General features: G+C 68.4%; 107 protein-coding genes and 1 pseudogene (2 of these 108 cut by a window edge). 59 read left to right on the top strand and 49 right to left on the bottom strand.

The features are described from left to right. The 3 genes in view from AC3A6G_RS05315 to cheZ are tightly spaced (at most 52 nt apart) and all read left to right on the top strand, a layout consistent with a single transcriptional unit that may run on beyond the window. On the top strand, window positions 1-336 hold the end of the coding sequence (locus tag AC3A6G_RS05315) for a protein-glutamate methylesterase/protein-glutamine glutaminase (protein ID WP_487858581.1). Its footprint begins 744 nt before the window's first position; only the last 336 of its 1,080 coding nucleotides appear in the window; the start codon falls outside the window, past its left edge; the stop codon is at window positions 334-336. 52 nt (window positions 337-388) lie between these two features. Then, window positions 389-784 (top strand): chemotaxis response regulator CheY, encoded by a 396-nt coding sequence (gene cheY, locus AC3A6G_RS05310; RefSeq protein ID WP_487858635.1) that lies wholly within the window; start codon window positions 389-391, stop codon window positions 782-784. A gap of 1 nt (window position 785) precedes the next feature. After that, complete coding sequence (gene cheZ, locus AC3A6G_RS05305; protein ID WP_487873229.1) at window positions 786-1,430, top strand: protein phosphatase CheZ; 645 nt, start codon at window positions 786-788, stop codon at window positions 1,428-1,430. A gap of 12 nt (window positions 1,431-1,442) precedes the next feature. Here the strand turns inward: cheZ and AC3A6G_RS05300 are convergent, their stop codons facing one another. Beyond that, window positions 1,443-2,456: a zinc-dependent alcohol dehydrogenase family protein gene (locus AC3A6G_RS05300; protein WP_487873228.1), complete on the bottom strand. Its 1,014-nt coding sequence runs from the start codon at window positions 2,454-2,456 to the stop codon at window positions 1,443-1,445. Between the two features lie 101 nt (window positions 2,457-2,557). On the opposite strand from AC3A6G_RS05300, the gene AC3A6G_RS05295 reads away from it, so the two are divergent. Then, window positions 2,558-3,460, top strand: coding sequence for a LysR family transcriptional regulator (locus AC3A6G_RS05295; protein WP_487873227.1), 903 nt, complete (start codon window positions 2,558-2,560; stop codon window positions 3,458-3,460). 82 nt (window positions 3,461-3,542) lie between these two features. Beyond that, window positions 3,543-5,339 carry a monovalent cation:proton antiporter-2 (CPA2) family protein gene (locus AC3A6G_RS05290; RefSeq protein ID WP_487873226.1) on the top strand — a complete coding sequence of 599 codons (1,797 nt, stop codon included), beginning with the start codon at window positions 3,543-3,545 and terminating at the stop codon, window positions 5,337-5,339. A 19-nt stretch (window positions 5,340-5,358) separates the two neighbouring features. On the opposite strand, the gene AC3A6G_RS05285 is transcribed toward AC3A6G_RS05290, so the two are convergent. The 11 genes from AC3A6G_RS05285 to ugpB form a co-directional block, all read right to left on the bottom strand. Continuing rightward, window positions 5,359-6,087, bottom strand: a complete 729-nt coding sequence (locus AC3A6G_RS05285) for an RNA polymerase sigma factor FliA (RefSeq protein ID WP_487858576.1) — start codon at window positions 6,085-6,087, stop codon at window positions 5,359-5,361. Further along, complete coding sequence (locus tag AC3A6G_RS05280) at window positions 6,062-6,943, bottom strand: MinD/ParA family ATP-binding protein (protein WP_487873225.1); 882 nt, start codon at window positions 6,941-6,943, stop codon at window positions 6,062-6,064. Before AC3A6G_RS05280 ends, AC3A6G_RS05285 begins: the two co-directional genes overlap by 26 nt. Continuing rightward, entirely contained in the window at window positions 6,940-9,342 is a 2,403-nt protein-coding gene (flhF, locus tag AC3A6G_RS05275; RefSeq protein ID WP_487873224.1) for a flagellar biosynthesis GTPase FlhF, read from the bottom strand. The genes AC3A6G_RS05280 and flhF overlap by 4 nt, the downstream gene beginning before the upstream one ends. Beyond that, window positions 9,339-11,441 carry a flagellar biosynthesis protein FlhA gene (gene flhA, locus AC3A6G_RS05270; RefSeq protein WP_487873223.1) on the bottom strand — a complete coding sequence of 701 codons (2,103 nt, stop codon included), beginning with the start codon at window positions 11,439-11,441 and terminating at the stop codon, window positions 9,339-9,341. The genes flhF and flhA overlap by 4 nt, the downstream gene beginning before the upstream one ends. Then, window positions 11,438-12,580, bottom strand: coding sequence for a flagellar biosynthesis protein FlhB (gene flhB, locus AC3A6G_RS05265; protein ID WP_487858572.1), 1,143 nt, complete (start codon window positions 12,578-12,580; stop codon window positions 11,438-11,440). Before flhB ends, flhA begins: the two co-directional genes overlap by 4 nt. 129 nt (window positions 12,581-12,709) lie before the next feature. Next, entirely contained in the window at window positions 12,710-15,106 is a 2,397-nt protein-coding gene (locus tag AC3A6G_RS05260) for a DUF3772 domain-containing protein (RefSeq protein WP_487858571.1), read from the bottom strand. A gap of 43 nt (window positions 15,107-15,149) precedes the next feature. After that, window positions 15,150-15,893 (bottom strand): glycerophosphodiester phosphodiesterase, encoded by a 744-nt coding sequence (ugpQ, locus tag AC3A6G_RS05255; protein ID WP_487858570.1) that lies wholly within the window; start codon window positions 15,891-15,893, stop codon window positions 15,150-15,152. A gap of 110 nt (window positions 15,894-16,003) precedes the next feature. After that, the gene (gene ugpC, locus AC3A6G_RS05250) at window positions 16,004-17,011 is read right to left on the bottom strand and encodes a sn-glycerol-3-phosphate ABC transporter ATP-binding protein UgpC (protein ID WP_487858569.1); all 1,008 of its coding nucleotides are present in this window, start codon (window positions 17,009-17,011) and stop codon (window positions 16,004-16,006) included. Between the two features lie 62 nt (window positions 17,012-17,073). Then, complete coding sequence (gene ugpE / locus AC3A6G_RS05245) at window positions 17,074-17,922, bottom strand: sn-glycerol-3-phosphate ABC transporter permease UgpE (protein WP_487858568.1); 849 nt, start codon at window positions 17,920-17,922, stop codon at window positions 17,074-17,076. 54 nt (window positions 17,923-17,976) lie between these two features. After that, window positions 17,977-18,858 carry a sn-glycerol-3-phosphate ABC transporter permease UgpA gene (ugpA, locus tag AC3A6G_RS05240; protein ID WP_487858567.1) on the bottom strand — a complete coding sequence of 294 codons (882 nt, stop codon included), beginning with the start codon at window positions 18,856-18,858 and terminating at the stop codon, window positions 17,977-17,979. Window positions 18,859-18,953: 95 nt separating this feature from the next. Beyond that, complete coding sequence (gene ugpB / locus AC3A6G_RS05235) at window positions 18,954-20,264, bottom strand: sn-glycerol-3-phosphate ABC transporter substrate-binding protein UgpB (RefSeq protein WP_487873222.1); 1,311 nt, start codon at window positions 20,262-20,264, stop codon at window positions 18,954-18,956. Window positions 20,265-20,492: 228 nt separating this feature from the next. Between ugpB and serA the strand changes: the two genes are divergently transcribed. The 18 genes from serA to AC3A6G_RS05145 all read left to right on the top strand — a co-directional run bounded on the left by serA (window position 20,493) and on the right by AC3A6G_RS05145 (window position 38,912). Next, on the top strand, window positions 20,493-21,725 hold the full coding sequence (serA, locus tag AC3A6G_RS05230; protein ID WP_487865442.1) for a phosphoglycerate dehydrogenase: 1,233 nt from the start codon (window positions 20,493-20,495) through the stop codon (window positions 21,723-21,725). Window positions 21,726-21,827: 102 nt separating this feature from the next. Next, window positions 21,828-25,709, top strand: coding sequence for a DUF3683 domain-containing protein (locus AC3A6G_RS05225; protein ID WP_487873221.1), 3,882 nt, complete (start codon window positions 21,828-21,830; stop codon window positions 25,707-25,709). Continuing rightward, complete coding sequence (locus tag AC3A6G_RS05220) at window positions 25,706-26,146, top strand: HIT family protein (RefSeq protein WP_487873220.1); 441 nt, start codon at window positions 25,706-25,708, stop codon at window positions 26,144-26,146. Before AC3A6G_RS05225 ends, AC3A6G_RS05220 begins: the two co-directional genes overlap by 4 nt. Continuing rightward, window positions 26,146-26,562 (top strand): gamma-butyrobetaine hydroxylase family protein, encoded by a 417-nt coding sequence (locus AC3A6G_RS05215; RefSeq protein WP_487858562.1) that lies wholly within the window; start codon window positions 26,146-26,148, stop codon window positions 26,560-26,562. The genes AC3A6G_RS05220 and AC3A6G_RS05215 overlap by 1 nt, the downstream gene beginning before the upstream one ends. A gap of 106 nt (window positions 26,563-26,668) precedes the next feature. Then, window positions 26,669-27,400: a bifunctional demethylmenaquinone methyltransferase/2-methoxy-6-polyprenyl-1,4-benzoquinol methylase UbiE gene (ubiE, locus tag AC3A6G_RS05210; RefSeq protein ID WP_487858561.1), complete on the top strand. Its 732-nt coding sequence runs from the start codon at window positions 26,669-26,671 to the stop codon at window positions 27,398-27,400. Window positions 27,401-27,434: 34 nt separating this feature from the next. After that, window positions 27,435-28,439: a Tim44 domain-containing protein gene (locus AC3A6G_RS05205; RefSeq protein ID WP_487858560.1), complete on the top strand. Its 1,005-nt coding sequence runs from the start codon at window positions 27,435-27,437 to the stop codon at window positions 28,437-28,439. A gap of 48 nt (window positions 28,440-28,487) precedes the next feature. Beyond that, on the top strand, window positions 28,488-29,039 hold the full coding sequence (locus AC3A6G_RS05200) for a ubiquinone biosynthesis accessory factor UbiJ (RefSeq protein ID WP_487858559.1): 552 nt from the start codon (window positions 28,488-28,490) through the stop codon (window positions 29,037-29,039). Beyond that, a complete protein-coding gene (gene ubiB, locus AC3A6G_RS05195) occupies window positions 29,036-30,601 on the top strand; it encodes a ubiquinone biosynthesis regulatory protein kinase UbiB (RefSeq protein ID WP_487858558.1) in 1,566 nt (521 codons plus the stop codon). The genes AC3A6G_RS05200 and ubiB overlap by 4 nt, the downstream gene beginning before the upstream one ends. Before the next feature lie 13 nt (window positions 30,602-30,614). After that, window positions 30,615-32,063 carry a high affinity choline transporter 1 gene (locus tag AC3A6G_RS05190; protein WP_487858557.1) on the top strand — a complete coding sequence of 483 codons (1,449 nt, stop codon included), beginning with the start codon at window positions 30,615-30,617 and terminating at the stop codon, window positions 32,061-32,063. A 91-nt stretch (window positions 32,064-32,154) separates the two neighbouring features. Continuing rightward, window positions 32,155-32,505: an FmdB family zinc ribbon protein gene (locus tag AC3A6G_RS05185; protein ID WP_487873219.1), complete on the top strand. Its 351-nt coding sequence runs from the start codon at window positions 32,155-32,157 to the stop codon at window positions 32,503-32,505. 13 nt (window positions 32,506-32,518) lie between these two features. Further along, window positions 32,519-33,139: a DUF502 domain-containing protein gene (locus tag AC3A6G_RS05180; protein ID WP_487873218.1), complete on the top strand. Its 621-nt coding sequence runs from the start codon at window positions 32,519-32,521 to the stop codon at window positions 33,137-33,139. A 34-nt stretch (window positions 33,140-33,173) separates the two neighbouring features. After that, on the top strand, window positions 33,174-34,982 hold the full coding sequence (gene aspS / locus AC3A6G_RS05175; protein WP_487873217.1) for an aspartate--tRNA ligase: 1,809 nt from the start codon (window positions 33,174-33,176) through the stop codon (window positions 34,980-34,982). A gap of 7 nt (window positions 34,983-34,989) precedes the next feature. Continuing rightward, window positions 34,990-35,463: a dihydroneopterin triphosphate diphosphatase gene (nudB, locus tag AC3A6G_RS05170; RefSeq protein WP_487873216.1), complete on the top strand. Its 474-nt coding sequence runs from the start codon at window positions 34,990-34,992 to the stop codon at window positions 35,461-35,463. Continuing rightward, entirely contained in the window at window positions 35,460-36,215 is a 756-nt protein-coding gene (locus tag AC3A6G_RS05165) for an endonuclease/exonuclease/phosphatase family protein (RefSeq protein ID WP_487873215.1), read from the top strand. Before nudB ends, AC3A6G_RS05165 begins: the two co-directional genes overlap by 4 nt. A gap of 73 nt (window positions 36,216-36,288) precedes the next feature. Next, window positions 36,289-37,020 (top strand): GTP cyclohydrolase I, encoded by a 732-nt coding sequence (gene folE, locus AC3A6G_RS05160; RefSeq protein WP_487858551.1) that lies wholly within the window; start codon window positions 36,289-36,291, stop codon window positions 37,018-37,020. 2 nt (window positions 37,021-37,022) lie between these two features. Then, window positions 37,023-37,445, top strand: coding sequence for a BLUF domain-containing protein (locus AC3A6G_RS05155; protein WP_487858550.1), 423 nt, complete (start codon window positions 37,023-37,025; stop codon window positions 37,443-37,445). 31 nt (window positions 37,446-37,476) lie between these two features. After that, entirely contained in the window at window positions 37,477-38,301 is an 825-nt protein-coding gene (locus AC3A6G_RS05150; protein ID WP_487858549.1) for a DUF429 domain-containing protein, read from the top strand. A 137-nt stretch (window positions 38,302-38,438) separates the two neighbouring features. Continuing rightward, complete coding sequence (locus AC3A6G_RS05145) at window positions 38,439-38,912, top strand: BON domain-containing protein (protein WP_487858548.1); 474 nt, start codon at window positions 38,439-38,441, stop codon at window positions 38,910-38,912. Window positions 38,913-38,978: 66 nt separating this feature from the next. Here the strand turns inward: AC3A6G_RS05145 and AC3A6G_RS05140 are convergent, their stop codons facing one another. The 6 genes from AC3A6G_RS05140 to AC3A6G_RS05115 form a co-directional block, all read right to left on the bottom strand. Beyond that, window positions 38,979-39,542 (bottom strand): ferritin-like domain-containing protein, encoded by a 564-nt coding sequence (locus tag AC3A6G_RS05140; protein ID WP_487865433.1) that lies wholly within the window; start codon window positions 39,540-39,542, stop codon window positions 38,979-38,981. Beyond that, window positions 39,539-40,054: a hypothetical protein gene (locus AC3A6G_RS05135; RefSeq protein WP_487873214.1), complete on the bottom strand. Its 516-nt coding sequence runs from the start codon at window positions 40,052-40,054 to the stop codon at window positions 39,539-39,541. Before AC3A6G_RS05135 ends, AC3A6G_RS05140 begins: the two co-directional genes overlap by 4 nt. After that, complete coding sequence (locus AC3A6G_RS05130; RefSeq protein ID WP_487858545.1) at window positions 40,041-40,424, bottom strand: hypothetical protein; 384 nt, start codon at window positions 40,422-40,424, stop codon at window positions 40,041-40,043. The genes AC3A6G_RS05135 and AC3A6G_RS05130 overlap by 14 nt, the downstream gene beginning before the upstream one ends. A 39-nt stretch (window positions 40,425-40,463) precedes the next feature. Then, window positions 40,464-40,838, bottom strand: a complete 375-nt coding sequence (locus tag AC3A6G_RS05125) for a hypothetical protein (RefSeq protein ID WP_487858544.1) — start codon at window positions 40,836-40,838, stop codon at window positions 40,464-40,466. A 56-nt stretch (window positions 40,839-40,894) separates the two neighbouring features. Continuing rightward, window positions 40,895-41,059 carry a DUF1328 domain-containing protein gene (locus AC3A6G_RS05120; RefSeq protein ID WP_487858543.1) on the bottom strand — a complete coding sequence of 55 codons (165 nt, stop codon included), beginning with the start codon at window positions 41,057-41,059 and terminating at the stop codon, window positions 40,895-40,897. 338 nt (window positions 41,060-41,397) lie between these two features. Then, window positions 41,398-42,717 (bottom strand): CHASE3 domain-containing protein, encoded by a 1,320-nt coding sequence (locus AC3A6G_RS05115; RefSeq protein ID WP_487858542.1) that lies wholly within the window; start codon window positions 42,715-42,717, stop codon window positions 41,398-41,400. Between the two features lie 130 nt (window positions 42,718-42,847). Between AC3A6G_RS05115 and AC3A6G_RS05110 the strand changes: the two genes are divergently transcribed. Further along, window positions 42,848-43,480, top strand: a complete 633-nt coding sequence (locus AC3A6G_RS05110) for a response regulator (RefSeq protein ID WP_015866882.1) — start codon at window positions 42,848-42,850, stop codon at window positions 43,478-43,480. Window positions 43,481-43,541: 61 nt separating this feature from the next. On the opposite strand, the gene AC3A6G_RS05105 is transcribed toward AC3A6G_RS05110, so the two are convergent. Further along, the gene (locus tag AC3A6G_RS05105; RefSeq protein ID WP_487858541.1) at window positions 43,542-43,949 is read right to left on the bottom strand and encodes a response regulator; all 408 of its coding nucleotides are present in this window, start codon (window positions 43,947-43,949) and stop codon (window positions 43,542-43,544) included. A 238-nt stretch (window positions 43,950-44,187) separates the two neighbouring features. Here AC3A6G_RS05105 and AC3A6G_RS05100 point away from each other — a divergent pair, with 238 nt between their 5' ends. After that, the gene (locus tag AC3A6G_RS05100) at window positions 44,188-46,221 is read left to right on the top strand and encodes an AsmA family protein (RefSeq protein WP_487873213.1); all 2,034 of its coding nucleotides are present in this window, start codon (window positions 44,188-44,190) and stop codon (window positions 46,219-46,221) included. A gap of 3 nt (window positions 46,222-46,224) precedes the next feature. On the opposite strand, the gene AC3A6G_RS05095 is transcribed toward AC3A6G_RS05100, so the two are convergent. From AC3A6G_RS05095 to gpmA, 3 genes are all read right to left on the bottom strand, one after another. Beyond that, on the bottom strand, window positions 46,225-46,983 hold the full coding sequence (locus tag AC3A6G_RS05095; RefSeq protein WP_487873212.1) for a HesA/MoeB/ThiF family protein: 759 nt from the start codon (window positions 46,981-46,983) through the stop codon (window positions 46,225-46,227). Between the two features lie 35 nt (window positions 46,984-47,018). Continuing rightward, entirely contained in the window at window positions 47,019-48,461 is a 1,443-nt protein-coding gene (locus AC3A6G_RS05090; RefSeq protein WP_487858634.1) for a S41 family peptidase, read from the bottom strand. Window positions 48,462-48,564: 103 nt separating this feature from the next. After that, complete coding sequence (gene gpmA, locus AC3A6G_RS05085; protein ID WP_487858538.1) at window positions 48,565-49,308, bottom strand: 2,3-diphosphoglycerate-dependent phosphoglycerate mutase; 744 nt, start codon at window positions 49,306-49,308, stop codon at window positions 48,565-48,567. A gap of 105 nt (window positions 49,309-49,413) precedes the next feature. Between gpmA and AC3A6G_RS05080 the strand changes: the two genes are divergently transcribed. The 6 genes from AC3A6G_RS05080 to nadA all read left to right on the top strand — a co-directional run bounded on the left by AC3A6G_RS05080 (window position 49,414) and on the right by nadA (window position 53,883). Then, window positions 49,414-49,797, top strand: a complete 384-nt coding sequence (locus AC3A6G_RS05080; RefSeq protein WP_487858633.1) for a rhodanese-like domain-containing protein — start codon at window positions 49,414-49,416, stop codon at window positions 49,795-49,797. Window positions 49,798-49,867: 70 nt separating this feature from the next. Next, a complete protein-coding gene (grxC, locus tag AC3A6G_RS05075; RefSeq protein ID WP_487858537.1) occupies window positions 49,868-50,128 on the top strand; it encodes a glutaredoxin 3 in 261 nt (86 codons plus the stop codon). A 170-nt stretch (window positions 50,129-50,298) separates the two neighbouring features. Beyond that, a complete protein-coding gene (gene secB / locus AC3A6G_RS05070) occupies window positions 50,299-50,763 on the top strand; it encodes a protein-export chaperone SecB (RefSeq protein WP_487858536.1) in 465 nt (154 codons plus the stop codon). Window positions 50,764-50,787: 24 nt separating this feature from the next. After that, entirely contained in the window at window positions 50,788-51,804 is a 1,017-nt protein-coding gene (locus tag AC3A6G_RS05065) for an NAD(P)H-dependent glycerol-3-phosphate dehydrogenase (RefSeq protein ID WP_487865429.1), read from the top strand. A gap of 65 nt (window positions 51,805-51,869) precedes the next feature. After that, a complete protein-coding gene (nadC, locus tag AC3A6G_RS05060; RefSeq protein WP_487873211.1) occupies window positions 51,870-52,757 on the top strand; it encodes a carboxylating nicotinate-nucleotide diphosphorylase in 888 nt (295 codons plus the stop codon). 7 nt (window positions 52,758-52,764) lie between these two features. Next, the gene (gene nadA, locus AC3A6G_RS05055) at window positions 52,765-53,883 is read left to right on the top strand and encodes a quinolinate synthase NadA (protein WP_487873210.1); all 1,119 of its coding nucleotides are present in this window, start codon (window positions 52,765-52,767) and stop codon (window positions 53,881-53,883) included. A 197-nt stretch (window positions 53,884-54,080) separates the two neighbouring features. Here nadA and panC read toward each other — a convergent pair whose 3' ends face one another. The 5 genes from panC to AC3A6G_RS05030 all read right to left on the bottom strand — a co-directional run bounded on the left by panC (window position 54,081) and on the right by AC3A6G_RS05030 (window position 58,642). After that, on the bottom strand, window positions 54,081-54,926 hold the full coding sequence (gene panC / locus AC3A6G_RS05050) for a pantoate--beta-alanine ligase (protein ID WP_487858532.1): 846 nt from the start codon (window positions 54,924-54,926) through the stop codon (window positions 54,081-54,083). Between the two features lie 19 nt (window positions 54,927-54,945). Then, entirely contained in the window at window positions 54,946-55,839 is an 894-nt protein-coding gene (gene panB, locus AC3A6G_RS05045; RefSeq protein WP_487858531.1) for a 3-methyl-2-oxobutanoate hydroxymethyltransferase, read from the bottom strand. 73 nt (window positions 55,840-55,912) lie between these two features. Continuing rightward, window positions 55,913-57,496 (bottom strand): L-aspartate oxidase, encoded by a 1,584-nt coding sequence (gene nadB / locus AC3A6G_RS05040; protein WP_487873209.1) that lies wholly within the window; start codon window positions 57,494-57,496, stop codon window positions 55,913-55,915. 33 nt (window positions 57,497-57,529) lie between these two features. After that, window positions 57,530-58,366, bottom strand: coding sequence for a segregation and condensation protein A (locus AC3A6G_RS05035; RefSeq protein WP_487858529.1), 837 nt, complete (start codon window positions 58,364-58,366; stop codon window positions 57,530-57,532). Window positions 58,367-58,435: 69 nt separating this feature from the next. After that, on the bottom strand, window positions 58,436-58,642 hold the full coding sequence (locus tag AC3A6G_RS05030) for a DUF3460 family protein (RefSeq protein ID WP_487858528.1): 207 nt from the start codon (window positions 58,640-58,642) through the stop codon (window positions 58,436-58,438). A gap of 40 nt (window positions 58,643-58,682) precedes the next feature. Here AC3A6G_RS05030 and AC3A6G_RS05025 point away from each other — a divergent pair, with 40 nt between their 5' ends. Further along, entirely contained in the window at window positions 58,683-59,189 is a 507-nt protein-coding gene (locus tag AC3A6G_RS05025) for an outer membrane protein assembly factor BamE (protein ID WP_487873208.1), read from the top strand. A gap of 11 nt (window positions 59,190-59,200) precedes the next feature. Here the strand turns inward: AC3A6G_RS05025 and AC3A6G_RS05020 are convergent, their stop codons facing one another. From AC3A6G_RS05020 to metG, 4 genes are all read right to left on the bottom strand, one after another. After that, window positions 59,201-60,904 (bottom strand): SulP family inorganic anion transporter, encoded by a 1,704-nt coding sequence (locus AC3A6G_RS05020; protein ID WP_487873207.1) that lies wholly within the window; start codon window positions 60,902-60,904, stop codon window positions 59,201-59,203. A 65-nt stretch (window positions 60,905-60,969) separates the two neighbouring features. After that, a complete protein-coding gene (locus AC3A6G_RS05015) occupies window positions 60,970-61,194 on the bottom strand; it encodes a hypothetical protein (protein WP_487858525.1) in 225 nt (74 codons plus the stop codon). Window positions 61,195-61,250: 56 nt separating this feature from the next. Further along, window positions 61,251-62,006, bottom strand: a complete 756-nt coding sequence (locus tag AC3A6G_RS05010; protein ID WP_487865419.1) for an enoyl-CoA hydratase/isomerase family protein — start codon at window positions 62,004-62,006, stop codon at window positions 61,251-61,253. A gap of 14 nt (window positions 62,007-62,020) precedes the next feature. Then, window positions 62,021-64,141, bottom strand: coding sequence for a methionine--tRNA ligase (gene metG, locus AC3A6G_RS05005; RefSeq protein ID WP_487873206.1), 2,121 nt, complete (start codon window positions 64,139-64,141; stop codon window positions 62,021-62,023). 170 nt (window positions 64,142-64,311) lie between these two features. Between metG and AC3A6G_RS05000 the strand changes: the two genes are divergently transcribed. The 21 genes from AC3A6G_RS05000 (at window position 64,312) to AC3A6G_RS04900 (ending at window position 86,565) form a co-directional block, all read left to right on the top strand. Further along, entirely contained in the window at window positions 64,312-65,346 is a 1,035-nt protein-coding gene (locus tag AC3A6G_RS05000) for an isocitrate/isopropylmalate dehydrogenase family protein (protein WP_487873205.1), read from the top strand. A gap of 24 nt (window positions 65,347-65,370) precedes the next feature. Beyond that, window positions 65,371-66,051, top strand: a complete 681-nt coding sequence (locus AC3A6G_RS04995; RefSeq protein WP_487865416.1) for a YceH family protein — start codon at window positions 65,371-65,373, stop codon at window positions 66,049-66,051. 114 nt (window positions 66,052-66,165) lie between these two features. After that, entirely contained in the window at window positions 66,166-67,257 is a 1,092-nt protein-coding gene (apbC, locus tag AC3A6G_RS04990) for an iron-sulfur cluster carrier protein ApbC (RefSeq protein WP_487858520.1), read from the top strand. 13 nt (window positions 67,258-67,270) lie between these two features. After that, window positions 67,271-68,215 carry a LysR substrate-binding domain-containing protein gene (locus tag AC3A6G_RS04985; protein WP_487858519.1) on the top strand — a complete coding sequence of 315 codons (945 nt, stop codon included), beginning with the start codon at window positions 67,271-67,273 and terminating at the stop codon, window positions 68,213-68,215. 276 nt (window positions 68,216-68,491) lie between these two features. Then, on the top strand, window positions 68,492-70,243 hold the full coding sequence (locus tag AC3A6G_RS04980; protein ID WP_487873261.1) for an NAD(P)H-dependent oxidoreductase subunit E: 1,752 nt from the start codon (window positions 68,492-68,494) through the stop codon (window positions 70,241-70,243). Next, window positions 70,240-73,110 carry a formate dehydrogenase subunit alpha gene (gene fdhF, locus AC3A6G_RS04975; protein WP_487873204.1) on the top strand — a complete coding sequence of 957 codons (2,871 nt, stop codon included), beginning with the start codon at window positions 70,240-70,242 and terminating at the stop codon, window positions 73,108-73,110. The genes AC3A6G_RS04980 and fdhF overlap by 4 nt, the downstream gene beginning before the upstream one ends. 88 nt (window positions 73,111-73,198) lie before the next feature. After that, complete coding sequence (locus AC3A6G_RS04970; protein WP_487858516.1) at window positions 73,199-73,549, top strand: winged helix-turn-helix domain-containing protein; 351 nt, start codon at window positions 73,199-73,201, stop codon at window positions 73,547-73,549. Window positions 73,550-73,673: 124 nt separating this feature from the next. Beyond that, the gene (modB, locus tag AC3A6G_RS04965; protein WP_487858515.1) at window positions 73,674-74,357 is read left to right on the top strand and encodes a molybdate ABC transporter permease subunit; all 684 of its coding nucleotides are present in this window, start codon (window positions 73,674-73,676) and stop codon (window positions 74,355-74,357) included. A 20-nt stretch (window positions 74,358-74,377) separates the two neighbouring features. Further along, entirely contained in the window at window positions 74,378-75,130 is a 753-nt protein-coding gene (modA, locus tag AC3A6G_RS04960; RefSeq protein WP_487873203.1) for a molybdate ABC transporter substrate-binding protein, read from the top strand. Beyond that, on the top strand, window positions 75,127-75,930 hold the full coding sequence (locus tag AC3A6G_RS04955) for an ABC transporter ATP-binding protein (protein WP_487873202.1): 804 nt from the start codon (window positions 75,127-75,129) through the stop codon (window positions 75,928-75,930). The genes modA and AC3A6G_RS04955 overlap by 4 nt, the downstream gene beginning before the upstream one ends. Window positions 75,931-75,976: 46 nt before the next feature. Beyond that, window positions 75,977-76,522, top strand: coding sequence for a DUF3305 domain-containing protein (locus AC3A6G_RS04950; RefSeq protein ID WP_487858512.1), 546 nt, complete (start codon window positions 75,977-75,979; stop codon window positions 76,520-76,522). Beyond that, the gene (locus AC3A6G_RS04945) at window positions 76,515-77,150 is read left to right on the top strand and encodes a DUF3306 domain-containing protein (RefSeq protein ID WP_487873201.1); all 636 of its coding nucleotides are present in this window, start codon (window positions 76,515-76,517) and stop codon (window positions 77,148-77,150) included. Before AC3A6G_RS04950 ends, AC3A6G_RS04945 begins: the two co-directional genes overlap by 8 nt. After that, complete coding sequence (locus tag AC3A6G_RS04940; RefSeq protein WP_487873200.1) at window positions 77,074-79,206, top strand: 4Fe-4S binding protein; 2,133 nt, start codon at window positions 77,074-77,076, stop codon at window positions 79,204-79,206. The genes AC3A6G_RS04945 and AC3A6G_RS04940 overlap by 77 nt, the downstream gene beginning before the upstream one ends. Beyond that, window positions 79,203-79,820, top strand: a complete 618-nt coding sequence (locus tag AC3A6G_RS04935; protein ID WP_487858509.1) for a TorD/DmsD family molecular chaperone — start codon at window positions 79,203-79,205, stop codon at window positions 79,818-79,820. The genes AC3A6G_RS04940 and AC3A6G_RS04935 overlap by 4 nt, the downstream gene beginning before the upstream one ends. Window positions 79,821-79,919: 99 nt before the next feature. Continuing rightward, window positions 79,920-80,150: a formate dehydrogenase gene (locus AC3A6G_RS04930; RefSeq protein WP_487873199.1), complete on the top strand. Its 231-nt coding sequence runs from the start codon at window positions 79,920-79,922 to the stop codon at window positions 80,148-80,150. Window positions 80,151-80,164: 14 nt separating this feature from the next. Next, window positions 80,165-83,149, top strand: coding sequence for a formate dehydrogenase subunit alpha (locus AC3A6G_RS04925; protein ID WP_487858507.1), 2,985 nt, complete (start codon window positions 80,165-80,167; stop codon window positions 83,147-83,149). 9 nt (window positions 83,150-83,158) lie between these two features. Further along, window positions 83,159-83,782, top strand: coding sequence for a formate dehydrogenase FDH3 subunit beta (fdh3B, locus tag AC3A6G_RS04920; protein ID WP_487858506.1), 624 nt, complete (start codon window positions 83,159-83,161; stop codon window positions 83,780-83,782). Beyond that, on the top strand, window positions 83,779-84,036 hold the full coding sequence (locus tag AC3A6G_RS04915) for a hypothetical protein (protein WP_487858505.1): 258 nt from the start codon (window positions 83,779-83,781) through the stop codon (window positions 84,034-84,036). Before fdh3B ends, AC3A6G_RS04915 begins: the two co-directional genes overlap by 4 nt. An 11-nt stretch (window positions 84,037-84,047) precedes the next feature. Next, window positions 84,048-85,250 (top strand): formate dehydrogenase subunit gamma, encoded by a 1,203-nt coding sequence (locus AC3A6G_RS04910; RefSeq protein ID WP_487858504.1) that lies wholly within the window; start codon window positions 84,048-84,050, stop codon window positions 85,248-85,250. Then, the gene (locus AC3A6G_RS04905) at window positions 85,247-85,666 is read left to right on the top strand and encodes a hypothetical protein (protein ID WP_487873198.1); all 420 of its coding nucleotides are present in this window, start codon (window positions 85,247-85,249) and stop codon (window positions 85,664-85,666) included. Before AC3A6G_RS04910 ends, AC3A6G_RS04905 begins: the two co-directional genes overlap by 4 nt. Beyond that, window positions 85,663-86,565 carry a formate dehydrogenase accessory sulfurtransferase FdhD gene (locus AC3A6G_RS04900; protein WP_487873197.1) on the top strand — a complete coding sequence of 301 codons (903 nt, stop codon included), beginning with the start codon at window positions 85,663-85,665 and terminating at the stop codon, window positions 86,563-86,565. Before AC3A6G_RS04905 ends, AC3A6G_RS04900 begins: the two co-directional genes overlap by 4 nt. Here AC3A6G_RS04900 and AC3A6G_RS04895 read toward each other — a convergent pair. The 6 genes from AC3A6G_RS04895 to AC3A6G_RS04870 all read right to left on the bottom strand — a co-directional run bounded on the left by AC3A6G_RS04895 (window position 86,481) and on the right by AC3A6G_RS04870 (window position 93,340). Next, a complete protein-coding gene (locus AC3A6G_RS04895) occupies window positions 86,481-87,272 on the bottom strand; it encodes an ABC transporter ATP-binding protein (protein WP_487873260.1) in 792 nt (263 codons plus the stop codon). The two genes, AC3A6G_RS04900 and AC3A6G_RS04895, sit on opposite strands and share 85 nt — an antisense overlap. Window positions 87,273-87,313: 41 nt before the next feature. Then, window positions 87,314-88,174, bottom strand: coding sequence for an ABC transporter ATP-binding protein (locus AC3A6G_RS04890; RefSeq protein WP_487865404.1), 861 nt, complete (start codon window positions 88,172-88,174; stop codon window positions 87,314-87,316). After that, entirely contained in the window at window positions 88,171-89,112 is a 942-nt protein-coding gene (nikC, locus tag AC3A6G_RS04885; RefSeq protein ID WP_487873196.1) for a nickel transporter permease, read from the bottom strand. The genes AC3A6G_RS04890 and nikC overlap by 4 nt, the downstream gene beginning before the upstream one ends. Further along, complete coding sequence (locus tag AC3A6G_RS04880; protein ID WP_487873195.1) at window positions 89,109-90,158, bottom strand: ABC transporter permease; 1,050 nt, start codon at window positions 90,156-90,158, stop codon at window positions 89,109-89,111. Before AC3A6G_RS04880 ends, nikC begins: the two co-directional genes overlap by 4 nt. Before the next feature lie 38 nt (window positions 90,159-90,196). After that, on the bottom strand, window positions 90,197-91,795 hold the full coding sequence (locus AC3A6G_RS04875) for an ABC transporter substrate-binding protein (RefSeq protein WP_487873194.1): 1,599 nt from the start codon (window positions 91,793-91,795) through the stop codon (window positions 90,197-90,199). Between the two features lie 159 nt (window positions 91,796-91,954). Further along, window positions 91,955-93,340 (bottom strand): leucyl aminopeptidase family protein, encoded by a 1,386-nt coding sequence (locus tag AC3A6G_RS04870; RefSeq protein WP_487873193.1) that lies wholly within the window; start codon window positions 93,338-93,340, stop codon window positions 91,955-91,957. Between the two features lie 133 nt (window positions 93,341-93,473). On the opposite strand from AC3A6G_RS04870, the gene AC3A6G_RS04865 reads away from it, so the two are divergent. From AC3A6G_RS04865 to AC3A6G_RS04855, 3 genes and pseudogenes are all read left to right on the top strand, one after another. Continuing rightward, complete coding sequence (locus tag AC3A6G_RS04865; protein WP_487873192.1) at window positions 93,474-95,990, top strand: ABC transporter permease; 2,517 nt, start codon at window positions 93,474-93,476, stop codon at window positions 95,988-95,990. After that, window positions 95,987-96,232 (top strand): annotated as a pseudogene (locus tag AC3A6G_RS04860) (LysR family transcriptional regulator); the annotation flags it as partial. The gene AC3A6G_RS04865 and the pseudogene AC3A6G_RS04860, both read left to right, overlap by 4 nt. 139 nt (window positions 96,233-96,371) lie before the next feature. Next, window positions 96,372-96,599: a SlyX family protein gene (locus AC3A6G_RS04855; RefSeq protein WP_487858500.1), complete on the top strand. Its 228-nt coding sequence runs from the start codon at window positions 96,372-96,374 to the stop codon at window positions 96,597-96,599. A 24-nt stretch (window positions 96,600-96,623) separates the two neighbouring features. Here the strand turns inward: AC3A6G_RS04855 and AC3A6G_RS04850 are convergent, their stop codons facing one another. Further along, on the bottom strand, window positions 96,624-97,526 hold the full coding sequence (locus tag AC3A6G_RS04850) for a DMT family transporter (RefSeq protein WP_487873191.1): 903 nt from the start codon (window positions 97,524-97,526) through the stop codon (window positions 96,624-96,626). Window positions 97,527-97,633: 107 nt separating this feature from the next. Between AC3A6G_RS04850 and AC3A6G_RS04845 the strand changes: the two genes are divergently transcribed. Together AC3A6G_RS04845 and AC3A6G_RS04840 are read left to right on the top strand one after the other, a co-directional pair. Beyond that, window positions 97,634-98,617, top strand: coding sequence for a quinone oxidoreductase family protein (locus AC3A6G_RS04845; protein WP_487858498.1), 984 nt, complete (start codon window positions 97,634-97,636; stop codon window positions 98,615-98,617). A 109-nt stretch (window positions 98,618-98,726) separates the two neighbouring features. Next, complete coding sequence (locus AC3A6G_RS04840) at window positions 98,727-99,137, top strand: response regulator (protein WP_487873190.1); 411 nt, start codon at window positions 98,727-98,729, stop codon at window positions 99,135-99,137. A gap of 14 nt (window positions 99,138-99,151) precedes the next feature. On the opposite strand, the gene AC3A6G_RS04835 is transcribed toward AC3A6G_RS04840, so the two are convergent. From AC3A6G_RS04835 to AC3A6G_RS04790, 10 genes are all read right to left on the bottom strand, one after another. After that, on the bottom strand, window positions 99,152-100,792 hold the full coding sequence (locus tag AC3A6G_RS04835; RefSeq protein ID WP_487873189.1) for a Na/Pi cotransporter family protein: 1,641 nt from the start codon (window positions 100,790-100,792) through the stop codon (window positions 99,152-99,154). 63 nt (window positions 100,793-100,855) lie between these two features. Beyond that, window positions 100,856-101,722, bottom strand: coding sequence for a phosphodiesterase (locus AC3A6G_RS04830; protein WP_487873188.1), 867 nt, complete (start codon window positions 101,720-101,722; stop codon window positions 100,856-100,858). Next, window positions 101,719-102,780 carry an ABC transporter ATP-binding protein gene (locus tag AC3A6G_RS04825; protein WP_487873187.1) on the bottom strand — a complete coding sequence of 354 codons (1,062 nt, stop codon included), beginning with the start codon at window positions 102,778-102,780 and terminating at the stop codon, window positions 101,719-101,721. Before AC3A6G_RS04825 ends, AC3A6G_RS04830 begins: the two co-directional genes overlap by 4 nt. Beyond that, window positions 102,770-103,570, bottom strand: a complete 801-nt coding sequence (locus tag AC3A6G_RS04820) for an ABC transporter permease (protein ID WP_487858493.1) — start codon at window positions 103,568-103,570, stop codon at window positions 102,770-102,772. The genes AC3A6G_RS04825 and AC3A6G_RS04820 overlap by 11 nt, the downstream gene beginning before the upstream one ends. A 19-nt stretch (window positions 103,571-103,589) precedes the next feature. Then, window positions 103,590-104,414, bottom strand: coding sequence for an ABC transporter permease (locus AC3A6G_RS04815; protein ID WP_487873186.1), 825 nt, complete (start codon window positions 104,412-104,414; stop codon window positions 103,590-103,592). A 13-nt stretch (window positions 104,415-104,427) separates the two neighbouring features. Further along, on the bottom strand, window positions 104,428-105,450 hold the full coding sequence (locus AC3A6G_RS04810) for an ABC transporter substrate-binding protein (protein WP_487873185.1): 1,023 nt from the start codon (window positions 105,448-105,450) through the stop codon (window positions 104,428-104,430). Window positions 105,451-105,488: 38 nt separating this feature from the next. Beyond that, window positions 105,489-106,490, bottom strand: coding sequence for a LacI family DNA-binding transcriptional regulator (locus AC3A6G_RS04805; protein ID WP_487873184.1), 1,002 nt, complete (start codon window positions 106,488-106,490; stop codon window positions 105,489-105,491). 170 nt (window positions 106,491-106,660) lie between these two features. Further along, window positions 106,661-107,173 (bottom strand): signal peptidase II, encoded by a 513-nt coding sequence (gene lspA, locus AC3A6G_RS04800; RefSeq protein WP_487873183.1) that lies wholly within the window; start codon window positions 107,171-107,173, stop codon window positions 106,661-106,663. Window position 107,174: 1 nt separating this feature from the next. Further along, window positions 107,175-110,030, bottom strand: a complete 2,856-nt coding sequence (gene ileS / locus AC3A6G_RS04795; protein WP_487873182.1) for an isoleucine--tRNA ligase — start codon at window positions 110,028-110,030, stop codon at window positions 107,175-107,177. A 121-nt stretch (window positions 110,031-110,151) separates the two neighbouring features. Beyond that, window positions 110,152-111,189, bottom strand: a complete 1,038-nt coding sequence (locus tag AC3A6G_RS04790; protein WP_487858487.1) for a bifunctional riboflavin kinase/FAD synthetase — start codon at window positions 111,187-111,189, stop codon at window positions 110,152-110,154. Between the two features lie 166 nt (window positions 111,190-111,355). Here AC3A6G_RS04790 and AC3A6G_RS04785 point away from each other — a divergent pair, with 166 nt between their 5' ends. Further along, window positions 111,356-111,916 (top strand): HNH endonuclease, encoded by a 561-nt coding sequence (locus tag AC3A6G_RS04785; RefSeq protein WP_487858486.1) that lies wholly within the window; start codon window positions 111,356-111,358, stop codon window positions 111,914-111,916. 9 nt (window positions 111,917-111,925) lie between these two features. On the opposite strand, the gene AC3A6G_RS04780 is transcribed toward AC3A6G_RS04785, so the two are convergent. Further along, on the bottom strand, window positions 111,926-112,321 hold the 3' portion of the coding sequence (locus tag AC3A6G_RS04780) for an enoyl-CoA hydratase (RefSeq protein ID WP_487873181.1). It continues 399 nt past the right edge of the window; 396 of the gene's 795 nt are visible here — the last part of the coding sequence; its start codon lies off the right edge, out of view; it ends in the stop codon at window positions 111,926-111,928.

Raw genomic sequence — 112,321 nt, 5'->3', positions numbered from 1 at the left:
GCCAACTACGTGGCCCAGCTCGACCAGTCGCCGCCCGTGAACCGCCATCGGCCCTCGATCGACGTGCTGTTCGATTCGGCGGCGCGGCATGCGGGGAAGAACGCAATCGGAATGATCCTGACCGGCATGGGCAAGGACGGCGCCGAAGGCCTGCTGCGCATGAAGCAGGCGGGGGCACACACCTTCGGGCAGGACGAGGCGAGCTGTGTCGTCTTCGGCATGCCGCGCGAGGCGATCGCGCTGGGCGCCGTGGACGAGGTGGTGTCGCTGGACGAAATGGGGCGGCGCGTGCTGGCCCACCTGCGCACCTTCGGCGAACGCGCGAACCGGGTTTGAGTGAGAGAACAAGCAAGCGAACGATTTGATTTACTGGAGCTGAAGCATCGTGATAGACAAGAGCATCAAGATCCTGGTCGTGGACGACTTCCCGACCATGCGGCGCATCGTGCGCAACCTGCTGAAGGAACTCGAGTTCCTCAACGTCGACGAAGCCGAGGACGGCGCGGCCGGCATCGAGAAGCTTCGCGGCGGCAACTTCGGCTTCGTGGTGTCGGACTGGAACATGCCGAACATGGACGGCCTGACCATGCTGCAGACGATTCGCGCCGATCCCGAGCTCGGCAAGCTGCCGGTGCTGATGGTGACGGCCGAGGCCAAGAAGGAGAACATCATCGCGGCGGCGCAGGCCGGCGCCAACGGCTACGTGGTTAAGCCCTTCACGGCCGCCACGCTCGAGGAAAAGATCAACAAGATCTTCGAGAAGCTGCAGAAAGAGGCGGTGTGAGATGAGCCAGCATGCGCTCGAACATGTGGAGCACGCCAACACGGCCGAGGAGCTGCTCGGGCGCATCGGGCAGCTGACGCGCCAGCTGCGCGACGGCCTGCGCGAACTCGGCCTCGACAAGCAGGTCGCCAAGGCCGCGCAGGCCATCCCCGACGCGCGCGACCGCCTGGGCTACATCGCCAGCATGACCGAGCGGGCCGCGCACCGCGCGCTCAACGCCATCGACCTTGCGCAGCCGCTGCAGGAAGACCTCGCCAGCAACGCCAAGGGCCTGACCCAGCGCTGGGACGAATGGTTCGCCAACCCGGTCGAGCTCGACCAGGCGCGCCAGCTCGTGATGGACACGCGCGGCTACCTGAGCGATGTGCCGCAGAAGGCCGGCGCGATCAACGCGCAGCTGATCGAGATCCTCATGGCGCAGGATTTCCAGGACCTCACGGGCCAGGTCATCAAGAAGATGATGGAAGTGGTCAACGACGTCGAGACGCAGCTGCTGCAGGTGCTGATCGACAACTCCCCCGCCGACAAGCGCCACGAGCCCGAAAGCAGCAGCCTGCAGAACGGACCGCAGATCCACGCCGACAACCCCGAGGCCGTGACGGGGCAGGCGCAGGTGGACGACCTGCTCGAGAGCCTCGGGTTCTGAGCCCGGCCGTGCTCAGACCGTGAGCACGACCTTGCCGGTGTGCGCTGCGCGCTCAAGGTACGCATGCGCCTGGGCCACGTCGGACAGCGCGAAGCTGCGGTCGATGTGCACGCCGAAGCGACCCTCCGCAAGGCCCGCGTCGATGAACTGCAGCGCGCGCCGCAGCGCTGCTTCGTCGCGCGGCAGCCCGAGGCTCGCAGAGCCGGTGAACTCGAGCACCTTGTAGACATGGAAGCGCCAGCTGCGGCGGAATTGCGCCGTCACCGGGTAGCTGAGTTCGGCGCCGCCCGACAGGCCGTAGAGCAGGTACCAGCCGCGCGGTGCCACCGCCTCGCCGAGTTGGGTGAACATCGGGCCGCCCACGCCGTCGTAGACCAGGTCCACGCCGCGGCCGCCGGTCGCGCCTAGCACGCGGCGCACCACGTCTTCCTCCTGCGTCACCACCACCTGCGCCGCGCCGGCATCGAGCAGCGCCTGCCGCTTGGCTGCGGTACGTGTGGTGGCGATGGCCACGAGGCCCGCGGCGCGCGCCATCTGCAGCGCGGCCAAGCCGGTGCCCGACGAGGCGCCGGTCACGAGCACGGTGTCGCCGCGGCCGAGGCGCGCGATCTCGAACAGTGCGAAGTAGCCTGTGAGGTAAGCCATGTAGGCGCTCGCGGCCTCTTCGGCCGACAGGTTCGGCGGATGGCGCACCACGTGCGTGGACGGAAAGATGATGCGCTCGCCATACGTCGGGTAGCGGCCCTGGTGCGCCCCCGGCAGCAGCGCCACGCGGTCGCCGGCGACGAGGCCCTGCACGCCCGGCCCCACGGCCTCGACGATGCCCGCCGCCTCGTTGCCGAGGCCGCTCGGCAACTGCGCGTCTTCGATGTAGAGCCCGCGCCGCCACAGCACGTCGGCCCAGTTCAGGCCGACGGCATGCACCGCGATGCGGACCTCGCCGGCGCCGGGCGCCGGCACCGGCATGTCTTCGAGGGCGAGCACCCCGGGGCCGCCGAAGTCGTGGAAGCGAACCATTCTTGCCATGTCGATCTCCTTTGCGGTGAATGTAGGCATGGCGTCATCGGATGGGAAATCGACAGATCACATAATCGCCATGCGCCTTATCGATCGTGGATGTACCCCTGGTGAACCTCGCTGAACTGAACCGCATCGACCTCAACCTGCTGACCGTGCTCGCGGCGCTGATGCGCGAGCGCCATGTCAGCCGCGCGGCCGATCGGCTGCACATCGGCCAGCCCGCGGTGAGCCATGCGCTCGCCAGGCTGCGCGCGCTCACGGGCGATGCCCTGTTCGTGCGGCAGGGGCGCGAGATGGTGCCGACGCCGCGCGCCGAGGCGTTGATGCAGGGCCTCGGTCCGGCGCTCGAACAGATCGAGGCGGCGCTGCGATCCGGACCGGCATTCGACCCGGCGCTGGCACAACCGGTGTTTCGCGTCGGCCTGACCGACGACCTCCAGATCGCAGTGCTGCCGCAGCTGCTGCACCTGATGCGCGCCGAGCTGCCGCGCGCGCGGCTCGTCGCATCGACCGTGAGCCACCGCGATGCGATGCGCCAGCTGCAGGACGGGCGCGTGAGCACCGTGCTGGCCTACCTGCGCGACCTGCCGGCCGGCGCCCGCGTGCGGCGCGCCGCCACGGCGCGCTATGCGGTGCTGCGCGCCGATGCCGACCCGGCCCCGCTGACGCTCGACGCGTTCTGTGCGCGCCCGCATGTACTGGTGACCTTCGCCGAAGACCTGCGCGGCTTCGTCGACGATGCACTGGAAGCGCTCGGCCGACAGCGGCGGGTGGCGGTGTCGCTGCCGCAGTTCGGCAGCCTGCCGGCGCTGCTGGCCGGGACCGACCTGCTGGCCACGGTGCCGACCTACGTCGCCCACGCGCTGTGCGCAGCAGGCAGCCTGCGCTGCGAGCCCCTGCCGTTCGAGAGCCCGCGCTACGAGATCACGATGTGCTGGCGCGCGCCGGCGGACAAGGACCCGGCCGAAGCATGGCTGCGTGGCGCGCTGCTGCGCGCGCTCGCGGACTGAGACGCTGAGACAATGGCGGGCGCGCAAGGGGCCCCGAGGGCCCCTTTGTGCATTCCTGGATTTCAATACGGAGGACTTTTGCATGGCTGTCGAAGGAAGCGCGGGCGACCTGGTCAACGTCGTGATCTTGCTCGGCGCCGCCGTGGTGGCGGTGCCTCTGTTCAAGAAGATCGGTCTCGGGTCGGTGCTGGGTTACCTGGCAGCGGGCCTGGCCATCGGGCCCTTCGGGTTCAAGCTGTTCAACGATCCGCAGGCGATCCTGCACGTGGCCGAACTGGGCGTGGTGATGTTCCTGTTCGTGATCGGGCTGGAAATGCAGCCTTCCCACCTGTGGAGCCTGCGCAAGCAGATCTTCGGCCTGGGCAGCCTGCAGTGCCTGGTCTGCGGCTGCCTGTTGACGCTGGTGGGCATGGCATTCGGCTTTCCGCTGGCGGTGTCCTTCATCAGCGCGATGGGCTTCGTGCTCACGTCGACGGCTATCGTCATGCAGTTGCTGGGCGAGCGCGGCGACATCGCCGCGCCGCGTGGGCAGCGCATGGTGTCCATCCTGCTGTTCGAAGACCTGCTGATCGTGCCGCTGCTGGCCCTGGTGGCCTTCATTGCGCCACCGGCGCTCGATGCCGCCGCCGTTGTGCCCTCGCGCTGGGGCGTGATCGGACTGGCGCTGGGTGCGCTGGCAGCGCTGGTGGCCGCAGGCATCTGGCTGCTGAACCCGTTCTTCCGCGTCCTGGCCAACGCGAAAGCGCGCGAGGTCATGACCGCTGCCGCGCTGCTCGTGGTGCTCGGTGCGGCGCTGGTGATGCAGCTGGGGGGCCTGTCGATGGCCATGGGCGCGTTCCTGGCCGGCGTGCTGCTGTCGGAGTCGACCTTCAGGCACCAGCTGGAGGCCGACATCGAGCCCTTCCGCGGGCTGCTGCTGGGGCTCTTCTTCCTTGGCGTGGGCATGTCGCTGGACCTGGCGGTCGTGGGCCGCAACTGGCAACTGATCGTGGCCGGCGTGGTGGCGCTGATGGCGACCAAGGCCGCCTGCATCTACGCCGTGGCGCGCCTTGCCAAGAGTTCGCATGCCGACGCGCTGGACCGCGCGGTGCTCATGGCGCAAGGCGGGGAATTCGCCTTCGTGCTGTTCGCGGCCGCCCTGGGTGCGCGCGTGATCGACGCCACGGTCAATGCCAACATGACGGCCATCGTCGTGCTCTCGATGGCGTTGACCCCGCTTGTCGTGCTGCTGCACCAGCGCTTCGGGCCGCGCGCCGCGGTGTCGATGGAGGGCGTGGAAGCGGTCAACGGCCAGCAGGGGAAGGTGCTGGTGATCGGCTTCGGCCGCGTCGGCCAGATCGCCAGCCAGGGCGTGCTGGCGCGCGGCGCCTCGCTCACGGTGATCGACAACGACACGCAGGTCATCCGCGACGCGCAGTCGTACCTGGGCTTCAAGGTCTACTACGGCGACGGCGGCCGGCCCGATGTGCTGCACGCCGCCGGTGCGCACACCGCCACCGCCATCCTGGTCTGCGTGAACGACAAGGCCGCGGCGACGCGCATCGCCGAGACCGTCAGGGCCCAGTGTCCGCACTCGCGCGTGCTGGTGCGGGCCTACGACCGCGAGCACGCGGTGGAGCTGGTCAAGACCGATCCGACGGCCACCGTGGTGCGTGAGACCTTCGAATCGGCGATGAAGATGAGCTACGAAGCGATGCTGGCCACGGGCGCGACGGTGGATGAAGCCACCGCGGTGATCTCGGACCTGCGCCGGCTGGATGGCGATCGCTTCGACCTCGAGGTTGCAGGCGACGCATTCGCCGGCCGCGCATTGCTGCAGGCCGGGTTGCGAAACGGCGGCAAGCGCGATGCCGGCAGCGCGGAAGCGCCTGCGGTCTGAGCGCGCCGATGCACCGCCCCTAGAGCACGTCCTTCAGGTGCGCCCGCAGCCGGCTGATGGCCTGGCTGTGCAGCTGGCACACGCGCGACTGGCTCACCTCGAGGATGGCGCCGATCTCGCGCAGGTTGAGCTCTTCCTCGTAGTAGAGGTTCAACAGCAGCTGGTCGCGTTCGGGCAATGCGGCGATCGCGTCGACGAGCTTGTGCCGGAAGCCCGAGGCCATGAGCTGCGCGAGCGGGTCGTCGTTGCCGGCGCCGTCGTTGCGCGCCTGGCGGTCGAGCCAGGCGGTGTCTGACTCGCCGTCGTGCGCAAAGTCTTCCACGTAGAGCAGCTGGCAGCCCTGGATCTCCTGCAGCAGCGACTGGTACTCGTCGAGTTCCATGTCGAGCGCCTTGGCGATCTCGCCCTCGGCGGCCGGGCGCCCGAGCTGGTGCTCGAGCGCCTGGATCGCCTGCTCGACCTTGCGCGACGACTGCCGCAGGCCGCGCGAACCCCAGTCGCTGGCACGCAGTTCGTCGAGCATGGCGCCGCGGATGCGCTGGCTCGCGAAGGTCTCGAACTGTGCGCCGCGGTTGTCCTGGTAGCGGGTGGACGCATCGAGCAGGCCGATCATGCCGGCCTGGATCAGATCGTCGAGCTCCACGCTGGCGGGCAGCTTGGCCAGCATCTGGAGCGCCATGCGGCGCACCATCGGCTGGTGCTGCTTCAGCAGATGCGATTTCTCAAACGTTCCCTGTGCGGTATACACGGTCGTCCTCTTCCTCGTTGGCGGGTTCCTGCATCAGGGCGTCGGCGCGCCAGAGCGCCGTTCCGGCGTCCTGCGGCCGCACGGCCGGGCGCCACGGCCACTGCGTGACGGCGGCGGCGATGACGCGGAAATCCACGGCGGCCGGACTGGTCGGGAAAGCCTCCACGACGGTCTGTCCGAGCCGCCGGGCGGCGGGCATGTGGGGGTCGGCGCGCACCCAGCCGGCGGGCTGCATCGAGACCGCAAGGTAGCGGCTGCCGGTGTCGACCAGGTTGGCCATGCTCTGGCGTGCGGCCTCGGGCTCGGCGACCTGGTTGATCAGCAGCCGGAGCTGGCGCACGGCGTGCGCGTAGTGCAGCCGCTTGATGCCCGAATAGGTGGCGGTGATCGACGCCGGGTGCGGCTGCAGCACCACCACCAGTTCGTCGGCCATGCGTGCGAGCGGCGACAGGTTGCCGACGCTGTCGAGCGCCGCATCGACCAGGATCACGTCGCCGCGCCAAAGCAGGCGCGGATCGGTGTGGTCGGGCTGCGCGCCGGGCAGCGCCGGCAGCACCCCGACGCCGCACGGCGTGCGCGCTGCGGCGCCTTCGCAGGTCAGCCGATGGGCGGCCACGTCGGCCAGCGTGCCGAGCGGGTCGACGACCCATTCGGCAGCGACCGAGTTCTCCCCGGCGCCGTGCTCGTCGAGCAGCAGAACGTCCTTGCCCATGTGGGCGAGCGCCGCACCGAGGTTCATGGCCGCGGTGGTGGTGCCTGGCCGGTGCCCCATGCTCGCCAGGGCGATGAGGCGCGCGGACGACTGCGCCAGCAGCCGTCGCAGCCCATCGGCTTGATCGAGGACCAGCTTGCTCACGTGTCCAGCGCCTCCAGCAGCAGGAACAGCTTGCTCACGCCGGCGTAGAGCACGTTGCCAGAGACCGGGCGCCCCACGCGTGCGGCGCGGCCGGTGAGCTGCACCAGCAGCGCACGCGTGCGTGCGGCCCAGTCGCCCTCGGCCTGCAGCAGGCGCCAGACGGTGGTCGTGACCTGGCCCGCGATGAGCAGGCGCTTCATCATGTGGGGGTCGCCGGCCTCGCCGAGTCCGCCGAGCGCCGAAAGGCCCTGGCGCAGCAGGCGGAAGCAGGGCTCGGCCTCGGCGGCCCAGGCCTGCCACTGCGCGAGCTGGGCGAGCGGCACCTCTGCACCGATGTTGCAGAGCGCATGGCCCTGCGCCAGCACCTTGCGGCTGCGCGCATCGATCACGCGGGTGGCGATGCAGCGCAGGCCGGGCAGGCCGCCGTCGGTGCGCAGCGTCACGCTGGCCTGCGCTTCCATCCGGAGCGCGGGCCGCCCCTTGAAAACTACGGCGCGGGCTTCGCCATACGCGAAGTCGAGGCCGTTGAGCGTGGCGTATTCGCCGGTGTTCGGATCGGTCACCGCGGTGGAGGCGGGCACGCGCGCGAGCCACTGCTGGCGCTGGACCTGCCACTGCAGCATCAATTCGGCCGAGGGCAGCCGCGGCAGCATGTGCACCACGGTCTTGTCGCCGAAGTCCTGCTGGCGCAGCCACTGCACCTGCCGCACGCCGGGCTTGCGCCCCGGGTCGGCGGCATGGCGGGTGGCGGCGGTGGAGAGCCACTGGTTGGGCGCTGCGAGCGGCATGCCGCTGCGGTCGGACAGCAGCAGGCTCCCCTGGCAGTGGTAGGCGTCGCTGCTCTCGTCGGACTTGAGGCCGACCTGGCCGCTGAGCGCGAGCAGATGGGTGTCGCAGCCGTTGGCGATCTCGCTCGCGGCATGCGCCATGAGGGACTGCAGCACCGCCTTGTGGCCGATGTCGTCGTCGGCGGCCTGGCGCCAGAGTGCACGCGCCTGCGCGAAGCCCAGCGGTGCTGCGCCGAGCGCCTTGGCGGCGGTCGCCACTTCCTGCGCGTCGTGCGCCATGGCGCTGATCAGCCGGCTGTAGCGCAGGCGCTGCTTTTCGGCGTCGGCCTGCGCCGACGAAGCGGCGGCGCCCGCGGCGGCGGCTGCGTCGTTCAGGTCGCCTTCGCCCGGCACGAACAGCGCGCTCGCGCTGTTGGCCTGGAAGGCGCTGTCCACGAGCTGGGCGCGGTCGGCGCGCATCAGGTTCTCGGGCACCTTCTGGCCGCACGAGACGTAGTGCACCGGCAGGCGGTGGCGGATCACGGTGTCGATCAGCGCGCCCGGATGGGTGGCCTCGTCGACCTTGGTGAAGATGCAGCCGGCGAGTTCGCTGTCGCTGCCGTGGCGGTAGGCGTGCACCACCTCGTTGAGCGTGTCGCCGTGGCTGGTGGCGTTGAGCAGCAGCAGCCGCTTTACGGGGCGGTGGCTGTTGCAGAGCATCGCGATCTGGTCCGAGACGGCGCGGTCGCGCTGGCTCATGCCGACGGTGTCGATCAGCACCATGTGCTTGTCGCGCAGGTCATGCAGCACAAGGTGCAGGTCGGCCGCGTCCTTCACCGCATAGACCGGCACGTTGAGGATCTGGCCGTAGATGCGCAATTGCTCGTAGGCGCCGATCCGGTAGCTGTCGGTGGTGACCAGCGCGAGCTTGTCGGCGCCGAAGCGCATCACGCAGCGGGCCGCGAGCTTGGCGGTGGTGGTGGTCTTGCCGACGCCGGTGGGGCCCATCAGCGCATAGACGCCGCCCTGCGCGAGCAGCGCGTCCTCGTCGCCCAGCACGGGCAACGTGCGGATCAGTTCGGAGCGCACGAAGGCCATGCCCTCGGCGTGGCTCTGGCCGGTGGGCAGGTGTTCGAGCATCGCCTTCGACAGGCGCGCACTGAAGCCGGCGCCGAGCAGCGCGCGCAGCAGGCGCCCGCGCATCGGGTCGCGGCGCTGCTTCTCGCTCCAGGCGACGCCGGCGAGCTGCTCCTCGATCATGCAGCGCATCGAGTGGAGTTCGCCGAGCACGCTGTCGGCCGCGATGACGGCGGGTGCCGGTGCCGGTGCCGGTGCCGGTGCCGCCTGGGCGGCGACGGGCGGTGGCGGGGTGAGCGCGAAGACGGGGCTGGCGGGGGCAACGGGCGCCAGGGTCACGGCGGGCGCGGGAGCCTGCGAGACAGGCGCCTGTGCATGCACCGCTTCCACGTCCTGCTGCACCATGGCGACGATCTCGACGCCTTCGGCAACCACGCGGTTGGTCAGCACGATGGCTTCGTCGCCGAGTGCTTCGCGCGCCATGCGCAGGGCCTCCCGGCTGGTGGGCGCGACGAACTTGCGCGCGCTGGTCCGGACGTCTGTGTGCGTGTTCAAACTCTTCCTCCGATGGTGGCGGTGATCTTGATGTTTCGGGTGTCAGGAATCTCCGCATGGGAGAGAACCTTGAGCTGGCGGAAGCTGCGCCGCAGGAAGCGGGCGAGCAGCACGCGCAGCGAATGCTGGACGACGAGCACCGGCGCCAGGCCCAGCTGCTCCTGCCGCGCGATGGCGGCGCGGGTCTGCTGCATGAGGCTGTTGGCGAGGCCGGGCTCAATGCCGTTGTTGTTGGCAAGCGCCTGGTGCAGCACGCCGTCGAGCGCGCCGTCCAGGCCGATCACCTGCAGTTCCGAGTCGCCCGGGAACAGCTGCTGCACGATCGCGCGGCCGAGGGCCAGGCGCGCCAGCGAGGTCAGCTCGGCGGCGTCCTTGACGCTCGGCGCATGCTCGGCCATCACGTCGAGGATGGTGCGCATGTCGCGGATCGGCACCTCTTCGTCGAGCAGGTTCTGCAGCACCTTGTGCAGCGTGCTCAGCGACATGACCTTGGGCACGAGGTCCTCGGTCAGCTTGGGCTCGGTCTTGCCGATCTGGTCGAGCAGCTGCTGTACTTCCTGGCGGCCGAGCAGCTCGGCCGCGTGCATCTGGATCAGGTGGTTCAGGTGCGTGGCCATCACCGTGCAGGCGTCGACCACCGTGTAGCCCATGACCTGCGCCTCCTGGCGCAGCGCCGCGTCGATCCACACCGCGGGCAGGTGGAAGGCCGGGTCCTGCGTCGGCGTGCCGGGCAGGGTGCCGGTCACCTGGCCGGGGTTGATCGCCATCCACTGGTTGGGGAAGGCCTCGCCGCGGCCGATCTCCACGCCCTTGAGGCTGATCACGTAGGTGTTGGGCGGGATCTCGAGGTTGTCGCGAATGTGGACCACCGGCGCGAGGAAGCCGAGCTCCTGCGCGATCTTCTTGCGGATGCTCTTGATGCGGCCCAGCAGCTCGCCGTTCTGCGTCTGGTCGACCAGCGGAATCAACCGGTAGCCCACTTCCATGCCGAGCGGGTCGACCAGCGCCACGTCGTCCCAGGTGGCCTCGGGCGATTCGGCTGCCGGCATGGCCTGCACCGCAGCCGCAGCCGCGGCCGCGGCCTTCTCGGCGGCTGCGCGCGGCGCGCGCTGCTGGACGCGCCGGCCCAGCCAGGCCAGGCCGCCCGCGATCAGCAGGAACGCGAGGTTCGGCATGCCCGGGATCAGGCCCATCAGGCCGACCAGGCCGGCCGTGAGAAAGAGCACCTGCGGGTTGGAGAACAGCTGGCCCGTGAGCTGGCCGCCGACGTCCTCGTCGGTGGTCACGCGCGAGACGATCACGCCGGCCGCGGTCGAGATCACGAGCGCCGGGATCTGCGCCACCAGGCCGTCGCCGATGGCCAGCAGCGTGTAGGTCGTGCCGGCGGTGGCGAAGTCGAGGTTGTGCTGGAACATGCCCACCACCAGGCCGCCGATGATGCTGATCACCAGGATCAGCAGGCCCGCGACCGCGTCGCCGCGCACGAACTTGCTCGCGCCGTCCATCGAGCCGTAGAAGTCGGCTTCCTGCGCCACCTCGGCGCGGCGCTTGCGAGCCACGTCCTCGCCGATAAGGCCGGCGTTGAGGTCGGCGTCGATCGCCATCTGCTTGCCGGGCATCGCGTCGAGCATGAAGCGCGCGCCGACCTCGGCGATGCGGCCCGCGCCCTTGGTGATCACCATGAAGTTGATGATCACCAGGATGATGAACACCATCACGCCGACTGCGAAGTTGCCGCCCACCAGGAAATGGCCGAAGGCCTCGATCACCTTGCCCGCTGCGTCGGGGCCGGTGTGGCCATGCATCAGCACCACGCGGGTCGAGGCCACGTTGAGCGACAGGCGCAGCAGCGTGGAGAACAGCAGCACCGCCGGAAAAGCGGCGAAGTCGAGCGCCTTCATGGTGTACATGCTCACCAGCAGCACCATCACCGACATCGCGATGTTGAAGGTGAACAGCAGGTCCAGCAGGAACGGCGGCAGCGGCAGCACCATCATGCTCATGATGAGCACGATCAGGATCGGGCCGGCAAGGCCTTTCCACTGGGCGCCTGAGAAGAGTTGCGCCGGCAGGCGCGTGAGGTTCGCCATCGCGTTCATGCAGTGTCCGGTGTGTATTCGAGCGATTTCGGAATCGGCAGGTCGGCCGGGGTGCGCGGCGCGTCGCCGCCTTCGGCCTGCCAGCGCTTGAGCTGGTAGACCCAGGCCAGCACCTCGGCCACCGCGGTGTAGAGGCCGGCGGGAATCTCGTCGCCGAGCTTGGTGTGCTTGAACAGTGCGCGCGTGAGCGGCGGCGCTTCCAGGATCGCGACCTTGTTCTCGCGCGCGATCTCGCGGATGCGCGCGGCCACGAGGTCGGAGCCCTTGGCCACCACGCGCGGCGCGCGCATGTCGTTGTCGACGTACTTCAGCGCCACCGCGAAGTGGGTCGGGTTGGTCACCACGATGTCGGCCGTGGGCACCTCGGCCATCATCCGGCGGCGCGCCATCTGCTGCTGCTGGCGGCGGATCTGCGCCTTGATGTGCGGGTCGCCTTCGCTTTCCTTGTGCTCCTTGCGCAGGTCCTCGCGCGACATGCGCAGCTTGCGGTGGTGGCTCCAGAGCTGGAACGGCACGTCGACCAGCGCCACCAGCAGCAGCGTGGCCGCGATCAGCAGGCAGTTATGCGCCACCAGGCTCATCATCTTCGGCAGCGCGGTGCGTTCCGACTGCGACATCAGCGACGAGACCTCGTCCATGTTGCCCATGATCACGAGCCAGGCCACGCCGCCGATCAGCAGCGACTTCGCCAGTGCCTTGACCAGCTCGGACAGCGACTGGAAAGAGAACATGCGCCCGATGCCCGCGATGGGGTCGAGCTTGCTGAACTTGGGTGCTGCCGCCTTGGCCGAGAGCAGCCAGCCGCCGAGCATCAGCGGGCCGGCCACCGCGGCGATCAGCATCAGGCCGAACAGCGGCGCCAGCGCGACCAGCGCCTCGACGACCATGAGCCCGGCGCGTGCAAGCATGTGGGCCGGGTCGAACGCCGTAGCGCGGTCGAAGTGCAGGCCCTGGACCAGGGCGCCTTGCATGGTGTCGCCGAGCGAGCCCGAGGTCAGCCAGAGGCCGGCACCGGCGGCGCCCAGCAGCACGAAGGTGGAAAGCTCGCGCGAACGGGCAACGTTGCCTTCCTCGCGCGCCTTTTCCAGGCGCTGCGATGAGGCAGGTTCGGTTTTTTCGAGATCGCTTTCTTCAGCCATGGGTGCTCCGGGCGAGCGTCGGCGGCACGGCGCCTGCTCATGGCTGATTGTTCGTTCGGGCGCCTCCGGACAATCGGTCGATCAGCGCGGGCATTTGCCCGCTGCTCGGATGATCGGTGCGGCCTGCGCCTAGGCGGCGGGAGCTGCCGGTTCGGCCGGGGCGGCAGCCGGCGCCGGCATCGCCGCGTAGGGTACCAGCGGGATCTGCGCCGCGTGCAGGCGCTCCAGGATGGTGAACAGCAGGTCGCTGCGCACGCCACCCGCCAGGCGCGGGCTGGAGACATAGGCGATGGCCTGGAACACGAGCAGGCCGCCTTCGATGCCTTCGAGCGTGAGCGAGGGCGCGGGCGTTTCCAGCACGCCCTCGTGTTCGCGGCAGGCCGTGAGGATCAGCTCGCGCACGCGCGCCGCGTCGGTGGTCAGCGGCAGCGGCAGGCGGATCAGCACCCGGCCCTCGGCATTGGCCAGCGTCATGTTGCGCACCGTCTTGGTGATGAACTCCGAGTTCGGCACGATCAGCGTCGAGCGGTCGCCGAGCTGGATCTCGGTGGCCCGCACGTTGATGCGCCGCACGTCGCCCTCGGTAGTGCCCAGCACGACCCAGTCGCCCACCTTCACCGGCTGTTCGGCGAGCAGGATCAGGCCCGAGATGAAGTTCTGCACGATCGCCTGCAGCCCGAAACCGATGCCGACCGAGAGCGCGCTCGCGACCCAGGCGATGCGTTCGATGCTGATGCCCAGCGCCGACAGCGAGAACGCGACCACGAGGATGCCGCCCACATAGCCCAGCAGCGTGGCGATCGAGCTCTGCATGCCGGGCTCGAAGCGGGTGCTCGGCAGGTAGCTCTGCGCGAGCCAGCGCTTGAAGACGCGCAGCACGACGAAGCCCAGGATCGCCACCGCGACCGCGCCCAGGATGGCGCCGGGCACGAGTTCGAACTCGCCCACCTTCACGCCCGAGCCGAACTTGCCGCTGCGCTGGAACACCTCGTCGGGGCCGGTGCCCAGCGGCGCCGCAAGCGCGATCAGCATGTAGAAGAACAGGCCGACGCGGCTCAGGCCCGACAGCACCGTGGCGGCCTGGTCCAGCGTCTGCGGTGCGAGCCCGAAGCTCTTCTGCAGCCGCTGGCCCATGGTGCTGCGTGACGACACGGTCGCCATGAACACGTCGTCGGCAAACTTGAACAGCACGTAGAAGGAGGCGGCGACGATGCCGGTCCAGGTCAGTTGCGAGGCCAGCAGGCTGGCGAGCGCCACATATCCCACGGCGAGCAGGACCCAGATCGCGACCATGACCGCGCCGATGCAGGCCACGAGCAGTCCGACCCAGATCGGCTGCTCCGGCAGGTCGGCACCTGGCGCGCGGTCGCGCAGCGTTCGCAGGCGAAGCAGCACGACGCCGACGAGCGCGGTCAGCGTCAGCGCCGTGACCACGTGGGTCGCCACCACGGCCGCGAAACTCGCGTCCACGACGGTATTGATCTCTGCGGGCGTCCATGCGACCGCGGCCACCAGCGCCACGAACCAGGGCAAAACGGCGAGGCGGCCGGCCACCGCGTCGGACATCGGCGGCAGCCGCCAGCTCGGCCGGCCGATGGCCAGCAGCGAACGTCCGAGCCCGACCACGAAGGCCATGAACACCAGCGCCTGTGCGAGCGAGTGCAGCGCCTTGCTCGCCTGCGGCGTCCAGGTCGCGTACTCCTCGAGCAGCCGCTCGACGCCGTACGCGGCCAGCGCGACGAGCAGCACGTGGCTGGCCACGATGGCGATCACCAGCAGCGAGCGCCGAAGCCGGCCCGCCGGCAGCAGCCGTGCGGCGAGCCGCGTGAGCAGGTGCTCGGCGGCCCAGGTCCCGAGCACGGCAAGCACCACGGCCAGCAGCAGCGCGCCGATCACCCCGGTGCGCGTGCCTTGCCCGGTCGCCTTCTCGAAGCCGTCGCGCAGGTCCGCGCCCAGGGCCTGCAGGCGCGCGATGTCGCCGGGCCATGCCCGCCGAAGATCACGCCAGAATTCGTCGCCCAGCGGCGAGGGGGCGCGCTCGGTGACCTGCGCCTCGAACAGCGCGCGGCGCTGGTCCACGAGTTCGGCGCCGCGCTGGCGTACGTCGATGGTCAGCAGGCGCGCCAGCCGGATGTCGGCATCGAGCGTGTTGCGCTCCTTCGTCAGGGTGGCGCGCTGGCGCGTGATGTCGGGGTCTTCGGTGGCGCCGGCCGCCGGCGGTTCGCCAAGCTCGCCGAGGCGGGCGTTGAGGTCGGCCAGCTCGGCGGTGCGGGCTGCCACGAACTTCTCGGCCTGGGCGCCGATCGCGTTGATCTGCGCCAGCTGATCGCGCAGGCTGCCATGGGCTTCGGGCGGGGCCTCGGTGATCCTCGTGAGCTGCGCGCGCATCTCGGGCACGCTCAGCTCGGGCTCGGGCGCCGCCATGGCGGCGGCGCCGCTGCCGGCAGGGTCGAGCTGCGCCAGCGCGGCGCCGCAAGACAGCAGGGCAGCCAGGCACAGCGCCAGCAGGCGGGAGGTCACGCTCATGGCCGCCATCATAGAAGGGCGGCGTGCCTGGCCGCGGCGGCGGTCAGCGGGCCGGGCTGAACAGGTCGACGCGGTCGGTGATGATCCCGTCGGTGCCCAGGTCGATGAGCCGCTGGGCGGCCCATTCGTCGTTGACGGTGTAGCTCAGCGTGCGCAGGCCGGCCGCCTGCACCCGGGCCACAGTGGCCGCGTCCCAGAGCGCATGGTTGCAGACCACCGCGGCGCAGCCGAGGCCGGTGGCGGTGTCGAACCAACCCTCTTGCAGCGTGTCGAGCAGCAGCCCGCGCGGCAGCTCGGGCGCCACGTCGCGCGCGGCGCGCAGCGATTCGGCCTGGAACGAGGTCAGGAGCGGCGCAACAGCCGCGCCCTGCCAGAGCCGTGCGGCTTCGCGCGCCACCGTTGCGCCGGTTTCCTGCTCGGTGCCCGGCGTGGGCTTGATCTCGATGTTGAGCAGGTAGCCATTGGCGAGGCAAAAGCGTGCGAGGTTCTCGAGCGTGGCGAGCGGCTCGCCCGCGAAAGCGCGCGAATGCCAGCCGCCGGCATCGAGCTGCGACAGCCCGCCCCAAGGCAGGTCGCCGCCAATGCCGTGGCCGCTGGTGGTGCGTTCGAGCGTGGCGTCGTGCATGAGGAAGGGCACGCCGTCGGCGCTGAGCTTGGCATCGCACTCGAACATGCGCCAGCCGTGCGCGGCACCGAGCCGGAAAGCGGCCAGCGTGTTCTCGGGTGCCAGCTTGCCCGCGCCGCGGTGGGCGATCCAGCGGGGATAAGGCCAGGGCGTAGCGTTCATTTTTGAGCGGGTCGTGGTGTTCATCCAGTGCACCCGTGGAACCGGCTCCGCCGGGCCACCGGGTGCGCACCCCCGTGGGGGGAGGCGCCGCAGGCGCTTCGGGGGGCGTCTTATTCAGCGCGCTTGCCGGAGCCAGCGTCGAACCAGTGCAGCTTGTCCTGCTGCGCCGCGATCCGGACCGTGTCGCCGGCCTTCGGCGGACGGTCGGCCTCGTCGGTGCGCATGATGATCTGCTCGTCGCCGATGCGGCCATACACCAGCCGCTCGGCGCCGAGCAGCTCGACCGACTCGACCTGCACGGACCAGCCGCTTTCGTCGAGCGTCAGGTGCTCCGGGCGGATGCCGAGAATCTGGCCGGGGCGCACGCCGGGCGCTTGCTTGAGCAGGTTCATCGGTGGCGAGCCGATGAAGCTCGCCACGAAGGTGGTGGCGGGCCGGTTGTAGACTTCTTCGGGCGTGGCGAACTGGTCCATCACGCCGCCGTTCATCACGATGATGCGCTGCGCGAGCGTCATGGCTTCGATCTGGTCGTGCGTGACGAACAGCGAGGTGATGCCGAGCTCGCGGTGCAGCTTCTGGATCTCGAGGCGGGTCTGCGCGCGCAGCTTGGCGTCGAGGTTCGACAGCGGCTCGTCGAACAGGAAGACCTTCGGCTCGCGCACGATCGCACGCCCCATGGCCACGCGCTGGCGCTGGCCGCCCGAAAGCTCGCGCGGCTTGCGCTCGAGCAGGTGGCCCAGCTCGAGGATCTTGGCGGCCTTGTCCACGCGCCGCTTGATCTCGTCGGTCGGCAGCCGCGCGATCTTCAGGCCGTAGGCCATGTTCTTGAACACGCTCATGTGCGGATAGAGCGCGTAGTTCTGGAACACCATGGCGATGTCGCGCTCGGAAGGTTCGAGCTGGTTCACCACGCGGTCGCCGATGGCGATGTCGCCGGCCGAGATCTCCTCGAGGCCGGCCACCATGCGCAGCAGCGTGGACTTGCCGCAGCCCGAGGGCCCGACGATGACGACGAATTCGCCCTTGTTCACCTCGGCCGAGACGCCGTGGATGACCTGGTTGGCCTTGGCGCCCTTGCCGTAGCGCTTGATGACGTTGCGAAAGGAAATGGCTGACATGTTGTCTTGTTCTTGGGCTTAAGAGGTGATCTGCTTGTATGCGGTGGGCGTCGGGCGTGGGTTCACTTCTCGGTGTCCACGAGGCCCTTGACGAACCAGCGCTGCATCAGCACCACCACGAGCGCCGGAGGGATCAGCGCGAGGATTGCGGTGGCCATCACGAGGTTCCAGTCGACCGCGGCGTCGCCCGAGGCGATCATGCGTTTGATGCCGATCACCACCGGGTACATGTCTTCGCTCGTGGTGGCGAGCAGCGGCCACAGGTACTGGTTCCAGCCGTAGATGAACTGGATCACGAAGAGCGCGGCGATCGAGGTCTGCGACAGCGGCACCAGGATGTCCTTGAAGAAGCGCATCGGCCCCGCGCCGTCCATCCGCGCGGCCTCGACGAGTTCGTCGGGCACCGAAAGGAAGAACTGCCGGAACAGGAAGGTCGCGGTGGCCGAGGCGATCAGCGGAATGGTCAAACCCGCATAGGTGTTGAGCATGTTCAGGTCGGCCAGCACCTTGTAGGTGGGCAGGATGCGCACCTCCACCGGCAGCATCAGCGTGACGAAGATCATCCAGAACACGAGCTTCTTGAACGGGAACTTGAAGTACACGATGGCGAAGGCCGAAAGCAGCGAGATCGCGATCTTGCCGAAGGCGATGACCAGCGCCGTGACCAGGCTGATCCACATCATGCGGCCCACCACCACGCGCGCGCCCTGCGTCTCGGTGCCCATGAGCGCGGCGGTGTAGTTTTCGACCATGTGCGCGCCCGGCACCAGCGGCATCGGCACGCGCAGGATCTCGTCGCGCGTGTGGGTCGAGGCCACGAAGGCGAGGTAGATGGGAAAGGCCACGATGGCGATGCCGAGGATCAGCACCACGTGCGAGAGGACGGTCAGGCCGGGCCGGCGTTCAACCATGGCGGATGCTCCGGAAGAAGAAAGAAGAAGAAATGGGGAAAGGAGGATGCGCCATCAGTACTGGACCTTCTTCTCGATGTAGCGGAACTGCACCACGGTGAGTACGACCACGATCACCATCAGCACCACCGACTGCGCGGCCGAGCCGCCCAGGTCGAGCGCCCGGAAGCCGTCGTGCCAGACCTTGTAGACCAGGATCGCGGTGTCGCGGCCCGGACCGCCTTCGGTGGTGGCATGCACGATCGCGAAGGTGTCGAAGAAGGCATACACGATGTTGATCACCAGCAGGAAGAAGGTGGTCGGCGACAGCAGCGGAAACTGGATGGTGAGGAAGCGGCGAAGCGGACCGGCGCCGTCGATGGCGGCGGCCTCGATCAGGGACTTCGGAATCGATTGCAGCCCGGCCAGGAAGAACAGGAAGTTGTAGGAGATCTGCTTCCAGATCGCGGCCACCACGATCAGCGACAGCGCGTGGTTGGAATTGAGCAGGTGGTTCCATTCCATGCCCATGTGGCGCAGGCCGTAGCTCACCACGCCGATGCTCGGCGAGAACATGAACACCCACAGCACGCCCGCGATGGCCGGCGCTACCGCGTACGGGATGATCAGGAAGGTCTTGTAGAACAGCGAACCGCGCAGGATGCGGTCGGCAAAGATCGCGAGCATCAGCGACAGCGCGATGCCGATGCCGGCCACCAGCACCGAGAACAGCGCCGTGACCTTGAACGACTCGACGTACGCCGGGTCGTCGAACAGGGTCTCGAAGTTCTCCAGACCGACGAAGACGGTGGAGGTGCCGAACGCGTCCTCGGTCTGCAGCGACTGCCAGATGGCCTGGCTCGCGGGCCAGAAGAAGAACACCAGGATCACCGCCATCTGCGGCGCGATCAAAAGCCATGGCAACCATGCCGACCGGAATAGAACGCGTTTTTCCATAACCCCTCGAATCCCTCAAAAAACGAAACGCCCGCCCCACGGCTTTTGCAGTGGCGGGCGGGCGAGTCTACTTCGGCGCTGGAGCCGAACGGTGCTCAGCCTTTATTTGCCTTCTGGAAGCGCTCGAGCTGTTCGTTGCCGCGCTTCACGGCGGCGTCGAGCGCCTCCTTGGCGCTGCGCTTGCCGCTCCAGATCTGCTCGGTTTCCTCGTCGATGATGGTGCGGATCTGCACGAAGTTGCCCAGGCGCACGCCGCGCGACTTGTCGGTGGTCTTGCGGATCATCTGCGTCACCGCCACGTCGGTGCCCGGCTTTTCCTTGTAGAAGCCCGAGGCGTCGGTCAATTTGTAGGCGGCGGTGGTGATCGGCAGGTAGCCGGTGCGCTTGTGGCTTTCGGACTGCACCTTCGTGTCGGACAGGAAGGTGAAGAAGCTGGCAATGCCCTTGTAGTGGTCGGCCGGCTTGCCCGACATGACCCAGAGGCTGGCGCCGCCGATCACGGTGTTCTGCGGCGCGCCCTTCACGTCGGGATAGTAGGGCATGGTGGAGATGCCGTACTTGAACTTGGCGTCCTTGGCCACGCGTGCGTAGAGGCCTGACGAGGCGGTCATCATCGCGCACTCGCCCGAGGGGAAGGCGGCGTCGCCGGTGTTGTTGCGGCCCTTGTAGACGAAGGTGCCGTCCTTCGACATCTTGGCCAGGTTCTCGAAGTGCTTCACATGCAGTGGCGAGTTGAAGGCCAGGCGCGCCGAGGTGCCGCCGAAGCCGTTGTTCTGCGTCGCGTAGAGCGTGTTGTGCCAGGCCGAGAAGCTCTCGAGCTGCGTCCAGCTCATCCAGCTGGTGGTGAACGGGCACTTGTGGCCGCTCGCCTTGAGCTTGTCGGCCGCGGCCATCACTTCGGGCCAAGTGGTGGGGGCCTTCTCGGGGTCGAGCCCAGCCGCCTTGAAGGCGTCCTTGTTGTAATAGAAGATGGTCGTCGAGCTGTTGAGCGGGAAGCTCAGCATCTGGCCGTTCGCGGCGGTGTAGTAGCCCGACACGGCGGGCACGTAGACGCTGGGGTCGAACTTGGCGCCGCCCGAACTCATCACTTCGCCCACTGGCTTGATCGCGCCCTTGGAGGCCATCATGGTGGCGGTGCCGACTTCGAACACCTGCAGGATGTCGGGCGCATTGCCGGCGCGGAAGGCGGCGATCGCGGCGGTCATCGACTCGTCGTACTGGCCCTTGTAGGTCGGCACGATCTTGTAGTCCTTCTGGCTGTCGTTGTATTGCTTGGCGAGGTCGTTGACCCATTCGCCGAGCGGACCGCTCATGGAATGCCACCACTGGATCTCGGTCTGGGCATGGGCCGGGAAGGCCAGCGTGGCGGCCAGCGCCGACGTGGCGGCGAGCAATTGAAAACGCATCAAGGAAGACTCCTGTGGAATAAAAGCAAAGCGCGGATGCTAGGCGATCCGTGTGACATTCGGCACACATTGGCGCACGGACGGGCGCCATCGTCCAACCGGGAAAACCCCTTTGGCGCCAAGCGGCCCCGCGGCGCCGGCCGTCGTGCTGCGCTGCACCATGCTAGGATCGTTTTCCCCTTTTTCGGCCTAGCCTGTTGCCGTGGCCGGGGCATTCGCGAGCACGCCATGACGAGCAAGACCTCCCTCGAAAAAAGCCGGATCAAGTTCCTTTTGCTCGAAGGCATCCATCCTTCGGCCGTGGAGGTGCTGCGCGGCGCGGGCTATTCCCAGATCGAGGCGCTGCCCGGCGCGCTGCCCGACGCGGAACTCAAGGCCAAGATCGCCGACGTGCATTTCCTCGGCATCCGCTCGCGCACCCAGTTGACCGCCGAGGTCTTCGCCGCGGCACAGAAGCTGGTGGCTGTGGGCTGCTTTTGCATCGGCACCAACCAGGTCGACCTCGAAGCCGCGCGCGAGCATGGCGTGGCGGTGTTCAATGCGCCGTATTCCAACACCCGTTCGGTGGCCGAACTCGTGCTCGCCGAGGCGATCCTGCTCTTGCGCGGCGTGCCCGAGAAGAGCGCGGTGGCGCACCGCGGCGGCTGGCTCAAGTCGGCCGAGAACGCCTACGAGATCCGCGGCAAGACGCTTGGCATCGTGGGCTACGGCTCCATCGGCGCTCAGCTGTCGGTGCTGGCCGAGGGGCTGGGCATGCAGGTGGCGTTCTACGACGTGACCGCCAAGCTGCCGTTGGGCAATGCGCGCCAGGTGCGCGACCTGCACCAGCTGCTGGCCCAGAGCGACATCGTGACGCTGCACGTGCCCGAGACGCAGGCCACGCAGTGGATGATCGGCGCGGCGGAAATCGCCGCCATGAAGCCCGGCGCGATCCTGATCAACGCCTCGCGCGGCACGGTGGTCGAGATCGAGCCGCTGGCCGAGGCCCTGAAGCAGAAGAAGCTGCTGGGCGCCGCCATCGACGTGTTCCCGGTCGAGCCGCGCAGCAACAAGGACGAGTTCCAGTCGCCGCTGCGCGGGCTCGACAACGTCATCCTCACGCCGCACATCGGCGGCTCGACCATGGAGGCGCAGGCCAACATCGGCCTCGAGGTGGCGGAAAAGCTCGTGAAGTACAGCGACAACGGCACCTCGACTTCGTCCGTCAACTTTCCCGAGGTGGCGCTGCCGGCGCATGCCGGCAAGCACCGGTTGCTGCACATCCACCGCAACGTGCCGGGCGTGCTGTCGGAGATCAACAAGATCTTTTCGGACAACGGCATCAACATCTCCTCGCAGTTCCTGCAGACCAACGAGAAGATCGGCTATGTGGTCATGGACATCGACGCCACCCATTCCGACCTGGCGCTGGGCAAGCTGGCGAAGGTGCCCGGCACGATCCGCAGCCGCGTCCTGTTCTGAGCGGGGGCATGGCCCGCCGGCCGGCAGGGTGCCGGGGCCTGCCCTAAAATCCCACCCCCGGCTATATGGGCGCGCAGCGCCTGGCCGAGGTGCCACCCCCCGATGAATGCTCCGACCGCGTTGACCACGCTGTTGTCGCAGGCCGCAGAGCCTGCACGACTGCGCGAGATCCCCTACAACTACACCAGCTTCTCCGACCGGGAGATCGTGATCCGCCTCTTGGGCGAGCGCGGCTGGGAACTGCTGCAGACCCTGCGCGCCGAGCGCCGCACCGGGCGGTCGGCGCGCATGCTGTACGAAGTGCTCGGCGACATCTGGGTGGTCCAGCGCAATCCCTACCTGGTCGACGACCTGCTCGACAACCCGCGCCGGCGCGGCCAGCTGGTCGATGCGCTCAAGCACCGCCTGGGCGAAGTCCAGAAGCGCCGCACGCCCGACAGCGACATGCCGCGCGACCAGCTCGTGGGCGAACTCACCGCGCTGGTCGGCGAGGCGGTGGCCGCCTTCGACACCGCCTTCCGCGACGTGGCCGCGCTGCGCCGCAGGGCGACGCGGGTGCTGGGCCGGCTGACCGCGAAGGACAACATCAAGTTCGACGGCCTGTCGCGCGTGTCGCACGTCACCGACGCCACCGACTGGCGCGTCGAGTACCCGTTCGTGGTGCTGTGCCCCGACACCGAGGCCGAGATGGCGCTGCTGGTCAAGGGCTGCATCGAGCTCGGCCTGACCATCATCCCGCGCGGCGGCGGCACCGGCTACACCGGCGGCGCCATCCCGCTCACGTGGAAGAGCGTGGTCATCAACACCGAGAAGCTCGAGGCCATGACCGAGGTCGAGCACGTGGCGCTGCCGGGGCTCGACGCCCCCGTGCCTACCATCTGGACCGAGGCCGGCGTGGTCACGCAGCGCGTGGCCGATGCGGCCGAGCGCGCGGGCTACGTGTTCGCGGTCGATCCGACGTCGGCCGAGGCTTCGTGCGTCGGCGGCAACGTCGCCATGAACGCCGGCGGCAAGAAGGCCGTGCTCTGGGGCACCGCGCTCGACAACCTGGCCGCCTGGCGCATGGTCACGCCCGACGCCGAATGGCTCGAGGTCACGCGCATCGGCCACAACCTGGGCAAGATCCACGATGCCGAAAGCGCCGTGTTCGAGCTGCAGTACTTTGCCGCCGACGGCCGCACGCCGCTGCGCACCGAGCGCCTCGAGATCCCGGGCCGCACCTTCCGCAAGGAAGGCCTCGGCAAGGACGTGACCGACAAGTTCCTCTCGGGGCTGCCGGGCATCCAGAAGGAGGGCTGCGACGGCCTCATCACCAGCTGCCGCTGGGTGGTGCACAAGATGCCCGCGCACACGCGCACCGTGTGCCTCGAGTTCTTCGGCAATGCGAAGGACGCGGTGCCGAGCATCGTCGAGATCAAGGACTTCATGTTCGCCGAGCAAAAGCGCTCGGGCGTGCTGCTGGCGGGCCTGGAGCACCTCGACGACCGCTACCTGAAAGCCGTGGGCTACGCCACCAAGTCCAAAAAGCACGGCGGCCTCCCGAAGATGGTGCTGTTCGGCGACATCGCGGGCGACGACGCCGACGCGGTGGCGCGCGTCACCTCGGAAGTGGTGCGCATCGCCAATTCGCGCAGCGGCGAGGGCTTCGTCGCCATCAGCCCCGAGGCGCGCAAGAAGTTCTGGCTCGACCGCAAGCGCACCGCAGCCATCAGCCGCCACACCAACGCCTTCAAGATCAACGAAGACGTGGTGATCCCGCTGCCGCGCATGGCCGAGTACAGCGACGGCATCGAGCGCATCAACATCGAGCTGTCGCTGCAGAACAAGCTCGCGCTGACGGACGCGCTCGAGGCCTTCCTGCTGCGTGGCAACCTGCCGCTGGGCAAGAGCGACGACGCGCACGAGATTCCCGCCGCCGAGCTGCTCGAAGACCGCGTGGCGCAGGCCGTGGCGCTGGTGCAGGAGGTGCGTACGCGCTGGGCCGGCTGGCTGCGCGAGGTGGACGTGCTCTTTCCGCAGCTGCAGGACCACAGCCTGCGCGCGAGCTGGAAGACCCAGCTGCGCCAGCCGCTGCAGGAGATCTTTGCCGGCGCCGAGTTCGCGCCGATCGTGGCCGAATGCGTGGCCATCCACCAGCGCGTGCTCAAGGGCCGCGTCTGGGTGGCGCTGCACATGCATGCGGGCGACGGCAACGTGCACACCAACATTCCTGTCAACAGCGACAACTACGACATGCTGCAGACCGCGCATGCCGCGGTGGTGCGCATCATGGCGCTGGCGCGCAGCCTCGACGGCGTGATCTCGGGCGAGCACGGCATCGGCATCACCAAGCTCGAGTTCCTGAGCGACGAGGAACTCGCGCCGTTCATGGACTACAAGCGGCGCGTCGACCCCGAAGGCCGCTTCAACAAGGGCAAGCTGCTGCGCGCGCCCGCGGGGCAGCCGGCCGAAGAACTGCATGCCGACCTGACCAATGCCTACACGCCGAGCTTCGGCCTGATGGGGCACGAGTCGCTGATCATGCAGCAGAGCGACATCGGCGCGATCGCCGACAGCGTGAAGGACTGCCTGCGCTGCGGCAAGTGCAAGCCGGTGTGCGCCACGCACGTGCCGCGCGCCAACCTGCTCTACAGCCCGCGCAACAAGATCCTCGCGACCTCGCTGCTGGTGGAGGCCTTCCTCTACGAGGAGCAGACGCGCCGCGGCATCAGCATCAAGCACTGGGAAGAGTTCGAGGACGTGGCCGACCACTGCACCGTGTGCCACAAGTGCCTCACGCCGTGCCCGGTGAAGATCGACTTCGGCGACGTGTCGATGAACATGCGCAACCTGCTGCGCAAGATGGGGCAGAAGAGCTTCCGTCCCGGCAATGCGGCCGCGATGTTCTTCCTCAACGCGACCAACCCGCAGACCATCAAGGCGGTGCGTGCCGGCATGGTGGGCATCGGCTTCAAGGCCCAGCGCCTGGCCAACGACCTGTTGCGCGGCCTGGCCCGCAGGCAGACCGCGGCGCCGCCGGCCACGCTCGGGCCGGCGCCGGTCAAGGAGCAGGTGATCCACTTCATCAACAAGAAGATGCCGGGCAACCTGCCCAAGCAGACGGCGCGCGCGCTGCTCGACATCGAAGATGCCGACTACGTGCCGATCATCCGCGACCCGAAGACGACCACGACCGAGACCGAGGCGGTGTTCTACTTTCCGGGTTGCGGCTCGGAGCGCCTGTTCTCGCAGGTCGGGCTTGCCACGCAGGCGATGCTCTGGCATGCGGGCGTGCAGACGGTGCTGCCGCCGGGCTACCTGTGCTGCGGCTACCCGCAGCGCGGCAGCGGGCAGTTCGACAAGGCCGAGAAGATGATCACCGACAACCGGGTGCTCTTCCACCGCGTGGCCAACACGCTCAACTACCTCGACATCAAGACGGTGGTGGTGAGCTGCGGTACCTGCTACGACCAGCTGCAGGGCTACCAGTTCGACAAGATCTTCCCGGGCTGCCGCATCATCGACATCCACGAGTACCTGCTCGAAAAGGGCATCACGCTGGCCGATGCAGGCGGCGGTGGCTACCTGTACCACGACCCGTGCCACTCGCCGATGAAGCTGCAGGACCCGATGAAGACGGTGAAGGCGCTGGTCGGCGACAACGTGCTCAAGAACGACCGCTGCTGCGGCGAGTCGGGCACGCTGGGCGTGTCGCGGCCCGACATCTCCACGCAGATCCGCTTCCGCAAGGAGGAAGAGCTCAAGAAGGGCGAGGCCGCGCTGCGCGACAGCGGCCAGGTCGGCGCCCAGGACAACGTGAAGATCCTCACCAGCTGCCCGAGCTGCCTGCAGGGCCTCTCACGCTACGGCAACGACCTGAACAACGGCCTGCTCGAGGCCGACTACATCGTGGTCGAGATGGCGAACAAGCTGCTGGGCAGCGACTGGATGCCGCAGTACGTGGCGGCTGCGAACCAGGGCGGGATCGAACGGGTGCTGGTGTGACCGCCGCAGCGGGCTGCCCGCTCTGCGACGGCCCGGGCGGCCGCGTCGTGCTCGAAGGCGCCAGGCTGCGCGTCATCCATGCCGACGAGCCGGGCTTCCCGGCCTTCTACCGCGTGGTATGGCGGGCGCACGTGGCGGAGTTTTCCGACCTGTCGGCGGCCGACCGCGTGCTGTGCATGGAGGCGGTGGCGCTCGTCGAGCAGTGCCTGCGCGACCACCTGGCGCCGACCAAGGTCAACCTGGCGGCGCTCGGCAACATGGTGGCGCACCTGCATTGGCACGTGATCGCACGCTTTGCCGACGACACGCATTTTCCAGCCTCGGTCTGGGCGCCGGCGCAGCGCGCGAGCGATCGGGCCCGCGAGGCGGACCTGGCCGCGCGTCTGCCCGCACTCGAGGCTGCGATGATGGCGCAACTGGCTACAAGGAGTTTCTGATGGCAGGTTTGCAAGCCGGCGCACCGACGCCGACATCGATCACCGTGCACGGCCAGTCGCGCGTGCTGGAGGTCGCCTTCTCCGACGGCGCGAGCTTCCGGATCCCGTTCGAGCTGATGCGCATCTATTCGCCCTCCGCCGAGGTGCAGGGCCATGGCCCGGGCGAGGAGGTCCTGCAGACCGGCAAGCGCAACGTCGAACTGGCCGACCTGAAGCCGGTGGGCAACTATGCGGTGCAGCCGGTCTTCAGCGACGGCCACGACACGGGCATCTTCTCGTGGAACCTGCTCTACGAGCTCGGTGCCAACGAGGCGCAACTCTGGGCCGAGTACGAACGCCGGCTTGCCGCAGCGGGCGTCGACCGCGATGCGCCGATGCCCGACAAGGGCGGCGGCTCCGCCTGCGCAAGCCATTGAGCGCGGCGCGTGCCGGGCGCTTCCAATGGAAGAAAAAAGCAACAAATCCCCCGGGTTCGAAGGGTCGGCGGCTTGAGGTGAGTGCTTCCGCCCTAACATCAGGCGGATGAGCACCACCCATTTCGGCTTCGAGAAGGTCGACGAAAGCGAAAAGGCGCAGCGCGTGCGCGGCGTCTTCGACTCCGTGGCGTCGCGTTACGACCTCATGAACGACCTCATGTCGGCGGGGCTGCACCGCGCATGGAAGGCCTACACCGTGATGGTGGCCAACGTCGGCGAAGGCTCGCGCGTGCTCGACATCGCGGGCGGCACCGGCGATCTCGCGCTGGCTTTCTCGAAGAAGGTGGGCGCGAGCGGGCAGGTGGTGCACACCGACATCAACGAAGCCATGCTCCGCACCGGCCGCGACCGGCTGCTCGATGCGGGCGTGGCGCTGCCCACGATGGTTTGCGACGCCGAGAAGCTGCCTTTCCCCGACGACCACTTCGACGTGGTCACCGTGGCCTTCGGCCTGCGCAACATGACGCACAAGGACGCGGCGCTCAAGGAAATGAACCGCGTGCTCAAGCCGCGCGGCAAGCTGCTGGTGCTCGAGTTCTCGAAGGTTGCCAAGCCGCTGGCCAAGGCCTACGACTGGTATTCGTTCAATGTGCTGCCGCGCCTGGGCAAGCTGGTGGCGGGCGACGACGCCAGCTACCGCTACCTGGCCGAATCGATCCGGATGCATCCGGCGCAGGAAGAGCTCAAGACCCTCATGAAAGAGGGCGGTTTTGGGCATGTGGATTATCACAACATGACGGGGGGCGTGGCCGCCCTTCATGTTGGAATCAAGTGTTGATCTGGCGAATACTTCGCTCGAAAGAGGAGACGAGATGAAAAGTTTGAGTTCTTTGTTCCTGGCTGCCGCGCTGGTTCTGGTCAGCGTGCAGGCGGATGCCGCGCGCATGGGCGGCGGCAAGTCGTTCGGGCGCCAGTCGTCCGGCGTGACGCAGCGCCAGTCCACGCCGCCGGCGGCGCCTGCGCAGCAGAACGCGAACGCCGCGACGCCCAAGCCCGCGACGCCCGCTGCGGCGGCGCCGAAGCGCCCCTGGGGCGCCATGCTCGGCGGCCTGGCGGCCGGCCTGGGCCTGGCCTGGCTCGCGAATTCGCTCGGCCTCGGCGCCGGCTTTGCCAACATCCTGCTGATCGCGCTGCTCGCGATGGCGGCGCTGTTCGTCTGGCGGATGTTCAAGGCGCGCTCGGCAGCAGCGCCCGCGTCAGGCCGCCGTGGCGGCTTCGCGTTCGAAGGTGCGGGCGGTCCCGCAAACCCGGGCGCGCCGGCACAGTACAGCCCGGCCAACGTCGGCAACGACGCCTCGGCGCGTCCCTGGGAGCGCAACACCGCTGCCTTCGACGCCTCGCCGGCCCATGGCAGCAGCCTTTCCGCGGCAGGCGCCGCAGCGGGCGGCAGCATGATCGGCTCGGCGCTCGCGGGTTCGCAGAGCTGGGGCATTCCGGCCGGCTTCGACGTCGACGGCTTCCTGGCCGCCGCCAAGCGCAACTTCGTGACGCTGCAGGACGCCTGGGACCGTGCCGACGTGACCATGCTGCGCTCGATGATGACCGACGAGATGGTCGAGGAGATCCGCACCCAGCTGGCGGACCGTGCAAGCCACACGGGCGGCGCATCGAACAAGACCGAGGTCGTGATGCTCGATGCCAAGCTGCTCGGCATCGAGGAACTGGCCGACGTCTACATGGCGAGCGTGGAGTTCTCGGGCATGATCCGCGAGGACGCCTCGGCCGGTCCGGGCCCGTTCCGCGAAGTCTGGAACATGACCAAGCCGACCAGCGGCACTGGCGGCTGGCTGGTTGCGGGCGTCCAGGCGCTGCAGTAGGCGCATTCCGGCGGTCGCGAGACCGCCTGCTGAACCGATAATGGGGACATGGCCACACCATCGTCCCCATTTTCTTTTCTCGGTGATCTCTTCAACCGCATCGGCGAGCGCCTGCAGCCGCCCGCCTGGGCGGTGCACGAGATCCAGCACCGCGCGGTGCTGTTTCTCAATCATGTGCTGCAGCAGGAGCCCGAAGCCCAGCAGCGGCTGCTGCGGCAGCAGGGGCGCGTGGTGCGCTTCCAGTGGCGCTTCGTGACCATGGAGCTGGTGGCCACGCCGGCCGGCCTGCTCGACCTCGCGCCGCCGGGCTCGGTGCCCGAGCTCACGCTCACCGTCACCGACGAATCCCCGTTCGACCTGGCCCGTGCCACGCTGCGTGGCGACAAGCCCGCGGTGCAGATCGTCGGTGACGTGCAGCTCGCGGCCGAGGTCAACTGGCTGGTCGACCACGTGCGCTGGGACGTCGAAGACGATCTCGCCCGCGTGATCGGCGACGTGCCGGCGCACACCGTGGCCGAGGGCGCACGCCGCGTCGCCGGCGCGCTGCGCCAGTTCGCCTCGGGCGCACGCCCCGGCCCGCAGGCGGGCAAGGCCGAATGAGGCGCTTCTATCGCGGTTTCGTCATCGTCTGGGTCGCGCTGCGCTACGGCCTCGACGAGCTCGTGCTCACGAGCTTCCAGAAGCCGTGGCTGCGCGTCGTGGCGCGCGTGGTCTCGATCGGCCGCAACCTCGATGCGCCGCGCGGCCAGCGGCTGCGCGAGGCGCTCGAGCGGCTGGGCCCGATCTTCGTCAAGTTCGGCCAGGTGTTGTCGACCCGCCGCGACCTGCTGCCGCCCGACATCGCCGACGAACTCGCCTTTCTCCAGGACCGGGTGCCGCCGTTCCCGTCGTCGGTGGCCATTGCCACGATCGAGCGGGCCTTCCGCCGGCCGGTGAGCGACGTGTTCGTGCAGTTCGACGAGACGCCGGTGGCGAGCGCGTCGATCGCGCAGGTGCATTTCGCCACCATCCGCACCAGCACCGGCGAGGTGCGCGAGGTGGCCGTCAAGGTGCTGCGTCCCAGCATGCAGGGCGTGATCGAGAAGGACCTCGCCCTCATGGCCATGATGGCCGGCTGGGTCGAGGGCCTGTCGGCCGACGGCAAGCGGCTGAAGCCGCGCGAGGTGGTGGCCGAGTTCGACAAGTACCTGCACGACGAGCTCGACCTGGTGCGCGAGGCGGCCAATGCCGCCCAGCTGCGGCGCAACATGGCCTCGCTCGAGCTGGTGCTGATCCCCGAGATGTTCTGGGACTTCTGCCATCCCGAGGTGATCGTGATGGAGCGCATGAACGGCGTGCCGATCGCCCAGCTCGACCGCCTGCGCGCGGCCGGCGTCGACATTCCCAAGCTCGCGCGCGACGGCGTCACCATCTTCTTCACCCAGGTGTTCCGCGACGGCTTCTTCCACGCCGACATGCACCCGGGCAACATCCAGGTGAGCCTGGCGCCCGAGACCTTCGGCCGCTACATCTCGCTCGACTTCGGGATCATCGGCACGCTGACGGAGTCGGACAAGGAATACCTCGCGCAGAACTTCGTGGCCTTCTTCCGGCGCGACTACAAGCGCGTGGCCGAACTGCACCTCGAAAGCGGCTGGGTGCCCGAAGGCACGCGCATCGATGAACTCGAGGCGGCGATCCGCACCGTCTGCGAGCCGTACTTCGACCGCCCGCTGAAAGAGATATCCCTCGGCATGGTTCTGATGCGGCTGTTCCAGACTTCGCGCCGGTTCCACGTCGAGATCCAGCCGCAGCTGGTGCTGCTGCAGAAGACGCTGCTCAACATCGAGGGGCTGGGCCGCCAGCTCGACCCCGAACTCGACCTTTGGCACACCGCCAAGCCCTTTCTCGAGAAGTGGATGGTCGACCAGATCGGGCCGAAGAAGCTGTTCCAGCAGCTGCGGGCCGAGGCGCCGCGCTACGCGAAACTGCTGCCGCAGCTGCCGCGCCTGCTGCACGAGTACCTCGAGAATCGGGCGCCCGACCATCGCCGCGAGCTGCTCGAACTGCTGGCCGCGCAGAAGCGCACCAACCGGCTGCTGCAGGCCATCATCTACGGTGGCATGGGATTTGTATTGGGGTTGCTCGCCATGCAGGTGCTGGTGCGCGTGAAATTGTTCTAGAGGAGAGAGTCTCGTGCTGCTGACGCTGGTTGTCATCTATCTGCTGGTCACCATCGCCATCGGGCTCTATGCCGCAAAGCGGGTGAAGAACACCACCGACTTCGCGATCGCCGGGCGGCACCTGCCGCTGTTCATGATCGTGACGACCACGTTCGCCACCTGGTTTGGCTCGGAAACGGTGCTCGGCATTCCCGCCAAGTTCATCGAGAGCGGCCTGAACGGCGTGATCGAAGACCCCTTTGGCGCCGGCACCTGCCTGATCCTCGTGGGGCTGTTCTTCGCGGGCAAGCTCTACCGCATGACGCTGCTCACGATCAGCGACTACTACCGCGAGCGCTATGGCCGCGGCGTGGAGGTGGCGTGTTCGCTGATCATCATGCTGAGCTATCTCGGCTGGGTTTCGGCGCAGGTCACGGCGCTCGGGCTGGTTTTCAACGTGCTCTCGGGCGGCGCCATCGGCATAGCGGCCGGCATGGTGATCGGCGTGCTTTCCATCCTGGCCTACACGCTGTTCGGCGGCATGTGGTCGGTGGCCGTGACCGATTTCCTCCAGATGATCATCCTGGTCGCGGGCCTCGCGATCATCGCGGTGTTCGCCGGCCAGATGGCCGGCGGCGCCGACAAGGTGCTGGCCTTCGCCGTGAGCAAGGACCTCTTCAGGTTCTGGCCCGAGCCGAACTGGCACGACATGGTCTTCTTCTTCGCTGCCGCCATCACCATGATGCTCGGCTCCATTCCGCAGCAGGACGTGTTCCAGCGCGTGATGTCGGCCAACAGCGTCAAGGGCGCGACACGCGGTCCGGTGATCGGCGGCATCGCCTACATCTTGTTCGCGGCCGTGCCGATGTTCCTGGTGGCGAGCGCCTTGCTGATCATGCCGGAGCAGACCGCCGCTCTGCTGAAGGACGATCCGCAGAAGGTGCTGCCGACGCTGGTGCTCGAGAAGATGCCGTTCGTCATGCAGGTGCTGTTCTTCGGGGCGCTGCTGTCGGCCATCAAGTCGACCGCGTCGGCCACGCTGCTGGCGCCGAGCGTCACCTTCACCGAAAACATCTGGCGCCAGTTCCGGCCCGCGGGCACCGACCGGCAGAACCTCAGGACCATGCGTATCACGGTGCTGGTGTTCAGTGCGGCGGTGCTCGCCTATGCGATCCGCATGCAGGGCACGCCGATCTACGAACTGGTCTCGGGCGCCTACCAGGTGCCGCTGGTCGGCGCCTTCGTGCCGCTGGTATGTGGCCTCTACTGGCGCCGCGCGACAACGCAGGGCGCGCTGGCGGCCATCGCCGCGGGCATTGGCGTGTGGCTGCTCTTCCTGTACACCCCCTGGGGCGAGGAATTCCCGGCCCAGCTGGCCGGCGTGCTCGCCTCGTTCGGCGGCATCCTCGCCGGATCGCTGCTGCCGCAGTGGGTGACCGACACCCGCACGCCGCACCGGATGCTGGTCACCGAAGCGGTCTGAGCGGGCGCTGGCAGGGGCCGGCCCTTATAATCGAGGGCTTTGCGAGCGGTTCGCGCCAGCGTTCTGGCGCCGCTTTTCCTCACTCAATTCCATGCCCATCTACGCCTACAAGTGCAGCGCCTGCGGCTTTGCCAAGGACGCCCTGCAGAAAATGTCCGACGCGCCGCTCACGGTGTGCCCGGCGTGCGGCGCGAGCGCATTCGAGAAGCAAGTCACTGCTGCCGGCTTCCAGCTCAAGGGGTCCGGCTGGTACGTGACCGATTTCCGCGATGGCGGCGGCAAGAAGCCCGAGGCCGCCACGGCCAAGAACGGCGACGCGGCCGCCGCGCCTGCGGGCACGGCCCCGGCGGCGGATGCTTCCTCCAGCCCTGCGCCTGCGCCTGCACCTGCGCCGGCCTCCAGCCCCGCCCCGGCGCCTGCCGCGGCCGCCAAGAGCGACTGAGACGCCACGCCCCATGCACGCCCTGCGCAAATGGCTGTTCTCCGGCCTGCTGGTGATCGTTCCGCTGTTCATCACCCTGGCGGTGCTGAAGTGGATCATCGACACGCTGGACCAGACCCTCTGGGTGCTGCCGCTCGCGTGGCAGAACTGGCTGCACGAGAACAACGTGCGCGGGCTCGGCGTGCTGCTCACGCTCGCCATCCTGCTGGTGGTCGGCGCGGTAGCGAGCAATTTCGTGGGCAAGCGCCTGCTCGGATGGGGCGACGCGGTGGTGCGGCGCATCCCGGTGGTGCGCTCGATCTACTCCAGCGTCAAGCAGGTGTCGGACACGCTGTTCTCCGAGAACGGCAATGCCTTCCGCACGGCCGTGCTGGTGCAGTGGCCGCGCGAAGGCCTCTGGACCATTGCCTTCGTGACCGGCACGCCCGGCCCCGAGGTGGTCGGGCATCTCGGCGGCGGCGACTACCTGGGCGTCTACGTCCCGACCACGCCCAATCCCACGGGCGGCTATTTCGTGATGCTCAAGCGCAGCGACTGCATCGAACTCAGGATGAGCGTGGACGAAGCGCTCAAGTACATCGTCTCGATGGGCGTGGTCGTCCCCGGCGGCCCTTCGTCCATCGCGAGCAAGTAATACCAATGCGCCTTTGCGGCGCCGGAATCCAACCATGGCCATGCGTACTCACTATTGCGGTCTTGTGACCGATGCCCTGATGGGCCAAACCGTCACCCTGTGCGGCTGGGTTAACCGCCGGCGCGACCACGGCGGCGTGATCTTCATCGACGTGCGCGACCGCGAAGGCTATGTGCAGGTGGTGTGCGACCCCGACCGCGCCGCCACCTTCGCCGTGGCCGAGAATCTGCGCAACGAGTTCTGCGTGCAGATCACCGGCCTGGTGCGTGCCCGCCCCGAAGGCACCACCAACGACCAGCTCAAGAGCGGCAAGATCGAAGTGCTGTGCCATGAGCTCAAGGTGCTGAACCCGTCGGTCACGCCGCCGTTCCTGCTCGACGACGACAACCTCTCGGAAACCACGCGCCTCACGCACCGCGTGCTCGACCTGCGCCGCCCTGCGATGCAGCGCAACCTGATGCTGCGCTACAAGGTGACGATGGAGACGCGCAAGTTCCTCGACGCCAACGGCTTCATCGACATCGAGACGCCGATGCTCGGCAAGTCCACGCCCGAAGGCGCGCGCGACTATCTCGTGCCGAGCCGGGTGCACGACGGCAGCTTCTTCGCGCTGCCGCAGTCGCCGCAGCTCTTCAAGCAGTTGCTGATGGTGGCCGGCTACGACCGCTACTACCAGATCGTGAAGTGCTTCCGCGACGAGGACCTGCGCGCCGACCGCCAGCCCGAATTCACCCAGATCGACATCGAGACCTCGTTCCTCGCCGAGGAGGAGATCCGCGAAATGTTCGAAGGCATGATCCGCAACGTGTTCCGCAACGCCGCGGGCATCGACCTGCCGGTGTTCCCGACCATGAGCTATGCCGACGCGATGTTCAAGTACGGCTCCGACAAGCCCGACCTGCGCGTGAAGCTCGAGTTCACCGAACTCACCGAGACCATGAAGCGCGTCGAGTTCAAGGTGTTCTCGAACGCCGCCACCATGAAGGGCGGCCGCGTGGTCGCGCTGAAGGTGCCGGGCGGCGGTGCCGAAGGCGGCCTCTCGCGCGGCGAGATCGATGCCTACCAGGAGTTCGTCAAGATCTACGGCGCCAAGGGCCTGGCCTACATCAAGGTCAACGACGCCGCCGCGGGCCGTGACGGCCTGCAGAGCCCGATCGTCAAGAACCTCGACGATGCGGCGCTGGCCGAGATCATCGCGCGCACGGGCGCGGTCAATGGCGACATCCTGTTCTTCGGCGCCGACAAGGAAAAGGTCGTCAACGACGCCATGGGCGCGCTGCGCGTGAAGATCGGTCACAGCCCCTTCGGCCGCAAGGCGGGCCTGTTCGAGGACCGCTGGGCGCCGTTGTGGGTGGTCGATTTCCCTATGTTCGAGTTCGACGAGGAAGGCCAGCGCTGGAGCGCCGTGCACCATCCGTTCACCGCACCCAAGGACGGCCACGAAGACCTCATGGACACCGCGCCCGAGAAGTGCATCGCCAAGGCCTACGACATGGTGCTCAACGGCATCGAGATGGGTGGCGGCTCGGTGCGTATCCACCGCGAGGAAGTGCAGAGCAAGGTGTTCCGCGCGCTCAAGATCAACGCCGAGGACGCGCAGGCCAAGTTCGGCTTCCTGCTCGATGCGCTGCAGTACGGCGCACCGCCGCACGGCGGCATCGCGATCGGCTTGGACCGCCTCGTCATGCTCATGACGGGCGCCGAGTCGATCCGCGACGTGATCGCCTTCCCCAAGACCCAGCGCGCGCAAGACCTGCTCACGCAGGCGCCGAGCCCGGTCGACGAGAAGCAGCTGCGCGAGCTGCACATCCGGCTGCGCAACACTCAGCAGCCCGCGGCCTGACGCAGGCATGACGACGCCCGCCCGGCCCTGGAAGATTCCGGAGTCGGTGTTGGTCGTCATCCATACGCCCGCGCTCGAGGTCCTGCTGATCCGCCGCGCCGACACCCGCGAATTCTGGCAATCGGTGACCGGCAGCAAGGACGTGGCCGACGAGCCGCTCGCGCTCACCGCGGCACGCGAGGTGGCCGAGGAAACCGGCATCCAGTGCGGCGAGGGCAGTCCGCTCGCTGCGCGGCTGGTCGACTGGCAGCTGCAAAACGTCTACGAGATTTATCCGGCGTGGCGCGCGCGCTACGCACCCGAGGTCACGCACAACACCGAGCACCTGTTCGGCCTGTGCGTGCCCGAGCGCCTGACGCCGGTGCTCGCGCCGCGCGAACACGACGACTGGAAGTGGCTGCCCTATCGCGAGGCCGCCGACGCCTGCTTTTCCCCATCGAACGCCGAAGCCATTCTGTTGCTGCCAGAATTTATGCGATGAACCTGCCGGCACAGACGCTTCGCGTCGCCACCTACAACATCCACAAGGGCGTGCAGGGCATCGGTCCGGCACGGCGGCTGGAGATCCACAACCTCGGCCACGCCATCGAACAACTCGACGCCGACATCGTCTGCCTGCAGGAAGTGCGCAAGATGAACCGACAGGGCGAGGCGCGGTTCGCGCGTTGGCCCGAGCTGCCGCAGGCCGATTTTCTGGCGCCCGAGGGCTACACCGCGGTCTACGAGACCAACGCCGTCACGCGCCACGGCGAGCACGGCAACGCGCTGCTGACGCGCTGGCCCGTCATCCGCACCGGCCACCGCGACATTTCCGACCATCGCTTCGAGCAGCGCGGGCTGCTGCATGTGGTGATCGACGTCGAGGGACACCCGGTGCATGCGATCGTGGTGCACCTGGGGCTCATCAAGGGCAGCCGCGTGCGGCAGGTGGCCCGGCTGCGCGAGTTCATCGACACCGAGGTGCCGCCCGACGAGGCGGTGGTGGTCGCGGGCGATTTCAACGACTGGGGCGCGCGCATGCGCTACGCGATGAACGCGATGGGCCTGCGCGACACCAGCGACCTGCGCGGGCCGCGCACGCTCACCTACCCGTCGCGCCTGCCGGTGGCGCAGCTCGATTTCGTCTACGGGCGCCGGCTCGAACCGGTGGCCTGCTCGGTGCCGCGCGGGCCGATCTGGGCGCGGATGTCGGACCATCTGCCGTTGGTAGCCGACTTCACGCTTCCGAATTGATAGCAGTTGTCGCAGAAGCCACGGGCGGTGCAGGGCTGAAGAGCTCAAAGCCATTCGCTGGTACGATGCCCGGATGCTGAGGAAAACCGACGTGGAACCGCGCCCTGAAGGACACAACGACGACGAGGGCACCCCCGTCTCCGTGAAGATCCGCGAACGCCTGCAGGCTGCGCGCAAGCGCTTCAATGCCAACGACAACATCGCCGAGTTCATCGAGCCGGGCGAGCTCGAGTCCTTGCTCGACGAGGTCGAGGTCAAGATGAAGGGCGTGCTCGAGAGCCTGGTGATCGATCTCGACAACGACCACAACACCGGCAACACCGCGCGCCGCGTCGCCAAGATGTACCTGAACGAAGTGTTCAGGGGCCGCTACGTGGCGCCGCCCGCGCTCACCGAGTTTCCCAATGCCGAGCACCTGAACGAACTGATGATCGTCGGCCCGATCACCGTGCGCAGCGCCTGTTCACACCACTTCTGCCCAATCATCGGCAAGCTGTGGATCGGCGTCATGCCGAACGAGCACACCAACGTCATTGGCCTGTCCAAATACGCGCGGCTCGCCGAATGGGTGATGGGCCGGCCGCAGATCCAGGAAGAAGCCGTGGTGCAGCTGGCCGACCTGATCCAGGAGAAGACGCAGCCCGACGGGCTGGCGCTCGTCATGGAGGCCGAGCACTTCTGCATGGCCTGGCGCGGCGTGAAGGAAATGGACAGCAAGATGATCAATTCCGTCATGCGCGGCGTGTTCCTCAAGGACCCGAGCCTGCGTCGCGAATTCCTGTCCCTGCTGCCAAGGAAAAACTGACCATGCTGGTTCGACTTCTCTACGCCAGCCGCGCCGTCGACACGAGCCCCGAGGCGATCGACGCCATCCTCGCGCAGTCGCGCTCCCACAACCCGGCCTCGGGCATCACCGGCATCCTCTGCTACGGCGGCGGTACCTTCCTGCAGGCGATCGAGGGCGGGCGCGAAGCGATCAGCGAGCTCTACGGCCACATCCAGCGCGATGCGCGCCACAAGGACGTGGTGCTGCTGCACTACGAAGAGATCTCCGAGCGGCGCTTCGGCGGCTGGACCATGGGGCAGGTCAACCTGTCGAAGCTCAACGCCTCGACGCTGCTCAAGTATTCGGAAAAGCCCGAACTCAATCCGTATGCCGTTTCCGGGAAAGTGTCGCTGGCGCTGCTCGAAGAGCTGATGGCCACCGCGGCCATCGTCGGGCGCCACTGATCCTGTCCCTCGGGCGAGGGGCAGGCCGACGATGCTGCTTTTCGGATGCGACTTCTCCTGCGCGCCCACGGCGCGCAAGCCGATCGTGGTCGCGACCGGCGAGGCGAGCGGCACGGGCGCCCTGGCGCTGACCCGCCTGCTGCGCTTCAGCACGCTCGAGGGCTGGGCCGAATGGCTTGGCACCGAGCCGGCATGGATCGGCGGCTTCGATTTTCCGTTCGGTCTGCCGCGCGAGCTGGTGCAGCACCTGCGGTGGCCACTCGAGTGGGAGGCGCTCATGCGCCACTACGCGGGCCTGAGCCGCGCCGAGATCCGCAAAACCTTCGCGGCCTTTTGCGCGACCCGCCCCGTGGGCGGCAAGTTCGCGCACCGGGCGACCGACGCGCCGGCCGGGTCGAGCACCTCTATGAAGTGGGTCAATCCGCCGGTGGCGTTCATGCTCCACGCCGGCGTGTCGCCGCTGCTGGCCGCCGGGGCCAGCCTGCCGGGGCTGCACGTCGGCAACCACGCCGACCGCATCGCGCTCGAAGCCTATCCGGGCCTGCTCGCGCGCGAGCTGATCGGCCGGCGCAGCTACAAGAACGACGACCGCGCGAAGCAGACGCCCGAGCGGCTTGCGGCGCGCACCGACTTGGTCGCCGCGCTCGAGGCAGGCACCTCGCGCCTGGGCTTGCGGCTGGGGCTCGACGCCGCGCACCGCGCCGACCTGCTCGGGGATGCTCAGGGCGATCATCTCGACGCCGTGCTGTGCTTCGTCCAGGCGGCCTGGGGCGCGGAACGCACGTCCATGCCGGGGCCGGGCTACGGGCTACCCGAAGCAATCGATCCGCTCGAGGGCTGGATCGTCACGGCCTGAGCCTTGTTGTCCTACAAGGTTTTGCGGGGTCGGCCAGCACGACGGGCGTGCGCGAGAAGCTAGATTGAAGTGCGGCCCACTTCGGGCCGCACTTTTTGCGCTTTCCCTGCTCCCTGCGAGCCAACGGAGGATTTCCAATGAACACAACACATCGTTCCATCACTGCCGTGCTACTGGCCGGCGCGGCTCTAGCCCTGGCGGCCTGCGACAACGCCGACAACAAAACCGCCGGGCAGCAACTCGACAGCGCGATTGCCAAGACCGAGCAGGCCGCCGAGACCGCGGCCGCCAAGACCGCGGAAGCGCTGAAGGACGCCAAGGACAAGATCGATGCCTCGGGCACCACCGCAGAGGTGAAGGATGCAGCCAAGGACGCCGGCACTGCCATGAGCGCCACCGTGGACGACGCCGCGATCACGGCCTCGGTGTCCGCCGGGCTTGCCAAGGACCCGGACCTGAGCGCGATCAAGATCGACGTCGACACGAAATCCGGCGTGGTGAGTCTGAAGGGCCCGGCGCCCACCGCGGCTGCCAAGGCCCGCGCCGAAGAAATCGCCAAGAGCGTGCAGGGCGTGAGCTCGGTGAACAACCTGCTCGAGGTCCGCAACTGAGGCAGCTTGGACGCACTGCATGAAAAAGCCCGGCAGATCCGGGCTTTTTCATGGGCGGCCGCCAAGTCAGTGGCCGAGCCAGTCGCTGAGCTCGTCGGCGTGCTCTTCCTCGTCCGACAGGATGTCCTCGAGCATGCGCCGCGTGGTCGGGTCCTTGTCGCCGATCAGGTGGATCATCTGGCGGTAGGTCTCGACCGCGATGCGCTCGGCGATGAGGTTGGCGCGCACCATGGCCTGAAGGTCGGTCGATTCGTCGTAACTCGCATGGCTGCGGTCGAGCAGGTGGTTCGGGGCGAAATCGGGTTCGCCGCCGAGCTGCACGATGCGCTCGGCAATGCGGTCGGCATGGGCCGACTCCTCGTTCGCATGCACGAGGAACTCGTCGGCGATCGCGGGCGAGGAAACGCCGCTGGCCGTGAAATAGTGCCGCTTGTAGCGCAACACGCACACCAGTTCGGTCGCCAGGGCATCGTTCAGGAGCTTGACGACGTCGTCGCGCCACGGGCCATAGCTCGGTGTGACCGCGCCTTCGTCGAGGCTCCTGGCGGCGGCGCCGATCGCCGCTTCGTCGAGCACCAGGCGCTGGTGTTCGGCGGGACGGGCGTCGGCTTGGGAAACGGGGGCATTCATCGGGAGTCCTTTCGTGGGCTTGTGTTTTTCTGCTGCATCAGCGTGTTGACGACGTCAGCCACATCGGATGTCTTGAGCACTGCCGCCAGCACCGCCGTGAAAGAAAGCAGCCGCCACGGCTTGACGAGCACCAGAACGGCGCCCGTGGCCGCGGCCACGGCCATGAGCTTGGCCGGTTCCTTGCGCGCGTAGCGCTCGAGCACCGGGCGTGCCAGCTGGCCCATCGCATGGGCGGGGTGGCGGCGCCACCAGCGCTCGGTCATGCTTCGCGCCATCGAGAACCAGGGCAGCGAGGCGCCTGCAGCGCGCTCGTCGTCGGGCGACTGTGCAGCACCTCGCATGGCGGCCGCCTGCGTGTGCGGTTCGCCGTGCCAGCGCTCGTCGGTCTGATCGTATCCAGCCTCGTCGTATCGAGGCTCGTCGCGGCCGCCGTTCAGTTGCCGCACCAGCGCGCGGCGCGACAGTGCCAGCCGCTCCTGCGGCGTGAGGAGGCTGCGTTCAACGTCGTCCATCGCGGGCTCCTGCTTCGTGCAATGCCCGCAGGTCGGCATCGACCTGGGCTCGAAGATCGTCGAATCCGTGGCCCGGGAAGGGCCGAGTCGCAATCCAGGTGCACAGGCCGGCCACGGCCAGCGCCACCCCGGGGACCGCGACCAGCACCCAGTGGAAGCTCCCGTGCAGCACGCCGAGCAGCACCGCGACGCCGATCAGACCCAGCGCCAGCATCGCGCTCGCCGCCGCGAAGATGCCGGCGAGCATGCGGGCCAGCAGGCTGCGACCTGCTTCCGAGGCCTCCTGCCGTACCAGTGCCGCATAGTTCGCCGCATGTTCGGCGATGAGTTCCGGATGCCCGAGCACCGTGGAAAAGATCGGATGGAGCATGGTGCGCGGGATCCGAGCGTCAACCTGTGGTCAGAGGGATCAGTAGTCGTCGCTGCGGCCGCGGCTGGCCAGCACGATGAGTGCGGTGATGGCGGCGCCGGCTGCGGCGGCAATCAGCACCGAGCGCACGGGCTGGTCGGAGATGTAGCGCCCGGTCACGTCGGCTGCCTGCTCCAGGCGGCGCTGCGCGCGTGCGCTGGTGGTCGACGCCGCATCGAGGCCGCGCTGCACCGCTTGCTGAACGCGCGCTGCGAGTTGCTCGACCCCGGGTTCCACGTCGCGACGCAGTTCGCGGACCTTCTCGCCGGCTGCGTTCACCGCGTTCTGCGCATAGGCGCGCGTGCTTTCGACCGCTTCATTGGCGGTCTGGCGTGCGTCATCGGCGAGTTGCGAAGGGGTCTTTGTCGTGTTCATGGGGGAGTTTCCTTTCCGGGGAGATGAAATGCGGGAGCCTGAGGATCGTACCTACGCTACTTGCGTCGTAGCAAGCCGGCCAGGAAGCTGGCAATGGCGAGCACCACGAAGATCACGAACAGGATCTTGGCGATGCCCGCCGCGCTGGCTGCGATGCCGCCGAAACCGAGCACGGCGGCGATCAGCGCGATGACCAGAAACACCACTGCGTAATGCAACATGTGGACTCCTTCGAGACTTCGCTCGTTGTTGGCAAATGCTGCCACGGCCCGCGTCATGTGACGGGTGGGAAATGGCAGCGTGGTGCAACCTTAAGTGGTGGCCTCGCAAAGGGTTGTCAGCGCCAGGGCGCGGGGAGCGTAGGAGATGGCCGAGTTCCCAGGAGGCTGTCGGGCTTGGGCATGGCCCCGCGTTGTGCGAGACAGGGCGCAGGCAAGGCGCCAAGCGCAAGCTGGACTGATGTCCAGCGAGCATTGGCAACGCCGCATGCGCCCTGTCTCGTGCAACCCTTCGGGCCGTTTGCTGGGACTGCCATGCCCAAGCCCGACAGCCTCCTGGATCAAGGCAGCTTGGCCACGGGCAGCATGGCGCTCAGGCGCGTGCCGCGCCCCGGCGTCGAGGTGATCGTGAGCTTGCCGCGCGCCGCCTCGACACGGTGGCGCATCCCCGCGAGCCCATGCGTCGATGGGCGCATGCGCAGCGGGTCGAAACCCTTGCCGTTGTCGGCCACTTCCACGATCACGTGGTTCTCGTAGTTCTTCAGCACGATCGTCGCTTCGGTGGCCTCGGCGTACTTGCCGATGTTGGTCAGGCTTTCCTGCACCATGCGGTAGATGGTGAGCTGGCGCGACTCGTCCATCGTCACCGGTTCGAGTGCCATCTGCACCGGAATGCCCGAGCGTTCGGCGAACTCGCGCCCGAGGATCTCGAGCGAAGCCACCAGCCCGAGGTTGGACAGCGACGAAGGGCGCAGGTCCTCGATGATGCGGCGCTTGAGCGCGATGCCGCTGTTGAGGAGCTCGGTCAGGTGCTGCAGCCGCTGGCTGGCGTCAGGGGTGTCGAGCAACCTCGACTTGAGCCGCGCCACATCGAGCTTGGCCGCGGTCAGCAGCGAGCCGAGCTCGTCGTGCAGCTCGCGTGCGAGGTAGCCGCGCTCGGTCTCGCGCACGTCCTGCAGGTGGGTGGCCAACTCGGCCAGCGAGGCGGTGCGCTCGCGCACCTCGTCCTCGAGCGCGTTGCGCTCGCGCTGCAGCGCCTCTTGCTGGCGCTCGCCGACCGAGCGCAGCGCATGCGACTGCCGCAGGTACAGGAAGAAGGCCAGCAGGGCGGCGAGCGCCACGATGGCGGTACCGATGCGAGCGAGCCGCAGCGACTTCATCACCTGGACCTGGGCGTCGTGCAGGGTCCGGTTGCTGGCCTCGATCAGCTCGCTCGCGGTCTTGCGGATGGCGTCCATCTCCTCGCGGCCGACGTCGGTCGTGATGACGAACTTCCATGCGTCTTCCTGGCCGTCCTTGCGTAGCCGCACGCTCATGTCCATTTCGGCAATCTTGCGCAGCACGTGCTTCGACAATTCGGTCAGGCGGGCGCGTTCGGCCGGCTGGTCGGCGTAGAGTTGGCGCAGCGCGGCGAGATGCCCGTCGACCTGCTTCACCGCCGAGTCGTAGGGTTGTCGGTAGCTCGCTTCGCCGGTGAGCAGGTACCCTCGCTGTCCGGTCTCGGCGTCGAGCATGTTCTGCAGCAGCTGGTTGAGCGTGCTGCGTACCTTTTGCGCCTCGCCGATGTTGGCGAGGGCCTGGCTCGACTGGCGGTAGCCCGCCTCGTTGATGCCGACGAGGGCCAGCGCAGCCAGCGCCGCGAGCAGCAGGCTTACGGCCATTTTTGGGGGGGCTAACCAGTGCATGAAACTTTAGCGGGTACGTTCAACACAAGTTCGTGAATAATTGACAACAAGCAGGGACCGGCATGTTGCGGCTTCCGCGCTCGCGACACAACGACGAAAGTAACAGATGATCAAAATTGGAATTGTGGATGACCACGCTATCGTGAGGTCCGGCCTCCGGCAGTTCTTCTCCGAGCATGTCGACCTTCGCGTCGCCGGCGAAGCCGCCAGCGGACGCGAGGCCATCGAGCTGGTGCGCACCACCGAGCTCGACGTGCTGGTGATGGACCTCTCCATGCCGGGGCAGAGCGGCATCGACGCGCTGGCGATGATCCGCGCCAAGGCGCCGGACGTGGGCATCCTCATCCTCAGCGGGTACCCCGAAGAGCACTACGCGATGAACCTCATCCGCCAGGGGGCGAGCGGCTACCTCAACAAGGAATGCGACCCGATGGAGATCGTCAATGCGATCCGCACCATCTCGCTCGGCCGCCGCTACATCACGCCGGCCGTGGCCGAACTGCTCGCACGCCAGCTCGACCGCAAGGACGACGCGGCGCCCCACGAGCAGCTGTCGGAGCGCGAGTTCCAGGTTTTCCTGAAGCTCGCCAAGGGCGAAACCGCAGGCGACATCGCCAAGACGCTGTCGCTGTCGGTCAAAACCGTGAGCACCTACCGCACGCGCCTGATGGAAAAGATGAACCTGTCGTCCAACAGCGACCTCACCTATTACGCGCTGAAGAACAAGCTGATCGATTGAGCAGCCCCCGACCTGGAGTACGAGGCCGCCCGGTGCGGCCTTTTCTTCGTCTTGTCCTCCGTCAGTCGGTGGTGCCGCTCGCGGGGCGGTGCGCCACCGCCTCGAGGATGCAGAAGTCGACCAGGGCATCGATCTCGTTCGACTTGTCGAACACGGCGTCGACGCCGAATTCCGCGCAGCGCCGCCGGATGTCGGGCGTCGCATAGTTGCTGAGCACCACCACCTTCTGGTGCGCCTTGCGCGCGGCGCAGGCCTGGAGCACGCCGAGGCCGCTGCCCTGCTTGAGGAAGAGGTCGACCACGGCAAGATCCCATTCGTCGCCGTGCGACTGCAGCCACTGTCTTGCGTGGACTTCGGTTTCTGCGAAGCCGACCACCGTCGTGCAGGTGAGCTCTTCCAGGGTGCCAATGAGGTTTTCACGGATCGTGAGGTTGTCTTCGACGATGTAGGTCTGCAATCTGGTGTCCATGCCGAACCGCGCTTCCTCTCACGTTGGCAGGCGTCGCCGCGCAACGCCTGCTGGCGACTGCCTGGGCATCGAAGGGTGGGGCTCCGCCGACGAGCATCATGCAGGGTTCGGAGGAAGCGTGTTGTAGGCGGGTTCCGACGACCGCCTTTGTGCTGCCCTCCGCCGTAGGCATTGACTCACGACGCATGCGGTCGACTGCCGACCCGAAACACCGCAACGAAGGTATATCCAGGACACCATGCCAACGAACGTCTTTCGCACCCGGCCACTGTGGCTCAAGCTGCTGGCCGGCTTCGTGCTGCTTCTTGCGGCACTCATGCTCCTGCTGGCGTTCTTTCCGTGGGACACCCTGCGTGAACCCGTGAACCGCTACGTCAGCGAGAAGACCGGCCGCAAGTTCGAGATCACGCGCCGGCTCGACGTAGGCATCGGGCTGCGCGGCGCGACCGTGAAGGCCGACGGGATCGAGTTCGCCAATCCGCCCTGGGCGCGCGATCCGTACCTGCTGAAGGCCGAGCACGCCGAGTTCGACATCCGGCTCTGGCCGCTGGTGCTGCGGCAGCAGGTCGTGATCCCGCGCCTTGCACTGGCCTCGCCCACGGTCGGGCTGCAGATGGAGGCCGACGGGCGCCGCACCTGGGCGTTCGGCAAGGACACCTCCGACGCGGGTACGGTGCCGGTCATCGGGGCGGTGCAGGTCGACGGCGGCGCCATCGATTTCCTGGCCAAGCACCTGGGGGTGGACGTGCATGCGGACGTGAGCTACGACACCAGCCGCGGCGACCTGCCGCTGGCCTACAAGATCAAGGGGCGCTACAAGGGCCAGCCGCTGACCGCCGACGGCCGCACCGGCAACGTGCTGCAGCTCAACGCCGCCGGGCAGCCGCCGTTTCCGCTCGAGATCGACGCGAAGGCCGGACAGACGCGGCTCAAGGCCGCTGGCACCGTGGGCCAGTTTGCCGACCTGGACGGCATCGAGGCCAAATTCGATCTCAAGGGCCAGACGCTCGGTGCGCTGTTCCCGCTGCTGGGCATTGCGCTGCCGGAGACCTCGCCCTATGCGCTGAGCGGCGATCTGCGGAAGCGCGGCACGCTGTGGGAAGTGGCCGGGCTCAAGGGCCGGCTCGGCCTGTCGGACATCGGCGGCGACATGCGCTTCGACCAGGGCGCTGCCGTGCCGCAACTCTCGGGCGAGCTGCGCTCGAAGGTGATGGACATGGACGACCTGGGGCCGCTGATCGGCCTGCGGCCCACCGAGCGCTCGGCCAAGGCCGTGGAGGGCGTGGCGCCGCCGCCGACGATCCAGGACCGGCGCGCCTCGGGCGCCAAGGTGCTGCCCACGGCCCCGCTCGACTTCGAACGCCTGCGCGCGATGAATGCCGACGTCAAGTACACGGCGGACCGCATCCGCAACGTGCGCGACGTTCCGCTCGACCGCGGCAGCGTGCAGGTCAAGCTCAAGGACGGCGTGCTGGCGCTCGAACCGCTCGACCTGGGCATTGGCGGCGGCAAGCTGGCGGGCGCGATCCGCATCGACGCGACCCAGAATCCCGCGGATATCCGCGCTTCGCTCGATCTGCGAAACGTGCAGCTCAACCGGCTGATCCCGAAGGTCGAGACCATGCGCAGCAGCTTCAGCAGGCTCGATGGCCGGGTCAACCTGTCGGGTCGCGGCAACTCGGTGGCCGGCTGGCTCGGCGCCGCCTCGGGCGATGTGGCGGCACTGACCGGACGCGGGCGCTTCAGCAACCTGCTGCTCGAGTTCATGGGGCTTGATGGCGGCGAGATCATCAAGTTTCTGCTGGGCGGCGACCGCAACGTCGAACTGCGCTGCGCGGCGGTGGCCTTCGACGTCGACAAGGGCGTCATGCGCAGCCGCAGCATGGTGCTCGACACCGAAGACACCGTCTTCTACGTTACCGGCGAGGCCAATCTCGCGACCGAGAAGCTCGACTTCGTGGTGCGGCCGCAGCCCAAGGACGCGAGCATCCTCTCGCTGCGCACGCCGCTGGTCATCGGCGGCACCTTTGGCTCGCCCTCGGGCGGCGTCCAGGCGATGCCACTGGCGGAACGCGGCCTGGTCGCGCTGGCACTCGGGGCGATCAACCCGCTGCTCGCGCTGGCGGCGACCATCGAGACCGGCCCCGGCGAGGATGCCGATTGCAAGAGCGTGCTGTCGGACGCCAACAAGCCCTCGGCGGGCCCTGCAGCGGCCGGCGCCGCGAAGGCAAAGGGCGCAAAGACGAACGGTGCGCCGGCGACGCAGCGTTGAGCGTCAGTGCCCCGGGCGCGTGGCGCATACGCTGCAGTGGGGGTCGCGCGCGACCTGCAGCGTGTCGAAGGCGCTGCGGCGTCCGTCGAACATCAGGAGCCTGCCGGCGAGCGACGGTCCGATGTCCGCGAGCAGCTTCAGCGCTTCGCTGGCCTGCAGCGTGCCGATGGTGCCGACCACTGGCCCGAAGACCCCGAGCACCGCGCAGAGCGTCTCCTCGAAGGCTGCATCGGGCGGAAAGAGGCAGGCGTAGCAGGGCGAGGCGTCGTCGCGGGTGTCGTAGACGCTCAGCTGGCCGTCGAAGCGGATCGCCGCGCCCGCGACCAGCGGCTTGCCATGCGCCACGCAGGCGCGGTTCACCGCATGGCGGGTCGCGAAGTTGTCGCAGCAGTCGACCACCACGTCCGCTGCCGCAACGAGCCGTGCGAGCAGCGCCTCGTCGGCGCGCACCGCATGCGTCTCGATGGCGATGCCGGGATTGATGTCGCGCATGGCCTCGGCGGCCGATTCGACCTTGGGCCGGCCGACACGGGCGTTCGTGTGGGCGACCTGGCGCTGGAGGTTGGTGAGGTCGACCTCGTCGTCGTCGACCAGCACGACGTGGCCGACGCCCGCCGCAGCAAGGTACAGCGCCACGGGCGAGCCGAGGCCGCCAGCGCCGATCACCAGCACCCGGCCGGCGCTGACCCGCGCCTGCCCGTCGATGCCGAATTCCTCGAGAAGGATGTGGCGCGAATAGCGCAGGAGTTCGCTGTCTTCCATGCGCGCGTACTTACTCACCAAGCCGGCGGTCGGCCTCAGTTTTCCTTCTTCTCTTCCTTGTTGTCGACGATGACCTGGGTCTTGCTGACCAGCACCGGCTGGCCCTTCAGGCGATTGAGCGCCTGAACCAGCGGGAAGTCCTTGTCGCTGCCGAATTCGGGCACCTTGCGGTCCTGCGGCGGCTTCTTGGCTTCTTCCTCGAGGCGCTTGCGGGCCTCGTCGCGGGCCTTCTCGCGCTCGGGGTCCTTGACCTCAGGGCCCTGGCCGCTTGCCAGGTGCTTTTCGAGGTCGGCTTCGCGCATCCGCAGCGCGGCGAACGGGCTGCCCTCGGCGCTTTCATCGACCAGCACGTTGGGCACGATGCCCTTGGCCTGGATCGACGTGCCGCTCGGCGTGTAGTAACGCGCGGTGGTGATCTTCAGGCCGGTGTCGGGGCCGAGCGGGCGCACCGTCTGCACCGAGCCCTTGCCGAAGGTCTGGCTGCCCATGATGGTGGCGCGCTTGTGGTCCTGCAGCGCGCCGGCCACGATCTCGCTCGCCGACGCCGAGCCTTCATTGACCAGCACCACGAGCGGCACGGTCTTCAGGGCCGCAGGCAGGTTGCGCAGCGGGTCGCTGCCCGAACGGCGCTGGTAGAACTCGGGCGCCGCCTTGTAGACCGACTTGCTCTCGGCGAGCTGGCCGTCGGTCGTGACCACCGTGACGTTCTCGGGCAGGAAGGCCGCCGAAATGGCCACCGCCGCATCGAGCAGGCCGCCGGGATCGTTGCGCAGGTCGAGCACGAGGCCCTTGAGGTTGGGTTGCTCGCGGTAGATCTCGTCGACCTTCTTCACGAAGTCGTCGACCGTGCGCTCCTGGAACTGCGACACGCGGATCCAGCCATAGCCCGGCTCAATGACCTTGCCGCGCACCGACTGGGTGCGGATTTCCTCGCGCGTGATCGTGACCGGGAAGGTGCGGCTCTCGTCCTTGCGGAAGATCGTCAGCAGCACCTTGGTGTTGGCCTCGCCGCGCATGCGCTTGACGGCCTCGTTGAGCGACAGGCCGCGCACGGCCGTGTCGTCGATCTTGGTGATCAGGTCGTTGGGCTTCAGGCCCGCGCGGAAAGCGGGCGAGCCCTCGATCGGCGACACCACCTTGATCAGGCCGTCTTCCTGCGAGATCTCGATGCCGACGCCGACGAAGCGGCCCGTCGTGCCCTCGCGGAATTCCTTGAAGGACTTCTTGTCGAAGTACTGCGAATGCGGATCGAGCCCCGCGACCATCCCCGAGATGGCATCGGAGATGAGCTTTTTCTCGTCGACCGGCTCGACATAGTCGCTCTTGACCATGCCGAACACTGCGGCGAGCTGCTGCAGTTCTTCGAGCGGGAGCGGCGCGAGCGAGCCGCGTGCGACCGTCTGCAGCGAGACGGTGGTCAGGACGCCGGCCACGGCGCCAGCGGCGACCCAGCCGGTAATCTTCAATTTCTGGCCCATCATGAGTGATTGTCCTTGTCGGCTGTCGAACCAATATACACAGCTTGGAAGCAAATTGCCTGCCGGGGTTCCACGGGGGACCGCCGCCCGGGGCCTTTCTTTTTCAGCCCTTGCCCTGGGAGGCCACCGCTGCCGCTGCCTTTTCGGCCGCGGCAGCGTCGCCGAGGTAGTAGTGGCGCAGCGGCTTGAGGTCGTCGTCGAGTTCGTAGACCAGCGGGATGCCGTTCGGGATGTTCAGGCCGACGATGGCGTCGTCCGAGATGCCGTCGAGGTACTTCACGAGCGCCCGGATCGAATTGCCATGCGCCGCCACCACCAGCCGGCGGCCGGTGCGGATCGCGGGGGCCATCGATTCGTTCCAGAACGGCAGCACGCGGGCCACCGTGTCCTTCAGGCATTCGGTCAGCGGGATCTGCTCGGGCGAGAGCTTCGCATAGCGCACGTCGCCACGCTCGCTGCGCGGGTCGTCGGCGTCGAGCGGCGGCGGCGGCGTGCTGTAGCTGCGACGCCAGATCAGCACCTGCTCGTCACCGTACTTCTTGGCGGTCTCGGCCTTGTTCAGGCCTTGCAGGCCGCCGTAGTGGCGCTCGTTGAGGCGCCACGAATGCACCACCGGCAGCCAGGTGCGGTCGAGTTCGTCGAGGGTGTGCCAGAGCGTGCGCGTGGCACGCTTGAGCACGCTGGTGTAGGCCACGTCGAAGTCGTAGCCCTCGGCCTTGAGCAGCCGTCCGGCCTGCTTGGCCTGTTCGATGCCGGTCTCGGTGAGGTCGACGTCGGTCCATCCGGTGAAGCGATTTTCGAGATTCCAGGTCGATTCGCCGTGGCGGATCAGTACCAGTTTGTGCATGTGGGAGGCCTTTGGCAGCGCTTTGGAAAACCAGCATTCTAAAATCTCGGGTTTGCCATCCAAGGAACCCCCGTGAAATTGATCGAATTCGTCACCGCGAACTGGATGCTGGTGCTGCTCGCACTCAGCGCGGGTGGCATGCTCGCCTGGCCGAAGCTTCGCGGGGCCGGCGGTGGCACCCTCACGGCGCAGGGGGCGGTGCAGCTCATCAACCGCGAGCGCGCGGTGCTGGTCGACGTGCGGGAGCCCGAGGAGTTCGCCGCCGGCCACATGATCGGCGCCAAGAACGTGCCTTTGAACCAGATCGAGGAAAAGCTGACCGGCGCGGTCAAGAACAAGAACGTGCCGCTGCTGCTGGTCTGCGCCACCGGTGCCCGCGCCCAGCGCGCCGTGGCCACGGCCAAGAAACTCGGCTACGAGCAGGCCCAAGCCGTCTCGGGCGGACTCAAGGCGTGGAAAGAGGCTAATCTGCCGGTCGAGAAGGCCTGATCGGCGGGCGGGGGTTTCCCCCTGGCGCCGGCCGGGTTGAAAAACTGAAAGACCTCCCGAGGTACAGACCATGCAAGCAGTCAAGATGTACACCACCGCCTTCTGCCCGTACTGCGTGCGGGCGAAGCAGATCCTCAAATCCAAGGGCGTCGACGAGATCGAGGAGATTCGCATCGACAGCGATCCGCAGGCCCGCGACACCATGATGGAGATCACCCAGCGGCGTACCGTGCCGCAGATCTTCATCGGCGACACCCACGTGGGCGGTTGCGACGACCTGATGGCGCTCGACAGCCGCGGCGGGCTGGTGCCGCTGCTGCAAGGCAGCTGATCGAGCGTCCCCCGGGGAAGCGTGCATTTCGCCCGCCGTCCCAAACCTGCCTTTGGCGTGTTTCACGAACCGGCCTTTGTGCCGGGCCATAATCTTCCGTTCTCGCATCTGCAGCCCGCTGCGGGTTACCCGCCCCAGCGGGCATTGTTTTGATTCTCGAAAGTCCAGCCATGGCCGACCAGCAAGCCCAAGATCCCGTGTTCCAGATCCAGCGCGTCTACCTCAAGGATCTGTCGCTCGAACAACCCAATTCCCCCGGCATCCTGCTCGAGCAGGAGCAGCCCACGGTCGACATCCAGCTCGGCGTGGACGCCCAGCCCGTCGCCGACGGCATCTTTGAAGTCTCGGTCTCCGCTACCGTGCAGACCAAGATCGGCGACAAGACCGTGTTCCTGGTCGAAGCCAAGCAGGCCGGCATCTTCGAGATCCGCAACCTGCCCGAAGACCAGATGGGCCCGATCCTCGGCATCGCCTGCCCGCAGATCGTCTATCCGTACTTGCGCGGCAACGTGGCCGACGTGATCCAGCGCGGCGGCTTCCCGCCCGTGCACCTGGCCGAGATCAACTTCCAGGCCATGTACGAGCAGCAGCAGGCGCAGGCCGCCGGCCAGCCCTCGCCGATCGTCACGCAGTAAGCGCTGCACAGCGCCGCGACGCCGATGAAGATCTGCGTTCATGGCGCCGGAGCCTGGGGCACGGCGCTCGCTGTCAATGCGGCCGGCCGCCATGAGGTCACGCTCTGGGCGCGCGATGCGGCCCAGGCCGACGCGATCTCGAAGTCGCGTGAAAACCGCCGCTACCTGCCGGGCCTGGTGCTGCCGCCGGGGCTCGCCGTGCGCGCCGGTGACCTGCGCGAGGCGCAGGCCGGCGCCGAACTCGTCATCGTCGCCACCCCCATGGCCGCACTGCGCCAGCAGCTCATCGCCTTGCGCGGTACGCGCGCGCCGGTGGCCTGGCTCTGCAAGGGCGTGGAGCCGGCGCTCGGCGGCGACGCCGCCTCGTTCGGCCTGCTGGCCCACGAGATCTGGGCCCAGGTCGCGCCCGCGCTGAAGGCCGGCGTGCTCAGCGGGCCGAGCTTCGCCCAGGAAGTCGCCGAGGGCCGTCCCACCGCACTGGTGGCGGCGAGCCCGCACGCCGAGGTGCGCGACGCGCTGGTCGATGCCTTCCACGGTCCCGCGCTGCGCGTCTATGCGAACGACGACATCGTCGGCGTCGAGGTCGGCGGCGCCGTCAAGAACGTGCTGGCCATCGCCACGGGCCTGTGCGACGGTCTCGCGCTGGGCCTCAACGCGCGCGCCGCGCTCATCACACGCGGCCTGGCCGAAATGACGCGCTTCGGGCTCGCGCTCGGTGCACGTGCCGAGACCTTCATGGGGCTTTCAGGGCTCGGCGACCTGGTGCTCACGGCCACAGGCGACCTCTCACGCAACCGCAAGGTGGGCCTGCTGCTCGCGCAGGGTCAGACCCTGGCCCAGGCGGTGGCATCGCTGGGCCATGTGGCCGAAGGCGTCTATTGCGCCCGCACCGTGGTGCAGCGCGCGCGCAGCCTGGGCATCGAGATGCCGATCGCCGAAAGCGTGGTCGCGCTGCTCGACGGCCGGCTCGGCCCGAAGGAGGCCGTCGCCTCGCTGACCGGACGCGATCCGGTGCCCGAATCGGTTCGGCCCGATTCCTGACGAACGGTTTCTTCTTCGACAGCGCGACAGGCAAAAAGACAAAAAGAGAACGAGACAACAAGACAATGACTGCCAAGAGCCATCGCTTTGATTTTTCGGCGCCCGAATTGCGCGCACTGGCCGAGGCCGACGCGGCACGCGCCCTGCAGGAGGACGTGGCCGACGGCGACCTGACCGCCTCGCTGGTCGACCCGGCCCGCCGCGCCCGTGCCCGCGTGCTGGCGCGCGAATCGGCCGTCGTTTGCGGCGCGCCGTGGGTCGAAGCCACGCTGCGGCAGCTCGATCCCGAAGCCCGCATCCAGTGGCATTGCGGCGAGGGCGAGCGCTGTGCGGCCGACCAGGTCGTGCTCGAGGTCGAAGGCGCCGCGCGCGCGCTGCTGACCGCGGAGCGCACCGCGCTCAACTTCCTGCAGCTGCTGAGCGCCGTGGCCACCAAGACGGCGCAATACGCCGACGCGGTCCGCGGCACGCGCGCGCGCATCGTCGACACGCGCAAGACCCTGCCGGGCCTGCGCCTGGCCCAGAAGTACGCCGTGCGCACGGGCGGCGGCCTGAACCACCGCATCGGCCTCTACGACGCGGTGCTCATCAAGGAAAACCACATTGCCGCGGCCGGCGGCGTGGCCGCAGCGCTGCGGGCGGTGGCGCCTGTCGCGGCGCGCGCCGCCTTCGTCGAGGTCGAGGTCGAGACGCTGGCCCAGCTGCGCGAGGCGCTCGACGCCGGCGCGCGCATGGTGCTGCTCGACAACATGGACCTGCCCACGCTGCGCGAGGCCGTGCGCATCAACGAGGCGGCCGGCGAAGCGCGCAAGGCCGTGCTCGAGATCTCGGGCGGCGTGACGCTCGACGGCCTGCGCGCACTGGCCGAGACCGGCGTCGACCGGATCTCCATCGGCGCCCTGACGAAGGACGTGAAGGCCGTCGACTACTCCATGCGCTTCGAGGAAAGCTGAGCCGCCCATGCCGTCCCCGCTCATCGACGTCGACTACGAAGAGCCCGCGCGCGCGGACACGGCCGTGTGCGACACGCGCCACGCCTGGGCGCGCGTGCCGCCCGAGCCGTCGGCCAGCGAGCGCACGGCGCTCAAGGCGCGCATTCGCCGCCTGTTGCACGAGCGCAATGCGGTCATGGTGTCGCACTTCTACGTGCATCCCGACCTGCAGGACCTGGCCGAGGAGACCGGCGGCATCGTGAGCGATTCGCTCGAGATGGCGCGCTTCGGCCGCGACCATGCAGCGACCACGCTCGTGGTCTCGGGCGTGCGCTTCATGGGCGAGACCTCGAAAATCCTATCGCCCGAGAAGCGCGTGCTGATGCCCGACCTCGACGCGAACTGCTCGCTCGATCTCGGCTGCCCGGTCGAGGCGTTCAGCGCCTTCTGCGACCAGCATCCGGACCGCACCGTCGTGGTCTACGCCAACACCAGCGCGGCGGTGAAGGCGCGTGCCGACTGGCTCGTCACCTCGAGCTGCGCACTCGACGTGGTCGGCGCGCTGCATGCCGCCGGGCAGAAGATCCTCTGGGGCCCGGATCGCCACCTGGGGGACTACATCCAGCGCCAGACCGGCGCCGACATGGTGAGCTGGAATGGCGCCTGCATCGTGCACGACGAGTTCAAGGCGCTCGAGCTCGAACTGCTCAAGAAAGAACACCCGAAAGCCAAGGTGCTGGTGCACCCCGAATCGCCGGCCGACGTGATCGCGCTGGCCGATGCGGTGGGCTCGACCTCCGCCATCCTGAATGCGGCGCAGCGCATGGACGCGGCCGAATTCATCGTGGCGACCGACATCGGCATGCTGCACAAGCTGCGCACGCTGAACCCCGGCAAGACCTTCATCGAAGCCCCCACCGCCGGCAACGGCGGCACCTGCAAGAGCTGCGCGCATTGCCCGTGGATGGCGATGAACGGGCTGGCCGAGCTTGCAAACGCGCTCGAGACCGGCGCGGGCGAGGTCCATGTCGACCCGGCGCTCGGCCGGCGCGCGCGGGTGCCGATCGACCGCATGCTGGCGTTCACGGCGGGGCTCAAGGAAGGGCAGGCGGCGGGCAGCCTGGTCGCCGGCATCGGCGCGGCTTGAATGGCTTCTCCCCCGGAAGGGGAGGGAGCAAAACCTAGAAGTCCACGGTGCAGGAGTTGCCGAGCGCCTCGCGCCACACGCGAACGCGCGCGAGCGAGGGCCGCGGTTCGGGCACCGCGTGTTCGCCGCCTGGTCGGCTCCGTCCATCGGCTGCAGGAAGCGGTGCGTGAACTCGCCCGCGTGTGCCATCGCGCCGCTCATGCCTTGGCGGGTGCGTCGATCTCGACGTTGTCGATCAGCCGCGTGGCGCCCAGGTGCGCCGCGGCCAGCGCGACGAGCGGCTCGCCCGCGGCGGCGGGTGCCTGCAGGTCGGAACGGCGCCGCAGCGCCATGTAGTCGGGCTGCCAGCCGCGCGCCGCGAGCGTCTGCATTGCGCGCGCCTCGATGGCGGCGAGGTCGCGCTCGCCCGCGCGCACGGCGCCCGCCATGGCTTGGAGCGCCTTCGACAGCTGCACCGCTTCGGCGCGCTCGGTTTCGCTCAGGTAGCCGTTGCGCGACGACAGCGCCAGGCCGTCGGCCGCGCGGAAGGTCTCGCTGCCGACGATCTCGATCGGCATCGCGAACTGCCGCACCATGTGGCGGATCATCATGAGCTGCTGGTAGTCTTTCTTGCCGAACACCGCCATGCGGGGCTGCACGCACTGGAACAGCTTCATCACGACCGTGCACACGCCCACGAAGAAGCCGGGGCGGAAATGGCCTTCGAGGATGTCGGCGAGCGCCGGGTCCGGATGCACCTTGCAGGTCTGGGGCTCGGGGTAGAGCGCGCGTTCGTCGGGTGCGAACAGCACGTTGCAGCCGGCCGTGCGCAGCTTCTCGCAGTCGCTCTCCCAAGTGCGCGGGTAGGTGTCGAAATCCTCGTGCGGCAAAAACTGCAGGCGGTTGACGAAGATGCTCGCCACCGTCACGTCGCCGAGGGGGATCGCCTGCTTCACGAGCGCCAGGTGGCCATCGTGCAGGTTGCCCATGGTGGGAACGAAGGCGGGTCGCTCGAAGGCGGCCAGGTGCTCGCGAAGTTCGGAGAGGGTGCGTGCGATCTTCATCGGAAAAGTCCTTTCTTGCTTACCAGGCGTGGCGCTGGTCGTCGGGGAAGCTGCCGTCCTTCACGGCGCGCACATAGGCCGCGAGCGCATCGGCGATGCCCGGCGCGTCGGCCATGAAGTTGCGCACGAACTTCGGCATCTTCCCGAGGTTCATGCCCAGCATGTCGTGCAGCACCAGAACCTGTCCGGCGGTGGCCTTGCCGGCACCGATGCCGATGGTGGCGCAGTGCGTCAGTTCGGCCGTGAGTTCGGCCGAGAGCGCGGCCGGCACCATCTCGAGCACCAGCATGGCCGCGCCCGCGTCCTGCAGCGCATGCGCCTGCTGCTTCAGCAGCGTCGCGGCCGCGTCGCCCTTGCCCTGCACGCGGTAGCCGCCCAGCGCATGCACGGTCTGTGGCGTGAGTCCCAGGTGCGCGCACACCGGAATGCCGCGCTCGACGAGGAAGCGCACGGTCTCGGTGGTCCATCCGCCGCCTTCGAGCTTGACCATGTGCGCGCCGGCCTGCATCAGCACCGTCGCGCTCGCGAGCGCCTGCTCGCGCGACTGCTGGTAGCTGCCGAAGGGCAGGTCGGCGATCAGCCAGGCCGTGCCCTGCACGCGGCGCAGGCCGCGCGCGACGCTGTCGGTGTGATAGCGCATCGCCTCCAGGCTCACGCCCACCGTGCTCGCGAGGCCCTGGCACACCATGCCGAGCGAGTCGCCGACCAGCAGGCAGTCCACGCCTGCCCGGTCGGCCATGGCGGCGAAGGTGGCGTCGTAGGCCGTCAGCATCGCGATCTTCTCGCCGCGCGCATGCATGTCGGCGAGGCGCGGCAGGCTCACGGGCTTGCGCGAGGCGGGTGGCGAGGCGGGCGGCAGCGAGCCGTAGGGCGAGGCGGGCGAGGTGTCTGCGGGCATGGTGAGGTTCGACATGGTTGGGTTTCTCCCTGCGGGCGTCGGTGGCCGGGCATCCTTGGATGAAGAGAACAAAAAAACGGTGGGTCGATCAGTCGGCCGGGGGCACCAGCACCGTGGGCGCGGCGTGCTCGGCCAGCGATGGATGGTCGCGGCTGAAATGCAGACCGCGGCTCTCGTGCCGGGCCTGCGCGGAGCGCACGATTAGCTCGGCCACCTGCACCAGGTTGCGCAGTTCGAGCAGGTCGCGCGTGACGTGGAAGTTCGCGTAGAACTCCTGGATCTCGGACTGCAGCAGCGCGATGCGGTGGCTCGCGCGCTCCAGGCGCTTGTCGGTGCGCACGATGCCCACGTAGTCCCACATGAAGCGGCGCAGCTCGTCCCAGTTGTGCGAAATGACGACCGCCTCGTCGGCATCGGTCACGCGGCTGGCGTCCCAGGCGGGCAGTTCGACGCGTGGGCTGTTGGCCGGTGCGCGCGCGATGGCGTCGGCCGCGGCGCGGGCGAACACCATGCACTCGACGAGCGAATTGCTCGCCAGCCGGTTCGCGCCGTGCAGCCCGGTGCAGGCGGTCTCGCCGATCGCGTAGAGGCCGGCGACGTCGGTGCGCCCTGCAAGATCGGTCTGCACGCCGCCGCAGGTGTAGTGCGCCGCCGGCACCACGGGAATCGGGTCGCGCGTGATGTCGATGCCGAGCGCTGCGCAGCGCGCGAGGATGTTGGGAAAGTGCGCCTCGAGAAAGGCGGCGGGCTGGTGCGAGATGTCGAGGTGCACGCAGTCGAGACCGTGCTTCTTCATCTCGAAGTCGATGGCGCGCGCCACCACGTCGCGCGGCGCGAGTTCGGCGCGCTCGTCGTGGCGGGGCATGAAGCGCGCACCGCCGGCCGATGCGGGCAGCTTCAGCAGGCCGCCTTCGCCGCGCACGGCCTCGCTGATGAGGAACGACTTGGCGTGCGGGTGGTAGAGGCAGGTTGGGTGGAACTGGATGAATTCCATGTTCGACACCCGGCAGCCCGCGCGCCACGCCGCGGCGATGCCGTCGCCCGTGGCCGTGTCGGGATTGGTGGTGTAGAGGTATACCTTGCCCGCGCCGCCCGTCGCAAGGAGGGTGTGGGGTGCGGCGAAGGCCTGCACCTCGCCGGTGGCGTTGTCGAGCGCATAGAGGCCGCGGCAGACCGGCTGGCCGCGCTCGGGCGCCGGTTGCGTGATCAGGTCGACCAGCATGTGGTGCTCGAACAGCGCGATGTTCGGCGTGCGGCGCACCCGCTCGATCAGCGTCTGCTGCACGGCCGCGCCGGTGGCGTCAGTCACGTGCACGATGCGGCGCTGGCTGTGGCCGCCCTCGCGCGTCAGGTGCAGTGCGCCGTCTTCCTCGGAGAACGGCACGCCGAGCGCGCGCAGCCAGCCGATGGCCTCGGGCGCATGCTCGACCACGAAGCGGGTGGCCGCGGGGTCGCACAGGCCCGCGCCGGCGACGAGCGTGTCTTCCACATGGGCGTCGAAGCTGTCGCTCTCGGCCTGCACGGCCGCGATGCCGCCCTGCGCCCAGGCATTGGCACCGTCGCGGAGCGCCCGCTTGGTCAGCACCGCCACGCGGTGCGTGGGCGCCAGGTGCAGCGCGGCCGACAGGCCGGCCAGGCCGCTGCCCACGATGAGAACGTCGAAGTCGCGCATGGCTGGGCCGGTCCGAGAGCGGCGACCGGCTTTTCAGGCCGGCGAATACGCCAGGCGCACGTAGATCGGAGCGAAGGCCTCGGCCTGCGTGATGTCGATCAGCGTCTCTTTGGCGAGCTCGAGCATCGCGATGAAGGTGACGATCAGCACCGGCGTGCCGCGGGTCACGTCGAACAGCTTCTCGAACTCGACGAAGCGCTGCCCCTGCAGGTGGCGCAGCACGATGCTCATGTGCTCGCGCACGCTGAGCTCCTCGCGCGAGATCTTGTGGTGCTGAACGAGCTTGGCGCGCTTCATGATGTCGGCCCACGCGTCGCGCAGCTCGACCACGTTCACATCGGGAAAGCGGGGTTTGAGCGACTGCTCGATGTAGACCTGTCCCTTCCAGAAATCGCGGCCGTACGTCGGCAGCGCATTGATGGCGGCGGCCTGGAGCTTGGTCTGCTCGTACTCGAGCAGGCGGCGCACGAGTTCGGCGCGCGGGTCTTCGGCCTCTTCGCCGTCGGCCACCTTCTTGGGCGGCAGCAGCATGCGCGACTTGATCTCGATCAGCATCGCCGCCATCAGCAGGTACTCGGCCGCGAGTTCGAGGTTGGTCTGGCGGATCTCGTCGACGTAGCTCAGGTACTGCCGCGTGAGCCCCGCCATCGGGATGTCGAGGATGTTGAAGTTCTGCTTGCGGATGAGGTAGAGCAGCAGGTCCAGCGGGCCTTCGAAGGCCTCGAGGAAGACCTGCAGCGCCTCGGGCGGGATGTACAGGTCCTTCGGCATCGCGAACAACGGCTCGCCGTAGAGCCGTGCGAGCGCCACCTGGTCGACCACCTCGGGCATGCCGGCCAGGGGCTTGTCGTTGTCCTCGTTGTCCTTCATGCGGGCGCGCGCTATCAAATTAATAGCGTCGGGCGCTGCGCAACGGACCGCGGATACCGCAAGGCGCCATCACTTGCCGCTCGTCTGGTAGACGTAGGGCTGCTGCGGCACGTTGGCTTCCTTGTATTCCTCGAGCAGGCTGCGGTCGAGGTGCTTGTCCCAGAGCAGGGCGCGGCCGGCGCGCTGTTCGGCCTCCAGCGTCGGCTTCTTGGCTTTCATCTCCTCGATGAAGCTGGTGATCTCGGAGGTGTAGTGGGGGCGGCGGAAGATGGACATAGACTGGACCTTTGTAGCGGCGAATTTTACCGGGGATGGCATGAAGCAAGGACACGGGCGCCGGATCGGCGCGGCAATGGCACTGGTGGCGGCTGCGTGCGTCGGGCTTTCCGGCTGCGATCCGCAGCGCATCAGCGAACTCGAGGAAGGCGTTTCCACAGAGGCCGACGTGCGCGCCCGGTTCGGCGAGCCCGAGAACGTCTGGGACGCGCCCGGCGGGCGCGTGCTCGAATTCAACCGCCAGCCGCAAGGCCAGAAGAACTACATGATCACCATCGGCGCCGACGGCAAGATGAGCGCGCTGCGCCAGGTGCTCACGCCCGAGAACTTTGCCAGGGTGCAGCCCGGCATGGCGATGGAAGACCTGCGCAAGCTGCTCGGCAAGCCCGCCAAGGTGACGCCGTACGCGCTGCGGCGCGAATACGAATGGGAATGGCGCTGGGTGCAGCCGCCCAATTCGCCGATGGTCTTCACCGCGGTGCTCAACGACGACCAGCGCGTGGTGCGCAGCGGCTCCTCGCCGGACCGCAGCACCGAGGCGAACTAGCTTCGGCCGCCCTAGGACCGGTGCAGCGATCCGGGGCCTTCGGCCTCCGGCTCGCGCGGCTGACCGGTCAACAGCTCTTCGGAAAATCCCGAGCGCACGATCACCTCAAGCGGCTGCGGCTGCAGCGACTCGAGCCGCAGCAGCCCGCCGCGCGCCAGCACCGCCCGGTGCAGCTGGCGCAGCGCATCGACACCCGAGGCGTCCAGGTAGATCAGGTAGGTGGCGTCGATCACCACCGTCATGCCGCGCGGCGCGCTCTCGGCCGCATTGACCGCCTCGTCGAGCTTGGCTGCCGCGCCGAAGAACAGCGCGCCGTAGAGCCGGTAGGTCAGCACCGGCGGCTGCAGCGTGACGAGTTCAACGTTGAACAGCCCACTCATGCGCCGGATGAACAGCGCGCAGGCCAGCACGATGCCCACCTGCACCGCCACCGTGAGGTCGAACACCACGGTGAGAAAGAAGGTGCCGAGCATCAGCAGCCGGTAGTGGCGGCTGAAGTGCCGCAACTGCCCGGGCGTGAACTCGCGCCATTCGCCCATGTTGAGGCCCACGAACACCAGGATGCCCGCGAGCACTGCCAGCGGCACATGGCGCGCGAGCGGCGCGGCCAGCAGCACGACCACCATCAGCGTGAGCGCATGCACCATGCCCGCGACCGGCGAAGTGCCGCCCGAGCGGATGTTGGTCACGGTGCGTGCGATGGTGCCGGTGGCCGGCATGCCGCCGAAGAAGGGCGCGACCACGTTGGCGATGCCCTGCGCCATCAGTTCCTGGTTCGGATCGTGGCCCGGCTGGTCGCCGAGCTGGTCGGCCACGCGCGCGCACAGCAGCGACTCGATGGCGCCGAGCAGCGCGATGGTCAGCGTCGGCGTGACCAGTTGCTTGACGGTTTCCCACGAAAAATCGGGCAGCGCGAACGCCGGCAGGCCCTCGGGAATGCCGCCGAAGCGGCTGCCGATGGTTTCCACCGGCAAGCTGAAACCCCATGACACCAGCGTCAGCGTGACCAGCGCCACGATCGGCCCGGGCAGCCGGGCGCCGGCCTGGACCAGGCGCGTGCGCGCCACGCGCCCGCCGACGCGGAGCACCGATCGGCCGAGCTTCGAGTCCTCGCGCAGCAGCAGCGGCCAGGTCAGCAGGCCGATCACGCAGGCCAGGCCGAGCGCGAAGGCATAGGGGTTGAAGGTGCCGATCTGCAGCGCCATCGCATGCAGCTGCGAGAACACGTCGGCCGGCATCTTCTCGACCGTCAGCCCGAGCAGGTCCTTGAGCTGCGACAGCAGGATCAGCACCGCGATGCCGTTGGTGAAACCCACCACGATCGACAGCGGCACGAAGCGCACGAGCCGCCCCAGCCCGAACAGGCCGGCGGCGAACAGCAGCACGCCGGCGCAGGCGGTTGATATCAGCAGGTTCGCCACGCCGTAGCGTTCGACAATGCCGTAGACGATCACGATGAAGGCGCCGGCCGGCCCGCCGATCTGCACCGCCGAGCCGCCCAGCAGCGAGATCAGGAAGCCCGCGATGATCGCGGTCCAGATGCCGGCCTCGGGCGGCAGCCCGGAGGCGATGGCGAAGGCCATGGCCAGCGGCAGCGCCACGATGCCCACGGTGGCCCCGGCGCCGAGGTCTTTGAAGAAGCGCGTGCGGTTGTAGTCCGCCAGGGCGTCGAGCAGGCGCGGGCGAAAGCGGGTGAGGGTCAGCGGTGACTGCATGTGGCGCCCATTGTGACCCGCCGCCCGTGCCGCGAAGACGGCACGCCGGCCGGGCGCAGCACCGGTCAGTCGCTGTCGGGAATCACCGCGTCGGCGGCTGCGCCCACCGCCTTGCCCGTGATGCGCGCGGTGCCGATGGCCGCATCGGCCGCAAGGCCCACCGCACCCGCGCCCACGCTCACCGCGGTGCCGGCCACGGCGACCACCGCGCAACCGCCCAGCAGCAGGGCGCTTGCGAGGCCGAGCGCCGCGAGAACGAAAAGTCGGAAGCGGGGGCGATGGCTTTGCATCGGCGGATTTTGCACCGCCGGCCCGCTGTGGCGCCAGCCGGGCGAGGAAAGGCCGCTCAGCGCCCCTTGAAGACCGGTGGGCGCTTCTCGCGCCAGGCGCGGCCGCCCTCGGCCAGGTCTTCGGAGGCGACGGTGCGCTGCACCTCGCGCTGGATCGAGGCGGCATCGGCCGTGCCGCGCGCGATCCGGTTCAGGTGCTTCTTCATGCCCAGCAGCGCCAACGGCGCCATGCCGGCCAGCGTGGTGCGAAGCTGCTGCACCTGCACGTCGAGTGCCGCGGCGTCGTCGGCCAGGTGCGTGAAAAATCCGCAGTCACGCATCGCGCTGCCGTCGAGCTTCTCGGCGGTCAGGAAGAGCCGCTTGGCCATGTCGAGCCCGAGCCGCGAGACATAGCGCTCCATGCCGCTCTGATAGTAGTGCAGGCCGAGCCGCGCGGCCGGCATGAACATCTCGGCGCTGCGCACGCCCACGCGGAAGTCGCAGGCCAGCACCAGGTCGGTGGCGCCGCCATAGACGCCGCCATGCACCGCCGCGATGGTGACGGCGCGGCAGTTCTCCAGCGCATCGACCATCTCTCCGAAGCTGCGGCCTTCGGTCTGGCTGCTGGCGGCCACCTCCGAGATGTCGTAGCCGCTGCAGAAGTGCTTGCCTTCGGAGCGGACGACCAGCACCAGCACCTCGGGTGAGCCGTTCACCGTCTCCACATGGCGAACGAGTTCGGGCAGGTCTTCGGGCGTCAGCTTGTTGGCGGCCTGCGGACGGCGCAGCGCGAGGGTGGCGACGTGGCCGTCGATCTCGAGGGTGGGCAGCATGGGCGCAGCGTGCTTCAGCGCACCCGCATGCCGGCCGTCGCGCCGGGCCAGGGTTCGAGCACGTGGATGCCGGGCTGGGCTTTCTCGTCGGCGTGGCTCGCGGCCAGCACCATGCCCTCGCTGACGCCGAACTTCATCTTGCGTGGCGCGAGGTTGGCGACCAGCACCGTGAGCTTGCCCACGAGCTGCTCGGGCTGGTAAGCGGAGGCGATGCCGCTGAACACGTTGCGCAGCACTGGACTCCCCTGCGGGTCGGTTCCTTCGCCCGCGTCGAGCGTCAGCCGCAGCAGCTTGGTCGAGCCCTCGACCTTCTCGCAGGCCACGATCTTGGCGATGCGCAGGTCGATCTTCGCGAAGTCGTCGATCGTGATGGTCGGCGCCAGCGCTTCGCCGCCCGGCAGCGCCTGGGCATCGGCGGCGGTGGCCGGCTCTGCTGCTGCCGGCTCGGGCGCGTCGAACAGCTTGTCGACCATCTTGGCGTCGGCGCGCTGCATCAGGTGCTTGTATTCGCCGATGGCATGGCCCACGGGCAGCGCCTGGGCGGCGTCCGCCCAGGTCAACGGGACAATCCCGAGGAAGGCCTCGACCTTCGTCGCGAGCGCAGGCAGTACCGGCTTCAGATACAGCGTGAGCATGCGGAAGGCCTCGATGCAGACGGTGCACACGTCGTGCAGCCGCCCCTCCTGGCCTTCCTTCTTGGCGAGTTCCCAGGGCTTGTTCTGGTCGACGTACTCGTTCACTTTGTCGGCGAGCGCCATCGTCTCGCGCAGCGCGCGGGCGTAGTCGCGCCCGTCGTAGAGCGAATGCAGCTGCGGTGCCGCGTCGCGCAGCGCGAACAGCAGCGCATCGCCGTCGGCCGACACCTCGCCGAGCTTGCCGCCGAAGCGCTTGCCGATGAAGCCGGCCGCACGGCTCGCGATGTTGATGTACTTGCCCACGAGGTCGCTGTTGACGCGCGCGACGAAGTCCTCGGGATTGAAGTCGATGTCCTCGTTGCGCCCATTGAGCTTGGCCGCGATGTAGTAGCGCAGCCACTCGGGGTCGAGGCCGATCGACAGGTAGCGCAGCGGGTCGATGCCGGTGCCGCGGCTCTTGCTCATTTTCTCGCCGCTCACCGTGAGGTGGCCGTGCACGTACACCGCGTCGGGCGCCTTGCGGCCGCTGAAATGCAGCATCGCGGGCCAGAAGAGCGTGTGGAAGGTGATGATGTCCTTGCCGATGAAGTGCACCTGCTCAAGGTCGGGGTCGGCCATGTACTCGGTGTAGGAGATGCCGTCGCCGCCCAGTTCGATGCAGCGCTTGTCGAGCAGGTTCTTGAGCGAGGCCAGGTAGCCCACGGGCGCGTCGAGCCACACGTAGAAGTACTTGCCCGGCGCGTCGGGGATCTCGATGCCGAAGTAGGGCGCGTCGCGGCTGATGTCCCAGTCGCCCAGGCCGCCCTTGCCCTCGTCGTCCTTGTAGAGCCACTCGCGAATCTTGTTCTGCACCTCGGATTGCACGTGGCCGGGCGCGGCGGTCCAGTCCTTCAGGAAGGCCTCGCAGCGTGGGTCCGACAGCTTGAAGAAGAAGTGTTCCGAGCTGCGCAGCTCGGGCTTGACGCCCGAGAGCGCCGAATACGGCTCGATCAACTCGGTCGGTGCGTAGACCGCACCGCAGACCTCGCAGTTGTCGCCGTACTGGTCCTTCGCGTGGCAGTTCGGGCATTCGCCCTTGATGAAGCGGTCGGCCAGGAACATGCCCTTGGCCGGATCGTAGAACTGCTCGACGCTCTTGGTGGCGATGAGCCCGTTCTTGCGCAGGTCCCGGTAGATGTCCTGCGCGAGCTGGTGGTTCTCGGGCGCGTCGGTCGAGTGCCAGTTGTCGAACGAGATGTAGTAGCCGTCGAGGTAGGGCTTGCGGCCCGCCGCGATCTCGGCCACGAAGGCCTGCGGCGTCACGCCGGCCTTGTCGGCAGCGATGGTGATGGCCGCGCCGTGCGCGTCGTCGGCGCAGACGAAATTGACCTCGGCACCGTTCATCCGCTGGTTCCGCACCCAGATGTCGGCCTGGATGTATTCCATCATGTGGCCGATATGGAACTTGCCGTTGGCATAGGGCAGGGCGGTGGTGACGAAGAGCTTGCGCGGGGCGGACATCGGAGGGCGCTTTCGGGAGTGGCTGGCGGGAGGAACCCGTCATTTTAGGTGCCGCCGCCGGGCACGCGCCGCCGGAGCGGGCCGACGCTGCGCGTGGCGTGGGGTCACCCGGGCCTGTCCCGCACGCGACGTATGCTTGGGGGTTCGATACACACAGCGAGACCGCGCCGATGACTTCCCCCCCCATTCCCGCAACCCTGATCCCCGGCGATGGCATCGGCCCCGAAATCGTCGATGCCACGCTCGCCGCACTCGACGCGCTGAAGGCGCCTTTCACCTGGGACACCCAGATCGCAGGCCTCGGCGGCGTCCAGGCCGCGGGCGATCCGCTGCCCCAGGCCACGCTCGACAGCATCCGCCGCACCCGCCTCGCCCTGAAGGGCCCGCTCGAGACGCCGTCGGGCGGCGGCTACCGCTCGTCGAACGTGCGGCTGCGCGAGGAATTCCAGCTCTATGCCAACCTGCGCCCCGCGCGCACCATCATTCCGGGCGGGCGCTTCGACAAGGTCGACCTGATGGTCGTGCGCGAGAACCTCGAGGGCCTCTACATCGGCCATGAGCACTATGTGCGCATCGACGGTGATCCGCATGCCGTGGGCATGGCCACCGGCATCAACACGCGCCAGGGCTGCCTGCGCCTGCTCGAATACGCGTTCGAGACGGCCATCACCACCGGCCGCAAGAAGGTCACGCTGGTGCACAAGGCCAACATCATGAAGGTGCTGACCGGCCTGTTCCTCGAGACCGGGCTCGACCTCTACGAGCGCAAGTACAAGGGCCGGTTCGAGCTCGACACCATCATCGTCGACGCCTGTGCGATGAAGCTGGTGCTGAACCCGTGGCAGTTCGACATGCTGGTAACGACCAACCTGTTCGGCGACATCCTGTCCGACCTGGTGGCGGGGCTGGTCGGCGGCCTGGGCATGGCGCCCGGCGCGAACATCGGCGCCGATGCGGCGATCTTCGAGGCGGTGCACGGCTCGGCGCCCGACATCGCGGGCAAGGGCATCGCCAACCCGACCGCGCTGCTGCTGGCCGCCGCGCTGATGCTCGACCACGTCAAGCGCACCGACCTCGCCGCGCGCCTGCGCCAGGCGATCGACGACACCCTCAACATCGACAAGGTGCGCACCGGCGACCTCGGCGGCAGCGCGAACACCGAGGCCTTCACGAAGGCGCTGGTGGCCCGCATCCACGGCGGCTGACGCAAAGCAAGGAAACCTCGCGCCATGTCTTCGTTGCCCCCCGTGCCGGTTCTGTCGCTGCTCGAAACCCGCGTGCTCGGCGTGCTGGCCGAAAAGCAGCGCACGGTGCCCGACAGCTATCCGCTGACGCTCAATTCGCTGATCTCCGGCTGCAACCAGAAGACCAGCCGCAACCCCGTTCTGGAACTGAGCGAGGCGCAGGTGCAGGCCGCGCTCGACAGCCTCAAGGGCTACAGCCTGGTGGCGGAAACCAGCGGCGGGCGCAGCTTCCGCTACGAGCACAACATCGACCGCGTGCTGCGCATTCCCTCGCAGTCGGTGGCCCTGCTGACCGTGCTGATGCTGCGCGGACCGCAGACTGCCGGCGAACTGCGCATCGCCTGCGACCGCATGCACAACTTCGCCGACATCTCCTCGGTCGAGGGCTTCCTCGAAGAGATGGCCGAACGCCCGGCCGGGGCGCTCGTGGTCAAGCTGGCGCGCCTGCCCGGCGCGCGCGAAAGCCGCTGGGCGCACCTGCTGAGCGGTGCGCCTGCCGAGGAGGCCGCGGGGCCGGCCGATGCGCCGCGCGCCGCGCACGACGATCCGCTCGGGGAAATGGCTGCGCTCAAGGCCAATGTGGCTCGGCTCGAAGGCGAGGTGGCTTCGCTCAAGACGCTGCTCGCGCGCGTGTGTTCGGAGCTCGGGATTTCAGAGGCGGGGTGAAGCGGCGGCATCGGCGCCAGCCGCGTTGTCCCCAGCGGGGCCAAGGCGAACGGGGCCGGCCCATACGCTCCCGGAGCAAGCCACTAGACTACCCGCCATTCAGGAGTTAGATCAATGGCTATCACCCAAGAGGCGCTGATGGGCGCCCTGCAGAGCGCTCAGGACCCGAACACCGGTAAGGCCTTCACGGCAACCCGGTCGCTCAAGAACGTTCAGATTTCCGAGGGGGACGTGTCCTTCGACCTTGAGCTCGGCTATCCGGCCAAGAGCCAGCACGCGGCAATGCGCAAGGCGCTGGTGGCCGCCGCCAAGGCGCTGCCCGGCGTGGAGAACGTGTCGGTCAACATCGTCACCAAGGTCATCAGCCACGCTGTGCAGCGCGGCGTGCAGCTGATGCCCAATGTCAAGAACATCATTGCCGTGGCCTCGGGCAAGGGCGGCGTGGGCAAGAGCACCACGGCCGCCAACCTGGCGCTCGCGCTGGCGTCCGAAGGGGCCTCGGTCGGGCTGCTCGACGCCGACATCTACGGCCCGAGCCAGCCGATGATGCTGGGCATCGAAGGCCGCCCCGAGAGCGAGGACGGCAAGACCATGGAGCCGCTCGAGAACCACGGCGTGCAGGTGATGTCGATCGGCTTCCTGGTCGACCAGGACGAGGCCATGATCTGGCGCGGTCCGATGGCCACCCAGGCGCTGGAGCAGCTGCTGCGCCAGACCAACTGGAAGGACCTGGACTACCTGATCGTCGACATGCCACCCGGCACCGGCGACATCCAGCTGACGCTGTCGCAGCGCGTGCCGATGACCGGCGCGGTGATCGTCACCACGCCGCAGGACATCGCGCTGCTCGACGCGAAGAAGGGCATCAAGATGTTCGAGAAGGTCGGCGTGCCGATCCTGGGCATCGTGGAGAACATGGCGGTGCACATCTGCTCGAACTGCGGCCACGTCGAGCACATCTTCGGTTCCGAAGGCGGCAAGAAGATGGCCGAGCAGTACCAGATGGAATACCTGGGCGCGCTGCCGCTCGACATCCAGATCCGGCTGCAGGCCGACAGCGGCAAGCCGACCGTGGTGGCCGATCCCGACGGCGAAGTGGCCGGCATCTACAAGGCCGTGGCGCGCCGCGTTGCCGTGGGCATCGCAGAGAAGGCGAAGGATTTCTCGGCCAAGTTCCCGACCATCACGGTCAGCAAGAACACCTGACCGGCAGCGCGGCGTGAACCTCCTCGCGTCCATGCGCTACCTGGTCGCGCTCAGCGAGCACAAGCATTTCGGGCGCGCGGCGCAGGCCTGCCACATCACGCAGCCGGCGCTGTCGAACGCGCTGCGCTCGCTGGAGGCCGAGTTCGGCGTGGTCATCGTCAAGCGGGCGCGCGTGTACGTGGGCCTCACGCATGAGGGCGAGCGGGTGCTGGCCACCGCCCAGCGCATGCTGCGCGACAACGAGGTGCTGCAGCAGGAACTGCGCAGCGAGGAAGGCCACCCGCGCGGAAAGCTGCGCATGGCCGCGGTGCCTACGGCCATTCCGATGCTGTCGCGCTTCGCCGCCATGCTGCAGGAGCTGCACTCCGGCATCGTGCCCGCGGTGCTGTCGATGAGCTCGCAAGACCTCGAAACGGGCCTCGAGAGCCTGACCATCGACCTCGCGCTCGGCTACATCGAGCGCATGCACCTGCCCGGCATCAAGCTCACGGCCTGGCCGCAGAGCGTCGAGCACTATTACCTGCTGCGGCGTGCGGCGCGTCCCTCCAAGGACCAGCTGCGCATCGGCCAGCCGGTGTCCTGGGCCGAGGCCGGCCAGCTGCCGCTGTGCCTGCTCACGCCCGACATGCACAACCGCTCGATCATCGACCAGGCGCTGCGCGAAGCCGGCGTCGCGCTGGCGCCCGCGATCGAGACCAACTCGGTACTTACCCTTGCCCTGGCGGTGCTCGCGGGCTCGGTCAGCAGCGTGCTGCCGGGTTCGATGGTGGCGGCGGTGCGCAGCTACCGCGAGCTCGAGGCGCTGCCGCTCGTGGCGCCCGAGGTCAAGACGCCGCTGGGTTTCATGACCCAGACGGGCGTGCGGCCCTCGCGGGCGCTCGACGCCGCGCTGGTGTTCCTGCAGACGCCGGCCTGGCGCGAGCAGGTGCGGCTGCACAGCGGCGCGCTCGGCGAATAGCACCCCCGCGCGCCGGGCCCGGAAGCGGCACCGGCCATCCATAGCCATTTAGTTATTGAATCGATCGATGCTTCGATCGAATTTGACGCGCCCGGGAGCGGCCCACACACTCGGCCGACCCCTGTGAAAGCGATTGCCGAAGGGGGCTAGCCAGAGACATCGAAGCAAAGCGAAAAAAAGGCCCAGGCAGTGAACAACCACCCAGCCCCGTCCCGCGAGACAACATCGACCCCCCGCAGCACGCACACGATCGTGCCGCTCGCCACGCCCGACGAGATGCGCGAGCGCATCCGCCGCAAGAGCAAGCTCAAGGGCCGCCAGCCCGAGGAGGCCGCGCTTCTCGAAGTGCGTGCGCTGATCGGCGCGCGCCCGCCCGAGGGGCACCGGCGCGACCTGCTCATCGAGCACCTGCACAAGCTCAACGACGCGTTCCGCTGCCTGCACGACCGCCACCTGGTGGCGCTGGCGCGCGAGATGAACGTTCCGATGGCCGAGGTCTACGAGGTCGCGACCTTCTACCACCACTTCGAAGTGGTGCGCGGCGACGAGGCCGCGCCCGGCCTCACGGTGCGCGTGTGCGACGGCCTGGCCTGCGAACTGGCCGGCGCGAAGGACCTGCTCGCGCGGCTGCCCGCGCTGCTCGGCGCCGTGGACGGCGAAGAAGTGCGCGTGATCGCGGCGCCCTGCGTCGGGCGCTGCGAGCAGGCGCCGGTGGCGGTGGTCGACCAGCAGGCGGTGCCGCTGGCCACCGAGGCCCGGGTGCTGCAGGCGCTGACATCCGGCCCCGGCGAACAGGCCGTGGTGGCCTACTTCGACGCCGCGCAGTTCGCCGAGAAGAGCATCTCGCCGCTGCCCGGCGCCATCGAGCGCATGCCGGCCTTCACCGACTACGCGACCTACCGCGCGAACGGCGGCTATGCGCTGGCCGCTGCGCTGGTGAACGGCGAACACGACGCCGAGGCGGTGCTCAAGGCGATGGAAGACTCGGGCCTGCGCGGTCTCGGCGGCGCGGGCTTTCCGGCCGGGCGCAAGTGGCGCATCGTGCGCGACCAGCCGGCGCCGCGGGTCATGGCGGTCAACATCGACGAGGGCGAGCCCGGCACCTTCAAGGACCGCACCTACCTCGAACGCGATCCGCATCGCTTTCTCGAAGGCCTGCTGGTGGCGGCGCAGATCGTCGGCATCGAGCAGTGCTACATCTACCTGCGCGACGAATACCACGACTGCCGCGCGCTGCTGCAGGCCGAACTGGCCCGGCTCCAGGCCGACCCGCCGTGCGCGCTGCCGCGCATCGAACTGCGCCGCGGCGCGGGTGCCTACATCTGCGGCGAAGAGTCGGCCATGATCGAGAGCATCGAAGGCAAGCGCGGCGAACCGCGCATGCGCCCGCCCTACATCGCGCAGGTCGGTCTGTTCGGCCGGCCGACGCTCGAGCACAACTTCGAGACCCTCTACTGGGTGCGTGACATCGTGCAGAAGGGCGCGGACTGGTTCAGCGGCTTCGGCCGCCATGGCCGCAAGGGCCTGCGCAGCTTCAGCGTCAGCGGGCGCGTGAAGCACCCGGGCGTCAAGCTCGCGCCCGCGGGCATCACGGTGCAGGAACTCATCGACGAGTACTGCGGCGGCATGCTCGACGGCCACACGCTCTATGCCTACCTGCCGGGCGGCGCCTCGGGCGGCATCCTGCCGGCGCGCATGAACGACATTCCGCTCGACTTCGACACGCTGCAGCCGCACGGCTGCTTCATCGGTTCGGCGGCAGTGATGGTGCTGAGCCAGCACGACCGCGCGCGCGACGCCGCGCTCAACGTGATGCGCTTCTTCGAGCATGAGAGCTGCGGCCAATGCACGCCGTGCCGCGTCGGCACCGCCAAGGCGGCCGCGCTGATGGAGGCGCCGATGTGGGACAGCGCCACGCTCGAGGACCTGGCCCAGGTCATGGGCGATGCGTCCATCTGCGGCCTCGGCCAGGCCGCCCCCAACCCCATCCGTTGCATTCAACAGTACTTTCCGGAGGAGGTGGCATGAACGCCCCGTCGAAGCTCGCGGAGCTGATGCCGCAAACCATCGAATTCACGCTCGACGGCAAGGCCATCCAGGCCTTCGACGGCGAGACCATCTACAAGGCTGCCGAGCGCCATGGCGTGGAGATTCCGCACCTCTGCTACAAGGACGGCTACCGCGCCGACGGCAACTGCCGCGCCTGCGTGGTCGAGATCAAGGGCGAGCGCGTGCTCGCGCCCAGCTGCTGCCGCAACGTGACGGCCGGCATGGAAGTGAAGGCCACCAGCGAACGCGCACTCAAGAGCCAGAAGATGGTCGTCGAGATGCTGCTGTCCGACATGCCCGACCAGGGCTACAAGTGGATCGGCGACGACGCCACCCGCCAGCACGGCGAGCTCAGCGAGTGGGCCGGCAAGCTCGACATCGCGGTGCGGCCCGAGCTCAAGGCGCTGCGCCGCGAGCAGCCGAAGACCGATATCTCGCACCCCGCGATGGCGGTCAACCTCGATGCCTGCATCCAGTGCAACCGCTGCGTGCGCGCATGCCGCGAGGAGCAGGTCAACGACGTCATCGGCTACGCGATGCGCGGCGCCGACAGCAAGATCGTCTTCGACCTCGACGACCCGATGGGCGACAGCACCTGCGTGGCCTGCGGCGAGTGCGTGCAGGCCTGCCCCACCGGCGCGCTGATGCCCAAGAGCCACATCGGCTCGCAGCAGGTCGATCGCAAGGTCGATTCGGTGTGCCCGTTCTGCGGCGTGGGCTGCCTGGTCACCTACAACGTCAAGGACGAAAAGATCGTCAGCGTCGACGGCCGCGACGGCCCGGCCAACCACAACCGCCTTTGCGTGAAGGGCCGCTTCGGTTTCGACTACGCCCACCATCCGCAGCGCCTGACCAAGCCGCTGATCCGCAAGCCCGGCATGCCGAAGGACTTCGGCGACGCGCCGCGGCCCGGCGACTGGAGCGAGTACTTCCGCGAAGCCACCTGGGAAGAGGCGCTGGCCTTCACCACGGGCAGCCTTTCGGGCCTGCGCGACACCTACGGGCCCAAGTCGCTCGCGGGCTTCGGCTCGGCCAAGGGCAGCAACGAGGAGGCCTACCTGTTCCAGAAGCTGGTACGCACCGGCTTCGGCAGCAACAACATCGACCACTGCACCCGGCTGTGCCACGCCTCCAGCGTGGCCGCGCTGCTCGAAGGCGTGGGTTCGGGCGCGGTGAGCAATCAGGTCAACGACGTGGAGCATGCCGAGTTGATCTTCGTGATCGGCTCCAACCCCACGGCCAACCATCCCGTGGCTGCCACCTGGATGAAGAACGCGGCCCAGCGCGGCGCGAAGATCGTGCTGGCCGACCCGCGCCGCACCGACATCAGCCGCCATGCCTGGCGCACGCTGCAGTTCAAGGCCGACACCGACGTGGCCATGCTCAACGCGCTGATCCATGCGGTGATCGACGAGGGGCTGGTCGACGAAGCCTTCGTGCGCATGCGCGCCAGCAACTACGAGGCGCTGCGCGAGAACGTCAAGGGCTACAGCCCCGAGGCGATGGCGCCGATCTGCGGCGTGCCGGCCGAGACGCTGCGCGAGGTTGCGCGCGCCTTTGCCACCGCCAAGGGCGCGATGATCCTCTGGGGCATGGGCGTGAGCCAGCACGTGCACGGCACCGACAACGCGCGCTGCCTGATCGCGCTGGCCACGGTGACCGGGCAGATCGGCAAGCCCGGTTCGGGTCTGCATCCGCTGCGCGGCCAGAACAACGTGCAGGGCGCGAGCGACGCGGGCCTCATCCCGATGATGTTCCCGAACTACCAGCGCGTGGACAACCCCGCGGTGCATGCGTGGTTCGAGAACTTCTGGGGCATGCCGCTCGACGCGACGCCGGGCTACACCGTGGTCGAGATCATGCACAAGGCGCTCGCGCCCGACACCGATCCGCACAAGGTGCGCGGCATGTACATCATGGGCGAGAACCCGGCCATGAGCGACCCCGACCTGAACCATGCGCGGCATGCGTTGGCAAGCCTCGAGCACCTGGTGGTGCAGGACATCTTCATGACCGAGACCGCGTGGCTCGCCGACGTGGTGCTGCCCGCGAGCGCCTGGCCCGAGAAGACCGGCACGGTGAGCAACACCGACCGGATGGTGCAGCTCGGCAAGCGCGCGCTCAACCCACCGGGCGACGCGCGCGGCGACCTCTGGATCATCCAGCAGATCGCCCAGGGCATGGGCCTGCAGTGGAACTACGAAGGCGAGGAAGCCGGCGTGGCCGCGGTGTACGAGGAGATGCGCCAGGCCATGCATGCGGTGATCAGCGGCATCAGCTGGGAGCGGCTGCAGCGCGATTCGAGCGTGACCTACCCCTGCCTGAGCGAGGAAGACCCGGGCCAGCCGACCGTGTTCATCGACGACTTCCCGACCGCCGACGGCCGCGTGAAGCTGGTGCCTGCGGACATCATTCCGGCCGACGAGCGGCCCGACGCCGAGTATCCGTTCGTGCTCATCACGGGCCGCCAGCTCGAGCACTGGCACACCGGCAGCATGACGCGGCGCGCCAGCGTGCTCGACGCGCTCGAGCCGATGGCCACCGCCTCGATGAACCAGGGCGACCTGCAGGCACTCGGCCTCGAGGCCGGCGACGTGATCACCGTGCAGTCGCGCCGCGGCGAGGTGGCGATTCACGTGCGGCGCGACGACGGCACGCCGACCGGCGCGGTCTTCGTTCCGTTCGCCTACTACGAGGCGGCGGCCAACCTCATGACCAATGCCGCGCTCGATCCGCTCGGCAAGATCCCGGAGTTCAAGTACTGCGCGGTGCGGGTCACGCGCGGCGGCCAGCCGATGGCGGCGGCCGGCTACGGCTCCGGCGCCGTGGCCGCGACGGTCGACTGATCGCCGCCGCACGGGCGGCGAGGGAGGGGCGGGCGCATGGTTTAACCTCTGCGCCCGTCTTTCCTTTTGCACCGTTCATCTCATCGGCATGACCCCCACCCGCGTCCAGTTCCGCCTGCGCATCTACCGGGACGACAGCATCGCCATCGGCCCCGGCAAGATCGCCGTGCTGGAGGCAGTGGCAGAAACCGGCTCCATCTCTGCCGCGGCGCGCCAGCTCGGCATGTCGTACCGGCGTGCCTGGCTGCTGATCGACGAGATGAACAAGGCGCTGGCCTCGCCGGCCGTGAACACAGCGGCCGGCGGCTCGCGCGGCGGCGGCACGGCGCTCACGCCGGTCGGCGAAGAGATCGTCAAGCACTACCGCGCCATCGAGAGCGCAGCCCGCCTTGCCACGGCGGCCGACGTGCGCGCGCTGACGCGGCTTCTGGCGCCCTGACCCCGTACGCCTCCTGAGCCTGCCCGCGCTGTATTCCGCGGGATATCGGCGTTGCCGAGCTCTACCGCACCTTTCCCGCTGTGGGGGCCAGCAGGCGGCTGTGCAACAATTGCGCTGTATCGCCATGAATACGACGACATCCCTCATCGCCTCGACCGACTGGTTCCCGCTGGTGTTGTCGCTCAAGGTGGCTGCGGCCGCGACCCTGCTCGCGCTCGTGGCCGGCGTGGCGCTGGGCTGGGTGTTCGCGCGCAAGCGCTTTCCGGGGCGCACGGTGCTGGAGGCGGTGTGCATGCTGCCGCTGGTGCTGCCGCCCACCGTCATCGGCTACGCGATCCTGGTCGCCGCGGGGCGCCGCAGCCCACTCGGCGAGTGGCTGCGCACGCACTTCGACTACACGATCATCTTCAGCTGGCACGGCGCCGTGGTGGCCTCGGCCGTCGTGGCGCTGCCACTGGTGCTCAAGTCGGCCAGCGCCGCCTTCGCGGGCGTGGACCGCTCGCTCGAGGATGCCGCGAGCACGCTGCGCCAGTCGAGGTTCTCGGTGTTTCTGCGCATCACGCTGCCGCTGGCCTGGCCCGGCATCCTGGCCGGCACGCTGCTGGCTTTCGCACGGGCCATGGGCGAGTTCGGCGCATCGTTGATGGTGGCCGGCTCCATTCCCGGCCAGACCCAGACGCTCTCGATGGCGATCTACGACGCCGCGCAGGCCGGCCATGACGATCTGGCGTTGCTGCTCGTAGTGGTGACCTCGCTGCTGTCGATCACGGTGCTGGTGCTGTCGAACCGTTTCTTTTCGCTGCGCTGAACCCCCCGAGGCACCTTCCCATGCGACCCTGGCGTTTCCTGTCGATCCTTCTCGCGGTGGCGCTGATGCCCGGGCTGGCGGCGGCGCAGCAGCTCACCGTCTCGGCGGCCGCGAGCCTGACCGATGCGTTCAAGGAACTCGGGCCGAAGTTCGAGGCCGCGAAGCCCGGCGCCACGGTGCGCTTCAATTTCGCGGCCTCGGGCGTGCTGCTGCAGCAGATCGCGCAGGGCGCACCGGTCGATGTGTTCGCGAGCGCCGACCAGGAGACGATGGACCGCGGCGCCGCGCAGAAGCTCGTCGACGCGGCCACGCGCCGCGACTTCGCGCGCAATGCGCTGGTGCTGGTCGAGCCGCTGCAGGGCGGCGCCGGCCTGCACACGCTGGCCGACCTGGCGCGCCCCGGCGTCCACCGCATCGCGGTCGGCAAGACGGCCACCGTGCCGGTCGGCCGCTACACGCGGCAGGTGCTCGAGGCGGCGGGGCTCTGGGCCGCGCTCGAGCCGAAGTTCGTGCAGGCGGACAGCGTGCGCCAGGTGCTCGACTACGTGGCGCGCGGCGAGGTCGAGGCGGGGTTCGTCTATCGCACCGACGCCGCCGCGATGGGCACGAAGCTGCGCGTGGTGCTCGCGCCCGGCGGCGGTGCGCCCGTGCGCTACCCGGCCGCGGTGGTGGCCGACAGCCGGCAGAAGGCGCTTGCAGGCGACTTCGTCGCCTTTCTTTCGAGCGACGCGGCGCGCGAGGTGCTCGCACGCCACGGCTTCGGCGCGCCATGATCGACGTCGACCTCCAGCTCACGGTGACCGACGGCGCGCGACGCTTCGCGCTTGCGGCGCGCTTTGCAACCGACGTGCCCTTCGCTGCGCTCTACGGCCCGTCGGGCGCGGGCAAGACGCTCACGCTGCAGGCCATCGCGGGGCTGCAGCGTCCGTCGGCGGGCCATGTGCGGATCGGCGGGCGCACGCTCTACGACGCGGCACGCGGCATCGACCTGCCGGCACCGGCGCGGCGCATCGGCTACCTGTTCCAGCACTACGCGCTGTTTCCGCATCTGTCGGTGCGCGAGAACGTGGCGTTCGGGCTCACCGCCTGGCACCGGCGCCGTCTCCCGCCGCGCGATGCCGAGCGCGTGCAGGCGCTGCTCGAAGGCTTCGGCCTCACGGCCTTGGCCGACAGCCGGCCGGGCAAGCTCTCGGGCGGCCAGCAGCAGCGCGTGGCCCTGGCGCGCGCGCTCGCCTGCGAGCCGCAGCTGCTGCTGCTCGACGAACCCTTCGCCGCGCTCAACCCGATGCTGCGGCACGAACTGCGCACCGAACTGGCCCAGGTCCGGCGCCAGTGGGGCATTCCGGTGCTGATGATCACGCACGACATCGACGACGTGCTCGCGCTGGCCGACACGGCTTTCGTCTACCACCAGGGGCAGGTGGTGCGCGAGATCGACCTGCACGACGGCCAGAGCCGAGACATCGCGCTGCGCGAAGCCGGCCGCGTGCCCGACGCCGAGGCCACCCCGCTGCAGCGCCGGCTGCGCGACATGCTGATGGCGGCACCTGCCGCGCCCGCCGGCCGCCCCTGATGACCCTCGGCCCGAAGCCGGATTGCGGCGGCGCTACGATGGCCGCATGAATCCTTCCATCGATGTGGCCGTCGTGATGCGCCGCGAGCGCGTCAACAGCCGCTGGCAATCCTGGCGCTGGATTCTCGAGAGCGTCGGTCCCGACCAGCCCGGCGCGGGCACCGAGCCCCGCCTGCTCGACGCCACCGAGGACGTGCAGCGCTGGCTGCACCCTGGTTTGCAGACCGCGCTGTTCCGCGACGAGGCCGAGGGCTACCACCTCAATGCCACCACGCCCGCGCCCTGCTGGTTCGTGCTGTGGCGCATGGAAGAGGCGCCCACCGTGGTCGACGAGCCGATCGCCCGGCCCGTGGTGGTGAGCCTGAGCTACAACGAGGCCGGCCGCTGGCTCGACGCGCAGGAAACCGTCGAGCAGGTGCCCGCACCCGAGGAAGTTGTCGAGTGGATGCGCGGGTTCGTGCAGGCGCACTACGCGATGGAACCCAAGCGACGCAAGCGCCCCGAGAGCTTCCGGCCGCTGGTCGACCGCTTCGGCAATGCGGCGAGCGTCACAACCGAGAAGAAGCGCGGACGGGGGGCAGGCGATGTCTGAGAATTTCCTCGGCCGCTGGTCGCGGCGCAAGCAGGAGGCGCGCGAAGAGCCGCCGCCGCCGTCGCACGTCGACGAACCCGAGATGGCGGCCATCCCGGTGCCGGAGGCCGAGGTGCCGATGCCGGCCGCTCCGGTGCCCGCGCATGCAGCCGCCGAGGCGCCCGCCGAACCGCCGCCGCCCACGCTCGAGGACGCCCAGGCGCTCACGTCCGAATCCGACTTCCGCCCCTTCGTGGCCAGGAACGTGGCGCCCGAGGTCAAGAACACGGCCTTCCGCAAGCTCTTTGCCGATCCGCAGTTCAATGTGATGGACCGCATGGACGTCTACATCGACGACTATTCCCAGTCGACGCCGATTCCCCACAGCGTGCTGCGCCAGATGGCCAGCGCCAAGTTCCTCAACCTCTTCGAGCGGGAGGAAAAGGAAGAAGCCGAGGCCGAAGAAGCCCTGAAAAACGGCACTGCGACGCCGGACGTGGCACAGTCCGAACCTCCGGGAGATTCCTCCAGCCAGCCGGTTGCCGATGCGCAGCCGGCAAGCCAGACAACCGATGACCACCACGCTGATCTGCGACTGCAACCAGACGATGCCGCTCGAGCCGAAGACGCTCGGGGCGGCGCTGGCTGAGACGCTGCCCCTGCATTCCGCCCTGTGCCGCCGCGAGGCGCCCGCTTTCCAGCGCGCCATTCGTTCGGGCGACGACGTCGTCGTGGCCTGCACCCAGGAGCGGCGGCTTTTTTCCGAACTGGCTGCGCAGACCGAAGGCGCCACCTCCCCGATCCGCTTCGTCAACATCCGTGAGACCGGCGGCTGGAGCCGCGACGCGAAGAACGCGAGTCCCAAGATCGCCGCGCTGCTGGCGCTGGCCCGCCTGCCCGAACCCGATCCGGTGTCGACAGTGAGCTATGCGAGCCAGGGCCGCCTGCTGATCGTCGGTCCGCTCGACCAGGCCGAGAAGGCTGCGGCGCTCGTGGCCGACAGCCTGCAGGTCTCCATCTTCTCGACCGGCCCGGGCGTTGCCGGCGGTGCACAGGAGCGCCGCTGGCCCGTGATGGCCGGGCGCCTCGAGGCGCTCCAGGGCTGGCTCGGCGCGTTCTCGCTGCGCTGGACGCGCGACAACCCGATCGACCTCGACCTTTGCACGCGCTGCAACGCCTGCGTCGCTGCCTGCCCCGAGCAGGCGATCGGGCTCGACTACCAGGTCGACCTCGCGAAATGCGGCACGCACCGCGACTGCGAGGCGGCCTGCACCGTGGCCGGCGCGATCCGCTTCGACCGCGCACCCGAAGCACTCGATGCCGAGTTCGACCTTGTGCTCGACCTCGGCGCAAAGGCGCTGATCGACTGGCATGCGCCGCCGCAGGGCTACTTCCATCTGGCGGGCGGGCTCGCGCACGCCGAAGGCCTGGCCACGCTGCTGCGCCTGCGCGAACTCGTGGGCGAGTTCGAGAAGCCCAAGTTCTTCGACTACAAGCAGAAGCTCTGCGCCCACAGCCGCAACGAAGTGGTCGGCTGCAATGCCTGCGTCGAGGTCTGCTCGGCGCACGCGATCTCGAGCGACAAGGCGCGCCAGCGCATCGTCGTCAATCCCCAGCTCTGCGTCGGCTGCGGCGCCTGCACCACGGTGTGCCCCACGGGCGCCTTGGGCTACACCTACCCGCGCACCACCGACCAGGGCCGCAAGCTCCGCACGCTGCTGGCCGCCTATGCCGCGGCGGGTGGCCGCGATGCCGCAGTGCTGCTCCATGGCGAGGAGGGCGGCCAGACGCTGGTCGAACAACTCGGCCGCGCGGCCCAGCTCGGGCGCGGCCGTGCGGGCGGGCCTGCCGGCGTGCCGGCGCATGTGCTGCCGGTGGCGCTGCGGCATGCCGCCAGCACCGGCATCGACCTCTGGCTCGCGGCCATCGCCTTCGGCGCCGCCCAGGTGGCGGTGCTGGCCACCGGCGAGGAAGCGCCGGCATACATCGCGGCGCTGAGGCAGCAGATGGCCGTGGCGCAGGCGCTCGTCACCGGGCTCGGTTACACCGGCACTCATTTCCACCTGATCGAGGCCGCCGAGCCGGCCGCCCTCGATGCGGCGCTCGCGGGCCTGCGCGCGACGCGCCAGCGGGTGCCCGCGACCGCCGCGCGCTTTGCCGCCGGGGCCGAGAAGCGCGGCACGCTCGAGATGACGCTCGACCACCTGATGGCGCAGGCACCGGCGCTGGCCGCGCCCTCGGCCACCGAGCCGCTCGCGATCCCGCTGCCCGCCGGCGCACCATTCGGCGCGGTCGCCGTCGACAAGAACAGCTGCACGCTGTGCCTGGCCTGCGTGAGCGCCTGTCCCGCCAGCGCGCTGCAGGACAACCAGAACGCGCCGCAGCTGCGCTTCATCGAGAAGAACTGCGTGCAGTGCGGTCTCTGCGAAACCACCTGCCCCGAGAATGCGATCACGCTCGTGCCGCGACTCCTGACCGCACCCGAACGCAAGCAGCCGGTGGTGCTCAACGAAGCCAAGCCTTGGGCCTGCATCCGCTGCAGCAAGCCGTTCGGCACCCACAAGGCCATCGAGTCGATGCTCGGCAAGCTCGCGGGCCATGCGATGTTTCAGGGCGAGGCGCTCGAGCGGCTCAAGATGTGCAGCGACTGCCGGGTGATCGACCTGTACAGCGCGCAGAACGAAATGAAGATCACGCAGCTATGAGCGATTCCCCCTTCGCGACCTCCGCCCTCGACGAGGAGATCGCGCGCGCCGAGGTCTACGGCCTTCTCTCGCGCCTCTGGTATTGCGCGCCCGATGCCGAGCTGCTCGCCGCCTTCGACGTGGCGCCCACCGAGGCGCCCGCGGCCGGTGCCTTCCTCGAGGAGCCCTGGCGCCAGCTGGTCGGCGCGGCACGCGCCACCGACCCCGCCGCCGCGCATGCCGAATACGACGCGCTCTTCGGCGGGATGGGCAAGCCGGAGGTGTATCTGTTCGGTTCGCACTACCTGAGCGGTTTTCTCAACGACAAGCCGCTCGCGCACCTGCGCACCGACCTCGCCCGGCTGGGACTGACCCGGGACGTGGCCGTGTCTGAAAGCGAGGATCACGCGGCCTGCCTGTTCGAGGTCATGCGCTACCTGATCGCGGGCGACGACGCGGCGGTGGCCAACCTGGCGCAGCAGCAAACCTTCTTCGCGACCCACCTGCAGCCGTGGCTGCCCGCCATGTGCGATGCGGTCGCGCAGCACCCCAAGGCACGCTTCTATGCGTCGCTCGCGGGTTTCACACGTGCCTTCGCCGAGGTCGAGGTCCAGGGCTTCGACATGCTCGGGTAAGGATGAGTCGTCTGGTCGGGATAAGGGTCTCGACTAGTATCCGTATGTATGTAAATCGGTTCATATCTGGTTTGCCCCCAAGCCACTCCTGGAGATCACATGCAGGACAGCCAATCGGTCGGTAACAAGCCGGCCTCGCGTCGAGGTTTCTTTCTAGGTGCCGCCAGTGCGGGCGCCGCGGTTGCAGCGGTTTCCGTGCTGCCCAAGGTCACGCCGGCCCCCCCGGCCCTCGAGGCCGCCACCCCGGTGCTGAAGCCCGCGCCTGAAAACGGCGGCGGCTATTCGCTCAGCGAACACGTCAAGCACTACTACAGGACCGCTTCGGCCTGAAGCGGATACCCACGATGCTGCTGACCAAGAAAACGAACGCTGCGCATTCCGTGCGGCAAGGCGAACGCGGGTCTTCCGCTTTCATCCACAGCCTCCAGCGCGGCCTGTCGGGCGCGCTGCCGACCATGGACCGGCGTGCGTTCCTGCGGCGCTCGGGCCTCGGTGTTGGCGTCGGCCTGGCCGCGGGCCAGCTCACGCTGATGCGCAAGGCCGAGGCGGCTGGCGAGGCGCGGCCCACGGCCATCGGCGCCGGCAAGGTCGAGATCAAGCGCACCGTGTGCTCGCACTGCTCGGTCGGCTGCGCCTCCGACGCGGTGGTCGAGAACGGCGTCTGGGTGCGCCAGGAGCCGGTGTTCGACTCGCCGCTCAACCTCGGCGCACACTGCGCCAAGGGCGCGGCCCTGCGCGAGCATGGCCACGGCGAGTACCGGCTGCGCTACCCGATGAAGCTGGTCAACGGCAAGTACGAGCGCATCAGCTGGGACACCGCGCTCGACGAGATCACCGCGCGGCTGAAGGACCTTCGCCAGGCGAGCGGGCCCGACTCGGTCTACTGGATCGGCTCGTCCAAGCACAGCAACGAACAGGCGTACCTGATGCGCAAGTTCGTGAGCTTCTGGGGCAGCAACAACTGCGACCACCAGGCGCGCATCTGCCACTCGACCACCGTGGCCGGCGTCGCGAACACATGGGGCTACGGCGCCATGACCAATTCGTACAACGACATGCGCAACGCCAAGGTCGCGCTGTACATCGGCTCGAACGCGGCCGAGGCGCACCCGGTCAGCATGCTGCACATGCTCCATGCCAAGGAGCATGGCTGCAAGATGATCGTGGTCGACCCGCGCTTCACGCGCACGGCGGCCAAGGCCGACGAGTACGTGCGCATCCGCTCGGGCTCGGACATTCCGTTCCTGTTCGGCCTGCTGCACCACATCTTCAAGAACGGCTGGGAAGACAAGCGCTACATCAACGACCGCGTGTTCGGCATGGACAAGGTGCGCGAGGACGTGCTCGCCAAATGGACGCCCGACAAGGTCGAGGAGGCCTGTGGCGTCCCCGAGGCGCAGGTGCTCAAGGTCGCGACCTGGCTCAACGAGAACCGCCCCGGCACCATCGTCTGGTGCATGGGCCAGACGCAGCACACGATCGGCAACGCCATGGTGCGTGCCTCGTGCATCCTGCAGCTCGCGCTCGGCAACGTCGGCAAGTCGGGTGGCGGCACCAACATCTTCCGCGGCCATGACAACGTGCAGGGCGCCACCGACGTGGGCCCGAACCCCGATTCGCTGCCCGGCTACTACGGCATCGTCGAAGGATCGTGGAAGCATTTCGCCACCGCTTGGGGCGTCGACTTCGAGTGGATCAAGAGCCGCTTCTCGTCGCCCGCGATGATGAGCAAGCCCGGCATCACGGTGTCGCGCTGGATCGACGGTGTGCTCGAGAAGAACGAGCTCATCGACCAGGACTCGAACCTGCGCGGCGTGTTCTATTGGGGCCACGCCCCCAATTCGCAGACCCGCGGCCTCGAGATGAAGCGCGCGATGGACAAGCTCGACCTGCTCGTGGTGGTCGACCCGTACCCTTCAGCGACGGCCGCCATGGCGGCCATGCCCGGCCGGCCCGAAGACCAGAATCCGAATCGCGCCGTCTACCTGCTGCCCGCTTGCACCCAGTTCGAGACCAGCGGCTCCGTCACCGCCTCGAACCGCTCGCTGCAGTGGCGCGAAAAGGTCATCGAGCCGCTGTGGGAAAGCCGCAGCGACCACATGATCATGCAGCAGTTCGCCGACCGCCTGGGCTTCGGCAAGGAGCTCAGCAAGAACTACAAGATGCAGAAGGTCAAGGGCATGGACGAGCCCATTCCCGACGACATCCTGCGCGAGATCAACAAGTGCGTGTGGACCATCGGCTACACGGGCCAGAGCCCGGAGCGGCTGCAGGCCCACATGCGCAACATGGGCGCCTTCGACGTGCGCACGCTCAAGGCCAAGGGCGGCGTGAAGGACAAGGTCAACGGCTACGACCTCACGGGCGACTACTTCGGCCTGCCGTGGCCCTGCTTCGGCACACCCGAGCTCAAGCACCCGGGCTCGGCCAACCTGTACGACACCTCGAAGCACGTGATGGACGGCGGCGGCAATTTCCGCGCGAACTTCGGCGTGGAGCGCGACGGACAGAACCTGCTGGCCGAGGACGGCTCGCACTCGCTCGGCGCCGACATCACCACCGGTTACCCCGAGCTCGACCATGTGCTGCTCAAGAAGCTCGGCTGGTGGGACGAACTCTCCGAGCCCGAGAAGCAGAAGGCCGAGGGCAAGAACTGGAAGACCGACAACTCCGGCGGCATGATCCGCGTGTTCATGAAGAACCACGGCTGCCATCCCTTCGGCAACGCCAAGGCGCGGGCGGTGGTCTGGAACTTCCCCGACGCGATCCCGCAGCACCGAGAGCCGCTCTACGGCACGCGGCCCGACCTGATGGCCAAGTACCCGACGCACGACGACAAGATGGCGTTCTGGCGTCTGCCTACGCTCTACAAGACCGTGCAGCAGAAGAACATCGCCGACAAGGTGGCCGAGAAGTTCCCGTACATCATGACCTCGGGTCGCCTGGTCGAGTACGAGGGCGGCGGCGAGGAAACGCGCTCGAACCCCTGGCTGGCCGAGCTGCAGCAGGAGATGTTCATCGAGATCAATCCGAAGGTCGCGGCCGAGAAGGGCATCCGCAACGGCGAGCGCGCCTGGGTGCACACGCCCACGGGCGCCAAGCTCAACGTGCAGGCGCTCGTGACCGAGCGCGTCGGGCCCGACACCGTGTTCATGCCGTTCCACTTCTCGGGACACTGGCAGGGCGCCGACATGATTGCCTACTACCCGACGGGCGCCGCCCCGGTGGTGCGCGGCGAGGCGATCAACACCGCCACGACCTACGGTTACGACAGCGTGACCATGATGCAAGAGACGAAGACCACGATCTGCAACGTGGAAAAGGCATAAGGAAGCACCATGGCACGAATGAAATTTGTCTGCGACGCCGAGCGTTGCATCGAATGCAACGGCTGCGTCACGGCCTGCAAGAACGAGAACGAGGTGCCCTGGGGCGTGAACCGCCGCCGCGTGGTCACGCTCAACGACGGCGTCCCGGGCGAGAAGTCGATCTCGGTCGCCTGCATGCATTGCTCCGACGCACCCTGCATGGCGGTGTGCCCGGTGCAGTGCTTCTATCGCACCGACGAAGGCGTGGTGCTGCACGACAAGGACGTGTGCATCGGCTGCGGCTACTGCTCGTACGCCTGCCCCTTCGGTGCGCCGCAGTTCCCGTCGCAGGGCACCTTCGGCGTGCGCGGCAAGATGGACAAGTGCACCTTCTGCGCTGGCGGTCCCGAAGCCAACGGCTCCGAGGCCGAATTCGAGAAGTACGGCCGCAACCGGCTTGCCGAAGGCAAGCTTCCGGCCTGCGCCGAGATGTGCTCGACCAAGGCGCTCTTGGCCGGTGATGGCGACGTGGTGGCCGACATCTTCCGCACCCGCGTGGTTCAGCGCGGCAAGGGTGCCGAGGTCTGGGGCTGGGGCACCGCCTACGGCTCGCAGCAGGCCGGCACGCCGCCCGCCAACGGAGGCCAGAAATGAAGCAGCAGGGCCTTGCGTTCGCTGCGGCCGTGGCACTGGCCGCGGGGTTCCTGGCAGGCTGCGGCGAAAAGCCGCAGACCAATGCGCAGGGCGTGAAGCACGATGCCGTGCCCTGGAGCGGCACCGGCACGCAGGAGAACACCGGCACGGTGTTCACCGCGCCGGACTGGAAGGTGGGCGACAAGACCGCCTGGCAGCAGCAGCTCAAGACCCGCACGCAAAACGGGCAGAACGAATACAACAAAGAAAACTGATCGGAGAGCCCATGAAGCAAGCGCTGACCGCTCTCGTTCTTTTCGCCGCGCTGGGTTCGGCCTTCGCGCAGGCCCAGCCGCCGGCGGCCCCGGGCACCACTTCCGCACCGGCCGCGCCGGGCGCAGGCGGCATCCGCAGCCAGAACATCTTCGAGGTCAAGCCCGAAGCGAGCGCCGATCCCAACTACGCGAACCAGACCAACGGCGAGCGCATGAAGGTGCAGCCCGGCAACAACGCGCCGATGTGGCGCCAGGTCGGGCAGGGCGTGACGGGCTACAGCAGCCTGCCGGCGAGCCAGGCGCCCGAGGCCGGTAACCTGATCCAGCCGCAGGTGCAGTACCCGGGCTCGCGCCTCACCACCGCCGGCGAGGCCTGGCGGCAGGTGCGCAACGACTGGATCATTCCTTACGGCGCGGCGCTGCTGTTCGTGACGCTGCTGGCGCTGGCGATCTATTACTTCACCAAGGGGCCGATCCGCCTGCACGGCAAGGAAACCGGCCGCCGCATCGAGCGCTTCACGCCGTTCGAGCGGGCCACGCACTGGTCGAACGCAACCGCCTTCGTGATCCTCGCGCTCTCGGGCATCGTGATGGCCTTCGGCCAGTTCTTCCTGATGCCGTGGATGGGCAGCACGCTCTTCGGATGGATCGCCTATGCGCTCAAGAACGTGCACAACTTCGTCGGGCCGCTGTTCGTGGTCACCACGCTGTTCATGGTCGTCACCTTCATCCGCGACAACCTGCCGCGCGCGGTCGATTGGAAGTGGCTGAAAAGTGCCGGCGGCCTGTTCGGCGGCAAGGAAGCGCCGTCGCACCGCTTCAACGCCGGCGAGAAGCTCGTGTTCTGGGGCGGCGTGCTGTTCCTCGGCCTGTTCATCATCGGTTCGGGGCTGTTCCTCGACAAGCTGTTGCCGGGCTTCGTCTATACGCGCGGCCAGATGCAGGTGGCGCACATGGTCCATGGCGTCGCGACGATGCTGATGATGGCCGTGATCATGGGCCACATCTACATCGGCACACTCGGCATGAAGGGCGCCTACAAGGCCATGCGCACCGGCTATGTCGACGAGACCTGGGCCAAGGAGCACCACGAACTCTGGTACGACGACGTGGCGGCGGGCAAAATCCCGAGGCAGCGTTCGCAGCCCTCCGGCACGGTCGCCACCACAGCCCCAGTCCGGGCGCCGCAGCCCGCCGAAGGAAGGCCCTCATGAAGAAGAAGCAGTTCTCGCCCTTGAATCTTTGCGTGCTGGCGCTTGCGCTCGCCGCGCCGCTGGCCTGGGCCAAGCTGCCTGCGCCGCCGGACACGCCCGAAGCCAAGGCCAAGGCAGCCGAAGCCGCGGCCAAGACCGCCTGGAGCGCCAAGGTCGATTCCTACAAGCTCTGCCTGGCCCAGGACCGCGTCGCGGCGGCGTACCGCGCGAGCGCGGCGACGGCCGGCAAGACCGTGCCTGCCGCGCCCGCCGCGCTGCCGCCCTGCGCCGACCCGGGTGCGTTCGCCTATGCGCCGCCGCAGGAAGCCAAGCCCCTCGAAGTCTCGGGCGCGCATTCGCCGGCCGACACGGCTGCCTCGCCGCCCAGCACCGTGCAGCCGGCCGCGGTCACCAATCCCACGACGAAGGCGCAGTGAGCGCAGCGGCTTCGCCGGTGCCCCCGCTGCCGCGTCTCACCCAGGCCCGCGCCGCGCTGACGCGTGAGGTCGAGGTCGTCGATGAGCATGGCGCGCGCGGCACGGTGTCCATCCCCGCCGAGCGCGACCTCACGGTCTATGTCGACCGGCGCGAACTCGTCACGCTCATGACGCTCGGCGCCCAGCCCGAGCTGCTCGTGCTGGGTTATCTGCTGAACCAGCGCCTGATCGAATCGGCTGGCGACGTGGAGTCGGTCACGGTCGATTGGGAGGTCGGCGCGGCCGCCGTCCGCACGCATACCGGCATCGACCGCATCGAGGAGCGCACGGCGAAAAAGGTGGTGACCACCGGCTGCGGCCAGGGCAGCGTGTTCGGCGACCTGATGGCCGACATCGATAAGCTCCAGCTGCCGCCCACGCGCATGACGCAGGCGCAGCTCTATGCGCTGGTCAATGCGATCCGGCTCCAGGAGAGCACCTACAAGTCAGCGGGCTCCGTGCATGGCTGCGCGCTCTTCACGCTCGACGCCGACGCGGCCGGGGCCACGATGCACTGCTTCGTGGAAGACGTGGGCCGCCACAACGCGATCGACACCATCGCGGGCTGGTGCGCCATGCAGCCGCCGGGGGCGCTCGCGGGCGACCGCGTGTTCTACACCACCGGCCGACTCACGAGCGAGATGGTCATCAAGTCGGCGCAGATGGGCGTGCCGATCGTGGTCTCGCGCAGCGGCATCACGCAGATGGGCCACGAGGTGGCCACGCGCGTCGGCCTGTGCGCGATCGGCCGTGCGACCAACCGGCACTTCGTGTGCTACGCCGGCGTGGAGCGGCTGGTGCTGCAGCCGGAACTCGCGCGTCGGAATCCGGCCGACGCCGCCATGAGCTCGCGCGTGTAGTCCTCGCGCACGCGGTGGGCCGCCAGGTCTTCGGCCGCGAGCATTTCGACGGTGCGGCCGCGCTGCATCACCATCAGGCGCTCGCACATGTGCGTGACCACCGCCAGGTCGTGGCTCACCATGATGAAGCTCAGGCCACGCTTCGCGCGCAGGGCTTCGAGCAGGTTCAGCACTTCGGCCTGCACCGAGGCGTCGAGCGCCGAGGTGGGTTCGTCGAGCAGCAGCACCTCGGGCTCCAGCGTCAGCGCGCGCGCCACCGCGATGCGCTGGCGCTGGCCGCCGGAGAGCTGGTGCGGATAGCGAAACCGGAAGCCGCTGCCCAGTCCCACCTCGTCGAGCGCGCGCTCGATGCGTGCCTCGGCATCGCCGATGCCGTGGATCGCCAGCGGCTCGGCCAGGATCCGGTCCACGGTCTGGCGTGGGTGCAGTGATCCGTACGGGTCCTGGAACACCATCTGCACGCTGCGGCGAAAGGCCTTGCTGCCGGGCGCCGGCAACGGCTCGGCGCTGCCTGCCGGACCGACGAGGGCCACGGTGCCCGAAGTGCGCGGCGCCAGGCCGCACATGGCGCGCAGCACCGTGGACTTGCCGGAACCCGATTCGCCGACGATGCCGAAGCTCTCGCCGGGCGCCACCACGAAGCTGGTGTCGTGCACTGCGACGAAGCCGTCGAACTCGACGTGCAGGCGGTCGACCGAAATGCCGATCTGCCGGCGCGGCGGCACCGCTTGGAGGTTCGGGCTGTTCGTCACAGTGCCCACTCCGGCTGGCGGTCGAGCACCGGCAGCGGATGGCGGTCGGCCCCGAGCTGCGGCAGGCACTCGAGGAGACCGCGCGTGTAGGGATGCCGGGCCTCGGCCATGCCGCCCGCGGGGAGTTCCTCGACCACGCGGCCGGCATACATCACGAGGACCCGGTCGCAGAACGTGGAGACCAGGCGCAGGTCGTGGGAGATGAAGATCAACCCCATGCCGCGCTCGGACACCAGCCGGTCCAGGATGGCGAGCACCTGCAGCTGCACCGTCACGTCCAGGGCCGAGGTCGGTTCGTCGGCGATCAGCAGCTCGGGCTCGGCGATCAGCATCATCGCGATCATCGCGCGCTGGCCCATGCCGCCGGAGACCTCGTGCGGATAGAGCCGGAACACGCGTTCGGCATCGTCGATCTGCACCGCGGCCAGCGCTTCGAGCGCGCGCTCGCGCGCCTCGCTCGCCGACACCTGCTTGTGCGCCCGCAGCGCCTCGACGATCTGCGCACCGATCGTCATCACCGGATTGAGCGAGAACTTCGGGTCCTGCAGCACCATGCCGATGCGCCCGCCGCGCATCGCCCGGCGCTCGCGCGGCGTGCAGCGCAGCAGGTCCGTGCCGCGAAACGCCAGGCGCTCGGCCGCGACCCGGCCGCCCGGCGCGGTCAGGCCAAGGATGGCGCGGCCGGTCTGCGATTTGCCCGAGCCCGATTCGCCGACGATGCCCAGGCGCTCGCGCCCGAGCGTGAACGAGACGCCGCGCACGGCCTCGGTCATGCCGCCGCCTCGCGCGGGAAACGCGACCCGCAGGTCCTGCACGTCGAGCACCGGATTCGATGGGTTCATGGAGGAGCCGGTCATGCGTTGGCCTTTGGGTCGAGCGCGTCGCGCAGGCCGTCGCCCAGCAGGTTGAAGGCCAGGCTGACGATGCAGATCGCTGCGCCCGGGGCTGCCGCCACCCACCAGTGGTCGAGCACGAACTGGCGGCCGTCCGCAATCAGCGCGCCCCATTCGGGCATCGGCGGCTGCGCTCCCAGGCCGAGAAAGCCGAGGCCGGCCGCAGCCAGGATGATGCCGGCCATGTCCAGCGTCACGCGCACGATCACCGAGGGCAGGCACAGCGGCAGCACGTGGCGCAGCACGATGCGCTGCGGCGTTGCGCCAATCAACCGCACGGCACTGATGTAGTCGGCCTGGCGGATGGTCAGCGTTTCGGCACGCGCGATGCGCGCATAGGGAGGCCACGATGTGAGGGCGATCGCGATCACGGCGTTCTCGATGCCGGGGCCGAGCGCGGCCACGAAGGCCAGCGCCAGGATCAGGCGCGGGAAAGCCAGGAAGATGTCGGTGATGCGCATCAGCACCACGTCCAGCCAACCGCCCGCATAACCCGCCGCCGTGCCCACCACCAGGCCGATGGGAGCGGCCAGCACCGCCACCAGCACCACCACGTACAGCGTGATGCGCGAGCCATGGATGATGCGCGAGAGGATGTCCCGGCCCTGGCCGTCGGTGCCGAGCCAGTGCGCGGCCGAAGGCGGCAGCAGGCGCTGCGTCTGCAGGTCGCCGATGTAGGGCGAATAGGGCGCCAGCCAATCGGCCAGCACCGCCACGGCGATCAGTGCGAGCACGATCGCCAGGCCGGTCATCGCCAGCCGGTTGCGCGCAAAGATGCGCCATGCGCCATAGGCGCGCCCCAGTCCGGCCTGCCGGCGCGACTGCGGCCGGTCGGACATCAGCCAGTCGTGCAGGCGGGCGGCGCGGCCCGATGGCGCCGGTGCGGAAGAAGATGGTTTCATCGTCGCGTCCGTGGATCGAGCTGGCGGTACAGCAGGTCTGACAGAAGGTTCAGGCCGATGAACACCGAGCCGACCACCAGCGTGCCGCCCAGCACCGCGTTCATGTCCGCGTTCTGCAGCGAATTCGTGATGTACAGGCCCAGGCCCGGCCACGCGAACACGGTCTCGGTCAGCACCGAGCCTTCGAGCAGGCCGGCGTATGACAGCGTGACCACCGTGACCAGCGGCACCATCGCATTGCGCAGCGCATGGCGCCAGATGATGCGCGTCTCGCTCAGGCCCTTGGCACGCGCGGCCACCACGTACTCCTGCGCCAGTTCGGCGAGCATGAACGAGCGTGTCATGCGGCTGATATAGGCCAGCGAGAAATAGCCCAGCAGCGAGGCCGGCAGCACCAGGTGCGAGAGCGCGTTGCGGAACGCCTCCCACTCGCCCTGGCGCGCGGTGTCCAGCAGCAGGAAGCCGCTTTGCGGCGTGATCGAATACTGGTAGATCACGTCGATTCGCCCGGGCCCGGGGACCCAGTCGAGCTTGGCATAGAACAGCACCAACGCCATCAAGCCGAGCCAGAAGATCGGCACCGAGTAGCCGACCAGTCCGACCACGCGCACCACATGGTCGACCACGCCGCCTTGCCGCACCGCCGCCCACACGCCGATCGGGATGCCGATGCCGGCACCGATCAGGATGCCCAGCGTGGCGAGTTCGATGGTGGCCGGAAAGGTCTGCGCGATGTCGGTCAACACCGGGTTGGAGGTGAGTATGGAGGTGCCGAAGTCGCCCTGCACGGCCTTGCCCAGGTAGACGACGAACTGCTCGATGAGCGGCTTGTTGAGGCCGAGCTCCTCGCGGGTGCGCTCGATCACGTCATCCGGCGCCTGGTCGCCGACCAGTGCCAGCACCGGATCGACCGGGATCACCCGGCCGATGAAGAAGGTCACGGCCAGCAGGCCGAGGTAGGTGACCAGGACCACGGCGGCGAAGCGCAGCACCGCCGCCGCGCGGCCGCGCAGCCGGACCGCCGTGGAATCGGTGGTGTTGCTCACGAAGGTACCCCCGTGTCGTGCAGGTCGCGCGGCTCAGGTCACTTGCTGACCAGCGACAGCCGGGTCAGGCCGGAGGTCTCGCCCAACCGATAGCCCTGCACGTTGCTGCGCAGGCCCGCGGTGTCGATCTGCTGGTAGAGGATGACGTAGGGACTGCGGGCGCGCACCTCGGCCTGGAGCTTCTCGTAGATGGCCTTGCGCTTCTCGGGATCGCGCTCCAGCGCCGCGGCTTCGGCCTGCTGCGTCAGCTCGGGAATGTCCCAGGCGTTGCGCCATGCGAGCGGCTTGACCTTGGCATCGTCGGAGTTGTCGGGATTGCGGGCGAAGGTGCTGGCATTGGTGTGCGGGTCCCAATAGTCCGCGCCCCATGCGCCGATGTACATGTCGTGCTGGCGCGCACGGTACTTGGTCATGGTCTGCTTGCCGTCGCCCGGGATCACCTCGATGTCGATGCCGGCGCGCTTGGCGGTCTGCTGGAAGTTCTCGGTGATGCCCTGGATCGGCTGCGTGGTGCGCATGTCGATGGTCACCTTGAAGCCGTCGGCCAGGCCGGCCTTCTGCAGCAGCGCCTTGGCCTTTTCGACGTCGAACTTGTAGGGCTTCTCGGTGCTGGCGCCGAGCAGGCCCACCGGCAGGAAGTTCTGGTGGATCACGCCGATGTCCTTGAGCAGCACCTTGCCGATGCTGTCGTAGTCCACCAGCCATTTCAGCGCCTCGCGCACCTCGGGCTTGGCCAGGTTCGGGTTCTTCTGGTTCAGGCCGATGTACACCACCGTGCCGCGCGGCGTGGACGTGGTCTTCAGGCGCTTGTCGGCGGCGACGGCCTCCAGGTCCTGCGGCTGGAGGTTGCGCGCGATGTCCACGTCGCCCTTCTCGAGCAGCAGGCGCTGCGTGGCGGGCTCCTTCACGTGGCGGTAGATCACGCGCGCGAGCTTGGCCTTGGGGCCGAGCGTGTAGTGCTCGTTGCGCTCGAACACGGCGATCTCGTTGGGCCGGTAGTCGCGCAGCTTGTACGGGCCCGAGCCGGCGAAGTTGGTGCGCAGCCACCCGTTGCCGAGGTCGCCGTCCTTCTCGTGCGCCAGCACCAGCTTCTTGTCGACGATCGCGGCGACGTTGGAGGTGAGGCAGTTCAGCACCAGCGTGGGCGCGTAGGCCTTGTCGACCTCCATGGTCAGCGTGAGCGGGCCGGTCTGGCGGATCTTGTCGCGCACCGTGTCCTTGGTCAGGCCGAACTGGCGCAGGATGAAGGCGGGCGACTTGTCCATCAGCACGGCACGCTGCAGCGAGAACACCACGTCTTCCGCCGTCATGGGGTTGCCCGAGGCGAACTTGAGATTCGGCTTCAGCTCGAACGAATAGGTCTTGCCGTCGTCGCTGATGCTCCACGACTTGGCCGCATCGCCCCTGAGCGACGACAGGTCGCCGGGCTGGGTCCGCACCAGCCGGTCGTAGCCATTGCCGCTGAACTCGCCGGCCGTGACCTCGAAGGTCTCGCCCGGGTCCATCGTGATGATCTGGTCCAGTGCCCAGGCCACCACGAGCGTGTCCTTGGGCGTGGCGGCCAGCGCGGGCGCCTGCATGGCGAAAAATCCGGCCAGGCCTGCGGCCACGGCATTGCGTGCGAACGAACGGCTCATAAGTCTCCCTGATGGTTTCAACGGACTGACATGTGCCGAAACACCGCTTGCATGGCCAACGGCATTTCGGTTCCGTTCGGCCATGCTAGGGGAAAAAATGAGAACGAAAGTTCAATTGCACCCGGTGAATCCTTCAGAGTCTCTAAACAACGGGTTCAGTCATGCGCCAGGTCGAAAACGCTGCTCCAGATAGGCCAGCAGCGTCATGAGCCCTTGGGCCTCGCCACCGACCGGACATCCCGGTCGCTTCAGTTCATTCCACGCATAGATGTCGAGGTGCAGCCACTCAATGCCGGGGCTCACGAAGTCGCCGAGGAACAGCGCCGCGAGGATCGAACCCGCGAACGGGCCGCGCCCCACGTTGGCGACATCGGCCACGTCGCTGTCGAGGTAGCCGTGATAGTCCTGCCACAGCGGCAGGTGCCACAGCGGATCGTGCAGCGACAGGCCCAGGTCCACGAGCTGGCGCGCGAGCGCCATGTCGCGGCAGTACAGGCCGGGCAGCCGCGGACCCAGCGCCACGCGGGCGGCGCCGGTCAGGGTCGCCAGATCGATCATGAGTTCGGGCCGGTGCTCGGCGCCGTAGGCCAGCGCATCGCACAGCACGAGGCGGCCCTCGGCGTCGGTGTTGCCCACTTCCACCGTGCGTCCGGTGCGCGTGCGGATCACGTCGCCCGGGCGCATGGCGTTGCCGGCGACCGCGTTGTCCACGGCCGGAATCAAAAGCCGCAAGCGCACCGGCAGTTCCATCGCCATCACCAGCTGCGCCAGCGCCAGCGCGTGGGCGGCGCCGCCCATGTCCTTCTTCATCATGCGCATGCCGTCGGCGCTCTTCAGGTCCAGCCCGCCGGTGTCGAAGCACACGCCCTTGCCCACGATCGTGAGCGCACGCGCGCGTGGCGGGCCCCAGGTCATCTCGATCAGGCGCGGCGCGCGCGTGGAGGCCCGGCCCACCGCATGGACCGTCGGAAAGCCCGCACGCAGCAGCCCGTCGCCGACGATCTGGCGGCAGCGCCCGCCGTGCGCCTGCGCCAGCGTGCGCACGGCTTCGCCAAGTTCGGCCGGACCCAGGTCTTCGGCCGGCGTGTTGACCAGGTCGCGCACCAGGCAGAACGCGTCGGCCAGGCGTGCGCCGCGCCGGCCCGCGGCGCTGGGCGCCAGCTGCAGCGTGGGACCCGGCGGCGCTGCCTGGGTCTTGTAGCGGTCGAAATGGTAGGCGCCCAGGCGCCAGGACAGTGCCGCGGCCTGCGGGTCCAGCGCCTGGCCCTGGTCGCCGAGCCGGTAGTTCCCGGGCGGCAGGCTGCGCGGCAATGCGGCCAGCGCATGCGGATGGTCGAGCGCCGCCACGCCGGCCCAGACACTGCCGATGCCCGAACGGGCATCGGGCACCAGCACGACGCTGTGGGCCTTGCCCTCGAACCCCTGGACGGCCAGCCAGCGGCGCGCGCCCTCGTCGGTGCGCTGCATCGCCGCGGCGAGGCCGGCGCGGTCGACGACGTGGATGGGCACGGCGCCCGCGCCCGGTTTCTTGAATTGAATCGACATCGAATGAACTCCCTTTCCTTGTATGCGGCATGCGTTGTCTGTGCACGCTTCACGGCCCGATCCTAATTCGGGCGCGCCGAGGGCAAGTCCCCAGAACGCGGCGGGCGCCCCCGCGTCGGCTATCGTCTCGCCCATGACTGCCTCCCTCCGCCTTGGCTGGCGCACCCTCCGGCGCGATCTGCGCGCCGGCGAACTGCGCCTCTTGATCGTTGCCGTGCTGCTGGCCGTGGCCGCACTCACAGCGGTCGGCTTCTTTGCCGACCGGCTGCAGGGCGGCCTGCAGCGTGATGCGCGGCAACTGCTCGGCGGCGATGCGGTGGTGGTGAGCGACAACCCCACGCCCGAGAACTTCATCGCCCAGGCCCGCGCCTTCGGCCTCGAAGGCACGGGAACCTACGGCTTCCCGACCATGGCGCGGGCCGGCGAGGCGCAGGGCGGCGCGAGCAAGCTGGTGGCGCTGAAGGCCGTGGCACCGGGCTATCCGCTGCGCGGCAACCTGCAGACCGCGAACGCTGTCGATGGGGCCGGCGCCGTCACGCGCGACATTCCCCCGCCGGGCGAAGCCTGGGTCGACGCCTCGCTGCTCGATTCGCTCGGGCTCGCGATGGGCGACACGCTGCTGCTCGGCGATGCGGGGCTTCGCATCGGCCGCGTGATCACGCTCGAGCCCGACCGGGGCGCGGGCTTCATGAGCTTTTCGCCGCGCGTGATGCTCAACCAGGCCGACGTGCCGCGTACCGGCCTCGTGCAGCCCGCGAGCCGCGTGAGCTATCGCTATGCGGTGGCGGGCGAGGACGCCGCCGTGAAGCGCTTTTCCGATTGGACCGAGGCGCTCATCAAGCAGGGCGAGCTGCGCGGCGTGCGGCTCGATTCCTTCGAGGGCGGACGCCCCGAAATGCGCCAGACACTCGACCGCGCCGAGAAATTCCTGAGCCTGGTCGCACTGCTCGCGGCGCTGCTCTCGGCCGTGGCGGTGGCGCTGGCGGCACGCGGCTTCGCGGCCAACCACCTCGACGACTGCGCGATGCTGCGCGTGCTGGGCCAGAGCCAGCGCACCATCGCGCTGGCCTATGCCTTCGAGTTCGCGATCGTCGGCATCGTGGCCAGCGGCCTCGGCGTGGCGATCGGCTTCGGCGTGCACTACGTCTTCGTGGTGCTGCTCTCCGGTCTGGTCGAGACCACACTGCCGGCCGCCACGTTGTGGCCGGCCGTGTTCGGCCTCGGCATGGGCCTGACGCTGCTGTTCGCCTTCGGCCTGCCGCCGGTGCTGCAGCTCGCCAAGGTGCCGCCGCTGCGCGTGATCCGGCGCGACGTGGGCGGCTTGAAGCCGGCGTCGCTCGCAGTGCTCGGCGTCGGCGTGGCCGGCTTCGCGGCGCTGCTGGTCGCGGCCAGCAGCGACCTGAAGCTGGGCCTGATCGCGGTGGGCGGCTTCGCGGGCGCGGTGGCGCTGTTCGCGCTCCTGAGCTGGCTCGCGGTGAAGGTCCTCCGCCGCAGCGTCAACGAAAGCACCGCGCCGCGCTGGCTGGTGCTGGCCACGCGCCAGATCTCGGCGCGGCCGGCCTATGCGGTGGTGCAGGTCAGCGCGCTCGCCGTGGGCCTGCTCGCGCTGGTGCTGCTGGTGCTGCTGCGCACCGACCTCGTGGCGAGCTGGCGCCAGGCCACGCCGGCCGATGCGCCGAACCGTTTCGTGATCAACGTGATGCCCGACCAGAGCGACGCATTCCAGAAGACCCTGCGCGACGCCGGCGTTGGCAAGTTCGACTGGTATCCGATGATCCGCGGCCGGCTCCTGGCCGTGAACGGCAAGCCGGTCTCGCCCGATGACTACACCGAGGACCGTGCCAAGCGCCTCGTCGACCGCGAATTCAACCTGAGCAACAGCGCCGAAGCGCCGCCGCACAACAGCATCGTCGCTGGCGCATGGACCCCCGGAGCGGCGGGCGAGGTGAGCGTGGAAGAGGGCCTGGCCGAGACGCTGGGCCTGCGGCTCGGCGACACGATGCGCTTCGACATCGGCGGCATGCAGAACGATGCGCGCATCACCTCGCTGCGCAAGGTCGACTGGGGCTCGCTGCATGCCAACTTCTTCGTGATGTACACGGTGAATGTCTTGCCCGACGTGCCCATGACCTACATGGGCGCCTTCCGCGCACCCGAGACCCGGGGTTTCGACAACGCGCTGGTGCGCAGCTTCCCCAACGTGACCAACGTCGACATGAGCGCCACCATCAACCAGGTGCAGCGCGTGCTCGACCAGGTGATCCGCGCGGTGGAATTCCTGTTCGGCTTCACGCTCGCCGCGGGGCTCGTGGTGCTGTTCGCCGCGGTCACGGCCACGCGCGAGGAGCGCGCGCGCGAATTCGCGGTGATGCGTGCAGTGGGCGCGCGCGCCAGCTTGCTGCGCCAGGTGCAGCGTGCAGAACTCGCCGGCGTGGGCCTGCTCGCAGGCTTTCTTGCGAGCATGGTGGCTTCTGTCATCGGCTGGGGCCTGGCGCGCTATGTGTTCGACTTCACCTGGACCGCGTCTCCGCTGGTGCCGCTCGGCGGCGCCGCCGCCGGTGCGGTGCTGGCGCTGGCCGCGGGCTGGTGGGGGCTGCGCGACGTGCTGCGCCGGCCCGTGGTCGACACGCTGCGCCGCGCGGCGGAATGATCCAGGTCGACGACCTGCACCTTGCCGCCACGCTGCTGCGCGAGCCCTCGCTGAGCGCCGCAGCGCGCGCGCTCAACGTCACGCCGCCGGCCTTGTCGATGCGGCTGCGCAGGCTCGAGGCCGCGCTGGGCCTGTCGCTCGCCAGCCGCACCGCGCGCCGCCTGAGCCTCACGCCGGAGGGCGAGCGCTTCGGCCGCGAGGCGGCGGCGCTGCTGGCGCAGATCGAGGGCTTGCGCGAATCTGCATCCGCGAGAACGACGAGGACACCACGCTCTGGCAGGGACGCGGCCGACGCGGTCGCGTGCGGCGCCGGTCAGCCCGAAACCCGCGCCGTGGCGGGGCCGTCATGAAAGCGCGGCGGTCTTCCTGTCCAATAGCGGCATGGACAACAACGCACCCAGGGAACTCGTCGAACGCCTGACCGAGCTCGAGATCAAGGCCGCCTACGCCGACGACCTGCTCGATCAGCTCAACATGACGATCTATCGCCAGCAGCAGCAGATCGACCGGCTGGTCGAGCAAGTCGTGCAGCTGCGCGAGCAAAGCCGCAACGCGGCGCAGGACGGCGCGGCGCGCAGCCCGGCCGACGAGCTGCCGCCGCACTACTGAGCGCGTCGCGCAGCCGCGGTGCCGTCAGCGCCGAGACGACACCACGATCCCGCCCACGATCAGCAGGAACGCCACCCCGTGGTACCAGTGCGGCGGCTCGCGCAGGAAGGCCGCCGAAAGCATGGCCGCGAACAGCGGCGTGAGGTTCATGAAGATGCTCGCCGCCTGCGGCCCCGCGCGCTGCACGCCCGTGCCCCAGCAGCGGTAGGCCACCACGGCGGGCCCGATGCCGATGAAAAGCATGGCCGCGACGAGCGGCCAGCCGAGCTCGACATGCGCCGCGGCCGCGGCCCATTCGCCCGCGGCCAGCGCGCCCGACCATCCGAGGCCGAACACCAGCTGCGCCATCAGGAACGCGGCCCAGTCCCGCCGCACGCCCTCCGGTTCCTGCGTGCGCACCAGGAACCAGCTGTAGAACGCCCAGGCGATGGTGCCGAGGATCATGTAGAGGTCGCCCGCCACCAGCCGCAGCGCGAGCAGCTGCCCCCATTCGCCGCGGCTCAGCACCAGCAGCACGCCGAGCATCGAGAGCAGCGCGCCGGCGATCTCGCGCCCGCTCACGCGCGCGCCGAAGAACATCGCGCCCGTCGCCAGCATCCACAGCGGCAGGCTCGAACCCACGAGCGTGACGTTGATCGGCGACGAAGTCTGCAGCGCCAGGTACTGGAACGCGTTGTAGCAGCCGATGCCGAGCAGCCCCAGCACCGCGTAGCGCTTCCAGTGCGCCCACAACGGGCTGCTGCGGCGCAGGACCGGCCAGGCGAGTGGCAGCAGCAGCACGAAGGCGATGATCCAGCGCACGAAGTTCAGCGTGAGCGGCGACACCAGGTCGCGCACCAGCCGCCCGACCACGGCATTGCCGGCCCACAGCAGGGGCGGCACGGTCAGTAGAAGAATGGTCGAGGGCGAAAGGCGCGGCGTCTGCATGGCCGCCGACTCTACCGGGCAAAACCGGGGGCCGCCGCGCTGGGGGCAAACGTGGCACGATGCGCGCTTCCGACTTTTTACCGTGTTGCCTGGAGACTGGAGAGATGATGAGCAAAGCCGTCCGTATCGACCGCCATGGCGGGCCCGAGGAACTGAAAATCGTCGACGTCGAGGTTGGCGAGCCCGGCCCCGGCGAGATCCGCATACGCCACAAGGCCGTGGGCCTGAACTTCATCGACACCTACCAGCGCAGCGGGCTCTATCCGTTCCAGATGCCGCTGCAGCTGGGCATGGAGGCCGCGGGTATCGTCGAAGCCGTGGGCGAGGGCGTGTCGCACCTGAAAGCCGGCGACCGCGCCGCCTATGCGAGCCAGCCGCCCGGTGCCTACTGCGAGCTGCGCGTCATGCCGGCCAAGTGCGTCTGCAAGCTGCCCGACGACATCTCCTTCGAGACCGGCGCAGCCATGATGCTCAAGGGCCTCACGGCGCAGTACCTGCTCAAGAAGACGCTGCCTGCCGAAGGTCTGCAGCCCGGCGACTTCATCGTCTTCCATGCGGCCGCCGGCGGCGTCGGGCTGATCGCCTGCCAGTGGGCCAAGGCGCTCGGCCTGCAGCTGATCGGCACGGCCGGCAGCGACGCCAAGTGCCAGCTCGCGCTTTCGCACGGCGCGGCGCATGCCATCAACTACAGCACCGAGAACTTCACGGCACGGGTGAAGGAGATCACCGGCGGCAAGGGCGTGAAGGTGGTGTACGACTCGGTCGGCAAGGACACCTGGGAAGGCTCGATCGACTGCCTGCGGCCCTTCGGCCTGCTCGCGGTGTTCGGCAACGGCTCGGGCCCGGTGCCGCCGATCGGCTTCGGCACGCTGGCGTCGAAGGGCTCGCTCTATGTGACGCGGCCGACGCTCTTCACGCACATCGCCACGCGCGAGGGCACCCAGGCCATGGCCGACGACCTGTTCGCCATCGTGCAAAGCGGCGCGGTGAAGATCCCGATCGACCAGCGCTACGCCCTGGCCGACGTGCAGCAGGCGCACCGCGACCTCGAGGCACGCAAGACCACCGGGTGCACGGTCTTGACGCTCTGAGCCCCGGCCGCGCAGGCGGTGTCCTACTTGCGGCGGGGCGCCATGCCTTCGTTTTCGGTGCGACGCATTTTGTAGCCTGGGTGAAACTCAGCAAGACATGCCCCGTGCCATGGACACCGTCAGAACCTTCATCGTCGAGGACAACGCCGTCATCCGCGAAAACCTGATCGGCACGCTGCGTGAAGTGGCCCGTGTCGATCCCGTCGGCGAGACCGCCTCGCAGCGCGATGGCATGCGCTGGCTCACCGCCAACCCCTCGCAATGGGATCTGGCCATTGTCGACCTGTTCCTCAAGGACGGCACCGGCTTCAGCGTGCTCGAGGCCTGCCGCAACCGCGCACCGGCGCAGAAGATGGTGGTGCTCAGCAACCACCTCACGCCCGAGATGCGGCGCAAGTGTGCCCAGCTCGGCGCCGACGCCGCCTTCGACAAGGCGACCGAAGTCGACGACCTGATCGACTTCTGCCTGCGCCGCCGACAGGCGCTGTTCCACTCCGTCACCTCCGCGGCAACGCACTGACTTCGGGGGGGCGTCTAAACCTGCTTCAAGCGGCTCGGTGCAAGCGCGCCAGCCGACTCGAGGATCGGATAGGCAATCGAGCAGATGTGCGAGTTGATGCGCTTCAGGTCGCTGATGAGGTCGATGTGCAGCGAGCTCGTTTCCATGCTCAACGTGGTGCGGTCGGAGAGCCGGTCGAGGTGGGTCGACGCGTAGGCCCGCTCGAGGTCGCGGAACCGGGCCTTCTCTTCAAGCAGCTTCTGCGCATCGCGCACATTGCCGTTGAGGAACACGCTCATGCTGAGCCGCAGGTTCGCAATGAGCCGGCCGTGCAGTTCGACGATCTCCGCCATGCCGGCTTCGGAAAAGTTGCGCTGCGGCTTGATCTTCTTGTCCTCGATGTCGATGATCACACGCTCGACGATGTCGCCGATCTGCTCCATGTTGATGGTGAAGCTGATGATGTCGGTCCAGCGCCGGCTTTCCTCTTCGCCCAGCGCCTCGCGCGAGATGCGCGTCATGTAGTACTTGATGGCCGAATACAGCTCGTCCACCGTGTCGTCGAGCTGCCGCAGCTCCTGCGCTAGGCGCAGGTCGTTGTTGCGGATCACGTCGAGCATGCCGATGAGCATGGTCTCCACCAAGTCGGCCTGGTGCAGTGCCTCGCGCGCGGCATTCGAGATGGCGAGCGAGGGCGTCGACAGCGCCGAGGGGTCGAGGTGGTGCGGCCGCATCGACGCGGTCGACGGCGTCGGCACCGGCAGCATTCGCGTGACCAGCTTGGCGACCCATTGCGTGAGGCCGATGAACCCGACGCTGATCACCACGTTGAAGGCGAGATGGAACAGCACCACGCCGTGGGTGGGGTTCGGTATCTGCGGCTGCACGTAGCGCAGCCACAGGCCGACGAACGGCGCGACCACCGCCACGCCGAGCACCTTGAAGAGCAGGTTGCCGACCGTGACCTGCCGCACCGGCATCGCCGACTTCGCCGTGGTCAGCACGGCCAGCAGGCCGCTGCCGAGGTTGGCGCCGAGCACCAGCCCGAGTGCGACGTCGAGCGGCACCACGTTGGAGCTCGCCATGGCCGCCACCAGCAGCACCACGGCAAGGCTCGAATACGCCACGATCGCGAGCGCGGCGCCAATGGTGATCTCGAGCAGCACGTCGCTCGTGAGCGAAGCCAGCAGCACGCGCACGGCCGGCGCGGAGAAGAGCGGTTCGGTCGCCGCCACCACGAGCTGCAGCGCGAGCAGCATCAGCCCGAGCCCGATGAGCACCCGGCCCACCCGCCCCGCCACCGTGGCAGAGCGCGAAATGAACAGCACCACGCCCACGAAGATGAACATCGGCGAGAGCCACGACAGGTCGGCCGAGAACAGCACCGAGATCAGCGCGGTGCCGATGTCGGCCCCGCGCATCACCGCGAGCGCGGCGGGCAGCGTGATCAGGCCCTGCCCGACGAAGGACGAGGTCATGAGCGACGTGGCGGTGCTCGACTGCACCAGCGCCGTGACGCCGATGCCCGACAACGCAGCCGTGAAGCGGTTGCGCATGCTCTGGACCAGGATCTTGCGCAGGTTGGCGCCGAACACGCGCAGCACCCCCGTGCGCACGAGGTGCGTGCCCCACACCAGCAGTGCGACTGCGGCAAGCAAGTCCAGAAGATGCTTCATGGGTTGTGGTTCTATCCTTTTCGTTCTTTTTCGTTTTCGGCTCCATTGTCCACAGGAACGGCCTCAATCGATCAGGGCGCCGTTGTCGTGGAATGGAAAAGGCCCTTCGAAGCTGCCCGATGCGGCCAGGTGGGTCACCAGCCGCTGTTCGCCGGCCGACCAGGCGTGCACGCGGAACCCGGGCGGCTCCAGCGTCCATGCCGAGGCCCCATCGGGCGAAAGGTCGAGGCAGACCTGGTGCGCGGGCGCCGGCGAGGTCGAGGCGATGGTGCCGCCGAAGCGCACGTCGATCGCGCGGTGCAGGTGGCCGCAGATCAGGCGCTCGACGTTGGAATGGCGTGCGACCAGCGCCTCGAGCGCTTTGGCGCCCTCGCGCAGGCCGATCTCGTCCATGTGGCCGATCAGCGTACGGAACGGGGGATGGTGCAGCGCGATCACCACGGGCTCGCCGCGGCGGTCGTCGAGTGCCGCCTCGAGCCAGGCGAGCCGCTCGCTGCAGAGCGCGCCATGGCTGGCGCCCGGCACGCAGGTGTCGAGCGTGAGCAGGTGCAGCGGCCCCACGCGCACCGCGTACTGGACGAAGCCGCCCGATCCCACGCCCTGCGCCATGTAGGCGTGGCCCGGGAAGCTGCGGCGCAGCTGGTCGCGGTCGTCGTGGTTGCCGGGCATCAGGTAGACCGGCATGTCGAGCGGTTCCAGCAGGCGCGCCAGATGCGCGTACTCGGCCGCGCGGCCGAAGTCGCTGAGGTCGCCCGTGATCACCACCGCGTCGGGCCGCTGCGGCAGCCGCAGCACCGAGGCCACGGCGCGCTGCAGGTACGGAGCGGTGTCGATGCGGCCATAGGCCAGGCGGCCGGGCTCGCGAATGTGCAGGTCCGTGAGCTGGACCAGGAAGGTGGTGTCGAGGAGGTTGTCGGTCGTGGTCGTCATGCGCTGCTTTCCTGCGACGGCATCAGGCGGTCGGGCGAAATGCGAAGGCCGACCCGGTCGCCGGGTCCGAAGGGCGCGTCGCGGCCCAGGTCGGCGACGAGCAGGGGCTGGTCTTCCGTCTGCAATTGCAGCTGCACGCGGTCGCCGAGAAAGGTGCGGCGCTCGACCGTGGCGCTGCCCCAGCCGGGCTGCGGTGCGCTCACTTCGATGTCTTCGGGTCGCACCAGGAGCATGGCATGCCCGCGCAGTGCGCTCGGGCAGGGCAGGGTGCATGCGCCGAGTCGGACAACGCCCTGCGCCATCGCATCGGTCGTGCGCTCGAGCCGGTTGACCCTGCCCAGGAACTCCGCCACGAACGGATGGGCCGGCGCGCGGTAGAGGTCTTCGCCGCGGCCGATCTGCACGATGCGCCCTGCGCTCATCACCGCGAGCCGGTCGGCAATGGCCATCGCCTCCTGCTGGTCGTGCGTGACGTGCACCGCCGTGATGTGCAGCCGCCGCAGCAATTCGGCCAGCTCGTCGCGCAGCGACTCCTTGAGCTTGGCGTCGAGCGCGGCCAGCGGTTCGTCGAGCAGCAGCACGCGCGGGCGCACCGCCACGGCGCGCGCGAGCGCCACGCGCTGCCGCTGTCCGCCAGAGAGCTCGGCCGGGCGCTTGTTCTCGAGCCCGCCGAGCCGCGTCAGGTCGATCAGTTCGCCGACCGCGCGCTTCTCTTCTTCGGCCGACACGCCGCGGATGCGCAGCCCGTAGCCGATGTTGGCCGCCACCGTCATCTGCGGGAACAGGGCGTAGCTCTGGAACACCATGCCCACGCCGCGCTGCTCCACCGGCCGGTTCGTCACGTCCTGGTCGCCGAACACGATGCGGCTGCCCTCGTCGGGCGACTCCAGCCCCGCGATCAGCCGCAGCAGCGTGGTCTTGCCGCAGCCCGACGGACCGAGCAGCGCAAGCACCTCGCCGGCCTCCACATGCAGGTCGGTGGGCAGCAGGCCGCGCGTGCCGTCGGCGTAGGTCTTGGCGCAGCGCGCGACGTCGATGGGGATGCGTTCAAGTTCCATGGCGTTTCTGAATCAGGTTGGCAAGGTACTGCAGGCCCCACAGCACCGGGAGGATCACGGCGAAGAAGATCAGCGTGTAGGCCGATCCGATCTCGATGCGCATGGAGGCATAGCTGTCGGCCAGGCCCACCGGCAGCGTGCGCGTGAGCGGCGTGTGCAGCATCCAGGTGAGGTTGAACTCGCCCACCGAGAGCGTGAACACCATCAGGCTGCCCGCCACGATGGCAGGAAAAACGGCCGGCACCAGGATGCCCATGAAGCGCTGCCAGAAGCTGGCGCCGAGCGTGCGCGCGGCCTCTTCGAGCGCGAGCAGGTCGTTGCGCTGGAAGGCCGAGCTCACGGTGCGCACCATGAACGGCAGCGTGAACACGATGTGGCCCACGAGGATGAAGGCGAAGCTCTGGCGAAATGCCGTGAGCTGTCCGTAGGCGAGGATCAGCGCGAGCGCGGTCGCCAGCCCGGGCACCGCCACCGGCAGCGTCAGCAGTTCCTCGAAGATGCCGGCAGCGCGCGAGCGGCTGCGCGCCAACGCATAGGCGCAGGGCACTCCGAGCAGCACGGTGCCGACGACGCAGGCGGTGGCCAGCGCGAGCGACCAGCCGACGGTGCCGCCGTAGTTCTCCCACACCTCGCCGAGCCAGCGCAGCGTGAGCCCGCTCTTCAGTCCGACGCTGTAGTTGTTGACCAGGCCCGCCATCACCGACAGCAGCATCGGCGCGATCATGAAAATGCTGGTCAGCACGGTGATGGTCAGCAGGAACGGGGCCTTCGATCCGGAGTTCTTTCGCATGGCGTCTTTCTTCCTGCTTTCAGCGCGCGACCGGGTTGGCCCCGAAGCGCCGCGCGACGAACAGCACCAGCCATGTCACGATGCCGAGCGCGATCGACAGCGAGGCGGCGAGCGCGAAGTTGGCATAGTTGGTGAACTCGTTGTAGATGGTGATGGGTATCACCTCGAACTTGCTCGCGAGCGTGAAGGCGGTGCCGAACGCGCCCATCGACGTCGCGAACAGGATCGCGCCGCAGGCCAGGGTGGTCGGGGCGAGTTCGGGCAGCCACACGTCGCGTGCTACGCGCAGGCGCGATGCGCCGAGCGAGCGCGCGGCTTCCTCCAGCTGCACGTTCATCGCCTCGGCCGCGGCCGCATAGGTGGCAATGGCGCGCGGCAGCGAGAAGTACAGGTAGGCGAGGAACAACCCGACCAGGCCGTAGGCGAAGGTGATGCGCTGGCCGAACAGGCTGTCGCCGATGTCGGCCACCACACCCTGCCGCCCGCCCAGCAGGATCACGAAGAAGCCGATGATCACGCCCGGAAACGAGAGCGGCAGCGTCAGCAGCGACAGCAGCATGCGCCGGCCGATGAAGGCATGGCGCGCCAGGTAGATGCCCACGGCCGCGCCGAGCACCAGTGTGACGAGCGTCACCGTGATCGACAGCGCCACGGTGTTGACCATGCTTTCCAGATAGCGCGAATCGGTCAGCACCGCGAAGTAGGTGCGCCAGCCCTTGTCGGCCGGCAGTGCGAGCAGGCGCACCACCGGCAGCAGCCAGAAGGCCGCAAAGAATGCGGCCGCCGGCGCGGCGCAGGCGAGCAAGCGCCAGCGAGGGGTCCAGGCGGTGGCCTTGGCGCTCATCGCGGCCGCGCGTTCAGCGCACTTCCTTCAGGTAGCGATCGGAGAACGCGCGCTGGCCTTCGGCCATGCGGGCGTAGTCGACGCTCTTGGCGCGCGCGTATTCGCTCGCCGGCAGGAACTGCGCCTCGATGTCCTTGGGCATTGCCTTGGCGCGCACCGGCCGCAGGTAGGCCTTGGCCCAGATTGCCTGGCCTTCGTCGGACAGCACGAAGTCGAGCACTTTCTTGCCCTCGGCGGCATGCGGTGCCTTGGCGACGAGGCTCATCACGTAGGGCACGGCGAGCGTGCCTTCGCTCGGGATCACGAAGGCGACGTTGGCCTTGTCCTTGTACTTGGCGCGGTAGGCGTTGAAGTCGTAGTCGAGCAGGATCGCGATCTCGCCCGACAGCACGCGCGCGTACGAGGTCTGCTTGGGCACGATCGGCTCGTTCTTCTGCAGCGCCTTGAAGTAGTCGATGGCCGGGCCGAAGTTGTCGAGCGTGCCGCCGCGCGCCTCGTTCACCGCCACCGCGCCGACGTAGCCGACGAAGGCCGATGCGGGATCGAGATAGCCGATGAGGCCCTTGTATTCAGGCTTGAGCAGATCGGCCCACGACTTCGGGATCGGCTTGCCCTTGAGGGCGTCGACGTTGACCATGAAGCCGAGCGTGCCCGAATGGATGGTGAACCAGTTGCCGGCCGGGTCCTTGAGGCCGTCGGGAATGTCCTTCCAGGCGGCGGGCTTGTAGGGCTGGACCACGCCTTCCTTCTGCGCCTGCACGGCGAAGGTCACCCCGAGGTAGGTGACGTCGGCGACGGGGCTGCCCTTTTCGGCGACGAGCTGCGCGAGGGACTGGCCCGAGTTCTTGTTGTCGGCCGGCACCGTGATGCCGGTCTTGGCCTTGATGGCCTTGAGCTGGGTGCCCCAGTCGGCCCATTCGGTGGGGCAGTTGTAGCAGATGGCGTTCTGGGCCATGGCGCTGCCGCCGGCCAGTGCGGCGGCGAGCAGGCCCAGGCGCGCGAGGCGCGAGAAGCGGAAGGTCTGGAAGGACAACATGCAGGAACTCCTTGTGGGATGGGTCGGGAACGAAGGGATCAGGAAATGGCCGCGGCGGCGCACGATTCGCCGTCGCGAAAGACGTGGGGCAGCAGCAGGCTTGCATCGGGCCCGAGCGGCGCCCCGCCGGCGATGGCCTGGATCAGCAGCTCGACGCTGTGGCGGCCGATGTCGCTGTTGGGCTGCTCGATGGTGCTCAGGGCCGGCGTGAGGTCTTCGCCGAGCGCAATGCCGTCGAAGCCGACCACGCTGAGCGCCTCGGGCACGCGAAGGCCGCTGAGGTGCGCGGCGCGGATGCTGCGGATCGCGAGCAGGTCGTTCGAGCAGACCAGTGCGGAGGGCCTGTCGCCCGCCTGCAGCACGCGCGCGAGCGCATCCACCGCGCTTTCGACGAAGGGCACCTCGATCAGCGGCAGCGCCTTGAGGCCGGCATCGCGCATGCCCTGGCGATAGCCGCGAAAGCGCTGCTGTGCCCGGTCGGAGGCGGCCAGCGTGCCGCTCACCATGGCGATGCGGCGATGGCCGAGCAGCACGAGCCGCGCGACGGCGTCGGCCACGGCGGCCTCGCCATCGACGGTCACACAGGGATGGTCGGCGTGGCGGTTGTAGGCGAGCACATAGGGCGTGCCGGTGCTGCGCAGCCGCGCGAGCGCGGCCGATGTCGACGGGTTGGAGACCACCAGGATCAGCCCGTCGACGTTGCCCGCGAGCAGCAACTGCACCGCACGCTCTTCTTCCTCGAACCGGTAGCCGGTGGTGATGGGAACGATGGCGTAGCCGCCCGCGATTGACGCGCGCGCAATGCCCTGAAGGCATTCGGCGAAGGTGGGGTTCAGCAGCGTGGGAAGCACCACGCCGAGGGCGCGGCTGCGCTGCGTGCGCAGGGTGCGTGCGCTGGCATTCGGCAGGTAGTCGAGCTCGCGCGCCACGCGCTCCACCAGCGCCCGTGTGGCCGGCGTGACCTTGTCGGGAAAGTTGAAGACGCGCGAGACGGTGGCGACGGAGACCCCGGCTTTGGCGGCGACGGCTTGGATGCTCATGGGTGGCGGCTGATGCGATGTAATCGATTACATTTCACCGCGCCAGTATGACCCCGCCGTGACAGCGCGCGAAGAGGGGAGTAACCCTCTCCTTTTCGTTGACTATTGAATTGCTTTGCGGAGCCTCAGGCCGCGCGCGCAGGGCGGGCGGCCTGGACCGGGGGGCGCGGCTATCTGGCGCGCCGGACCCGCCGGATCTCGTCGAGGATCAGGCAGATCGCACCGAGCGTGATCGCGCTGTCGGCCACGTTGAAGGCCGGGAAGTACCAGTTGTTCATGTGGAAGCTCAGGAAGTCCACCACGTAGCCGTGCATCAGCCGGTCGATCACGTTGCCGACCGCACCGCCGAGGATGCAGGCCATGGCGAACGAAAAGAGCTTCTGCCCCGCGTGCGACCTCAGCATCCACACGATGAACACCGCGGCGGCAAGGCCGATCGCCGTGAAGAACCAGCGCTGCCAGCCGGAGTGGTCGGCCAGGAACGAGAACGCGGCGCCCGTGTTGTGGGCCCGCACCACGTTGAAGAAGCTCGTCACGTAGGTTGCGTCGCCGAGCTTGTAGGCGCCCAGGATCAGCGTCTTGGTGATCTGGTCGATGGCCAGGATGGCGGCCGCGAGCGCGAGCCACGGCCAGATGCTGCCGCTGCGCGAGGGCGATGCGGTCATGGAGCGTGCGGCCGCCATCTCAGGCAAAGCTCCGCGGCTCGCCGGCGCCGAACAGGTTGCTCGTGCAACGCCCGCAGATGGTCGGATGCGCGGCATCGTGGCCGACATCGTCGCGGTAGTGCCAGCAGCGTTCGCATTTGGGCGCGCTGCTCGGTGCGACCTGCGTGGAGAGCGCATCGCTCGCGGCGAGCTCGATCGCCGAGGCGATGAAGACGAACTTCAGGTCGTCGCCGAGCGACGCCAGCAGCGCATGGTCGTCGGACGGTGCGCTGAGCTTCAGGTTCGCCTGCAGCGACGAGCCGACCTTGCCTTCGGCGCGCACGGCCTCGATGTCCTTGTTCACCCCGTCGCGGATCTCGCGGATGCGGCCCCACTTGGTGAGCAGGGCCTCGTCGGGTGCATCGAAGCGGCTGTAGGTCTGCGCAAAGATCGACTCGCCCGGCTGGCCGGTGCTCACGAACTTCCAGGCTTCCTCGGCCGTGAAGCTCAGGAACGGCGCCATCCAGCGCAGCATCGCCTGCGAGATGTGCCACAGCGCGGTCTGCGCGCTGCGGCGCGCGCGCGAACCGGGCGCGGTGGTGTAGAGACGGTCCTTCAGGATGTCGAGGTAGAAGCCGCCGAGGTCTTCCGAGCAGTAGATCTGCAGCTTGGCCACCACCGGATGGAACTCGTACACCTTGTAGTGCGCGAGGATCTCGGCCTGGAACTGCGCCGCGCGCGAGAGCGCGTAGCGGTCGATCTCGAGCAGCTCGCCGAGCGGCACCGCGTCCTTCGCGATGTCGAAGTCGCTGGTGTTCGCAAGCAGGAAGCGCAGCGTATTGCGGATGCGGCGGTACGAATCGACGACGCGCGCGAGGATCTTGTCGTCGCCCGCGATGTCGCCCGAGTAGTCGCTCGCGGCCACCCACAGCCGGATGATCTCGGAGCCAAGCTTGCTGCTGATCTCTTGCGGGTCGATGCCGTTCTTGAGCGACTTGCTCATCTTGATGCCCTTGGCATCGACCGTGAAGCCGTGCGTGAGCAGGCCCTTGTACGGCGCCCGGTCTTCGAGCATGCAGGCGATCAGCAGCGACGAGTGGAACCACCCGCGGTGCTGGTCGTGGCCCTCGAGGTACAGGTCGGCCTCGGGCCCGGTCTCGTGGTGCACGTTGGGGTGCGTGCCGCGCAGCACGTGCGAGAAGGTCGAGCCCGAGTCGAACCACACCTCGAGGATGTCGGTGCTCTTGGTGTAGTGCGGCGCGTCCTCGGCGCCCAGGATCTCTTCGACGGTGACGCGGCTCCAGGCCTCGATGCCGCCTTTCTCGACGATGTCGGCGGCCTGGTCGAGGATATCCATGGTGCGCGGATGCAGCTCGCCCGAATCCTTGTGCAGGAAGAACGGGATCGGCACGCCCCAGCTGCGCTGGCGGCTGATGCACCAGTCGGGACGATTGGCGATCATGTCGTGCAGCCGCGCCTTGCCGTTCTCGGGGTAGAAGCTGGTCTGTTCGATGGCTTCGAGCGCCGTCTGGCGCAGCGTCTTGGGCGCCTTGTTCTTGGTGAACACGCCTTCGCCTTCGTCCATGCGCACGAACCACTGCGCGGCCGCGCGGTAGATCACCGGCGTCTTGTGGCGCCAGCAGTGCGGGTAGCTGTGGGTGATGGTCTCGGTGGTCAGCAGGCGGTTGGCATCGCGCAGCGCGGCGATGATCACCGGCACGGCCTTCCAGATGTTCTGGCCGCCGAACAGCGGGAAGTCGCTCGCGTAGCTGCCGTTGCCCTGCACCGGGTTCAGGATGTCGTCGTACGCCACGCCGTGTGCAATGCAGGAGTTGAAGTCGTCCACGCCGTAGGCAGGCGACGAGTGCACGAGGCCCGTGCCGTCGGTGGCCGTGGCGTAGTCGGCCAGGTACACGGGCGACAGGCGCTGGTAGCCCGCATCCACGTCGTACAGCGGGTGCTCGAATTCGAGCCCGCCGAGCTTCTCGCCCTTGACCGTGGCCAGCACCTTGCCGTCGAGCGCATAGCGCGTCATGCACATCTCGACCAGCGAGTTGGCGAGGATCAGCAGGCCGCGCTCGGTGTCGACGAGCGAATACTCGATCTCGGGGTTCAGGTTGATCGCCTGGTTGGCCGGGATCGTCCACGCAGTGGTGGTCCAGATCACGGCGAAGATGTCGCCGAGGATCTGGTGGTCGGTTTCGAAGGCCGCGAGCACCTTCGCGCGGTCGTGCGCCTTGAAGGCGACATCGAGGGTCTGGCTCTTCTTGTCGGCGTACTCGATCTCGAACTCGGCCAGCGACGAGCCGCAGTCGAAGCACCAGTACACGGGCTTGAGGCCGCGGTAGACGAAGCCGCGCTCGATCACGCGCTTGAAGGCGCGCAGCTCGCCGGCCTCGTTGGCGAAATCCATCGTCTTGTAGGGATGGTCCCATTCGCCCAGCACGCCGAGGCGCTGGAAGTCGGCCATCTGCTGGGCGATCTGTTCCGTGGCGTAGGCGCGGCTCTTGGCCTGCATCTCGTCGCGGCTCAGGTTGCGGCCGAACTGCTTCTCGATGGCGTTCTCGATCGGCAGGCCGTGGCAGTCCCAGCCCGGCACGTAGAGCGCGTCGTAGCCCTCGAGCTGGCGCGCCTTGGTGATCATGTCCTTCAGGATCTTGTTGACCGCGTGGCCCATGTGGATCTGGCCGTTGGCATAGGGCGGGCCGTCGTGCAGGATGAACTTGGGCGCGCCGTGACGCGCGTCGCGCAGGCGGTGGTAGCGACCTTCGTCGTTCCATTCCTTGACCCAGCCCGGCTCGCGCTTGGGCAGGTCGCCGCGCATCGGGAAGGGGGTATCGGGCAGGTTGAGGGTGGCGCGGTAGTCGGTGGGGGAGGGAGCGGCAGCGTCAGACATGTTGGGGTGCGAAACAGAGGGGCTTCGACAGGCTCAGCCCGAACTGCACGAAGCGGTCGGTGCGGAAGAAAAGCCGTTCGCCCTGAGCTTGTCGAAGGGCGGCAGCACGGTGCGTGCAGGGCTAAATTCGGTCGCGCGTGGTCTGGCGGTGGGTTTCGGCGTGGGTCGATGCGAAGAACGCACGTGCGTCGCGCCCATCCTTGGCGATGCCCGCAGTCAGGGCCTCGAGGCTGGTGTAGCGCAATTCGTCGTGCAGTTTGTGCAGCAGTTCCACGCGCACGATTTTACCGTAGGCCCCTTCGGACCCCAGATGCGAGGGCCACTCGAGGCAGTGCGTCTCGAGCAGCACCCGGCCCGCGTTGACGTCGTTGGCGTCGAGCGAGGGGCGCACGCCGAGGTTGGCCACGCCGGGCAGCGGCCGGTCGGCCAGTCCGTGGACCAGCACCGCGAAGATGCCGCTGGCGGCCGGCTTCCAGTGCTTGAAGCGCATGTTGAGCGTGCGAAAGCCGTCGTCCTGGCCCGGGGCCGAGGCGCCGAGCGCGCGGCCGAGCTTGCGGCCGTGGACCACGTGGCCCGAGATCGCGTAGGGGCGACCGAGCAGCATCTGGGCGTCGGCCATGCGGCCTTCGGCCAGTGCATCGCGCACGGCCGAACTCGAGACCCGCAGGCCGTGCACCTCGTAGCTGTTCATGCGCGCGACGTCGAAGCCGCGCGCCTCGCCGGCCGCATCGAGCATGGCGTAGTCGCCCGCCCGTTTGGCGCCGAAGCGGAAGTCGTCGCCCACCAGCACATAGCGCGCGCCCAGACCGTCGACCAGCACGTTCTGGATGAATTCCTCGGGCGACTGGCTCGCGAGCCGCTGGTCGAAGGGCAGCACGATGGTCTGCGTAACGCCGCAGGCGGCGAGCTCGCCAAGCTTGTCGCGCAAGGTGCCGATGCGCGCCGGCGCCAGTTCGGGCTTCTTGGTCAGCGCGGCGAAATAGTCGCGCGGATGCGGCTCGAAAGTGAGCACGCAGCTCGGCAGGCCGCGCTGGCGCGCCTCAGTCTGCAGCAGCGCCAGCATGGCCTGGTGGCCGCGGTGGACGCCGTCGAAATTGCCGATCGTGAGGGCGCAGGCCGGAGCCACGCCCGGATGCCGGAAGCCGCGGAAAACCTGCATCTGTAGTATCTTTTTGATAGCGCCTTTTGCCCGTCGAATGGGCGGATCAGGCCGTTTTGTCACAAAGCCGGTATATTGTGACTCAGTGCGTCGCCGCAAGGGTCTCCGACCCGCTCCGTGTCGCTGGTCTTTTTCCGTGTTTCTTTCGTTTTCGAGGAGGCGTGTGGTGAAGGTCTTGAAGCTGTCGGCCCAGGGGCTGCCCCAGTCATGGATATCGCTCGAACAGGCGGTGATCCACTATGCGGCGGACGAAGTCCGCTGGGAGGTGGGCGCGCAGGTCGCTGTGTTCCGTGGCGGGCACAACGCCATCACCGGCGAGCAGTCGCAGATCGCGATCAACAGCATCATCGGCACCAAGGGCGTGCCGCGCATCAACCCCTTCCACCAGCGCCCGGGCCTGACCAACAGCAAGCTGTTTGCGCGCGACCGCAACGTCTGCGCCTATTGCGGCGGCCATTTCCACGAGGACGAGCTCACGCGCGAGCACATCATCCCGTTCGCCCAGAAGGGCATCGACAACTGGATGAACGTGGTCACGGCCTGCAAGCCCTGCAACCACCGCAAGAGCAGCCGCACGCCCGAGCAGGCGAACATGCCGCTGCTGTACGCGCCCTATGTGCCGAGCCTCTGGGAAGACTTCATCCTGCGCAACCGGCGCATCCTGACGGACCAGATGGAGTTCCTGATGGCGCACCTGCCACAGTCCTCCCGGTTGCACGACAGCTGAGCCGGCGCTTCAACGCTTCCAGCCGGGCGGCCGCTTCTCGATGAACGCCTGCACCCCTTCGAGCGCGCTCTCGTCCATCATGTTGCAGGCCATGGTCTGGCTCGCATCGGCCAGCGCGGCCTCGATGCCGGTCTCGAGCTGCCGATAGAACAGGGCCTTGCCGAGCGCCAGCGCCCGGCGCGGCTTGGCGACGATGCTGGCCACCAGCGCCTCGACCGCCGCGTCCAACTCCGTTGGGGCCGCGACGCGGTTGACGAGACCCTTGTCGCGCGCCTCGTCGGCACCGATGAACTCGCCGGTCACGAGCATCTCGAAGGCTTCCTTGCGCCCGAGGTTGCGCGACAGCGTGACGCTCGGCGTGGCGCAGAACAGGCCCACGTTGACGCCGCTGACTGCGAAGCGCGC

The sequence above is a fragment of the Variovorax sp. Soil_C_26 genome (assembly GCF_057657075.1).
The sequence above is the reverse complement of the archived record's forward strand: the minus strand, read 5'-3'. Positions and strand labels throughout refer to the sequence as shown.

Coding starts and splice junctions, on each gene's coding strand:
- AC3A6G_RS05125 (WP_487858544.1), bottom strand. CDS start 40,838: ATGAACACGACAAAGACCCCTTCGCAACTCGCCGATGACGCACGCCAG.
- AC3A6G_RS05100 (WP_487873213.1), top strand. CDS start 44,188: ATGCCAACGAACGTCTTTCGCACCCGGCCACTGTGGCTCAAGCTGCTG.
- AC3A6G_RS05140 (WP_487865433.1), bottom strand. CDS start 39,542: ATGAATGCCCCCGTTTCCCAAGCCGACGCCCGTCCCGCCGAACACCAG.
- AC3A6G_RS05065 (WP_487865429.1), top strand. CDS start 50,788: ATGAAGATCTGCGTTCATGGCGCCGGAGCCTGGGGCACGGCGCTCGCT.
- AC3A6G_RS05260 (WP_487858571.1), bottom strand. CDS start 15,106: ATGAGCGTGACCTCCCGCCTGCTGGCGCTGTGCCTGGCTGCCCTGCTG.
- ugpE (WP_487858568.1), bottom strand. CDS start 17,922: ATGGTTGAACGCCGGCCCGGCCTGACCGTCCTCTCGCACGTGGTGCTG.
- AC3A6G_RS04890 (WP_487865404.1), bottom strand. CDS start 88,174: ATGACCGGCTCCTCCATGAACCCATCGAATCCGGTGCTCGACGTGCAG.
- AC3A6G_RS04865 (WP_487873192.1), top strand. CDS start 93,474: ATGACTGCCTCCCTCCGCCTTGGCTGGCGCACCCTCCGGCGCGATCTG.
- AC3A6G_RS04805 (WP_487873184.1), bottom strand. CDS start 106,490: ATGAGCATCCAAGCCGTCGCCGCCAAAGCCGGGGTCTCCGTCGCCACC.
- AC3A6G_RS05185 (WP_487873219.1), top strand. CDS start 32,155: ATGCCCATCTACGCCTACAAGTGCAGCGCCTGCGGCTTTGCCAAGGAC.
- AC3A6G_RS04980 (WP_487873261.1), top strand. CDS start 68,492: ATGCGCGAGCGCATCCGCCGCAAGAGCAAGCTCAAGGGCCGCCAGCCC.
- flhB (WP_487858572.1), bottom strand. CDS start 12,580: ATGGCTGAAGAAAGCGATCTCGAAAAAACCGAACCTGCCTCATCGCAG.
- ugpC (WP_487858569.1), bottom strand. CDS start 17,011: ATGTCAGCCATTTCCTTTCGCAACGTCATCAAGCGCTACGGCAAGGGC.
- nadC (WP_487873211.1), top strand. CDS start 51,870: ATGACTGCCAAGAGCCATCGCTTTGATTTTTCGGCGCCCGAATTGCGC.
- flhA (WP_487873223.1), bottom strand. CDS start 11,441: ATGAACGCGATGGCGAACCTCACGCGCCTGCCGGCGCAACTCTTCTCA.
- nudB (WP_487873216.1), top strand. CDS start 34,990: ATGACGACGCCCGCCCGGCCCTGGAAGATTCCGGAGTCGGTGTTGGTC.
- AC3A6G_RS05205 (WP_487858560.1), top strand. CDS start 27,435: ATGAAAAGTTTGAGTTCTTTGTTCCTGGCTGCCGCGCTGGTTCTGGTC.
- nadA (WP_487873210.1), top strand. CDS start 52,765: ATGCCGTCCCCGCTCATCGACGTCGACTACGAAGAGCCCGCGCGCGCG.
- AC3A6G_RS04925 (WP_487858507.1), top strand. CDS start 80,165: ATGCTGCTGACCAAGAAAACGAACGCTGCGCATTCCGTGCGGCAAGGC.
- fdhF (WP_487873204.1), top strand. CDS start 70,240: ATGAACGCCCCGTCGAAGCTCGCGGAGCTGATGCCGCAAACCATCGAA.
- AC3A6G_RS05110 (WP_015866882.1), top strand. CDS start 42,848: ATGATCAAAATTGGAATTGTGGATGACCACGCTATCGTGAGGTCCGGC.
- AC3A6G_RS04815 (WP_487873186.1), bottom strand. CDS start 104,414: ATGAGCGCCAAGGCCACCGCCTGGACCCCTCGCTGGCGCTTGCTCGCC.
- ubiB (WP_487858558.1), top strand. CDS start 29,036: ATGAGGCGCTTCTATCGCGGTTTCGTCATCGTCTGGGTCGCGCTGCGC.
- AC3A6G_RS05290 (WP_487873226.1), top strand. CDS start 3,543: ATGGCTGTCGAAGGAAGCGCGGGCGACCTGGTCAACGTCGTGATCTTG.
- gpmA (WP_487858538.1), bottom strand. CDS start 49,308: ATGCACAAACTGGTACTGATCCGCCACGGCGAATCGACCTGGAATCTC.
- AC3A6G_RS05090 (WP_487858634.1), bottom strand. CDS start 48,461: ATGGGCCAGAAATTGAAGATTACCGGCTGGGTCGCCGCTGGCGCCGTG.
- AC3A6G_RS04910 (WP_487858504.1), top strand. CDS start 84,048: ATGAAGCAAGCGCTGACCGCTCTCGTTCTTTTCGCCGCGCTGGGTTCG.
- ugpQ (WP_487858570.1), bottom strand. CDS start 15,893: ATGAACGCTACGCCCTGGCCTTATCCCCGCTGGATCGCCCACCGCGGC.
- AC3A6G_RS04950 (WP_487858512.1), top strand. CDS start 75,977: ATGAATCCTTCCATCGATGTGGCCGTCGTGATGCGCCGCGAGCGCGTC.
- panC (WP_487858532.1), bottom strand. CDS start 54,926: ATGAAGATCGCACGCACCCTCTCCGAACTTCGCGAGCACCTGGCCGCC.
- ileS (WP_487873182.1), bottom strand. CDS start 110,030: ATGTCTGACGCTGCCGCTCCCTCCCCCACCGACTACCGCGCCACCCTC.
- AC3A6G_RS04810 (WP_487873185.1), bottom strand. CDS start 105,450: ATGTTGTCCTTCCAGACCTTCCGCTTCTCGCGCCTCGCGCGCCTGGGC.
- modB (WP_487858515.1), top strand. CDS start 73,674: ATGAATACGACGACATCCCTCATCGCCTCGACCGACTGGTTCCCGCTG.
- aspS (WP_487873217.1), top strand. CDS start 33,174: ATGGCCATGCGTACTCACTATTGCGGTCTTGTGACCGATGCCCTGATG.
- AC3A6G_RS05105 (WP_487858541.1), bottom strand. CDS start 43,949: ATGGACACCAGATTGCAGACCTACATCGTCGAAGACAACCTCACGATC.
- AC3A6G_RS04825 (WP_487873187.1), bottom strand. CDS start 102,780: ATGGAACTTGAACGCATCCCCATCGACGTCGCGCGCTGCGCCAAGACC.
- AC3A6G_RS05015 (WP_487858525.1), bottom strand. CDS start 61,194: ATGCAAAGCCATCGCCCCCGCTTCCGACTTTTCGTTCTCGCGGCGCTC.
- lspA (WP_487873183.1), bottom strand. CDS start 107,173: ATGGCGGCCGCACGCTCCATGACCGCATCGCCCTCGCGCAGCGGCAGC.
- AC3A6G_RS05130 (WP_487858545.1), bottom strand. CDS start 40,424: ATGCTCCATCCGATCTTTTCCACGGTGCTCGGGCATCCGGAACTCATC.
- panB (WP_487858531.1), bottom strand. CDS start 55,839: ATGTCGAACCTCACCATGCCCGCAGACACCTCGCCCGCCTCGCCCTAC.
- AC3A6G_RS04850 (WP_487873191.1), bottom strand. CDS start 97,526: ATGCAGACGCCGCGCCTTTCGCCCTCGACCATTCTTCTACTGACCGTG.
- modA (WP_487873203.1), top strand. CDS start 74,378: ATGCGACCCTGGCGTTTCCTGTCGATCCTTCTCGCGGTGGCGCTGATG.
- AC3A6G_RS04790 (WP_487858487.1), bottom strand. CDS start 111,189: ATGCAGGTTTTCCGCGGCTTCCGGCATCCGGGCGTGGCTCCGGCCTGC.
- AC3A6G_RS05300 (WP_487873228.1), bottom strand. CDS start 2,456: ATGGCAAGAATGGTTCGCTTCCACGACTTCGGCGGCCCCGGGGTGCTC.
- AC3A6G_RS04830 (WP_487873188.1), bottom strand. CDS start 101,722: ATGACGACCACGACCGACAACCTCCTCGACACCACCTTCCTGGTCCAG.
- AC3A6G_RS05000 (WP_487873205.1), top strand. CDS start 64,312: ATGACTTCCCCCCCCATTCCCGCAACCCTGATCCCCGGCGATGGCATC.
- AC3A6G_RS05115 (WP_487858542.1), bottom strand. CDS start 42,717: ATGGCCGTAAGCCTGCTGCTCGCGGCGCTGGCTGCGCTGGCCCTCGTC.
- fdh3B (WP_487858506.1), top strand. CDS start 83,159: ATGGCACGAATGAAATTTGTCTGCGACGCCGAGCGTTGCATCGAATGC.
- AC3A6G_RS04875 (WP_487873194.1), bottom strand. CDS start 91,795: ATGAGCCGTTCGTTCGCACGCAATGCCGTGGCCGCAGGCCTGGCCGGA.
- AC3A6G_RS04955 (WP_487873202.1), top strand. CDS start 75,127: ATGATCGACGTCGACCTCCAGCTCACGGTGACCGACGGCGCGCGACGC.
- apbC (WP_487858520.1), top strand. CDS start 66,166: ATGGCTATCACCCAAGAGGCGCTGATGGGCGCCCTGCAGAGCGCTCAG.
- AC3A6G_RS04940 (WP_487873200.1), top strand. CDS start 77,074: ATGACCACCACGCTGATCTGCGACTGCAACCAGACGATGCCGCTCGAG.
- AC3A6G_RS05010 (WP_487865419.1), bottom strand. CDS start 62,006: ATGCTGCCCACCCTCGAGATCGACGGCCACGTCGCCACCCTCGCGCTG.
- AC3A6G_RS04820 (WP_487858493.1), bottom strand. CDS start 103,570: ATGCGAAAGAACTCCGGATCGAAGGCCCCGTTCCTGCTGACCATCACC.
- AC3A6G_RS05020 (WP_487873207.1), bottom strand. CDS start 60,904: ATGCAGTCACCGCTGACCCTCACCCGCTTTCGCCCGCGCCTGCTCGAC.
- AC3A6G_RS05095 (WP_487873212.1), bottom strand. CDS start 46,983: ATGGAAGACAGCGAACTCCTGCGCTATTCGCGCCACATCCTTCTCGAG.
- ugpB (WP_487873222.1), bottom strand. CDS start 20,264: ATGCGTTTTCAATTGCTCGCCGCCACGTCGGCGCTGGCCGCCACGCTG.
- ugpA (WP_487858567.1), bottom strand. CDS start 18,858: ATGGAAAAACGCGTTCTATTCCGGTCGGCATGGTTGCCATGGCTTTTG.
- AC3A6G_RS05215 (WP_487858562.1), top strand. CDS start 26,146: ATGGCAGGTTTGCAAGCCGGCGCACCGACGCCGACATCGATCACCGTG.
- AC3A6G_RS05150 (WP_487858549.1), top strand. CDS start 37,477: ATGCTGCTTTTCGGATGCGACTTCTCCTGCGCGCCCACGGCGCGCAAG.
- AC3A6G_RS04935 (WP_487858509.1), top strand. CDS start 79,203: ATGAGCGATTCCCCCTTCGCGACCTCCGCCCTCGACGAGGAGATCGCG.
- AC3A6G_RS04840 (WP_487873190.1), top strand. CDS start 98,727: ATGGACACCGTCAGAACCTTCATCGTCGAGGACAACGCCGTCATCCGC.
- secB (WP_487858536.1), top strand. CDS start 50,299: ATGGCCGACCAGCAAGCCCAAGATCCCGTGTTCCAGATCCAGCGCGTC.
- AC3A6G_RS04930 (WP_487873199.1), top strand. CDS start 79,920: ATGCAGGACAGCCAATCGGTCGGTAACAAGCCGGCCTCGCGTCGAGGT.
- AC3A6G_RS04835 (WP_487873189.1), bottom strand. CDS start 100,792: ATGAAGCATCTTCTGGACTTGCTTGCCGCAGTCGCACTGCTGGTGTGG.
- AC3A6G_RS05225 (WP_487873221.1), top strand. CDS start 21,828: ATGAATGCTCCGACCGCGTTGACCACGCTGTTGTCGCAGGCCGCAGAG.
- ubiE (WP_487858561.1), top strand. CDS start 26,669: ATGAGCACCACCCATTTCGGCTTCGAGAAGGTCGACGAAAGCGAAAAG.
- AC3A6G_RS05145 (WP_487858548.1), top strand. CDS start 38,439: ATGAACACAACACATCGTTCCATCACTGCCGTGCTACTGGCCGGCGCG.
- AC3A6G_RS05120 (WP_487858543.1), bottom strand. CDS start 41,059: ATGTTGCATTACGCAGTGGTGTTTCTGGTCATCGCGCTGATCGCCGCC.
- AC3A6G_RS04995 (WP_487865416.1), top strand. CDS start 65,371: ATGTCTTCGTTGCCCCCCGTGCCGGTTCTGTCGCTGCTCGAAACCCGC.
- AC3A6G_RS05135 (WP_487873214.1), bottom strand. CDS start 40,054: ATGGACGACGTTGAACGCAGCCTCCTCACGCCGCAGGAGCGGCTGGCA.
- metG (WP_487873206.1), bottom strand. CDS start 64,141: ATGTCCGCCCCGCGCAAGCTCTTCGTCACCACCGCCCTGCCCTATGCC.
- AC3A6G_RS04915 (WP_487858505.1), top strand. CDS start 83,779: ATGAAGCAGCAGGGCCTTGCGTTCGCTGCGGCCGTGGCACTGGCCGCG.
- AC3A6G_RS05155 (WP_487858550.1), top strand. CDS start 37,023: ATGCTGGTTCGACTTCTCTACGCCAGCCGCGCCGTCGACACGAGCCCC.
- AC3A6G_RS05080 (WP_487858633.1), top strand. CDS start 49,414: ATGCTGGTGCTGCTCGCACTCAGCGCGGGTGGCATGCTCGCCTGGCCG.
- grxC (WP_487858537.1), top strand. CDS start 49,868: ATGCAAGCAGTCAAGATGTACACCACCGCCTTCTGCCCGTACTGCGTG.
- AC3A6G_RS04945 (WP_487873201.1), top strand. CDS start 76,515: ATGTCTGAGAATTTCCTCGGCCGCTGGTCGCGGCGCAAGCAGGAGGCG.
- AC3A6G_RS04970 (WP_487858516.1), top strand. CDS start 73,199: ATGACCCCCACCCGCGTCCAGTTCCGCCTGCGCATCTACCGGGACGAC.
- AC3A6G_RS04845 (WP_487858498.1), top strand. CDS start 97,634: ATGAGCAAAGCCGTCCGTATCGACCGCCATGGCGGGCCCGAGGAACTG.
- nikC (WP_487873196.1), bottom strand. CDS start 89,112: ATGAAACCATCTTCTTCCGCACCGGCGCCATCGGGCCGCGCCGCCCGC.
- serA (WP_487865442.1), top strand. CDS start 20,493: ATGACGAGCAAGACCTCCCTCGAAAAAAGCCGGATCAAGTTCCTTTTG.
- AC3A6G_RS05030 (WP_487858528.1), bottom strand. CDS start 58,642: ATGTCCATCTTCCGCCGCCCCCACTACACCTCCGAGATCACCAGCTTC.
- folE (WP_487858551.1), top strand. CDS start 36,289: ATGCTGAGGAAAACCGACGTGGAACCGCGCCCTGAAGGACACAACGAC.
- AC3A6G_RS04870 (WP_487873193.1), bottom strand. CDS start 93,340: ATGTCGATTCAATTCAAGAAACCGGGCGCGGGCGCCGTGCCCATCCAC.
- AC3A6G_RS04905 (WP_487873198.1), top strand. CDS start 85,247: ATGAAGAAGAAGCAGTTCTCGCCCTTGAATCTTTGCGTGCTGGCGCTT.
- nadB (WP_487873209.1), bottom strand. CDS start 57,496: ATGCGCGACTTCGACGTTCTCATCGTGGGCAGCGGCCTGGCCGGCCTG.
- AC3A6G_RS05025 (WP_487873208.1), top strand. CDS start 58,683: ATGAAGCAAGGACACGGGCGCCGGATCGGCGCGGCAATGGCACTGGTG.
- cheZ (WP_487873229.1), top strand. CDS start 786: ATGAGCCAGCATGCGCTCGAACATGTGGAGCACGCCAACACGGCCGAG.
- AC3A6G_RS05180 (WP_487873218.1), top strand. CDS start 32,519: ATGCACGCCCTGCGCAAATGGCTGTTCTCCGGCCTGCTGGTGATCGTT.
- AC3A6G_RS05200 (WP_487858559.1), top strand. CDS start 28,488: ATGGCCACACCATCGTCCCCATTTTCTTTTCTCGGTGATCTCTTCAAC.
- AC3A6G_RS05165 (WP_487873215.1), top strand. CDS start 35,460: ATGAACCTGCCGGCACAGACGCTTCGCGTCGCCACCTACAACATCCAC.
- AC3A6G_RS05035 (WP_487858529.1), bottom strand. CDS start 58,366: ATGAAGGACAACGAGGACAACGACAAGCCCCTGGCCGGCATGCCCGAG.
- AC3A6G_RS04855 (WP_487858500.1), top strand. CDS start 96,372: ATGGACAACAACGCACCCAGGGAACTCGTCGAACGCCTGACCGAGCTC.